Origin of the sequence: Marinobacter sp. LA51 (genome assembly GCF_030297175.1) — a bacterium.
GTDB lineage: Bacteria > Pseudomonadota > Gammaproteobacteria > Pseudomonadales > Oleiphilaceae > Marinobacter > Marinobacter apostichopi.
Genome location: NZ_AP028070.1, coordinates 1 through 115,343, shown reverse-complemented (window position 1 = coordinate 115,343; position 115,343 = coordinate 1). Strand labels below are relative to the sequence as shown.

Sequence of the window (115,343 nt, the reverse complement as noted above, 5' to 3'; positions counted from 1 at the left end):
CGGGGGCACTGAAGGTGGGCCGGAGTTCGAGTTTGCGGGGGAAACCGTTGATTGCCTGCGCATTGAAATGAATTACACCGATCCGTCCGTTGCGGTGTTCACCTCACTGGACGAACCACCGCAACAGGATGATCCCGACAACGCCGGCCAAACCGAAGCCAATCCGGATTACTGCCTGAATCTGGACACTCCGACCTCAAGCTACGCCACCGCGCCTAGCGGGCTGCGCAACTGATCCGGCCCTGGACTGTCAGCTCATGCTCCGGTCACTCAGGTCCCAGTTTTGCAGAAAGCCTTTTTTCTGGTCGATCATGCGCTGGTAACTGGAAATCATGAACGCGACGTGAGGTGCCTGGGTCAGACGCAGGACTTCAATGCGGCGCTGCAACCGTTCAACTTCAGAGCTGACGCGCTGGTGCACGTGGTTGCGGACACTGTCATGGTGATCGAGGTCCACCGTTCGTTCGAACTGGCCCTGGTGGGCGGGCGTGGGCGCTGGCTTGTCCATTCGGTTGCTCATCCATTGAGTGTTGATAAGGTCCATCTCCCAATCTCGGAGTGTGCCCAGCTACAGCGCCAAGCGCAATAATAATGAACAGAGTTTCATTGTTATCCGGGCGCCGGAATTGGGTCACCGCTCTCCCCACGTAGCCAGCCCTGCTATAGTTCCCTTTAGATTATTCCCTGTACTGTCCGAGAGTGACCATGCCCCAGACCTCCGTCTCCGATACCCTCCGTGAATACCTGTCCTTGCTGGAACTGCTGGATGACGCCTATTGGGAAGCCGGCAACATCCATCACAAGGACATGCTGTACGACATCATCAGCATTTTCAGTCAGGAAGTGGCTGAGATGAACAAGCTCAGCATCCAGGACCATCACTACCCATACGAGGTCATTACCGAGGGTATCCGGCGGGTGGTGCCCAAGCTGGAGAGACTGGATGAGAACCGTGAGGATGTGATTCAGAGGACCCAGACACTGACCGACTTCCGCGACATCCTGTCGTCAGTGCTGGGCATTCTTGAAGACCAGCTGAGAACGCTCTGACCCCGGCGGTCTTACGCGGCCACCAGTGGCCGCTGATTCTCGGGGATCAGGGGAAAGTTCTTGCAGACGGTATAGACAAACTTGGCCAGTGCCGGCAGATGGTGACCAACAATCGGGAAACCGGTGTTCAGCAGGCTGACCGAGATGTCCCGCGCCGGATCGGCCCAGCACAGTTTGTTGATCAGGCCGACGTGGCCGAAAGCATCGCGACTCTGCGGCCCCCAAAGGCCGACCGGATTCCCGCCCAGCATAAGGCCCGCACTGAAACGCATCGGAATCATCATGGTCCGGTCGATCTGCAGCGAACCAAATTGCTGGATAGCACGCCGAACCGTCATTTCGCTGCAGATGCGCTTGCCGTTCCAGATCCCGCCATTAAGCATCATCTGGTAGAACCGGCCCATTTCCTCGGCAGTGCCAACCAGGTTGCCGGCGGGAATGACCGCCTCCTGGAACCTCGGATCGTTGGTAACCTTTTCCACCGTGTGAATGTCACTGCCCAGGGCACGATTGACGATCCAGGACACTGGGAACCGCGGCGTTGGACCGGTAGCGTAATTGCTGGCCAACTGGTGCAGGTGCTCCGGGGCAATGCCGTAAGTGAACCATTTCATGCCCATGGGCTGGCGCAGGTGTTCATCCAGGAATTCCTCGATGCTACGGCCGGTGACCTTCTCCAGCACCCGCTGCAACACAAAGCCGCCCGTGATGGCGTGATAGGCCACCTTGGCGCCGTCGACTTCCACCGGTGTGGCCTCGCATAACAGGCGCCAGATTTCATCCTTCTGCCAGAGCACATCAATCGGGGTATCCCGGGGAATGGCGGGGATGCCTCCGCGGTGGGACAGCACCTGATGCACGGTTATCGTGCGCTTGCCACCCTGGGCAAATTCCGGGCAGTAATAGGCGACCGGATCGGTCAGGTTGACCTGGCCCTGTTCGGCCAGCATATGAATCAGCAACGCTGTGACCGCCTTGGACGCAGAGAAGTAGCAGATGGGCGTATCCGTGGTCATCGCCGACTTCAGAACGCTTTCACTGTCGTTCGGGCCATTGCCGGTGGCGTGGCCGAGAGCCCGATGCAGTACCTGCTCGCCCCGGTGCCGTAGTGACAACTGCAAGCCCGGATGCACGCCAGTACGATACAAAGCCTCGGCACTGCGCCAAATGGCATCAGTCGTCTCCTGACTGACTCCGACCACGTCCGGGCGTTCGCCCGCAGCATCGCGGTAGGTAACGGCAGACAAGTCGGCGGGAACTTGGCAGGTGTGCAGGGCACGGCGCGCTATACGATTCATCCAGATACAACCTTAATTCAGTGGTCAGTGGTCTGTTTTTATTACTGGTTCAGGCGTCATTATGAACATGCGGGAAGAGGTGTGCCATCGAAACACAATTGCGACCCCGCGCTTTGGCCTTATACATGGCCCGATCGGCGGCTGCCCTCAATTGACCAGAATTCAGACCGTGATTCGGGAAGACGGCAACGCCAACACTGATGGTCAGGTGAACCGAATTGCCGTTCCCCAAAGGCTGCGGTACCGCGCTGACTCGGGCACGCAGACGCTCGGCAGTTTCGCGGGCCTCGCTCACATCCATCTCGGGCAGCACAATGACAAATTCTTCACCGCCAAACCGGCCGACCAGATCGACACTGCGAACGCTATCAAGGAAAAGCTTGCTGACCGACTTGAGTACCGAATCGCCGGCGGCGTGACCATAGGTGTCGTTCACGTCCTTGAAATGATCAAAATCGATCCAGAGGATAGCCATTGGGCGTTGATACCGCTTGGCCCGTTCCAGCTCTTCATCCAGCAAACGGGATAGCTCGCGACGGTTCAGCAGTCCGGTCAGGGAATCGCGGGTGGCCAGCTCTTCCAACTCGCTTTCCAGCTTCTTGCGGTCGGAAATGTCCAGCACCACACCTTCCACGGCGATTTCGCCCTGATCATCGACCACGCCACGCCCGCGCTCCCATACCCAGATTTCTCGCCTGTCTTTGCGAGTGAGCGCGTATTCCACTGAAAACGGCTGATCGGCGGCGAGGGCCTCGGCTATTTCCCGAGTCACGCGTTCACGAGTGGCGGCATCCACCAGGTCTGAATAACCGAGGCGCCGGCTGTCGATCAATTCCGACGGCTCGTACCCGGTCAGTTCAACGCAGCCATCAGAAACGAACAGCAGGCTCCACTGATCATCACGCAGACGCCGATACGCCATTCCCGGCAGGTTGTCCATCAGCACCGTGAGCTGACGCTCCCGGTTGCGCAAGGCCTGGCTCTGGCCATGCTGGAGGGCCAGCAGGGCGCGGTCCTTGTGTAGCTGTCGGAGCAAGGCGGTAAACAGCACCAGGCCGGTGACCAGAATGAAGAAAAAACCCTTCCAGGTCTGGACCCGGGACAGCGAAGCCGGGTCTTCAAACCACGCCTCTACAACCCGGTCGGAAAAGGCAATCCAGGCAAATCCGGCCACCAGGTATATGGAAGCCGCCCAAAAGGCCCGACGCACAGGCAGCAAACGGTTGGAGATCGATCGATCGTGGGGGTGTGTCATTGGTTAATCACATCAATGTGTGGCGCCCGGGCAGAACTCATAGCTGTCTCTTAAAATAGTCATGGCGAGGGTGTAAGTCGAGCCTTCAATACGCGCTTGGCAAAGGCTACCGACCCGGACTGTGCTAAGTTTTACTTCGACCATTGCCACCAGGAAATTCCATGACCCCGGGAATAAATGCCGCCAGAAAGGCCAGGATTGACCATGATATCCACGAATACCATCACGACCCGTCCTGCGAAAGCTACGGCACCGAAGCAGCGGACAAGATCGGCGTAGAGCCTGGCCGTGTCTTCAAGACTCTGGTGGTGGCAGTAGACGGCAAGGAACTGGCAGTCGCGGTGATCCCGGTTACGGCAATGTTGAGCATGAAACGGGTTGCCCGCGCGGCCCAGGGCAAAAAAGCCACTATGGCGCAACCGAACGCGGTCCAACGCAGCACTGGCTATGTCCTGGGCGGGGTCAGCCCCCTGGGCCAGAAACGGCGGCTGAAAACCTTCATCGACGCCTCTGCCGAGGCTTATGACACCGTCTTCGTCAGTGCCGGTCGGCGCGGACTGGAGATAGAGCTGGCACCAGACGACCTGGCCCAACTGGTCAACGGACACTTCGTGCCGTTGCAGCAGGACTAGGCTGCTCCGGGTGCACCGACATCCCATTCAGGCCCAAAAAAACCCGGAGAGCCAAGCGGCGGTCCGGGTTTTTTGGTCGATCCGGCTAAAGCCGGATCTGGATCCTTAAGACGCTTACTTCACAGAAGCACGGGCGTCGGCAAGGATCTGGTTCAGCGTGGCGCTGGGCTGCATAACTTCGCAGACCCGCTCGGTCGGCGGGTGGTAGTAACCACCGATGTCGGCCGGATTACCCTGAACGTCGGTCATCTCCTGCAGGATCTTGTCCTTGTTCTCTTCCAGCTGCTTGGACAACTTGGCGAAGAACTCCTTCAGATCCTTGTCGCTGTCCTGGTTGGACAGCTCTTCCGCCCAGTAACGGGCCAGGTGGAAGTGGGAGCCGCGGTTATCGAGCTCACCGGTCACGCGGGACGGTGACTGGTTGTTCTCGAGCAGGCGCTCGGTGGCCTTGTCCAGGGTCTGACCCAGCAGACGGGCGCGCTCGTTGCTCTGCTTCTCACCCAGTTCGTCCAGGGACACCGCCGTCGCCAGGAATTCACCCAGGGAATCCCAGCGCAGGTGGTTTTCCTGAATCAGCTGCTGTACGTGCTTGGGCGCGGAACCGCCAGCACCAGTCTCGTAAAGACCACCGCCGTTCAGCAGCGGCACGATGGACAGCATCTTGGCGCTGGTACCCAGCTCCAGGATCGGGAACAGGTCGGTCAGGTAATCACGCAGCACGTTACCGGTCACCGAGATGGTGTCGAGACCGCGAATCAGGCGCTCCATGGTCCAGCGGATGGCACGGACCGGCGACAGGATGTGGATTTCCAGTCCTTCGGTGTCGTGATCCTTCAGGAAGGTCTCAACCTTCTTGATCAGCTCGGCGTCGTGGGCGCGCTCGTCATCCAGCCAGAATACCGCCGGCATGCCAGTGGCACGGGCGCGGCTGACCGCCAGCTTGACCCAGTCGCGGATCGGCAGGTCCTTGGTCTGGCACGCGCGCCAGATATCGCCTTCCTCAACGTTGTGCTCGGTCAACACGGTGCCGTCTTCGGCAATTACACGAACAACACCCTGTTCCTTGATTTCGTAAGTCTTGTCGTGGGAACCGTATTCTTCGGCTTTCTGCGCCATCAGACCAACGTTCGGTACCGTACCCATGGTGGTGGGATCAAAGGCGCCGTGGGTCTTACAGAAGTTGATCACTTCCTGGTAGATGGTGGCGTAGGTGGACTCCGGCATGACCGCCTTGGTGTCCTTGAGCTTGTTATCACGCGCCCACATCTTGCCGGAGTTACGGATCATCGCCGGCATGGAAGCGTCAACGATAACGTCGCTCGGTACGTGCAGGTTGGTGATGCCCTTGACCGAATCAACCATGGCGATTTCCGGACGGTGCTCGTAGCACGCGTGCAGGTCTTCCTGGATTTCTTCCTGCTTGGACTCAGGCAGCTGCTTGATCTTCTCGACCACGCTGGACAGGCCGTTGTTCGGGTTCACGCCAATCTCATCGAACAGCTGGCCGTGCTTGTCGAACAGGTCCTTGTAGAACACCTTCACCGCGTGACCGAACACGATCGGGTGAGAGATCTTCATCATGGTGGCTTTCACGTGCAGGGAGAACATCACGCCAGTGTCTTCGCAATCTTTGATCGCATCTTCGAAGAACTTCACCAGCGCGGTCTTGCTCATGAACATGCCGTCCAGAACTTCGCCTTCCTGCAGCGGCAGTTCGGACTTCAGTACGGTCTGTTTGCCCTGCTTGTTCTCGAACACGATGCGGGCCGTAGTGGCCTTCTCCAGGGTGACGGACTGTTCGCTGGAGTAGAAATCGCCACCGCGCATGTGCGCCACGTGAGTGCGGGAGGCCGGGCTCCAATCGCCCATGGAATGCGGGTACTTGCGGGCAAAGGCTTTGACGGCAGCCGGCGCGCGGCGATCGGAGTTACCTTCACGCAGAACCGGGTTTACGGCACTGCCCAGAACCTTCGCGTAGCGAGACTGAATCTCTTTCTCTTCATCGGTGTCCGGGTGCTCTTTGTATTCCGGTACCTTGAAGCCCTGCTCGTTCAGCTCGTTGATGGCAGCACGCAGCTGCGGGATGGAGGCTGAGATGTTCGGCAGTTTGATGATGTTGGCGTCTGGGTCCTTGGTGTACTCGCCCAGCTCCGCCAATGCATCCGGAACCCGCTGACCTTCTTCGAGGAAGTCCGGGAAATTCGCCAGAATACGCGCCGCGAGGGAAATGTCGCTGGTTTCAAATTCGATACCAGCCGGCTTGGCGTAGGTTTCCAGGATAGGAAGAAGTGACCGTGTTGCGAGGGCAGGTGCCTCATCGGTCAGGGTATAGACAATCTTGGCTTTGGATGATGTCATTTTCGTCCTCAGGCTAATGGGTGGGTTCAGGACGGTCATGGCTAGGTCTGGCGTCTTGTGAACGGCTTACCCAAGCAATGACTGATTAGGAACTTTTGATAGACCTACTAAGATACCATTTTTTAACAAATTGGGGTTACGATCTTAGTATAAGAACGGAGTAAAAGTTCGCTAATTCCCGTTACAGGACGATGAAATGCCTCGAATTTACGAAACTTTCGTACATTCGTGATTTCAATTCAGGCGTGTCGCGGCGAAATTATTGGCCTCCAAAACCCGCTCAAGCACATCCTTGTGGCGCTTGAGCTCCGCCATCCATGGCTCCGCACAGTTTTGGAGACCAATAATCCCGCCGCTCGTCGAACCTTGTCGGTTTTACCCTTTCGGGAGCAGATTGGCAGCCGCTAACTTATCCCGAATGTGATCCAACGCTTCCGGGTTCGACAGCGCATCCCTGTTGTCGGCTTTGGTTGAGCCATTGATTAGGCGGGCCACTGCCAGTTCAACTTTCTTACCACTGCGGGTGTAGGGAATGTCAGCCACGTCGACGATGTGCTTGGGAACGTGCCGCGGGCTGGCGCCTTCGCGAATACCGGTGCGCAGCCGTTTCATCAGTTCCTCGGTGAGGCTCTGACCTTCCGCCGGCACCACCAGCAGCACCACTTCCACGTCGCCTTCGATCTGGCGCCCCACCACCAGGCTGTCTTTCACTTCCGCGATGGTCTCAACCTGACGGTAGATTTCCGCGGTACCGATGCGAACACCGCCCGGGTTCAGCGTGGCGTCGGAGCGGCCATAAATGATCGCGCCACCGTGTTCGGTGAATTCAATGAAATCGCCATGGGCCCAGACACCGGGGAAAGTCTCGAAGTAGGCGCCGCGGTAGCGGGCGCCGTCGGAGTCGTTCCAAAAGCTGACCGGCATGGAGGGCAGGGGCTGGCGACAGACCAGTTCACCCCGGCCATCGGTAACCGGCTGGCCATCGTCGCCGTAGGCAACCGCATCAACACCCAGGAACCGGCACTGGATTTCACCTCGGCGCACTGACAGCAAAGGTGTGGCACCCACAAAGCAACCGCAAATGTCGGTGCCGCCGGCAATGGAGCCCAGCAACACACCGGGCGCGCCATCTTCGTAAACCCAGTCGTAGTCTTCCGGCAGCAATGGTGAGCCGGTGGAGAACAGTACTCTCAGGTCTTTCAGGTCCAGATCCCGGGCCGGGGTCAGACCGGCTTTGCGGCAACCCGCCAGGAAGCGGGCGCTGGTGCCGAAGTGGGTGACTTTTTCAGTGGCCACGGTTTCCCACAGGGAATTCAGGCTGGGGTAGCCGGGTGAGCCATCGACCGTGATCACAGCAGCACCGGTCAGCAGCGCGGACGCCTGCCAGTTCCACATCATCCAGCCGCAGGTGGTGAAGTACAGGAACCGGTCTTCCGGCCCGACATCGCCTTGCAGCATCAGCTCCTTGGCGTGGTTGACCAGCAAGCCGGCACTGCCGTGTACGATGCACTTGGGCTGGCCGGTGGTGCCGGATGAGTACAGGATATAGACCGGATGATCCGGGTCCAGCGGTGTGAATGACGGCGCCCGGCCGGCACCGGCGGCAAGGGCTTGATCCCAGGGGGTGACCAGTGGCCCGGATATCGGAGCCTGGTCCGGCAGCTGGGCCACGCTGACCACACACTTCAGGGACGGCAGGCCAGCGACCAGTTCGGAGAAATCGTCCTGGCGGGCAAACACTTTGCCGCCGTAGCCGTAGCCATTGACCGCAATCAGAGCCGTCGGCTCAATCTGGCTGAAGCGGTCTAGGATGGCGCCCACCCCAAAGTCAGGCGAGGCCGAGCTCCAGATGGCGCCCAGGCTGGTGGCTGCCAACATACCAACCATGGCCTCATAACCATTGGTGACCACACCTGCCACTCGATCGCCAGACTTAATGCCCTTCGATGTCAGGAAGGCTTCCAGCGCACCAACGTCAGCTTTCAGCTCGGCGTAGGTGCGGCGCAAAACCGGCCGGGTCTCGCAGTAGGCCACCACGGCTTCGTGGTTGGCGTGCTCACCATCTGCCAGCCGTAGCAGGTTGGCGGCAAAGTTCAGTTTCATCCCCGGAAACCACTCGGCACCCGGCATGTCACGCTTGCCCAGAACGCGCTCGGCAGGCTGATGGCTGACCAGGCCGCAGTATTCCCAGACCTTGGCCCAAAAGGTTTCCAGATCGTCGATCGACCACTGGTGCAGGGCGTGGTAATCCGCAAAGGGACCATAATCCTGGCCTTCCAGCCAGGCGATGAACTCGCCCATGCGCGAATGCCGGAGCATTGTCTCTGAAGGTGACCAGACGACCGGCGCTTGCTCTGTGTGACTCATCCGTCTCTCCTGTCTCTTATTGCATGTGCCAGCCGTGGCTAACCACGATGGATTGACCGGTCAACGCGGCTGACGGGAACGCCGCCAGATGAACGGCCAGCTCGGCAACATCTTCCACGGTGGTGAACTCACCATCCACGGTGTTTTTCAGCATTACCTTACTGATGACATCTTCCTCGGACATGCCCAGTTCTTTGGCCTGTTCGGGAATCTGCTTGTCGACCAGCGGAGTGCGAACAAAACCAGGGCAAATGATGTTACTGCGAACCCCGTGCTCCGCACCTTCTTTCGCTACGGCCCGGCACAGGCCCAGCATACCGTGCTTGGCCGCCACGTATGGCGCCTTCAACGGCGAGGCTTCCAGAGAGTGTACCGAGCCCATGTACAGCATGGTGCCGCCACCGCTGGCGTACATCTGCTTGAGGGCGGCCCGGGTCACCAGGAAGGCGCCGTCCAGGTGCACGTTCATGACCTTGCGCCAATCGGAAAACGACAGTTTGTGTACGGCATCGATGTGCTGGATGCCGGCATTGGCCAACGCAATATCCAGCCCACCCCATTTCTCGACAATGGCTGCCATACCGGCGTCCACGGCGTGCTCGTCAGTAACGTCCATGGCCAGAGCCATGGCGGTTCCGCCGGCCTGCTCAATGGCGTCCACCGCTTCCTGGGCACTTTCCAGGGTCAGGTCAGCAACCGCAACACGGGCACCTTCGCGGCCGTAGTGCTCGGCGATGGCCCGACCGATGCCACGACCGGCACCGGTGATCAGTGCAATCCGGTTTTCCAGACGCATTGGTATTTTCTCCTTAGTCATAAGCCACGCTTGGCAGCCAGGTCGCGATTTCCGGCACGACGAATACGATAGCCAGACCAATCAGCTGAATAATAATGAACGGAATAACGCCCCGGTAGATATCGGTCACATTGATCTCCGGCGGCGCTACACCCTTGATGTAGAAGAGGGCAAAGCCGACCGGCGGGGTCAGGAACGACGTCTGCAGACACATCGCAAACAGGATGGTGAACCACACCAGATCAAATCCAAGCTGCTGCACCACGGGTGCTACCAGGGGCAAGATGATCAGGGTGATTTCCACCCAATCCAGGAAGAAGCCGAGCAGAAAGACACCGAACAGGATGGCAAGAACAATGCCGTAGGGGCCGAAAGGCAATCCCAGCAGGGCGTCCTCGATGACCTGGTCACCGCCCAGCCCACGCAGTACCACAGAGAAGGCTGTTGCACCCAGGAAGATGGCAAAAATGAATGCAGCCGTGCGGGTTGTCTGCTGCATGGAGGAGTTCAGGACCTTCATGTTCAGTCGACCGGCCATTAAAGCCAGTATCAGGGCGCCCAACGCACCAACACCGGATGCCTCCGTGGGCGTTGCTATCCCGGCAAAGATGGAGCCGAGCACGCCCAGAATCAGCGCGGCCGTTGGCACAACGGCTTTTGCCACTTCCCAGACAATACTCCAGGTCACTTTTTCCGTGCCCTCAGGCACCGGCGCCATGTGCGGCTGCAGCAGGGGACGAACCATGGCGTAGGTCACGTACATGGCACCGAGCATGAGACCGGGAAAGAACGCGCCCATGAACAGATCGCCCACTGACGCTTCGGGAACCGCCAGGCGGTCGGCCATCAACACCAACATGATGGAGGGCGGAATCAGAATACCCAGGGTACCGGTGGCACAGGCGGTACCGACGGCAAAACCCTTGTCGTACTTGTTTTCCATCATCACCGGCAATGACAGCATGCCGAGCAACACAACGGACGCACCGATGATACCCGTGGTCGCTGCCAACAGTACGCCGATAACAATGACGGTAACTGCATAACCGCCGCGCACAGCTCCAAACAGCTTGACCATGCTGTTCATCAGTCGCTCCGCGACTCCGGACTGGTCAAGCATGATGCCCATGAAGATAAACATGGGCAGTGCAACAAGGGTCTCGCTGTTAACAACCTTCCATATCCTCTCAGGCACAAGCCCCATGGAGGAGGAATAATCAAACCATAGGTTTGCACCAAAATTCTCGACGGCGATGACACCGACGACTGTCCAGATAACCGCGGTGCCACCCAACACCCACGCAACCGGAAAACCGGTCATCAACAATGCCCCGAACGTCAGGAACATGCCGATCACAAAAAGGGTTTCAAGCTCCATCAGGACGCATCCTCTTTCTTATTGTCCCCGGACTCGATCCGGATTGGCTTTGGAAAACCGAACAGCAAAGCCGTTACTTTCAGCAGACGGGATAACGCAGCCAGAATCAGCAGAATAAAAGACACGGCCAGAATGCTCTTTAGAATCCAGCGGTAGGGAAGCCCGGCAGGCGCCTGGCTGGTCTCGCCCTGTTCCCAGGAACTAAAGGCGTAAGGAATCATTTCGTAAACTGCCAGCCCGAGAAACGGTAACAGCAGCAATAACAAACCAAGCAGTTCAATCCATGCCTGACCTTTGAGAGACAGGCGCTCATGGATAACATCCACCCTGACATGATCATCGGTTACCAGGGTATAGCCCAGGCCCAACAGCCAACCTGCGCCAGCCAGATGCCACTGGACTTCTTCCAGCGTCACCGACCCGGCGCCAAAGACGTAGCGACCCACCACTGCATAGATGATCACACCGGTGACCACAATCCAGAGCCAGGAAGCGCTCTTGCCGATCGCAGAAATTACACCATCCACAAACTGGCTGAGCCAGGTAGTCGGAAACTCGGTGTGATGATGAATCAATTGACCGGCGTCCGACACCGATACATGCCCATCGGGCGGTGAGCTTTTATCAGACACTGTCATACAACAGTTCCTCGTTCAGAAAGCCTGCCGTGAAACAAGGATGGCCCCGTAGGGCCATCCAGACTATATAAAAGAGCACCGGAATTGCGCCCGGTGCTCTGGGTCAGCCCCGAACCTTAAAGGTCCGCTGGAACATAGGCGCGGGTGTCCCACACCTTGTAGGTTTCCATAAACTCCTGCTGACTCTCGTAAACGCGCTTGAAGTCAGCATCCTTGGACGCTTCTTCTTCGAGCACTTCGTTGGTCACGTCTCGCAGCTTGAGCAGAACGTCGCGGGGAATCTGGTCAGCCTGAACACCCTTGCTCTGGAACTCGGCCAGAACCTTACCGTTCTTGTACTCGCCTTCGGCCAGGCCGCGGGTTGTGGCGGCGGTGCAGGAAGCTTCAACCAGTGCCTTCTGGGCATCGGTGGTCTTAGCCCACTCATCCGCGTTGATCAGCATGTACTGTGCGGTGAACTGCTGGTGCCAGCCCGGGAACAGGTTGTACTTGACTACCTGATTGAAGCCCAGAATCTGGTCGATGGCGGGCATCGAAAACTCAGTGGCATCAATCGTGCCTTTTTCCAGCGCCTGGTAGAGTTCGCCGCCGGGCATCATGGTGACGGAAGCGCCCAGTTTCTCAAGGACCTTGCCACCCAGACCTGCGAAGCGAATCTTCAAGCCTTGATAATCTTCAAGCGATTCGATGGGCTTGGAATACCAGCCGGCTGTTTCGGGCCCGATAATGCCGCAAAGCTGTGCATGCACCTTGAAGCCCTTGTTGGCGTAAGTTTCCTGCAGCATTTCATGGCCGCCACCGTAGTAATACCAGCCGATATACGCCCAGGGCTTCATGCCAAAGGGAACAGCGGCGAACAGCGGAATCGCAGGCACTTTGCCCTGATCGTAGCCGATCCAGGTGTAACCGGCTGAGACTTTGCCGTCAGAAACCGATTGCAGAATGTCGAAGGGAGGAACCAGCTTGCCTGGCTCATAAACGCGAACCTGAATGCTGCCGTCTGAAGCGGTGGTGAGATTATCGGCAACCCAGGCAGCCGGTGAACCGAGACCGGGCAGGTTGGTGGCGAAGGCAACAGGCATTTTCCATCGTAGATCGTCTGCTACCGCGGAACCCGTCGTCAGGGCAATCGCACCGGCGATCCCGGTGATGGCCTTCAAGAGTTTCATTGGCAAGTCTCCTAGCATTGTTATTTTGGCTGGCCTGCCGGGTACAAACCTAGACAGGCCTAGTCTGAGTATAGTCAGACATCGCAGGAAACAGACGGACACGGGTAATTTGGGGTCCAACGAAAGGCGTCAATCTTGTTTTCTGCGTTGTTCTGACGTCCTGCACACCGGTCTCTGCAGGCAACGTGCCAAAGGCAAATTTACTATTATTTTCAGCCAGTTAACATTCAGGAAGAGAAATTGTTCGGGATGATTTGTCCGGAAAATCGGACATATTTAGACATCAGTCGTAGGGGTTTGTACGGATGTCGGGACACATGTCCGGAAATCAGGACAGCTTCGCCAACTTCTCGTACAACACAGACCGGGAGATTCCCAGCAATTTGGCAGCGCGCGTGCGATTACCACGGCTGGCCACCAGCGCCTCTTCAATGGCCTGACCTTCAGCATCTGCCAGGGTTTGGGCCAGCGGGCGCACCGGCTGAGGGGTCAGGGAAGAGACCGGCCGGGCGCTGCTGCGGGGTAGCACCTTGAACACCGCATCGGCGTCCAGTATTCCGCCCTCTTCACCCATGGTCAGGGCCCGCTCCAGAACATTCCGCAGCTCCCGGATATTGCCCGGCCAGTCGTAGCTACCCAGGGCCGACACGCCGGCATCGGTGATCTCGCCGCGCAGCTCCAGGCCTTCACAAATTTCGCCCAACAGCGACTCACACAGCACGCCCAGATCGGCCAACCGGTCCCGCAGGGGTGGAATCGGAATTTCAAGCACATTGAGCCGGTAGTACAGATCCGAACGGAAACTGCCCTCGGCAATCATCGCTTCCAGGTTTCGGCTGGTGGCAGCGATGACTCTCACATCCACCCGCTCGATCTTGTTCGAACCGAGTGGCTCGATCTCACCCTCCTGCAGGGCACGTAGCAGCTTTGCCTGCAGCGGCAGGGGCATATCACCGACCTCATCCAGGAACAGGGTGCCGCCATTGGCGAGTTGGAACTTACCGTCCCGGGTGCGGCGATCAGCACCGGTGTAGGCGCCCGGTGCGACCCCGAAAAACTCCGCCTCCAGCAGATTATCCGGAATAGCGGCAACGTTAACCCCAACAAACGGTTTGTCGGCCCGGGCCGATACGGTGTGAATGGCCTGGGCCAACACTTCCTTACCGGTGCCGGTTTCGCCCAGCAGCAGTACCGGCATCTCGCGGCCAGCCGCCAGACGGGCCCGACGCTTGACCTCCAGGGCCGCCGGACTGGCACCAACGAAATCGCCCAGACTGTAGCGGGTGCCACGTACCTTCTTGGCCAACGCCTTGCGGGCGGCGGCCAGATCCTGATGCAGGCGCCGGTATTTGGAAACCAGGGGGGTCAGAGGCTGCAGGTCGTCATACAGTACAAACGCCACCGCACCGACGATGCGGCCGGATTCGTCATAGTACGGCAGCCGGGTCACCACCAGCTGCTGCTGGTTGTGCTCCATGATATCGAGCAGCAACGGCTTGCCCGACTCAACCACTTCGGGCATCCGGGTCTGCGGGATCAGCTGGCGTACCGGCTTGCCAATGACCCGGGCTGGATCGCCCAGACCAAGCAAATGTGAATAACTGCTGTTGATCCAGGTAATACGACTCTGACCGTCCACTGCAATGGCACCGGCGCTGGCTTCCTCGAACATTGGGAACAGCGCTTCGATCAGGTCACGGGTCAGTCCGTTTTTGTTCTTTTCAGAAAACAGCTCTGTCATGTACCGCGCACCATCACCGGCTTGAATGTCATTCATCGTGAAAAACCCCAGCATCCGGCGGCCCGGATGCAGTCAGGAAGTATATGGGCCCCCTTCGGTGGGGGCAAACTAAGCCGCTCCGCATGCAGCCGGAGCGGCCAAGAACCGGCTTAGTCCGGGATACGCAGCTGATTGTCCACAAACAGGATGCGGTCAGAATCGGCCGGATTCGGGTCAATGGCTGGCAAATTCTGCTCAGACAACGGGGTGCCGATGTCGCCACGGGGTTGAGTTCGAACCACCTGGCTCGGCGGCAGGGGCTGGCGATGCTTCAGCTTTGCCCACACCAGATCCAGAGCCTGGAAGTAGTAGTGGTGCAGCGGGACATAACGGTCGGCGAGGCCGGGAAAGCCATTCAACACATCCAGATGGTGGGCGTTCAGAATCTCGTAGTAGCGCAGGTTGCTGCGACGACCTTCAACCTTCTGGTTCAGGCCCACGTATGGCCGTGAGGTATGGTTGATGGGCAGGATGGCATCGGCCCGACCGGTCACGAACACCGCGGGTTTACGGCGCAGGTTGCCAGAGGCCCGGACCCGGGCAATACCCTTGGCAATGGCACGGGCCTGTTCGTCGGTGTCGCCATCGAGTTGACCGCCGGTCACAGCATCACGGCCTTCCGCGAGGCTGCGCAGACACAGCAGGGCATCCAGGCCATAGTCCTGCTGGCTGGAACTGGGGGAGGCGCTGACCGCCAGGTTGGTGGGTTGTCCCGCTGCTCCGTCATAAACCACATTCACCCCGGCGGTTGGCGGAATCCCGTTACTGGCGGAGAACAGCGCGGCTTCTGTGGCCGGCGCCAGCGGGGTCACCGCACCGGCGACATCGGTCGCGGCCAGGCTGAGATCACAAAGCCGGTCCTCAACCCCGGCCCGGGCATAGGCATTGGCGTAGGTCATGGAAATGCCCTGGGCCACGGCGAGGCCAAAGTGCACCGGTGCCAACAGATTTTGCTCCGGCTGAATGCCAAAGTCCTCGTTGAGAATCCGCAGCGCGTCGGTGGCACGTTCGTCCAGGGTAGCGCCGGAGACCAGGCCTTTGTTCGCCAGGGCATGACAGATGTTTTCGCCAATGCCCGGTGGGTTAAACACCGCGTTCAGGGGTGCGCTGTCGCGGACCGCCGGTGCCTGGTTGGCACAACCCTGGTACACCGCCAGCGCCGTGGTGTAGTCCAGCAGGCTGCGGCTGTGTTCGGTGATCACCGGCCCGTCACCCTGGCGAATGGTGAAGCGCCGATCCACCCGAGGGTTCACGTTTGGCTCGGACACCGCGATGCCATCGATCAGGCCCCACCAATCTTGTTCTGCGGCACGCACCGAAGCGCCGCCACCGTTGGAGACACTGGAAGCAATCACCACAGTGTTTCTCGGCTTAAGAGTGACCAGGGTTTTGCCGTTACGCAGCGGGCGGCCAAATTTTTCATTCAGCACGTAAAAACCGAAACGGATGGACTGGAGTACATGGCGACCCCAGCGCGCTTCCGGGTTGGCTTTGGAGTGGGCGTGTTTGAACGCCATCCGGTCGGGCCAGACGGCGCTGAAATCCGCTCGCGCCGAATCGGACAGGTCGGCCCGGAACTGCACCGGCCGCCCGGACTCGGTCAGGGTGCCATCCAGTTGCTGGGCGGCGTTGGTCTCCAGGTTATGGGAACCGGTGCCGGTGCCCTTGTCGGTGTAGACCACGGCACAGCCCTTTTTGAGGCCCCACTCACCGGCGGTGCCAATGGCGCCATAGACACCCCGGGACCCGGACGACGGTGCAGTGATCATGCAGGCGTTGCGCGGATCAAAACTGGCCGGTACCTGAACCATCACCGTCACGGGCACATTGCTGCCACGAACTTTCATGAAGGCACGGTATTCATCGCCGGCAATCAGACCCTCACCTTCGGCATCGACACCGGGACCGAAGAACACGCCGTAGCCACCGCCAGGCGCGGTATCCACCAGGGCCCGGTAGTTGTTGTAGATGGCCAAGCGGCGCAGTTCCGCCGGTGTCGGTGTCAGAGGATCATCGAATGCAGGCGCGGGGCCGGCCAGCCCGGATGCGCCGAGACCAGCGGTGAGCAGGTCGTCGGTGACGCCATCGAAAGAGGTCTGTTCAACGTCACCCTGAATAAATCTGGGCAAGGAATTGAACGGGAAGTCGCCTTTGGCCCAGGCACTAGAGGCAAACACGGAGGCACCGAGCACGATGCCCAGCAGGATTCGTTTCATTGTCGTTCCTTGTTTGTTGTTGTTAACGAACGGGTCATGCCCGTGGGCTCCAGCCCAACCTGGGTTATGCGTATCCTGTGCCAACCGCCCAACTCGCTGTTTTTAAGTAAAAAATTCAAAACAGCTTTGAATTTTGGTGGGGGAAAGGTGAAAACAATCCGGAAATCCGGACAACTGCAGACCGACTGGGGCTCACAAAAGCCCGGGCAGAGCCGCAAGACGGCCTGTCCGAGATTCCGGACACCGTATGGAGAATCGGACAATCGCCTGTCATTGGCAGGGAAAAAACGCCGTCCGCATCCGGCCGACAGTCAGAATCGTACTATTGAACATTGACCATTAGGGACGAGAGGGAAGCAATGATTCAGAACCAATCCAGGCTGACCCGCCGGATGCTGACCGGGCTGCTGGGCGGGCTGCTCGGAAGTGTGGCGCTATTAGCAGGCTGCTCAACCCACACCAATGCGCCCGGCACCGAGGTGGCCCTTGATGAAACCGGGTACACGGTGGAACGGGATCTGCGCTTCTCCCCCGACGGTTGGCCCCAGGCGCTTTACGCCGATCTGTACCTGCCAGAACAATCGACACCGAGACCGGTGGTATTGATGGTCCACGGCGGCGGCTGGGAGCGACGGTCTCGGGAAGACATGGACTGGATCGCCGAGGAGCTGGCCAGTCATGGCTTCGCGGTGCTGAACATCGACTACCGTTTTGCGCCTGATTTCACCTTCCCGGCTCAGCTGCATGATTTACAGGTGGCTCGGACCTGGCTGAACCAGGCCGCCGACCGATACCGCCTGGACACCTCGGCAGTCAGTGGATTTGGCTTTTCCTCCGGCGCGCATCTGGTGGCGCTGCTGGCCGTGGTTGCCAGTACCGACAGTGAACTGAACCAACCCCATGGCGGGCCGGACACAACGCTGGAAGCGGTGGCGGTGGGCGGGCTGCCTTCTGATCTGATGGCATTCGACTCGGGCCGTTTGATCCGCCAGTTCCTGGGCGGCAGTGCACAGGACATTCCGGAGACGTACCGCAAGGCGTCCCCCATCGCCCATGTTTCGCGCCAGGCGCCGCCATTCTTCCTGTTCCACGGCACCATGGATTCCTTGGTGCCGATCCGGCAGGCAGAGGCCTTCCGCGACACCCTGGCCGAACACAGCGTCGACACCGAGCTGTTCCGGATGCACCTGCGCGGCCACATCACCAGCTTTCTCACCGCCGGTGATGCCGTGGACGCGGCTATCCGTTTCCTGGCACGAAAAGGCGATAGCTAACCTGGATCAGCCCAGGCGCACGAACGGCAGCAGGCTGACCCCGGCAATCACCACGATGGCAATCACCGCCGCCAGGGTGCGGACCGGGCGCCGTCGGATCATCGACCAGATGCCCCCGGTTTCACCGGAGGCCAGACTGGCCTCATAGGCTTGTCGCTGGGTCTGCAGACGCTGGCGCTGGTAGTCGTCCAACAGCGCCCGGGCGCGGGCAGCCTCGTCGTCATCATGGACCCAGAAGCCCCCCATGCTGACGCCCCATTTGCTTGGCGGAGTCTCGTAGTAGCGAATCTCGTGGTCTTCAAACAGCGCCCGGATTTCGTCGGCCTCGTCGTCGGGCACGTGGCGCAGGTTCATCAGGTGATGGGGCATGGCAGCTCGTTAATTGGTATCGGTGGCCGGAATCCCTATATCCTAACATCAACGGATGAGACACCGAATTCACCACCGGGATACTGCATGACGGACAGCCCCCTCCGACTGCTGCTGGATTTCGATGCCCGCAGCCAGCGAGATCAGGATCAGCCACCGGCTTTCCTGCACCGCCGCGATCGCAAATTCGCCCTGACCTGCGCGGAGCAGGGCCAGGCCCCGAATGCCCGGCGCTGGCTCGAGCACATGGCGCATCTGAGCGGGCCCGGCAGCAAAGCCGGCGCCGGCCAGAAGACCCTGCGTCGCTGGCGCCGGATCAATACCGGCTTTGCCTTCGGGGGTGCGGTGTTCGGCTGCCTGACCATGCTCGGACTGCTGTTCTACGAGGGCGGCCAGCGCATCAACATCACCGTTATCCTGGCGTTCGTCGCGCTCCAACTTCTGCTTGCTCTATTCACTACCGCCCAGTCATTGGTCGGCTGGCAGCCCTGGCGCTGGCTGCTGCGTCGGCTAGCATCAGAGCGCAATTCCGAAACCACGTCCCGACTCCAGCCCATGCTGATGGCCCGGGCTGCCCACCTGGGCGGCATCAGCTTTGCAGCCACCGGCGTACTGACGCTGCTGCTGATGGTGGTGGTGCAGGACCTGGCCTTTGGCTGGAGCACCACGCTCGACACCGGCGCCAGCGGCTACCATCAACTGCTGACCGCCCTGGCTGCGCCCTGGGCGGCACTTTGGCCAGAACTCTGGCCAGCCGCAGTGCCGGATCTGGCCCTGGTGGAGGCGACTCGGTTCTTTCGGGCCGGGGCTGGCGCCGGTGCAGACACCATTGCGCCGGACCGCTGGGGCCACTGGTGGCCCTTTGTCACCATGCTATGGATTAGCTGGGTGCTGGTCCCGAGACTGCTGCTGTTCCTGGCATCAATCCTGTTGCTGCGGCACAAGGCACGCCAGCTGCTGACCAACCATCCGGGCATGCACGCGCTGCTGTACCGGATGGAAACGCCAACCCTGGATACCGGCAACCACCACAACGATGCCGCCGATCTGCCCGACACCGACACCCTCATAAGCCTGCAGCCGCTCCCCGACAGCAACCTGTTGCTGTGTTGGGCCGGCGCTGGCGACCCGGCGCTGCCGCAGACCCTGGTCGGCGAGCACACCCAACTGTTCCGGGCCGGGGGCCGGGCCAGCCTGGCTGAGGACCAGACGGCACTGGCCGACATTGCCAATCAACTGGCCGCAAGTCCGGAACCGGCGGTGGTGGTCATTACCCGGAGCTGGGAGCCACCCACCGGTGAATTGGAAGACTTTCTTGCCAGCGCCCGCGAGCTCTGGCCCACCGGAGCCCGGGTCGCACTGGTGCCCCTGAGCCTGGACAGCGAACGGGAACCAGAGCCGCACCAGCTCAGCCAATGGCTGCGCTTTGCCGATCGGCTGGACCCGGGCTTTGCCAGTGTCAGTGCGCCGCGCCTGCACTGGCGCGATCCGCACGCCGACCTGCTCCCCGAACCGGGCTTCGAGCCAGGTACAGAATCGAGGAAGCTGCCGTGACTGCCGCCCCGGTCTTTGCCGTCGTCGGCCACCCCAACAAGGGCAAATCCAGTGTAGTGGCCACCCTGTCCCAGAACGATGCCATCGCTATCGCTCTTGAGCCAGGCACCACCCGCCAGCGCCAGGCCTACCCATTGAGCGTCGACGGCCACACCCTGTATACCCTCGTGGACACTCCAGGCTTCCAGCGCCCACGCCGGGTCCTGGAATGGCTGCAGGCCCACAGCGTGTCGGCTTCCGATCATGCCCAGACCGTGCAGGCCTTTGTGACCCAGCACCAGGGCGATGGCCGGTTTACCGACGAATGCGAGCTGCTGGCGCCATTGATAGACGGCGCCGGTATTATCTACGTGGTCGATGGCTCGGTGCCCTACAGCGCCGAGCACGAGGCCGAAATGACCATCCTGCGCTGGACCGGTCGCCCCAGTCTGGCGCTGATCAACAGTATCGGAAGCGACGACTACAGTGACACCTGGCAGGCTGCGCTCGGCCAATTCTTCCAGGTCGTCCGGAAATTCGACGCCGTTCGCGCTCCTTTCGAACAACATCTCGGACTTTTACGCGCGTTCGGACAATTAGAGCCGGACTGGGAAGCTCCCCTTGAGCAGGCCACGGATTTCCTCTCAGACCAGCGCCTGAAACGCCGCAACCAGTCGGCAGCGATCATCGCCCGGGCGCTGGAAGACCTGATGGCGTATCAGGAAAAACGCACCCTGACCCAGAACCAGAGCGCCGGTACCAGTGATGACACCCTGGCCGAACAACTGCGCCAACGCTGGTACCGGCACCAACGGCAACGGGAACAAAGTCTGCGCATCGACATCGAGCACCTGTACCAGCATCAGCGCATCCAGCGCCAGGAGGCGGAACTGGAGTGGCATAACGAACACGACCTGTTCTCCGAAGACAGCCGCCGTGCCTGGTCAGTCAGCAAGCGTTACCTGGCAACCGCCGGGTTTGGGGCCGGCGCGGTCGGTGGTGCCGGGCTCGACGCCCTGACCCTGGGCCACTCCCTCGGGGCCGGGGCCTTGGTCGGAGGGCTGATCGGTGCCGCCGGTAGTTATTTCTACGGCGACCGGCTAATGCTGCCGGCCGTGCACATCGGGGCCCTGCAGGATGGCCTGCAGACCGCCACTTTCGGACCTGTACAGGACAGCCAATTCGGCTATGTTGTATTGGGTAGGGCGGTGGATCACTGGTGGCACATCAGTCAGCGCAACCACGCCGGCCGAGAGCTTCTGGATCTGGAACCAGCCGACCACCACTGGCTCGAACAGCTCGACCGGGGCAGCCGACAGGCTATTCAGCAGGTCTTCGACAAACGCCGAAAACGGCGGCCACTGGACGACCGCCAGCGACAGAAATTCATCACTGCCATCGAACAGAGCATGGCCGCCTACGACCACTGGCGGTTGAATCGGACGTAACAGGGATGTTTATACTGTTAGGCTGTTCCATCACACAATGGGGAATGTGAATGAAAATTGTACGAGTGCAAGACATCATTGGTACCGAACGCGAAGTCACCGGCCCGGGCTGGACCAGCCGCCGGATGCTGTTGAAAAAAGACGGCATGGGTTTCTCATTTCACGAAACCATCATTCCCGCCGGTGCCGTACTGAATCTCTGGTACAAACACCACCTGGAAGCGGTTTACTGCGTCGCCGGTAACGGCAAGATTCTGGACAAGGCTACCGGTGAGACCCACGAAATCACCGACGGCACCCTGTACGCGCTCGACAAGCACGATCAGCACACCTTGTACGGCGGCACCGAAGACATGCGCCTGATCTGCTCATTCAACCCGCCGGTTACCGGCCGCGAAGTGCACGACGAAGACGGCGCCTACCTGCCGGATACCAGCGAAGACTGATCTTTAACTGTGGCTGAACCACGCGCCACACCGCCACCGCCAGCGCGACTGCTGCCGGTGGCGGTGTTGCTTTGGTTGGCCGGGGTTTACCTGCGCGTTCCGGTGCTGGTGGCGCCGCCGCTGGCACCGTTCATCAGCGACGAACTGGCGCTGTCCCAGGCTCTAACGGGCGCCCTGACCACCCTGCCTATCCTGATGCTGGCCGTCGGTTCCATGCCCGGCTCCCTCTCCATCGCCCGCATCGGCCCCCGCAACACCTTGGCATTGGCCATGGTCATCATGGTGATCGGCTCCGCCGGCCGCGGCCTGGTGCCCGACACCCTGAGCCTGATGATTGCCAGCGCCGTGATGGGCTTCGGAGTGTCCATGATGCAGCCGGCACTACCGGCACTGCTGCCGCGCTGGCTGGAACCGCACCACCTGGCGCTGGGCTCGGCGATCTACATGAACGGCATGCTGATGGGCGAATTCATTGGTGCTGGCATTACCCTGCCGGTACTGATGCCGCTGCTCGACAACAGCTGGCGCGCCACCCTGGTGGCCTGGTCGTTACCGGCCCTACTGGTGGCCGCCGCCCTGTTTCTGCCCAAACGGGACCGCGCCCGACCAGTCCGGAAACCGGCCTGGCTCCCCGACTGGCACAACCCGCTGACGCTCCGGCTGGGCCTGCTGCTGGGCCTGTCCGGCACACTGTTTTTTGGTCTTAACGCCTACATGGCCAACCTGCTGGAATCCCAGGGCCAACTCGACAAACTGCCCGAAGCCTTGTTCTGGTACAACCTGGCCCAGGTGGCCGCATCCCTGACCATGCTCAAAATGGCCCGACGCTGGGTCGGCCGCCGGGAAATCATCGCCACCCTGGCCAGCATCGCCCTTATTGGCGCCATCGGCGCGGTCGTCGCCAGCGGCTGGTGGTCCATCATCAGCGCCACCCTCATGAGCCTGGTCGCCGGCATGCTGCTGATCCTGCTGGTAGCCATCCCGCCATTGGTCGTTTCCGCCTCTGAAACCGGCCGCCTGTCCGCCGGCACTTTCCTGGTCGGCTACACCGTCGCCTTCGTCGTCCCCATGACCGGCGGCCTCGTGGCCGACTGGACCGGCGACGCCCGCCATGCCGTACTAATGATGATTGCCTACGGCCTGCTGGTGCTACCCTTGGCCTTCACCCTCGACCTGGAACGAAAAAAGGGCCAGCCGCAAGGCTGACCCTTTCAAAAGAACGCCCCACCCCGCCTTAGATGTAATAATCCTTCAACGGAGGAAACCCATTGAACTCCACCGCACTGTAAGTCGTGGTGTAGGCACCAGTCGACAACCAGTACATCCGGTCACCAATCGCCAAGTTTAACGGCAGCGGGTACTTGTGATGCTCGTACATGATGTCCGCACTGTCGCAAGTCGGACCAGCAATCACACAGTCCTCGCCTTCACCGACCTTGTCGGTCCAGATCGGAAACTTGATCGCCTCATCCAAAGTCTCAATCAGGCCCGAGAACTTACCCACATCGGTAAACACCCAGCGGTGCAGCGCAGTGCGCGACTTACGGGAAATCAGCACCACCTCACTGACCAACACACCGGCGTTGGAAATCAGCGACCGGCCCGGCTCAATAATGATCTCCGGCAGATCGGCACCAAAATCCTCGTGCAGGAACCGGGCAATCTCCTCCGCGTACACCTTCAGCTCGTTGGTACGCGTGATGTAATTGGCCGGAAAACCGCCACCCATGTTGATCATCTTCAGCTCGATGCCGTCTTCTTCACGCAAACGCTCGAAAATCACCTTCACCTTGCTCAGAGCCGCGTCCCAGGCACCGATTTCGCGCTGTTGCGAACCCACGTGGAACGACACACCGTAAGGCACCAGGCCCAGATCACGAGCCAGAATCAGCAGATCCATGGCCATATCCGTCTGACAACCGAACTTACGGGACAACGGCCAATCTGCCGTCAGCGTGCCTTCGGTCAGAATACGCACATACACCTTGGAGCCCGGAGCCGCCTTGGCAATGTTGCGCAGATCCGCTTCCGAATCCGTGGCAAACATACGCACACCCTTCTCGTAAAAGGTGCGAATGTCCTTCGACTTCTTGATGGTGTTGCCGTAGCTGATGCGATCACCGGTCACGCCCAGAGCCAGCACCTTATCCAACTCGTACACCGACGCGATATCGAAGCTGGCACCTTTGTCCCGCAGCATGGTCAGAATCGGTTGGGCCGGGTTGGCTTTTACCGCGTAATAGACTTTGGCGTACGGAAAGCCTTCCACCAGCTCGTTGTATTGACGATCAATGGTGGCGGTGTCGATGACCACAAACGGTGTTTCCTTGCCGTCGGCAAACGTTTTGATGCGTTTAAACGTCTCGACGTCGTAGTAATCGGCAATGTTGGCGTTGGCTGACTCGGTCATGGATAGTGTTTCCCTCCAATGGGCACACAGACATAAAAAAGGGGCACCACAGCATGGCTGCAGTCCCCCGGAATTGGCGCGATCATCGGGCTTATTTGGGGTTCCGGATATGAGCATATCTACCCATAACCGAGCGCTTCCGGCACACTGACGGCTAGCGCCGTTCGGGGCGGTGAAAACAAGTTACTAACAGGGTGATTTAGAAAGGGAGTTTGAGCGTGGCAAAAGTATTTGCATTGGTGATTCTGGGGTTGATTCTACTCAGTGGCTGCGCGGAAACAGTGGCCCCACCACAAACCCAGGCGCTGCCGACGCCCACCCAGACCCCGGTCAGCTTCAACGAAGACGTCCGGCCGATCCTGGAAACCAAATGCCTGGCCTGCCACAGCTGTTTCGATGCCCCCTGTCAGCTGAAAATGGAATACTCTGACGGCCTGATTCGTGGCGCCCACCCGCAAGGCGTGTACAACGGTACCCGACTGAACAAACAGACCACCACCCGCCTCGGTATCGACGCCGACACCGAACAACAGTGGCGGGACCTGGGCTTCTACTCGGTGCTGGCCCGGGGTGACCAGACCCGCAGCCTGTTCGAGAACATGATTCGCCTGGGCAAGCGCCATGCCTTTGCCCCCAACAGCAAGCTGCCTGACGACATTGAGTTGGGCCTGGCCCGGAGCAACCAGTGTGTCAGCAACGACAACTTTGCCGACTACGCCGACGACCATCCCTATGAGGGCATGCCCCTGGCAGTCGCCGGCCTGAGCGACGACGAATACGCCACGCTGACCGGCTGGCTCAGTCAGGGTGGCGCCATCAGCCCGCTGATTCTGGAAACCAGCGCTCAGGAACAGAGCCACATCGACCGTTGGGAAGGCTGGCTTAACGACGAGTCACGGCGCCAACAGCTGGTCAGCCGCTGGCTGTACGAGCACCTGTACCTGGCGCACCTGTACTTCGAGGATGCCGGCGCCGACACCCGGTTCTTCGAGCTGGTGCGCTCGCACACCCCACCGGGGCAGCCGATCGACATTATTGCCACCCGCCGGCCCAACGACGCGCCCAATGGCCCGCTGTACTACCGGGTCAGACCGGTGGCCGGCAGCATCGTGCACAAACGCCACATCACCTTCGCCTTTGGATCCGACGCCTTCGAGCGCACCCGCAGCCTGTTCGAAGCCACCAACTGGCAGGTGGAAAGCCTGCCCGACTACAGCCGGGCCAGCCGCGCCAATCCGTTTGCCACCTTCGCCGCGATACCGGCCCGTGCCCGCTACCAGTTCATGCTGGACAACGCCGAGTACTTTACCCGCACCTTCATCCGTGGCCCGGTGTGCCGGGGCCAGATCGCCACCGACGTTATCCGCGATCACTTCTGGACGGTGTTCCACGATCCCGACGATGACCTGTTCATCACCGACGCCGACTACCGGGAATCGGTGACGCCTTTGCTAGCACTGCCGGGCCAGGATGACGACCTGCTCGATCTGGGTGACAACTGGAGTCTGTACCGGAATAAACGCAACCGCTACACCGAGCTGCGCAACCAGGCCTACCGCAACAGCTATCCTGACGGTGCCGCCCTGGACCACATCTGGGACGGCGATGGCAACAACACCAACGCCCTGCTGACCATCTTCCGGCATCACGACAATGCCTCCGTCCAGCGCGGCCTGATCGGCCAGGTTCCGCTGACCAGCTGGTGGATGGATTACCCGCTGTTCGAGCGCACCTATTACGAACTGGTGGTGAACTTTGATGTGTTCGGCACGATCGCCCATCAGGCTCAGACTCGCCTGTACTTCGATCTGATCCGTAATGGCGGCGAGCAGAATTACCTGCGACTGATTCCCCCGGGTGAACGCAATCGGGTGCTGGAACGCTGGTACCAGGGTGCGGGCAATCTAAAGCTTGATTTCAGCTACGCGGAGATGGAGAACACCGCGCCGTCCCAGGTGCCCTTCGCCACGAGTGCCTATAACGAAGAACTGGGCGCCCGCCTGCTGCTGAATTTTCACCAGCTCAACGCCGAACGGGACGACCCGATTAACCGCTGCGGGGGCAAAGAGTGCGGGCGTAAAAACGAGGCGCCGTGGATTCAGCAGGCCGATCGCCAGCTCTCCACCCTGGCCGCCACCCGCGCCGAGTTCCTGCCGGCCATTCGCTACCTGCCCAACGTCACCTTCGTGCGGGTCTGGACAGAGCAGGGCGAGCGCACGGTGTACACCCTGATCCGGGACCGCGCCCACGAAAGCGTCGCCTTCCTGTTCAATGAGGATTTGCGCTACCAGCCCGAGGACGACCAGCTCACCATCTACCCGGGCATCATCGGCAGCTACCCGAACTTCATATTCGATGTGCCGGCATCCCAGCTCAAGCTCTTCACTGAGCGCATGGCGGCCCTAACCATCGACCAGCAGGACAAGTTCGACCGCCTGGTGAGCCTGTGGGGGGTTCGTCGCACTCATCCCAGGTTCTGGGAGACCCTGCAGGACATCACCCAATGGCAGCGGGAACACCAGCCACTGCAGGCCGGCATCTTTGACATCAATCGCTACAAGAACCTGTAACCGGCTTTTGCGCGCCTGGCCCGGGCTCAGACCGCCCTTGGCCAGGCCGGTCTCGGGTCCAAAGGCTCCCGGGGGTCCGAAGGCTCACTGGACTGGCGCAGGTAGCCGAGGATGGCGTCCTGCAACTCGTGGCCGGCCGCCAGCCCCTTATTGCCAAACAGGCGGTTGAACTCCAGGACATAGGGGTAACCGTCGACCAGGGCGATATCGAAGCCGGCATGATCCACTCCCAAGTCCCGGGCCAGACTCAGGGCCAGATCGGTCATCACCGCCGGCACCGGGCTAGTGTCGATGCGTCCACCCCGGGACACATTATTGTAAAATCCCTGGTCGGCCTGAGTCCGCCAGTAGGCGGTCAGCACTCGATCGCCAATCACCACCACCCGGGCGTCCCGGTCAATGGGCAGGTATTCCTGGGCGTAGAGCACATCGGTCACTTCGCAATAGCGTTGCCAGTCGGCTCGGGATTCGATCAGCCACACACCCTCACCCATGCTGGCCTTGGGCAGCTTGGCTACGAATGGGTGCGGCATGGCCTGCCAGACTCGCTCCCGCTCGACCGGGCCATTGGCTTCGATCAGGGTCCAGGGCGTGTGCGCCGGCGCCACCGTCTGGAATGCCCGGGTCATCTCCACCTTGTCGTGCCCGATGCGGTAACTGGCCACGCTCGGAAACACCCGGCACCCGAGCCCATGCACCAGGGAGTTGAGCTGCCAGTACTCCGGGAACAGCACCCAGTCCGCCTGTTGCAGCAGTTGCCGATGCTGCAGGAACTGGTCCGGTTTCAACACGGTGGTGTTGGGCAGGCCCAAGGTACGAAACACATTGAACGAAACGAGGTGCATGGTTACCGCCGCACGGTGGAAGAGTGAGCGCATTCTATCCAGTCCGACCTGGCTGGCAAGCGTTTTATCAACACTTCGGCCAAGCCCGGCCATCGCCCCATTTTTGCAGTAGCCTGCTACGCTTTAGATATAGCCACCGCGGACCGCGACCATGGCCAAACTCGACCCTGCTGCCCAAACACTGCTTGATGCACTCCATGCCGATCACCAGTCGGGCGCTACCGAACTGGCGCAAAAAACCCTGCGCGAGCTGGCCGAGTATGTCCGCATGGAACGTCCCAAGCGTGCGAAGCTGAGCGCCCTGGTGGACACACTCAGGGACGCGAGGCCGAGCATGGTGGTCATCGCGAGCGCCATGACCCGGGTACAGGAGCAGTTACAGGCGGACGATAGTGAGCCGGTGGCAGCGATTGAAGCGGTGCATGAGGAGCTGACAGTCGCCACGGATACCCTCATCGACCATGCCCGCTGCCAGATTCCCGAAGGCGCCGTGATTATGACCCACAGCGCCAGCTCGGTACTGGAGCGGCTATTCCAGCGGCTGATGAAGGAGCATGTCGGGTTCTCGGTAATCTGCACCCAGAGCAGTCCCGGTCATGAAGGGCATCAGTTGGCCAGCGTGCTGAACAAGCTCGGCGTTCCGGTGACCCTGATCACCGATGCCCAGATGGGCGTGTTCGTCGCCACCGCAGATCTGGTGCTGACCGGTTGCGACAGCTGGCTGACCGATGGTCATTTCGTCAACAAGAGCGGTACCCGCTTACTGGCGTTGGCAGCCCGGGAACGCAGCGTGCCGTTCTGGGTTCTGGCCGACAGCTTTCGGGACAGCACCGAGAGCAGCGATCGGGTAGTGCTGGAAGAGCTGCCAGCGGAGCAGCTGCGCGCCCCCAAAGGCCAGTTGATCACCGTGCGCAACATCTACTTCGAGACCATTCCGCACCATCTGGTGACCGGACGAATCAGCGAACAGGGCGTTTTTTCGTACCCTGCTGCGCCTGTGCAGTGAACGGGTCTTCCGGCCAGGGGTGCTTCGGGTAACGGCCGCGCATGTCTTTGCGCACTTCCGGGTAGGCGTTGCGCCAGAAACTGGCCAGATCGGCGGTGACCGCCAGGGGTCGCTGTGCCGGGGACAACAGATGAATCACCACCGGCACCTGACCACCAATCAGCTTAGGTGTCTCAGTCCAGCCAAACAGGGCCTGGAGCTTGGCCGCCAGCACCGGGCCATTGTCGGTGGTGTAATCGAGGACCACCGACTGACCGGTGGGAATGGTCAATGCCTTTGGGGCCAGCGCCTCCAGCTGCTGTTGCTGGTTGTAATCCAACAGACTTTGCAGCGCTTGTTGCAGATTCAGTCCTTGCAGGTCGGACCAGCGCTGCAGCCCGGGCAGGAAAGGGGCTAACCAGGATTCCAGACTGGCCAGCAGGGCGACATCACTGACCTCAGGCCAGTCACCGGGCCGCGTGTTCGCCAACAACTGTACCCGTGCCTGCCACTGTCGGGCTGACTTGGTCCAGGGCAAACTAGCCAGGCCCTTTTGCCGCACGGCTTTGAGCAACCCCTGCTGGATCAACACCGGGTCCGGTTGCTTCAGTGCCTGCTCCGCCAGCACCAGTTCTCCCAGTTTGCGGACCCGGCGCGCAATCACCGTACCTCGCTTATCGTCCCAGACCGCTTCCTCACGCTCATGGATATGGCTGGCGAGATCCTGTTCCAGATTCGCCAGATCCACGGGTGCGGCCAGATAAATCATGGCTTCCCGCGCCTGGCCGTCCAGCTCTGGCGCCACCAGCCAGTCGTGACGGACCAGGGCATCGTCGTCACGCAGGCTAGCGCCTTTGCCATTGCTGAGCTGGTACCGGGGAGCCTGACCGGCGCGACGCCGGCCAATCCGGTCCGGGTAGGCCTGGGCCAGTAAGCGCCCGACTTCGGACTCGGTCGGTGGCTTTTGGGAGCCACCGGCGCTGCCAGCTAGACGCTTGGCGGCCTGACGAACCGACTGCAGTCGCGCCGGATCGACACTGCCATGCCCACGCTCGCCGTGCAGCAACCGAACCCGTTCGTGCAAATCTGCACCCGCGCCGGGGCCCAACAGATCCCGATCCCCCAGCAATGCCGCCAAATCGGCCGCCAAAGCGCCCATCCCCAGGGCCCGGCCCCGCAACACCATGTGCGCAAGGCGCGGAGGCACCCCCAGCTCCCGGGCCGCCTTGCCATGCTCGGTGATGGCACCATCGGGCGCCAGCATATCCAGCCACTGCAGCAACGCCACGGCCTGATGCCAGTGCGCCTGGGGTGGCGTATCGATCCAGGCCACCTGATCCGGTGAGCGCGCCCCCCACTGGGCCAGCTCGAGCACCAGGGGTGCCAGATCCGCTTCCTGAATTTCCGGCGGAGTGAAGTCGGCCAGCCCGAACTGCTCGGACTCGCTCCACAGCCGATAACAGACGCCCGGTTCCACCCGCCCGGCGCGGCCCTTACGCTGCTCCGCCGAAGCCTTGGAAACCCGTCCGGTCATCAGCCGGGTCATGCCACTGTTCGCATCGAACACCGCCCGACGCTGCTGGCCGCTGTCGATCACCACCCGCACGCCCTCAATGGTCAGACTGGTCTCGGCAATGGCGGTCGCCAACACCACCTTGCGCTGGCCCGGCATGGCGGGGGCAATGGCCCGATCCTGCTCGTCCGATTTCAGGTTGCCGAACAGCGGCGTTACCAACACATCGTCCGGCACCGCACCCTGCAACTGCTGCGCAACCCGACGAATCTCCCCAGCACCTGGCAGAAACACCAGCACCGAACCAGGTTGGTCCTGCAGCGCCTCATGAATTACCGCAACCACCCGATCAGCCATCCACACCCGGCGGGCCTGAGCCGGCGCCGGCCGATAAAGGACCTCCACCGGAAATGCCCGACCTTCGCTGCGCAGCACCGGCACCTCACCAAGCACCCGGGCAATGGGCGCGGTATCCAGCGTCGCCGACATCACCAGCACCCGCAGATCCTCCCGCAATGCCTGCTGAGATTCCCGCACCAGCGCCAGCCCCAAATCTGCCTGCAGCGAGCGCTCATGAAATTCATCGAACAGCACCGCGGCGTAGTCTTCCAGCATGGGATCGGCCTGAATCAGCCGGGTCAGAATGCCCTCGGTCACCACCTCAATCCGGGTGGCCGAAGACACCTTGGTATCCAGCCGGGTCCGATACCCAACCGTCTGCCCCGGCTTTTCACCCAGCTGCCTGGCCATAAACCGAGCCGCCGACCGAGCCGCCAGCCGCCGCGGTTCCAGCATCAGAATAGTCTTGTCATCCCGCCAGGGCGCATCCAATAACGCCAGCGGCACTCGCGTAGTCTTACCGGCACCCGGCGGCGCCTGCAGCAGCACGGTGGTAGACCGTTCCAGGGTTTGCTTGAGTTCGGAGAGGATTTCATCGATTGGGAGCATTTATTACGCTTAGCTTGAGACCAGAGTTGTTTTACCAGCGATATCGGTTTAGTCAGCTAGAGAGGGGTGGCGGGGTATTTTTCCGCCAGAAATGGATGTCTGAGCGCAGCGAGTTCCATTTCCAAGGAAAAATACCCCGCCACCCCGATCAATCCCATACCCAACCAGTCCTACAAAAAAATCAGGACGACAACCGCTCCCGATTCTCCCGAGCCCACTCATAAATCCGCTCAAAAGCCTCAGCCAGGTCCTCAGGCTTATGCGGCGGCTGCAGCACCGCGGCCAGCTTGCCATCGGGGTTCAACAGCGCGAAGTGACCACTGTGGTCCACCAGCAGCTCGCCTTCCACGTCGCGGTGAATAAACACCGCATTCAGGCTCTTGGCCAAAGAACGCAGGGTATCCAGATCGCCGGTCAGGCCATGGAAGTTGTCACCGAAGAAGTCGGTGTAGGCCTTCAGCTTGTCCGGAGTGTCGTGGTCCGGATCGGCAGTGACCAGCAGGTAGTCCGGTTGCGGCAGTTCAGGTGACAGCAGCTGATCAGTCCGGCGCAGGTTGGCCATAGCCGCCGGGCAGATGTCCGGGCAGTTGGTGTAACCCACGAAGGCGAAGGTCCATCGGCCCCGAAGACTTTCCCGGGTGACCGTTTCGCCCTGTTCATTAGTGAGGGTGAACTCTACCAGTTCCCGGGGCTGGTCATACACGTAGGTGTTCAGATCGGCCAGTTCTGGTGCCGGCTCAGGTTCCTGGCCGCCGACCATATAAACCTGACGCCCAACCACCAGTCCGAAAATCAGGATGACCAGGAGCAGAAGCAGAAACAGTGTCAGGCGAATAGAGCTGTTCATTGGGGTTCCAATACCGAAGTCAGAAAAGCAGGCGGGAAGCGCCATCCGAAACCGTGCGGAGCCATGGATGGCGGAGCCGAGCGTACACGGACGTATTTACAGCGTGTTTCGGGTGGCGCTTCCCGCCTGCGAAGGCACGATGCCTGCGTCAGAAGAATACAAAATGATCGACCAGCAATACCACAAATAGTGCCATCAGATAGGTAATCGAATACTTGAAGGTATTGAGCGCTACCCGGCGATCGTCACCTTTCCACAGGCGGATGGCATAGTGCAGGAACCGCAAGCCCAGCATCAGGGCACCGATCAGGTAAATCCCGCCGGACATGCCGGTGACAAACGGCAGCAGGCTCACCGCCAACAGCATGAAGGTGTACAGCAGTATGTGCAGCTCGGTGTAATGGTTGCCGTGGGTGACCGGCAGCATCGGAATGCCAGCCTTGGCGTATTCTTCCTTGCGGTGAATCGCCAGGGCCCAGAAGTGCGGAGGAGTCCAGGCAAAGATGATCAGCACCAGCAGCAGGGCGTGGCCTTCCACCTGACCGGTGACCGCAGTCCAGCCCAACAAAGGCGGCATGGCACCGGCGAGACCGCCGATGGTGATGTTCTGGGGCGTCGCGCGCTTAAGGAACAAGGTATAGACACCGGCGTAGCCCACCAGCGAGGCCAGGGTCAGCCAGGCGGTCAGCGCATTCACCTGCCACATCAACACCACCATGCCCACGCAGGCCAGCAAAGTGGCGAACAGCAGGGCGTCCACCGGGGCAATCTTGCCAGTGGCTACCGGGCGTTTGCGGGTGCGAGCCATCACGGTATCGATCTTCTGGTCCACCACATGGTTCACCACCGCAGCCGCACCAGCCAGCAGAGCGATACCCAGGTTGCCATACAACAACACCTCCCAGCCCGGAACCCCGGGGGCCGCCAGCAGCATGCCGATCACCGACGTGAGGATCATCAGCGCTACGACTCTGGGCTTGGTCAGCTCCAGAAAATCGCGCCAGGTAATGGATTCGTTCGCAGTCGTCTGGGCCGGCAATGCTTCCACTTGTTCACTCATGCCGCAACCTCCCGGTTAATTGTTGTTGTGTGTGTTGCACTCGCGGTGTTCAGTTTCGGTGACCGATGGTGGCGCCAGATCAGGTGCACCACCGTCAGCAGCAGCCCCGCACCCATGGCGTTGTGGGCAACGGCTATGGCCAGGGGAATGTTCAGGATCACGTTGGCCAGCCCAAGCAGGATCTGCGTGCCAAGTGCCAACGCCACCAGGGCGATGGCCTGGGTCAGGCCGGATGCCTGCCGTTGGCGCCACATCAGGGCCAGCAAGACAGCGAAATAACCGAGGACAACCATGGCGCCAATGCGGTGGGTCATATGGATAGCCACCCGGCCATCGGCGGTCAGCTGGCCGCCCAGATAGTTGGGACCAACCTGCTGGGTAACGTCAAAGCCGTGCTGGAAATCCATGCCTTCCGGCCACCACTGGCCCTGGCAGGTGGGCAGGTCGGTGCAGGCCACGGCGGCGTAATTGGCGGCGGTCCAGGCACCCAGGGCGATCTGCATCACCACCAGCAACAGGCCGCCATAGAGCCAGGGCCGGAAGCCTTGCAGCGCAGCACCGGTGGTCCGGGGATTCGGTTCGGGCTTGGGATGTCGGAGCCGAAGGGCGAGCAGGGCCAGCATACTCAAGGTAGTGAAGCCGCCCAGCAGGTGCATGGCGACCACCTGGGGCCAGAGTTTGAGGGTAACGGTCCACATGCCAAACGCGCCTTGCAGGACAATAAAGCCGGCAATGAACAGCGGCAGTTTGACCGGAACACCGAGCTTACGATGACGAGCTGCGTAGGCCGCCAGGCCAAACACCACCAGGCCAAGGGTGCCGGCGGCATAGCGATGAATCATTTCTGGCCAGCCTTTCTCCACATCCACCGGGGTGTCCGGGAACCGGGCATTGGCGATGGCGATACTGGCTTCGCTCTGGGGCACGGTGAGAAAACCGTAGCAGCCGGGCCAGTCCGGGCAACCCAGCCCGGCATGGACCAGTCGGGTCCAAGCGCCGAGCATGATCACCACCACCGCCAGCAGGGTGGCAAACAGGGCCCAGTTAAACAGGCGGCGGGCCTGGGGCGAGGAAGCCGACGACTGCTGATTCACACGCGAGTCCTCCACGGTGCGGTCATCCGATCTGGGAAATCTTGAGCAGGTGTTTGAGATCCTTGAGCAGTTCTTTGCCGGTATTGTCGGAGCCGTAGTGCATCATCAGATTGCCAAACGGATCGACCAGCAGAATGCGCGGCTGGGACTGCGGATCAATGCCCTTGGGCCAGGCTGGCGTGGTGCCGGGTGCCGGGACCAGCCGTTCCATCAGGCTGTATTCCTTCTGCCAGCGGGCTTCCAGCTCCGCCGGCACACTGCCCAACACCGCTGCGCGAGACACCCGGTTGGCGTTCTTGCCCAAGGCAATGTTGACCTGTCGCGCCAGGTACAGCAGCTCCTCGCACTCACTGGCGCACTCGCCGGCGGCCACCAGCAGCAACCACTCGGGCTCGACCTCGTTCGGGCCAAACCGGTCCGCCAACGGTGTACCCGCTGCGGTTTCCAGGTTCAGGGTTTGCACCGACGCCACTGGCTGGATCAGGGTGCCATTGTTGGTATGACCGGCAGGATTTAGCCAGCCGGTGTAGAACATGATGGTGGCAAACACCATAGGGCCGAACCCGATGGCAAATAGCAGAATGGCGGTACGCCGACCCCGGCGGACCTGCTCGGGAGAGGGTCCGTTGTTGTCATCGGATGCCTGGTTAGCCATTGTCGTTGTCATTATTGGCTCCTGTCTTTCGGTAGCTCGCAGCTACCGTCAATATACCCAGTGCGAGCGCCAACGCAAACCATTGTGTGGCGTACCCGTAGTGAGTTTGTGGTCCCATCCGATCAGGCGCCCAATCGGCGCGGAAAGCGCCGGGCTGATCGCTACCGGCCAATCGGATGATGGCCTCGGGAATGTCGGTAATTTCGTCGGCCGCTACGGCCCTGGGCAGGCTTTGCACGCGCCGGGGCCAGCTGGTTTCAGGCGGGGTCTGATCATTCAGCACGGGCGGTTCCGGATACTCGCTGATGCGGCCGGACACCTCCAGCACGCCTTCGGGCGACGGCACCCTTGGCAGCTCATCGCGGTGCCGCGGGGCCTGAATCCAGCCCCGGTTAACCACCACCGGCGGGCCTTGCAAAGGAACGAACAGGGTCAGGACCTCATAGCCGGGCACACCGTCCCGGGTGCGGTTGTCCAGTAGCCAGTTATAGTCACCGAAACGCCCGGTCAACGTCACCGGCCGCCCCGAGTCCAGGCCCCGACCGACCAGCTCGGGCCAGCTCAGGTCCAATGCCTGCTGTTGCCACTGGTCCAGCTGTTCCTGCTTTTGCTCGGCCCGGTCCAGCTGCCATAGCCCAAGACCAATCAGCAGCGGCAGGAAAACCCCGCTGAACAGCATCAGCCGCCAGTCAAAGTGCCAGTGACGGGCTCTGCCCTGCGGATCAGACATGCTCTGCTATAGTGATCTCTGGGGTTGCGTGATTGCCGCCGGCCCGCCCTTTCATTTCTTGTGCTGCACCGGGATATTCCATGTTGAAAGCCGTAATCGTTGTGTTAATGCTGGCCGTGGTGGTCAGTCTGTTCAGTGGCCTGTTTTTTCTGATCAAGGATGGCGGTAAAACCAATCGGGTGGTGAACTCCCTGGCGGTCCGGGTCACGCTTAGCATACTGCTCCTGGCGGTGATTCTGATTGCGCTGTGGCAAGGGAGCCTGAGCCTGAATCCGACTCCCTTTTAACCGTCTTAATCCCGTTAATCCGGGTCAGATGATGTAAACGAAGATGAACAACCCCAACCAGACCACGTCCACGAAGTGCCAATACCAGGCGGCGGCTTCAAATCCAAAGTGGTTTTCAGCGGTAAAATGGCCCTTGTTGATGCGCAGCAACATGATGATCAGCATCAGTGAACCCAGCAGGACGTGGGCACCGTGGAAGCCCGTCAGCATGAAAAAGGTGCTGCCGTAAATCCCGGAAGCCAGGGTCAGGTCCAGATCACGATAGGCGTGAATGTACTCGTAGCCCTGGACAAACAGGAACACCAGGGCCAGGACGATGGTCAGCCCGAGCCAGAGCTTGGTCTTGGCCCGATTGCCCGCCTTCAAGGCATGGTGAGCCACTGTCACGGTGAATGAAGAAGTCACCAGCAGTATCGTGTTGATCAGGGGCAGACCCCAGGCACTGATAACCTCTTTGGGGCCGGGGAACGCCTCCGGGTTCGGGTTTTCTACCAGTGGCCAGGTTGCCTTGAAACCGTCCCAAAGCATGGCCGAACTGCCCCGGTCGCCTTCACCACCCAACCAGGGCACGGCGAACACCCGCACGTAAAACAAAGCGCCAAAGAACGCGGCAAAGAACATCACTTCCGAGAAAATGAACCAGCTCATGCCCCAGCGAAAAGACCGATCCATCTGATCACTGTAGAGCCCGGCCCGGCTTTCCTGGATGACATTGCCGAACCAGCCAAACAGCATGTACGCCATAATCACGGCGCCTATCATAAACAGGAACCAGGAGCCGTCAGTGCTCTCGCCCTGTTTGCTGTTCACCATGATCGATGCCACCCCGTAAAGGGTTAAACCCAGGCCGACGGTGGCAATGATCGGCCATTTGCTCTGTTCCGGAACGTAGTAGCTCTGGTTATCCGCCATGACAATCTCCGATGGCTTAGCCGTTTTCGTTTGTTGTTGTGATAGGTCGATCCGTATCTGACACCGTGGCCGTTTTACTCTGATCGTAGAGCGTGTAGGACAGGGTCAGCTTGGTTATGTGCTCGGGCAGATCCCGGTCAACGATAAACACCAGCGGCATCTCTGTGCTTTCACCCGCCGCCAGGGGTTGCTGGTTAAAGCAGAAACACTCGGTCTTATGGAAATACAGGGTGCCTTCGGACGGCGACAGGCTCGGAACTGCCTGGCCTACCATCGCTGCACCGGTCGGGTTCTGGGCGAAGAAGGCAACGGTGACCAGCTCACCGGGATGAACGTCGATGCTCCGGGTGACTGGCCGGAAGGTCCAGGGCATGCCCGGACCATTCTGGGCCAGGAACTGCACCTGCACCGTGCGAGTGACATCGGCCTCGGCCGTGGCGACTGCTTCGTAGCGGCCACCGGTCTTGCCGTTGATGCCGGTAATTTCGCAGAACACGTCGTACAGCGGCACCAGGGCAAAGCCAAAGGCAAACATGCCCACCACCCCGGCCAGGCACCAGGAGACCACCCGCGTATTGGTGCGGGGGCGTGCTTCGTCTGCCCGGGTGCGCTCGTCCATCTCGGGCCTCGCCTACTTCACTTCCGGGGGCGTGGCGAAGGTGTGGTAAGGCGCAGGTGACGGTATTGTCCACTCCAGGCCTTCGGCACCATCCCAGGGCTGGGCGGCAGCCGCCTTACCACCACGAACGCATTTCACCACAATGAACAGGAACAGCAGCTGGGTAGCCCCGAACATGAAGGCACCGACACTGGAGACCATGTTGAAATCGGCGAACTGCAGGGCGTAATCCGGAATCCGCCGCGGCATGCCCGCCAGCCCCAGGAAGTGCATCGGGAAGAACGCCAGGTTCATGCCGATGAACGACAGCCAGAAATGGGTCTGGGCCAGGGTTTCGTCGTACATGTGGCCAGTCCACTTGGGCAGCCAGAAGTAGGCGGAGGCAAAGATGCCGAAGATCGCGCCAGGCACCAGCACGTAGTGGAAGTGCGCCACCACAAAGTAGGTGTCGTGGTACTGGAAGTCAGCCGGGGCAATGGCCAGCATCAGGCCGGAGAAACCACCGATGGTGAACAGGATCACGAAGGCGACCGCAAACAGCATGGGGGCCTCGAAGCTGAGCGCGCCGCGGAACATGGTGGCGACCCAGTTGAACACTTTCACCCCGGTAGGCACGGCAATCAGCATGGTGGCGTACATGAAGAACAGCTGGCCGGCAATGGGGATACCCACGGTGAACATGTGGTGAGCCCAGACCACGAATGACAACAGAGCGATGGCACCCACCGCGTACACCATGGAGGCGTAGCCAAACAGCGGTTTGCGGGAGAACGCCGGGATGATGTGGGAGACCGCGCCGAAGGCGGGCAGGATCATGATGTAAACCTCGGGGTGGCCGAAGAACCAGAACACATGCTGGAACAGCACCGGGTCGCCGCCACCGGAGGCATCAAAGAAGCTGGTGCCGAAGTTGATATCCATCAACATCATGGTGACCACACCCGCCAGTACCGGCATCACTGCAATCAGCAGGAACGCGGTAATCAGCCAGGTCCAGACGAACAGGGGCATTTTCATCAGGGTCATGCCCGGCGCCCGCAGATTCAGAATGGTGGCAATAACGTTGATTGCGCCCATGATCGAGGAGATCCCCATGATATGGACGGCAAAGATAAAGAAGGTGGTGCTCGGCGGCCCATAGGTCGTCGACAGGGGTGCGTAGAAGGTCCAGCCGAAGTTGGGCGCACCGCCTTCCATGAACAGGGTCGAAACCAGGATCAGGAAAGCACACGGCAGCAGCCAGAAACTCCAGTTGTTCATCCGCGGCAGCGCCATGTCGGGGGCTCCGATCATCAGCGGCAGCATCCAGTTAGCCAGGCCGACAAACGCCGGCATGACAGCCCCGAACACCATGATCAGACCGTGCATGGTGGTCATCTGGTTGAAGAATTCCGGTTGCACAATCTGCAAACCGGGCTGAAACAGTTCCGCCCGAATGACCATCGCCATGGTTCCGCCAAGCAGGAACATAGCGAAACTGAAGATCAGGTACATGGTACCTATATCTTTGTGGTTGGTGGTCAGCAGCCAGCGGCTGAAGCCTTTAGCCGGGCCGTGATGATGATCCTGGGCGTGGGTATCTGCAACCGCACTCATGAAAACCCCCGTTACCGCCATTTATTGTGGCTGGTGATATCTGTTATCTGGCGTTGATTACTGCTCGTTCTTGTAATCAAAAATCTCTTTCGGCGTGACCATTTCACCGGTGTTGTTACCCCAGGCGTTTCGCTCGTAGGTAATTACCGCCGCCAGGTCCACCTCACTCAACTGGCCACCGAAGGCCTGCATGGCAGTTCCGGACACGCCGTTGACCACAATATCGATGTGAGCGGCCATGTCCTCGAGAGCAATTTTGCTGCCCTTGAGCGCCGGGAAGGCCGGGGGCGCACCGCTGCCATCCGCCTGGTGACAGGCCGCGCAGGCTGTCTGATAGGCTTTCTCGCCGCGCTCCATCAACTCGGCCATGGTCCAGTCTTTCTGGGTCAACTCACGCTCTTTTTCGGCCGCAACTTTCTGCTCCGCCACCCAGGTGTCGTATTCCTCCTGGGGCACGGCCTTGACCACCACCGGCATGAAGCCGTGGTCCTTGCCGCACAGTTCGGTGCACTGGCCACGATAGGTGCCAGGCTCATCGACCCGGGTCCAGGTTTCGTTGATGAAGCCGGGGATGGCGTCTTTCTTGACGCCAAAGGCCGGCACCCACCAGGAGTGGATCACGTCATTCGCCGTCACCAGGAAACGTACTTTCTTGCCCACGGGAATGATCAGGGGGTTATCCACTTCCAGCAGGTAGTTCTCACCTTTGGCCTGCCGGTTGTTGATCTGGTCACGAGGTGTGGAGAGATTGGAGAAATAGCCAAAATCTTCATCGATGTATTCGTACTGCCATTTCCACTGGTAGCCGGTGACCTTGATGTCGACATCGGATTCAGTGGTGTCGTACATGTCCACCAGGGTGGCGGTGGCCGGAATCGCCATTACCACCAGGATGACAAAGGGGATGATCGTCCAGAGAATCTCCACCAACGTGTTTTCGTGAAAATTCGCAGGCTTGTAACCCTGGGATTTTCGATGGGCGAAGATGGACCAGAACATGACCCCGAACACCACGACGCCAATGGCGACGCAGATCCAGAGAATGATCATGTGAAGGCTGAATATTTCGTTACTGGTGCCGGTCACCCCGGGGGTCATGTTCAACGTCCAGTCCGCCAGGGACACGGCCGGGAACATAAGACCACCTAACAGGGCACCTGCCCGCTGAGCGTGCACGCGCATACTGTGTCTCCACAGAGTGTTATTCTTGTCGGATTTGCGTTATCCCACTGATTTTTCGGGCGCTCGCATACACCCTGGAATCAGTGTGGAAGCCTGCTTATGGATACCTCAGGAACGAGTATAGACACAGATCCGAAAAAGGCTAAAAAATCAGTTAAATCCAAAACTGCTAACCACACATTTTTAAAAAACAGAGCGATATAGGATGTTCCACCTGCCCGCCATCGACCGGCGCCTCTGGGCCCTGGCCTGGCCATTAATGCTCACCAACCTGACCGTGCCGCTGCTGGGCCTGGTGGATACTGCCGTGCTGGGTCATCTGGAGAGTCCGGAATACCTCGGCGCGGTAGCCGTCGGCGCCAACCTGTTCAGCATCCTGTACTGGACTTTTGGCTTCATGCGCATGGGCACGACCGGCCTGGCGGCCCAGGCCTGGGGCAAGCGCGACCGGTTTGGTCAGGTCGCCCTGCTGCTGCGTTCGGTGCTGCTGTCGGTGGCGATCGGGCTGCTGCTGATCCTGTTGCACCAGCCACTGATTTCCCTGGGCCTGAATCTGATGAACCCCAGTCCGGACGTCAGCAGCCTGGCCGCCGAGTATGCCGCCATCCGGATCTGGAGTGCGCCGGCGGTGCTGTGCCAGTACACGCTGGTGGGCTGGCTGATCGGCACCCAGTTCGCCCGCGGCCCGATGATCATGCTGATCGTCGCCAATGGCGTGAACATCGTGCTGGATATCCTGTTTGTCACCGGTCTGGGCTGGAACAGCCGGGGCGTTGCCATCGCCACGGTAATCGCCGAATACGGTGCCGCCGGCATCGGCTTTGCCATCGTGCTGACCCGGATGCCAGAGGGCCAGCGCCTGACCCGGGCCCTGTTCGGAAAACTGAGCGACTACCTGGCCATTCTGCAGGTGAACCGGTTCATCATGGTGCGCACCATTGCCCTACTGCTGGTGCTGGCGTTCTTTACGGCCCAGGGTGCCCGCCAGGGCGACACCATCCTGGCCGCCAACGCAGTGCTACTCACCTTCCTGCTGCTTATATCCAATGCCCTGGACGGGTTTGCCAATGCCGCCGAGGCCCTCATTGGTGAGGCTATCGGTAAGGGCAGCCAAAGTCGGTTCCGGGCCGTGTTCCGCAGTGCTCTGCGCTGGTCGCTCTGGGGCGCCCTGTTGCTAACCGTGGTGTTTGTCGCCGGGGGGCGGGGCCTGATCGCGCTGCTGACCGGTATTGAAGAAGTTCGCACCACCGCCTGGCAATACCTGCCCTGGCTCTGGCTGTTGCCGTTTGCGGCGGTCTGGGGTTTTCTGCTGGATGGGGTTTTCATAGGAGCCACCCGCACCCGTGACATGCAGAACACCATGCTGTTTTCGGCGCTGGCTGTGTTCGTGCCGGTGTGGTGGCTCACCACCGGTTGGGGCAACCACGGCCTGTGGTTTTCACTGATCTGCCTGATGCTGGCACGGGCGCTCAGCATGGGCTGGCTGTGCTGGTCCCACAGCCGACATCAGCGCTGGTTTGAACGCGCCTGAACAGACAGTCGGAGCACACTCACACACGCTCGTTTTTTCCTGGCATTGAACCGGCAAGGCGCAAAATGTCGACTACACTTGTCGGAAATGGCAGGCCTGTAGTGGACCGTCCGCCGCTGCTTTCCTGCCCAGATACGGTATACGGACTACGGGAGGGGCCTTGCGACCTCAATTCGTTACAACATCGGCATCTCCTGACATGACACCACAGGTGGTTCTCGAGATTATTGATCAAGCACGACGCAAGGAAGCACGTTCGGGCATCTTTCTCCAGCAACTCCGGGAGAAGGCAGCCTGCCTGCCTTCGTCTGTCACTATTGACGGGTACCAACCGGCCACCTCGCTGTTCCAGTTCGCGGTCGAATACATCGAAATGGCACCCCGCCTGATCGAATGTGTCGAAGCCTGCGCCCGGCAAGCCGGCAAGGCCGAGCTATTCGCCCCGTTTGTGGATGCTGCCACCCAATACTTCACCCGGCCGTCCGCGCTGATCGTGAAATACGATGGCCTGGATGGCTTACTGATCCGGGCCTATCTGTGCCACCGGTTGATGGAAGAAATGTACGAGAATAATCGCTCCATTCGCGCCAGCGATTTGGTGGATCTCGAAGCCACCCGTGCTAACCTGTTGACTCATCAGCTTATTGGCGAACCCTTTTCGAATGAGTTGGACGATGCAATCACCATCACCGTGCTCCAGATTGCCGGTACGCCAGACTACTATGAGCTAAACCTTGATCCGTTCGTAGAACAGGTCAACAATGCCGCATGGGACTGGATGCGACATTACTGGGAAAATTTACTGGTTCGGAACCACATTCGATTTTCCCTGGGGTCCGGAATAGCCTGATAGGGTCAGAAGTTTCATGAGAAAAGTAACAGCCGCAGTACTGGCGTCCTTGTTGTGGCCGATGTCAGCAATGGCAGCCAACCTGAGCCTCACCCTCACCACCTCCGACAGCAACGCTCCGGTCGCTGGTGCCGTGGTCTACCTGGATCGCGTCGACGAAGTAGCACCAATAAGCGCCGAAATTTACCAGAAAGATCGCGAATTCCATCCAAAAATCCTGATCCTGCCGGTTGGTTCACAGGTCGAATTCCCCAACCGCGACAACACCCAACACCACGTGTATTCGTTTTCTCCGGCCAAGAGCTTCAACATAGAGCTGTATGCTGGTAAGCCTCCAGTCCCGGTGCTGTTCGACCAGCCAGGTATTGTTGAACTGGGCTGCAACATTCACGACCACATGCAGGCTTTTATCGTGATCAGCGAAACCACCGCCATTGGCCAAACGGATGTCTCCGGCCGCGTCACCCTTCCGGTGACTGCCGCTGAACCGGTAACACTCAAGATCTGGCATCCGCGCCTGCCTGACAATACCCGGCCAATCATCCGGACCTGGGACAAGGGCAGCGACCGGTCACTGTCCATTGATCTGGTTCCTGAACCGGAAACGGGCGACTCCATGAACCTTTTGCAACGACGCTTCCAAGAGCTTTGATGAGACTGCAAACATACATGGGCTTTCGGGGCCGATTGATCACCGTCATGATTTCACTGGTGGTGGTCGTCAGCCTGATTATGGCGGCCCTTTTCATGGCCTACCTGTTTGAAGACGAAAAGAATCGCGCCAACGAGCAACTGACAATTGGCGAACGAATGACTCGTGAGTTGCTGGACCGCAGAACAGATCTGATTCTTTCGCGACTACGAGTAGTGGTTCAAGATTTTGGCTTTCGCTCGGCCGTGGCTAGTGGTGACCACGGCACCATTAAAAGTGCACTGGAAAATCACAGCCGTCGGGCCCAAACCGACTTTTCGTTGCTGATCGACAGCACCGGCAAAATATTGGCTTCCACCACAAATCACAGGCCTCTAGAAGTGGTGGATGCCCTCAGCAACAGCAGAGCAAGTCGGGACATCACCCAAACTTTCGCCTATATCGGTGGACAGGGCTACGAGGTTCTCCAGGTCCCGGTGGAAGGTCCGGGTCTTCGAGCGCGCCTGATAGCCGGCTTTGCCCTTGATCAATCTTTGGCCCGGTTGATTGCTCGCCTGAGCGGCACGGAAGTCGTGTTCCGGGCTCGTTCTGACAGCAGTGCTGACTATCAAATAGTTGCCGCCACCGGCGACCGAGATATCGACATGGAGCGCGAGCTGACACAGACAAAAGACGAACCACGAATGTTGTTAAACCGACAGCACTATTTCAGCCGCGCGATTACCCTGGACAACAAGGGCTCCGGCGATATCCAGGCAGTGCTGATGATCAGCCGGCAAGCCACACTTGAGAGTTATTACACCAGGGTTAAAATGATCGCCATTCTGGTAGGTGGAATCCTGGTTCTCGCCATCGCACTGGCTCTGATTATCGCCCGAACGCTCGGCAAGCCAGTGTTGCAGTTGGCCGACTATGCCCGAGCTGTCGGCGAGGGCCAGAATCCGACTCCGCCCTACATCCGAACCGGTGGGGAATTAAAACAGCTGCGAAATGCCCTCCGCGACATGCTGGTTCGGCTGCGGGAACGGGAAGCTCAGATTCGGTATGCCGCCACCCACGATGACGTAACAGGCCTCGGAAACCGCAACGCGCTGATGCAGTCGGCCCAGGCTATGTTCGAAGACGGCGAGGCCTGCACGCTGCTTGGCATTCAGTTGAACGACCTGGCCGATATCAACGACACCCTTGGCCTGGAGTTTGGAGATGCGGTGCTGGTGGGCGTTGGTCAACGTTTAAGAAATGGACTTCCCGATGCTCGAATGATCGCCCGGACCGGTGGCGGTGAGTTCCTGGCCCTGGTTCCATCAAGCAGTCCAGAACAAGTTGATGCCCTCGCTCGACACCTCTTACAAATAGTTCAGACACCGCAACAGATTAATGGCAGCCCATTTTCAGTACGAGCCAGCATGGTCACTATGGAACTCCCTGGCGACGCATCCAATACCAATGAGCTGCGCCGGCGGCTGAACCTGACCTTCGAACAAGCCGAGGATCACCCGGAGCCCGTTACCCGATACCGTCCAGGCCAGGACGAGAGCCACCTGCGCGAGTTGCAGCTGACCGCCGATCTGCACACTGCCATCATCGATCATGGCCTGCACATGAACTACCAGCCCAAGCTGAATACCCGTACCGGTGAGCTGGTTCAGGTCGAGGCCCTGGTGCGCTGGATCCACCCGGAGCTTGGTTTCGTTTCCCCGGAGGAGTTCATTTTTCTGGCCGAGCAGTCTGGCCAGATTCACGACCTGACCGCCCATATCCTTGAGCGCGTCGCCGAGGACGCACGGGCCTGGGCCGAGCAGGGAGTCAACGCCGGTGTCGCCATCAATCTGTCGGCCATGGACCTGACCTGGCCGGAGCTTACCGATCATCTCACCAGGGCCTTTGCCAATTGGCACCAGGGCATGGAACGAATCACCCTGGAAGTGACCGAGAGCGCCCTGATGAAGGACCCGGAGGAGGCGATGGCAACACTGAACCGGCTCAAGGCACTGGGCATGACCCTGTCCGTAGACGATTTCGGCACTGGCTACTCATCCCTGTCGCAGCTTCGCAAGCTGCCAGTGCAGGAGCTGAAAATCGACAAGTCCTTTGTCCTGAATCTGGACACCGAACCCCAGGACCAGCTGATCGTGAAATCGACCATCGACATGGCCCATGGCCTGGGCCTGAAAGTGGTGGCCGAAGGTATCGAGAACCTGGCCGCCTGGGAGCTACTGCAACAGTGGCGGTGTGACCTTGCACAAGGCTTTTACCTGAGTCGGCCGGTGGCCGCAAATCAGCTGGTCGAAACCGCCCAAACGTTGGCCAGCCGTCGCCAGGACTTAACAGAACAACTATTGGAAGATCATTCATGACCTACCGCCCGCTGATACTGGCCACCCTGTTTGCCCTTGCCTGCCCGTCGGTCTCGGCCGACATTGGCAGTCGGATCTGGGCCACCGGTGGCGTATCCACCATTGAGGGCAGTGCCGGCGGCGGTCTGGTGCCCTGGGCGCTGCTCGGCAGTTATGCCAGCGACGAGGAGTGGGGCGGCACCCTCGCGCTCAGCCAAGCCGAGACTGACGACTACAGCCTGTCAGTCACCGGTGCCGGATTGAACTGGAATAACCGGATTGAGCTGACCGTGGCTCGCCAAACACTCGATCTGGACGAGCTGGTGTTCACCCTGAAAAACGGTTTCGGCCTGGAGCAGGACGAGCTCAATCAGGACATTATCGGCGCCAAGGTGCGGCTGGCCGGCGACGTGCTCTACAGCCCCTGGGGCCAGTGGAGTGCTGGCGTCCAGTACAAGCGCCAGCGCGACTTTACCGTGCCCGAGGCCATCGGCGCCCGGGACGACAGCGGCACCGACCTGTTGCTTAGCGCCAGCAAACTGTTCTTCGCTGCCGTGTTCGATCGCAACCTGCTGGTGAACGCCACCGCCCGTGCCACCAAGGCCAACCAGGGCGGCCTGTTGGGTTTTGGCGGTGATCGCAATAACGGTTATGAGGTGATGGCGGAGGCCAGTGTCGGGGTCTTTGTGAACCGCCAATGGCTGCTGGGTGCCGAGTACCGACAGAAGCCCGACAACCTGAGCTTTGCCGACGAAGACGACTGGTGGGACCTGTTTGTCGCCTGGGTGCCAGACCGGCGCCTGGCGGTAACCGCGGCCCTGGTTAATCTGGGCGACATCGCTACCCTGGAAGATCAGCAAGGCCTTTACCTGTCGCTGCAGGGGAGCTTCTGACATGTGCCATCACACCACACCCCGGTTCACTGCTTTGACCCGTCGTGCCCTTACGCTGCTTGCCGTTTTCGCCCTGGCCGGCTGCCAGACCCTCACGACCAACCCCGTACCAACGATCGACGCCAGCACCAGCACCGAACCGACGCTGTACCAGCAGCTGGGCGAGCGCGCCGGACTGGCGGAGATTGTTGAAGACCTGCTGTACCTGATCGTGGACGACGAGCGCATTAGCCACCAATTCAAGGGCATCAATGTGGCCCAGTTTCATCGCCACCTGACCGATCAGCTGTGCCAGCTCAGCGGCGGGCCCTGTACCTACAATGGCCGATCCATGCGCAAGGCCCACGCTGACATGGCGATCACCGAGACCCAGTTCAATGCCCTGGCGGAGAACCTGATCCTGGCAATGGAGCAGAACGGAATCAGCACCGGCGCGCAAAACCGGCTGCTGAAACGGCTGATTCCGATGCACCCCGACATTCGTAATCTGTAAGCCGCCCCCACAACCGGGTATGCTTGTCGCCCTTTATACACTGACTTCGGGAGACACTGATTTTGCTGGAAAATGTCGATCTGGGAAAACTGATCATCCGCCTGACCCTGGGCGGGCTCATGCTGTTCCATGGCATCGCCAAACTGCTTAACGGTATTGGTTTCATTGAGGGTGAGCTGGTTAGCCACGGCTTACCTGCGGTGCTGGCGTACGGCGTATTTATTGGCGAGTTACTGGCACCGCTGATGGTCATGCTGGGTTATCACACCCGCATTGGCGCGCTGCTGATCATCTTCAACATGCTGGTGGCAATTGCCCTGGTGCATGGTCACCAGCTGCTGTCACTGGGCAGCAACGGCGGCTGGGCACTGGAGCTGCAAGGTTTCTTCCTGTTTACCGCGGTTGCGGTCATTTTCCTTGGCCCGGGCCGCTACAAGCTGAAAAACTGAGTAGTGTCATTGATCGCCCGCGGACACCGTACGGAGTCCGCGGTAGGTCATCACCCGGTTCCGGCCAGCGCCCTTGGCACCATAGAGCGCGGCATCGGCACGCCGGATCAGCTCGCCCGGGGCCACATCCTGGGTCGGCACCACGGTGGCAACGCCAACACTGACACTGAGACTGACTGCCGCTTCCTGGGCGCCCGGATACACCGTGGCATTCTCTACTGCCTGCCTGAGGCGCTCCGCCACCTGCTCGGCACCCTCCGCCGGCGTCGCCGGTAACAACACCGCAAATTCCTCACCGCCGTAGCGCGACAGCAGATCCCCCGAACGCTGGATTTCATTGGCACAGATGGCGGCAACGGTAATCAGACAGTCGTCTCCTACCAGATGGCCATAGCGATCGTTCACCGACTTGAAGTAATCAATGTCCAGCAGTAGCAGGCTCAAGGGCAGTTCCTGGCGACCAATCCGGCACCACTCCTCCTTCAGGCACTTATCAAACTGGCGCCGGTTGGCGACCTGTGTCAGGCCATCGGTCAGGCTGATCGCTTCCAGCCGGCGGTTAGCCCGCTGCAGTTCGTCCGTGCGCTCCCGAACCCGCTCCTCCAGGGTCTGGTTGGCCTGACGCTGAATCCCTAGAGCCTGTTCCTGGGCCCGGAGTCGGCGCTGGCGCTCCAGGTTGATCCGGTAGGCCAGGGCAAACGACAGTAAGATGACCTCAATGGCGACGCCTATCTGGGGCCCGAATTCGGTCAGGAAAGTCGTCGGCAGGTAGCCCAGTTTGCTGACGGCCAGAATCAGATGGCCCAACAACAGCGGTGTCCAGGCCAGCACATAAATGCCCGCCAGTTTCTGGCCCCGGGACCAGACATAAATGCCTATGAGCCAGGCCGCTGGAGTCGCGATGGCAGCCAAGACCGCCACCAGGGTGATAGCCGACTGGTAAGCGCCAAGCGCGCCGATCAGGATGCTGATCCCGGCAGCCACCATCATGACCTGCAGGAACCGGCAACTGGCCTTGCTGTAACGCGCTACGGCCAGGAACTGGAGACTGAACATGAGCGCCGCGATCATGGTCAGACCGGTGAGCGGTATAGTGACATACCGGTTCAGTCCGGGCAGTTCCGGCCACAGCCACTGGAACAGAATACCCTTGAAATGCAGGTGCACCAGCCCTGACAGCACCACGGTCAGCACGTACCACAGGTAGGTGGGTTGCCGGATAATGGTGTACAGAAACAGGTTGTACAGCGCCAGCGCTATGATGATGCCCAGGAACATGGCCTGCCAGCCATAAGACAGTTGTTCACCGGCCAGGAACTCCACCGCCGATTCCACCTCCACCGGCACCTGCACGGCACCCTGAGTTTTCACCCGCAGGAAGGCGGTAACGGGTTCGGTTTTGGAAGGTACCGGGAAGACAAAATTACGATGATCAACCGGACGGTTGGAAAAGGGCCGGGCATCGCCGGTTTGGTAGCTGCGGATGACCTGGCCATTGAGTATCCAGAACAGGTCGACCTCATCGAGCAGCGGGTAGCTGATCTCCAGTACCTGGTTCTCCGATTTCGGCGCCACCACCACCTGAATCCAGTAGGTACTGTCGCTGAACCCCAGGTTCAGCCCCCTGCCGGCAGCAACCGATTGCCACTGATCAGGCTCCCGGGCCAGAACCTCATTGATATTCAACGGCTGGCCGGCATCCTGGAACCAGCGGATTGCAGCGGGATCAGCATGGACCTGGTTCATGCTCAACAGCGTGACCAGTACCAACCAAAACAGGGCAACAGGATTGGCGGTGTGCTTCATAGACAGGTTCCGGTTTTCGGGCCCGATGACATAAACTACACTGCGTGGGCCCTAAACAAGTTTCAGCGCGTCCGCTCAGGATGTGTTTTTAGTCTAGACCCTCGGGGCGATACCGTCCCGTATCCGATGTTCCAATCCGGTTTGTTTTCAACGAGGCAGCGCATGACCGACTCCCGACACACCATCCGACCCGGTCGCTACCGCCATTACAAGGGTAAGGACTACCAGGTCATCGACCTGGCCCGACACAGTGAGACCGAAGAATGGCTAGTGGTTTATCGCTGCCTGTACGGCGATCACAGCCTCTGGGTCCGGCCGCTGTCGATGTTTCGGGAAACCGTAGAACTGGCCGGTGAACAGGTGCCCCGGTTTTCCCGCATCGGTGACGACTGAACGCGCCATCGCGCTTTGACTGTAGCGATCATTTCCTGCACATTAGCCCGCTTTTCGTGAACCCGGTCCGCTAGACAGACCGGACAAACCTGTTATCCCTATTCGGAGTCTGCCATGAATGCCGTTGTTGCCGCGGTTGCGATCATGCTCGTCCTGAGTTTGAGCCGCATCCACGTTGTTGTTGCCCTGATCATTGGTGCCATTTCCGGCGGCCTGATTGCCGGCCTGTCCCTGGACGCCACCATTGAAGCCTTCAACAATGGCCTCGGCGGCGGCGCCACCGTAGCCCTGTCCTACGCCACTCTCGGGGCGTTCGCCGTCGCCATCGGCAAATCCGGCCTGGCCCACGCCCTGGCCGATCGTGCCCTGGCTCTGGTCGGTCGACAGGAAGACGGCGCTGCCGTTACCGGTATGCGGTTCCTGATCATTGGCCTGCTGCTGGCGGTGGCCATCTCGTCCCAGAACATCCTGCCCATCCACATTGCCTTTATCCCGTTGGTGGTGCCGCCACTGCTGTATGTAATGGCAAAACTGAACATGGACCGCCGCCTGGTGGCCTGCGTACTCACCTTCGGCTTGATCACCCCGTACATGTTCCTGCCGATTGGCTTTGGCGGCATCTACCTGAACGAGATCCTGGTCGCCAAGATCAACGCCAACGGCGTCGACGCCTCAGACCTGAACGTGATGAAAGCCATGGCACTACCGGCACTGGGCATGCTCTGCGGTCTGCTGATTGCGGTCTTCTTCAGCTACCGCGGTGGCCGGGACTACGACATGGAGGCACTGACCAAAGCCGAGCGCGTGGATGCCAGCTACAGCCCACGCACCCTGGTAATGGCGCTGGTTGCCATTGTGACCGCGTTCGTGGTGCAGCTCTGGCTCGGCTCCATGATCCTTGGCGCCCTGGCCGGTTTCGTGCTGTTCAACCTGTCCGGGGTAGTGCGCTGGAAAGAAGCCGATGACCTGTTCACCGAGGGCATGAAGATGCTGGCGATGATCGGGTTCATCATGATCGCCGCCTCCGGCTTTGCCGAAGTTATGCGCGAGACCGGCGAAATCGCCACCCTGGTGGACAGCTCCGTCGCCACCATTGGCGAGAACAAGGCCCTGGCGGCCCTGCTGATGCTGGTAGTCGGCCTGCTGATCACCATGGGCATTGGCTCGTCCTTCTCGACCATTCCCATTATCGCAGCCCTGTACGTGCCGCTGGCCCTGCAACTGGGCTTTAGCCCCCTGGCCATCGTCGCCCTGGTTGGCACCGCTGGCGCCCTGGGTGATGCCGGTTCTCCGGCCTCGGATTCCACCCTCGGCCCCACGGCTGGCTTGAACGTCGACGGCCAGCACAACCACATCTGGGACACCGTAGTGCCGACGTTCCTGCACTACAATCTGCCGCTGCTGGGCTTTGGCTGGTTGGCGGCTATGGTTCTCTGACCCTCAGGGAATGGCCTCAAAACGTAGCCTGCTGAATTGGCGGGCTGCGAGGGTGTGGGGGTACTGAAAGGTTTTTAAACGAGAAATATCTGGAGAGTCTGACGTGAGGGGGTAGGGGGATTTTTTACCGCCAGAAATGGATGTCTGAGCGCAGCGAGTTCCATTTCCAAGGGAAAAACATCCCCCTGCTCCCTCGCAGCCCCCAAACCAACCAGTCTTCGAGAACTAGACCTCAGTCATCATCCCCAGACTTAAAGAAAACCACCTGCTTCACCGTGTGGTCATCCTCATTCTTACGCGTATTCACCCGCGTCTCCAACTCAGGATTGGAGGACGGCTGCTCAGCGTCCGACACCGCGTCGGTAAAGCCGCAGGCCACACACTCTCGCACCTGATCGTCGTCATCGGTGGTGAACATCATGATCTTGTCCATCTCCGCGCAGCGGGGGCAGACAGCGCCGGCGATGAAGCGTTTTGGACTCGCCATAACTAAACTCCGGAAATAGGTAACCGACAGTCTTTACGACTGCCGGTACACATTGGCTCAGGCGGCTTCGTCCGTGATGCCGGATTGTTTCAACAGGGCATCCACCTGGGGTTCACGACCGCGGAAGGCCTTGAACAGTTCCATCGGCTCCTGGGAACCACCTTTCTCCAGGATGTTCTGAAGGAACGAGGTGCCAGTCTCCGCGTCAAAAATGCCCTTTTCCTCAAACAGCGAGAAGGCATCGGCCGCCAGCACTTCGGCCCACTTGTAGCTGTAGTAACCGGCCGCATAGCCGCCCGCGAAGATGTGCGAAAAGGAATTCGGGAAGCGATTGAATTCCGGAGCCTCGATCACGGCAATGTCTTCGCGCACCTTACGATGCATGTCCAGCGGGTTAGTGGGTGCTTCCTCGCTGAATTCCGCATGCAGGCGGAAATCGAACAGAGAGAACTCCAGCTGACGGACCATGCCCATGCCGGACTGGAAGTTCTTCGCCGCCAGCAGCTTCTGCAGCAGATCCTCAGGCAGCGGTTCACCGGTTTCGTGGTGCGAGGCAATCAGCGCCAGCGACTCCGGGTTCCAGCACCAGTTCTCCAGGAACTGGCTCGGCAGCTCAACCGCATCCCAGGCCACGCCATTGATGCCAGACACGTCCAGCACATCGACCTGGGTCAGCATGTGGTGCAGACCGTGGCCGAATTCGTGGAACAGGGTGGTGACCTCGTCGTGGGTCAGCAGCGACGGCTTGCCGTCCACCGGCGGCGTGAAGTTACAGGTCAGGAAGGCGACCGGCAACTGCAGCTGGCCGCGCAGGTTGCGCCAACGCACCCGGCAATCCGCCATCCAGGCACCGCCACGCTTGCCCTGACGGGCAAACAGGTCGAAGTAGAACCAGGCCAGCGGCTCGCCATTACGGCTGATGCAGTAGGCGGTGGCGTCTTCGTGCCAGGTTTCTACCTCTGGCTTGGCTTCAATCTGCACGTCGAACAGCTTTTCGGCGACCCGGAACAGCCCCGGCACCACCTTGTCGACCGGGAACCAGGGGCGCAGGGTTTCCGGGGAGATGTCGTAGCGCTGCTGGCGCAGTTTTTCGCTGTAGTAGCCAACATCCCAGGCCTGCAGGTCGTCGACACCGTACTCGTCGCGAGCGAAGGCCTTGAGCTCGGCAAACTCCTGCTCGGCCACCGGCTTGGACTTGGCCGCCAGCTGGTTCAGGAAATCCAGCACCTCGTCGGTGTTGCGAGCCATCTTGGTGGCCAGTGACCGCTCGGCGTAGTTATTGAAGCCCAGCAGCTTGGACAGGGAATGACGACGCTTCAGGATTTCCGCCATCAGCGGCGTGTTGTCCCAGGTGCCGGCATCCGGGCCCTGATCCGAGGCCCGGGTAACAAACGCCTCGTAGACTTCCCGACGCAGGTCGCGGTTGTCGCAGTAAGTCATCACCGGGAAGAAGCTGGGGAAATCCAGAGTAATCACATAACCATCCAGCTCTTTCTGCCGCGCCGCCTGCTTGGCGCCGTCGAGGGCGCTCTCCGGAACGCCGGCCAGCTCACTGGCATCGGTGATGTGTTTGTACCAGTTCTGGGTCGCGTCCAGCACGTTGTCGCTGAAGCGGTTGGATAGCTCCGCCAGTTCCCGTGACAGGGCAGCGTATTGCTGCTTCTGTTCCTCGGGCAGATCGACACCGCCCAGGTGAAAGTCACGCAGGGTGTTTTCCACCGACTTGCGCTGGGCTTCACTAAGATCCTTGAAATCGTCGCGTGCGGCCAGTTTCTTGTAGGCCTCGCACAGGGCGGAGTTCTGGCTCACCTCGGTGCTGTACTCGGTGAGCTTTTCGAGGCAATTCTTGTAGACCTTGCGTAGGTCATCAGAATTCTTCACCCCGTTCAGGTGCGAGATCACCGACCAGGCGTTGCTCAGGTGGTCGTCCAGCGCCTGCATCGGCTGCGCCAGGGTTTCCCAGGTCGGATCGTCCTGCTGCGCCAGGGCGGGGATTTTCATCCGGTTCTCACTGAGAATCTGATCAATGGCCGTTTCCATGTGCTCGATACGGACATGGTCAAACTTCGGCAGAAGATCTTGAGTCAGTAACGGGTTATTCATAGGTCCCCTTCTCAGCTATTCGTGGGTAAGGTAGTTTCAGATAACTCCAATGCTCGGGGAGTTTTCGGCACAGGGCTTTCCGAAACTGTGCGTAGCCATGGATGGCGGAGCTCAAGCGTCACATGGACGTGCTTGAGCGGGTTTCGGAAAGCCCTGTGCCGAAGACTCCAAACTCCGAAACAATGTTTTACCTGAAAGGTATATGTAATGACGAATGTACGTTCTCACAAGGGCAAAGCACCACAATTTGGTGAACGCAGCTGGATCGATCCCAGTGCCGTGGTGATTGGCGACGTCCAGACCGGCGACGATTGTTCAATCTGGCCGATGACCGTGGTGCGTGGCGACATGCACCAGATCCGCATCGGCGACCGTTGCAGCGTCCAGGATGGATCAGTGCTTCACATCACTCACGCCAGCGACTACAACCCCGGTGGCTACCCGCTGACCATCGGTGACGACGTCACCATCGGCCACAAAGCCCTGCTGCACGGATGCACCGTAGGTAACCGGGTACTGGTCGGCATGGGTTGCATCATTATGGACGGCGCCGTGGTGGAAGACGAGGTCATCGTGGCGGCCGGATGCCTGGTGCCTCCGGGCAAGACTCTGGAATCCGGTCACCTGTACGTCGGTTCACCCGCCAAGAAGGCACGTGCGTTGACTGACAAGGAGCGCGGATTCTTCACCTACACCGCCGGAAACTACGTTCGCCTCAAAGATGATTACCGGGCCGAGCAGGAAGACTGACCCAGATCAAAAAATAGACGGCAAGGTCCTTGAAAACGATTCTGGCGATCCTACATTCGCTAATAGCAGATGTTCACGGATAACCATCCGGCTGGCGCCACCGGTGTTGGGCAGTTCCGCGAGCGAAGCTGAGACAAAAAGTGCAGATTCGTAATCGTGAAGAGGAGGTATCGCCATGAGCAACCTTACCCGCTGGAATCCGGTCCGAGAATTCGACGACCTGATAAACCGTTACAACCGAATGTTCGGCTCGAATTGGGCCAGTGACCGTGAAGGCAAGGATCTGTTCAGCCGGAGTGACTGGGCACCGGCTGTGGATATCAAGGAGACAGCCGAAGCCTTCACCATCGATGCCGAGCTACCGGGCATGTCAAAAGACGACGTCAAGGTGACCGTGCACGACGGCGTGCTGACCATTGAGGGTGAACGCAAGCACGAAGAGGAAAGCACCGACAAGAAGCAGCATCGCGTCGAACGCTTCTACGGCAGCTTCATGCGCCGGTTTACCTTGCCGGAAAATGTCGATGAGAACAGCGTGAAAGCCAACTTCAAGGACGGGCTGTTAACCCTTACGCTGCTGAAGGCTGAACCGAAGGAGCCCAAGGCCATCGAGGTGGATGTCCAATAAGCTCAAGCGGACTCAGCTGGCGACGGCCGGGAACTCAGTTCCCGGCCGTCGCCGACCGTTTGGCACCGGCCTGTTCGAGGGCCTGGGCGTAATCAACACTGCGGCGATGCTCGGAAATCAGGTCGAGAATGGTTTCGCCCCGCTCATTCACTGCATTCAGATCCCGGCCAGCCTCGACAAAGAATCCGATAAAGCGCTCGAAGTCCCCGGCACGCATGGCCTGATAGGCTTTGAACAGGGCGTTGTAATCGGCATTCTTGCTGCTGTCATAGGGATCGAGGGCGAGAAAGCTCTTTACACGCTCATCGCTCCATTCCTCACCGATGACTTTTGGCTTGTCGGGTCCGCTCATAATCGCTCTCTCATTGCCGGGTTCGTTAGCGACTGGCTTCATTGCTATCGCGAGCCAGTCTCGGGCGAAACAGTATAAGGATCTGAAACCAAGTCAGTTATATAAATTCAGCATGAGAGTGTTCTCCCCGGCTATAAGAGTTTGACGCTTTTGGTCGCTTCCATGTCGTAATGATCCCACCCGCCCGCGTCAAACGCAGTCACATTGAAGCTATCAGCAACCCGCCGAAGGGGAGTTAGCCATGGCTGTCAAAATCGAACAAGCAATGCAGGACCATCCACAACAGCGCGCCGGCGCTGCACGGCAACCCGACACCGTCGACCAGACCGACCGCAAGGTTCCGATTAACCTGCGCCAGTCTGGACCAACGCCGGTGGAAATGCTCATTTCCACCCGGGTACGCAAGTCGCCGTACTGGCACCTTGCCTACGAGGCCGGTTGCTGGCGCGCCACCGTCTACAACCGGATGTACCACCCCCGCGGATACGTCCGGCCCGAGCAGGGCGGCGCCATGGTCGAGTACGATTCCCTGGTCAACGACGTGACCCTGTGGAATGTCGCCGTGGAACGTCAGATCCAGGTCAAAGGTCCGGATGCCGAACGTTTCGTGAATTACGTGATCACCCGCGACGCCACCAGAATCAAACCCATGCGGGGCAAATACGTCATCCTGTGCAACGAAGATGGCGGCATTCTCAACGATCCGGTCCTGTTGCGAGTCGCAGAGGACGAGTTCTGGTTCTCGCTGTCCGACAGTGACCTGGAACTGTGGCTGCGCGGTGTCAATATCGGCATGGGCTTCAACGTCAGCATTGCCGAGATCGATGTGGCTCCCGTGCAGATTCAGGGGCCGAAATCCGAAGCCCTGATGGTCGACCTGTTTGGCGAGAGCGTCCGCGAACTTCCCTTCTACGGCCTGATGGAGGGCCAGGTAGCGGGGCATGACGTGATCGTATCCCAGACCGGATTTACCGGCGAGAAGGGCTATGAAATCTACCTCAAGGACGCCACCAAACACGCCGAGGATCTCTGGTACACCGTGCTCGCAGCGGGTGTGCCCCACAACCTCCGGGTAATCGCCCCGGCGCACCATCGACGAATTGCCGCGGGCATTCTGTCCTGGGGCCAGGACGTGGACGCCGAGACGCTGCCATTCCAGTGCAATCTGGCCTACCAGGTGCCGCGCAACAAAGAAGCAGACTACATCGGCAAACAGCGGCTGGAGGAAGTCCGGGGGCAATTGGAGGCCGGGCGGCCACCGTTTACCCACACCATGGTGGGTATCCGGTTCGGCGGCGGCCAGGTCACCGATTATGCCAACGATTTCTGGCTAATCAGCAGACCGGACGGTGGTGCGGCCGAAGGTTATGTGACCTCGCCCTGGTATTCGCCGGAACTGGAAACCAACATTGCGCTGGCCTATGTGCCGTTCGACCAGCGCGCACTCGGCACACGTCTCTTGGTGCACCTGCCGGTGGAGTATGCCGGCGCAGATGGCTCTACAGAGGTCGAGGCCGAAGTCGTGGAGGTTCCTTTCCGCCCATCCGTCAACCCGAATGCCAGGGAGCGCGCCCGTGCCAAGGGCATCGATTTTGCCGACTGACAACCGGTGCCTGCAGGCGCTGGTGCGCTCGGCGTCGATTGAAGCGACGCCGCGCCAGATCCTGACGGCTGAGCATCTGCCAGAGCTGTTACCGGCAGGCACCCCGGTGTATGTGCCCTTCCTCCCGAGGGGGCAGTTCAGTGATAGCCTTGCGGCCTGCCGTCGGCTGTCGGAACTGGGTATGCAGCCGGTGCCGCACCTGCCGGCCCGGATGGTGGAGAGCCGAGGGCAACTGGACGACTGGCTGGCTCAGCTGCGCGAAAGTCAGGTTGACCGCTTACTGCTGATCGCCGGCGACCGCGATACGGTTGCCGGTCCTTTTCCGGATACCCTGGCGGTGCTTGAATCCGGCATGCTGTCCCGGTTCGGTTTTCAGGGTATCGGGTTCGCCGCCCATCCGGACGGCCATCCCAGGGTCGACCGCAGCTCATTGACCCGCGCCCTCGAACTCAAACAGGAATATGCCCGCACGAGTGGCATCCGCCTGTGGGTGGTCACCCAGTTTACCTTCGATGCCCAGATCATCATCGACTGGCTGCAGAAGCTGGGCACTCTCCTGCAAGAGGTGCCGGTTTACATCGGTCTGGCCGGCCCAACCCGGGTCCGTACCCTGCTGGCTTACGCCAGCCAATGTGGCCTTGGCACCTCGACCCTCGCACTGCTGCGCCAGCCCGGCAGCGCCCGATTACTCCGGGCCTGGCGGCCGGATGCCATGGTGCGATCCCTGGTGCAGTATTGTCAGGAAAATCCCGAAACGCTTCTGAAAGGCATACATCTATTCCCGTTCGGCGGTTTGCACCAGTCGGCGCAATGGATTCAAGACCACGGCCGGTCCCTGGAGGACCATAGGAGATAGGCCAATGGGTTCTCAATACAGTAAGCAGACCGCCAACACGCCGGCGCTGGACGGTCTTTCAATGGCGCCAGCGACGGACATTGAGATTGCCCGTTCGGTGCAACCCCAGTCGATCCTGCTCCTGGCTCAGCAGCGGTTCGGATTGCCCGCCGAAAGCCTGGTGCCCTTTGGCCACTACAAGGCCAAGCTGGATATGGCCTATGTCGACACCACCGATACCGCCTCCCGTGGCAAGCTGGTGCTGGTCACCGGAATGACACCGACCCCAGCGGGCGAAGGCAAAACCACCACGAGCGTGGGCCTGAACGACGGTCTCAATCGTCTGGGTGTGAGTTCGTCGGTCTGCCTGCGGGAGCCCTCACTCGGGCCCTGCTTTGGTATGAAAGGCGGTGCCGCTGGCGGTGGCTGGGCTCAGGTCATCCCGATGGAAGATATCAACCTGCACTTCAACGGCGACTTTCACGCCATCACCACCGCCCATAACCTGCTGGCCTCGCTGATCGACAACCACATCCACTGGGGTAACGAAGCAGGCCTGGACCCGCGACTGATCAGCTGGCGCCGTGTGCTGGATCTGACTGACCGTTCGCTGCGGAACCTTGTCTGCGGACTTGGCGGCAAGGCCAATGGGGTACCCCGTGAAACTGGTTTCGACATTACCGTGTCGTCCGAAATCATGGCCATTCTCTGTCTGGCAGAGGGCCACCTGGATCTGCGCCGGCGATTGGGCAACATGATCATTGGCCGGCGATCCGACCACACCCCGGTCACCGTCCGTGATCTTGGCATGGAAGGCGCGCTGTCGGTCATTCTGAAGGATGCCCTGCAGCCGAACCTTGTGCAGAGCCTCGAACACAACCCCGTGTTCATTCACGGTGGGCCGTTCGCCAACATCGCCCATGGCTGTAACTCGGTCAACGCAACCCGCGCGGCACTGGCCCTGAACGATGTCGTGGTGACTGAAGCGGGCTTTGGCGCGGATCTTGGTGCGGAAAAATTCATCGACATCAAGTGCCGCCATTCGGGCCTGCAGCCCGATGCCGCGGTTCTGGTGTGCACCGTCCGGGCCCTGAAATTTCAGGGCGGTGCATCCCGAAGCCGACTGTCAGCGCCGGATCTGGAAGCACTTCGCGCAGGCTCTGCGAATCTCGAACGCCACATCATGAACCTGCAGCAGTTCGGACTGACCCCCGTCGTCTGCATCAATCGGTTCCCCGGGGACACCACAGAGGAAATCACGCTGATACAGGCCATCTGCTGCGACCTGGGCGTGCGCGCTGTGCCGGCGGATCACTGGGCCTCCGGCGGCGATGGCGCCACAGAGCTGGCCCAGGCTGTAATCGATCAGCTTAAAGAGGAAGTACCCGCTGTGCGTTTTCTGTATGAAGACAACCTGCCGCTGGCGGAGAAGATTGAAACCATCGCCACCCGGATCTATCACGCCAGCCATGTCGAATTCACCGCGCAGGCCAGTCGACAGCTGCAGGAGTACGAGGCCCTCGGCTTCGGGTATCTGCCGGTCTGCATTGCCAAGACTCAATACAGCTTCTCGGTGGATCCCGGGTCATTGGGAGCGCCATCCGGCCATACGCTACCGGTCAGGGAAGTGCGACTGGCGGCCGGTGCCGGGTTTGTCGTGGCGGTCTGCGGCGACGTCATGACTATGCCGGGGCTGCCACGCCGACCTGCCGCCCTGGATATCCGGCTGGACGAGGATGGTCTGGTCGTCGGATTAACCTGAGCCGACGTGTTTTTCGCAGGTACCGTAGGTTGACTCGGTACTGGCGCGTCTGAGTGCCTCGCGCGAGGCCGATGGCAGCTGCGGTTCGTCGGTCAGCGCTTGACCGGCCGTGGCCGGAGCACAGATCTCCACACGCTCCTGTCTCGGTGCCCGGCCCATGGTTTTGCGATAGCAGCGGCTGAAATGCGTGGCCGATACGAAGCCGCACAGGGACGCAATCTCGACAATCGAGCAGGATGTCTGTTTCAGCAAGCGTCGGGCACGGTTGAGACGGACCCGGAGGTAGTAGCGTGAAGGGGTGCACCCGAGGTGTTTCAGAAACAGTCGTTCAAGCTGGCGCCGGGAGAATCCGGCCAGAGCGGCCAATTCACCAAGCTTGATCGGCTCCTCAATATTGGCCTCCATCAGCTGCGCAACCTCCGCAAGCCTGGGTTGCGAGCTGGCCAGTCTGGGCAGCATCGGCACCGGCTGGGCGTCAGACTCCTCACGAACCCGATCACAGACAAACATATGCGATACCGCGGTGCTCAATTCGCGACCATGACGGCGGGCCAGAAAACTCAGCATCATGTGCATGGGGACCGTGCCCCCGGTGCAGGTCATACGGTCCTGTTGCAGGGTGAACAGACGGTTGTTGGTCTGTACCCGCGGGAACTGTTCCTGTATCACTTCCAGGCATTCCCAGTGGGCACTACAGGAATACCCGTCGAGCAGCCCGGCGCTGGCCAGGACATAGGCCCCGGTGCACACGGCACCCAGCCGAACCTGCAGGCGCGCCTGCCGTCTCAGCCAGGCCACCTCGCCGGATGAAAAGCTGTGAAAAACGTCTATACCGGCCACGACAATAACCAGGTCGAACCGGTCATCGCCCCGCGTTCCCTCATCGGGCATTACCGCCAGGCCGTCACTGGCTCGTACCACTGCGCCGTCTACCGACAGCAGCTTCCAGGTGTAGAGTTCCGTGCCGGCTAGCTGGTTCGCCATGCGAAGCGGTTCCAGGGCCGTTGCGAGGGCAATCAGCGTGAAGTTATCGATCAGCAGAAAGCCGACCCGATAGGGTATCGGAGCATACCTGGGTGCAGATAAACCTGGATCACTGGACACAATAGATCCTCCTCACCCTAACACTAGTTGACTCTGTTTGATCGGACAACGTCGCCACGGTTCCATTACAGTCGCGTTCGCGGGTCAGGACTTCACCCGCTCATTGTCCGGATCGAACAATGCCCGATAGCCAACAGATTCCACTCGTATCGGATAATGCTCCTGGAAATACTCCAGAATCAGTTCCCGTCCCTCCTGGGAATACTCCTGGGGCAGATAACCCAGCAGGATATTCTTGCCCACCGACGGTCCCCAGACAATGCTGGTGTTGTAAGAGCGTCGCCCGTGGCTGTCCACCAGTACCTCACCGGTTTGGGGATCCAGAATCGGCCACTGTCCCACCGGGTAACGCAACACGCCCGCGGCGTCTCTATGCTCGGTCATGGTCATGGTGCAGAGATAAGCGGCCTGCCGGGGTAGTTCCCGCTGTTGCAGGTAGGCGTTCTTGCCAAAAAACTCCGCGTCCTTGACCTTGGGCCGGGCCAGTCCGGCTTCGTAGAGATTGTACTCCACCTCCAGATCGACGTTCTGCAGGCGCAAACTCTTCTCAAGCCGGCGGGTATTGGCGTAGGTTTCGATACCAACCGGGATCACGCCCGCCTCGAACAACAAGTCCCAGACCTTCAGGCCGTAACTGAATGGAAAATAAAGCTCCCAACCCTGTTCGCCGACGTAGGAAATCCGGAACGCCCATACCGGCACCCCCTGCAGCTCGAGTTCCCGGGCGGTGGCGAAAGGAAAGTTCTCATGGGACAACTCGTCCGGGTTACTGACCAGTGCGGCCAGGGTTGCCCGAGCCTTGGGGCCCCAAAGACCCAGAGTGGCCAGGCTGTCGGTGCGATCATCTATGCGAACATTGTTGAACCCGTGGGCCCGGGCCATACGCGTGATCCAGCAATAATCCCGGTGACCGGTGTCACCCCCGCAGACCACCCGGTAATCGTTATCGCCTCGCCGGATAATCGTCAGGTCAGAACGGACGCCACCTCGAGCATCCAGAAAGTGGGTGTACACACCTTTGCCGCTGGGCGTGCCTCCACCGACTTTGGCCACCGACAGGAATTCGAGCAACCCTTCGGCGTCCGCACCGGAGACATCAAAAATGGCGAAATGGGACAAGTTAACCATGCCCACCGATTCACTCATCGCTAGCTGTTCGGCGTTCGACACCTCCCAGAAATGGCGGGCATCCCATTCATTCTCCCGCACCGGGATACGATCGTGGAACTGCGGCAACAGCCTGGCTTCGTTGGCAGCGTATCCGTGGGCCCTCTCCCAGCCCGCAGCTTCCATGAAGTAGCCACCGAGCTCCACCTCTCTGGGGTAGAACGGGCTCGTGCGCATTCTGCGACCGGTCTCGTAGGGTTCGCGCGGGTGCACCGCCGGTGTATATATTTTCTTCGCGGTCTCAAAACAGCGGCCGTAGACATAGGCCGGGGTTTTCTGGAGCGGGTAATGACGCGCAATATCGACGCTGTGCGGATCCATTTCCGGACTGCCGTGGGTCATCCAGTCCGCCAGCACCTTGCCAGCGCCGGGGCCATCCTTGACCCAGACCGCCTCACAGAACCACAGGTTACGAACTTCCGGGGACTCGCCCATGAGTGAGCCGCCATCGGGGGTCACCGACAGCAATCCGTTAAACGAATGTTTCTCTTCCCACCCCAGCTCGCCCAGAATCGGCGTCATTTCGATGGCTTTTTCATAGGCGCTCATGACCTGATCCAGTGTCAGCTCGCGCATGGAGGGTGACATCCGGGCGTCACCGGGTTCAGCGATCGCGCCCGGATAAACCAGTCTCGGATTCTCGGCCTCGTAGTAACCCCATTCGATCCGGCCACCCTCGGTCGTGGTGGGATCGCCGGTGTCACGCACATACGCCGAGTTGCCCTGATCGCGGAACAGTGGATAGACAATCTGTTTGCCGGTGCCCGCCAATGCCTCATAGGGGCCGAAGAACAGTAACGGGTGCTCCAGCGGCATCAACGGCAGCGGTGCATTCGCCGTGTTGGCCATGAGCGGCCCCCAGATGCCCATGGCCAGAACCACATACTCGGTCTCGATATAGCCCTTGTCGGTCTCCACCCCACGCACCTGACCATCTTGCACATCAATGCGGGTGGCCGGCGTATACGGGAACACCCTCAGTTTTCCGGTTGCCACCGCCTCCTCGACCAGATCCCCGGCCACTTTCTGCGAGCGCGGAACAACCAGACCAGCATCCGGATCCCACATCGCACCCTGGATCTGACTTTCATCAAGCAGCGGGAACAGCTCCTTGGCCTGAGCCGGTGAAATCATGCTGACGTTGGTACCGAAGGCCTTGCCCGACCCAACTTTGCGACGCAGCTCGTCCATGCGCTCGTCGTCGTCCACCCGGGCCACCTCCATGCCGCCGCACTTCACATAATTGCCGCGTTGTTGGTAGAACGCCTGGCTGTATTTGGTGGTGTAAATGTTCAGTTTGTCGTGGGAGGTGGTAAAGCAGAAATCCGACGCGTGCGACGTGGAGCCGATGTCCGTGGGAATGGCCGATTTTTCCAGGCCTACGAGATCGTCCCAGCCTTGCTCGATCAAATGATGAGCGACCGACGACCCGACAATTCCACCCTGGCCGATAATAACGACTTTCGCGCGTTTCGGTAGCTGTGCCATCTCGGGCCCTCCTTTACTCAATCATGGCCGGTGCGTTCAGGCCATGGCCACCGCACTCTGATTCAATGTGGCCCTGATTAGCTCTCGAAGGTGAATCCAATACGACATTCAGCCGTCCAAAAACGGCACGATCTCCACGGAGGGTTGTTCGTTGGTTTTCGAGTCGGCGCACTCCGGGTCGCGAATAGCGATCTCGACCCGGCGGTTCAGGGCCCGATTTTCCGGCGAGTTATTCGGCGCCAGCGGGTTGGTCTCCGCCCGCCCGGCGGCCACCACCCGGTCTGCCGGTACCTGGCGGTTGAGCACCAGTTCGTGCACCACCGACACCGCCCGGGCCGCCGACAGATCCCAGTTGGAGCGGAAACGGTCGCTGGAGATCGGCCGATCATCGGTGAACCCGGAGACGAAGACATTACCGGAGCAGTCAGCCAGTACCCCAACTACCCGCTCGATGATCGGAATCATCTCCGGCTTGATATCCGCCGCCCCGGAACGAAAGGTCGCCTCTTCGGAGAACCGGATAACCACCTGTTGCTTGTCGTAGTTAATGCTCAGGGCATTCGAGGCAACTTCCGACTCCAGCTCGGTGATCAGCCGGCTGGCCAGGTCAATAACGCCGCCTGGAATCTTGGTGTCGGTCTCAGCCTCGGCGCGTTCGTCGATGAACTCCGGTTCCACCGGCTGACTGTCATTGGGCTCCGGCAGGGACACCGTGTCCGATTCGATCAGGGTGATCGGCGAGCCACCCACGTCCTGGCCCACCACGTTACTGGAACCCAGGGCCACGGCCATGGAATTAGCCATGGCCCGGTACTTATCCACATCCATCTCGGCAAACGACAGCAGCAGAATAAAGAACGTCAGCAGCAGCGTCGCCAGATCGGCGAAGGTAACGATCCAGGCCGGAGTGGAGTTCTTCAGGCGGCTGCGGTTCTTCTGCTGGACGACTTCCAAAATCTCAGGCCTCCCGCTCCGGCGCCAAAGCCGTGCGATGATCGGGGTGCACAAATGAGGACAGCATTTCGGTCATGACCCGCGGATTCTCACCCCGCATGATATTTTTGATCGAGGTGATGATCAGCATCTGATTACGGGTTTCGTCTTCCGCCTTTAATTGCAGTTTGTCCGCCAGGGGCAGGGCGATCAGCTGGGCAATGAAGGCGCCGTACAGGGTGGTCAGCAGGGCAATGGCCATGGCCGGACCAATGGAGGAGGGGTCATCGAGGGTATTGAGCATCTGCACCAGGCCGATCAGGGTGCCGAGCATGCCAATCGCCGGGGCCGATTCGCCAATGCCGCGAAACACCCGTTCCGCCACTTCGTAACGCTCGGATATCTGCTGGGCTTCCTGGGCCAGGGCCTCCTCAACCAGCTCCGGCGGGTGGCCATCAACGCACAGATTGATGGCCTTGCGCAGAAAGCCGTCGTCGGTATCGTGGTTCTCCAGCCCAAGAATACCTTCCTTGCGAACCACCAGAGCCAAGGCGCCAACCTCTCGCACGAGTGCCGCGGGCCGCGCCACCCGGTCGGTGAAAGCGGCGCTGAAGGCAAGGCGGAAGGCACTCATGATCGAGGGCATGCGGAACTTGATCAGGGTGACCGCGAAGGTGCCGCCGAGAACGATCGCCAAACCCGGCAAATTCAGAAAGGTCAGGAATGAGGCGTTGGCCAGCATGGCCATCGCCACGATCAATACACCGGCAACCAGCCCAACGAGGGTGAGTATGTCCATTGAAACCCCTTTAGGAAGATGACCTTGAGCCTAGCCCAAAACCCGGCCGCAGGCTCAGTCGTTTCGTAGCTGTTCAGTAACCGGAGCAGTTTCCGGCCGCACACCGCGCCAGAGCCGGAACGATTCGGCCGCCTGTTCCACCAGCATGCCCAGGCCATCGAACACCTGTCCGGCCCCGTTTTCCAGGGCCCACTGGTTAAACGTAGTAGTCTGCAAAGAGTACATCATGTCGTAGATGACCGTTTCGCGGCCGATCACAATTGGCGACAGTGGCGGCAGATCGCCCTGAAGGCTGGCGCTGGTGCCGTTAATAATCAGGTCATAGGGCTGGTCCGGCTGCTCGAAACCAACCGCGTTTATTGCCACGCCCGGAGCCGCCGGTGCGAACAACTGTGCCAGCGCCTCGGCCTTGGCCACGGTCCGGTTAGCGATGGTCACCGAGGCCGGTTGTTGCTCGAGTATCGGACCCAGCACGCCCCGGACCGCACCACCGGCGCCCAGCACCAGTACCCGAGCCCCGTTCAGGCCAATACCGTGATTGCTGGTCAGATCCCGAACCAGCCCGCAGCCATCGGTGTTGTCGGCAACCAAACGGCCCTGGTCATCCCGGTACAGGGTATTAACAGCACCGGCCTTTTCGGCCCGCTCGGTGCGGACCTCGGCCAACTGCCAGGCTTGCTCCTTGAACGGCACCGTTACGTTCAGGCCCTTGCCACCGCGCTGGAAAAACTCCCGGACCGTGCCAGCAAAATCCTCCAGCGGGGCCTGGATGGCGGTGTATTCAACCGCCTGGCCGGTCTGCAGCGCAAACAGGCTGTGTATTCTGGGCGACTTGCTGTGACTGATGGGGTGGCCGACAACGGCGTAAAGATCATTGTTCATGGTTGGACTCCAGCCAGTTGCGTCCGGTCAGGAAAAACTCGGTCAGCCGAGCTTCCTCAGAGCCCGGCTCCGGTACCCGGCTATAGTCCCAACGAACCAGTGGCGGCAGCGACATCAGGATGGACTCGGTGCGGCCCCCGGACTGCAAGCCAAACAAGGTACCCCGGTCATACACCAGGTTGAACTCGACGTAGCGGCCCCGGCGATAGAGCTGGAAGTCCCGCTCGCGCTCGGTATAGGGCTGCGCCATGCGGCGGCGGACAATGGGTTCGTAGGCGTCGATGTAACTGTTGCCCACCGACTGCATGAGCCCGAAGTCCTGGGCGAAATCTCCGGTGTTGTGGTCGTCGAAGAACAGACCGCCGATGCCCCGGGGTTCATCCCGGTGCTTGAGGTAGAAATAGTCGTCACACCAGTGTTTGAAGTGGTGGTAGAGACCATCCCCGAACGGCTGACAGGCTGCCCGCGCAGTCTGGTGCCAGTGCACGCAGTCGTCCTCGAAACCGTAATAGGGGGTGAGATCGTAACCGCCGCCAAACCAGTACACTGGCTCGGCATCCGGAGGCGTCGCCATGAAAAACCGCACGTTAGCGTGGGACGTCGGCACGTAGGGGTTGTTCGGGTGAATCACCAGAGACACACCCATGGCTTGCCAGGGCGCCCCGGCCAGGTGCGGGCGATGGGCGGTGGCGGACCCCGGCATGGTTTCCCCCATCACGTGGGAGAAGTTCACGCCGCCTTTTTCGAAAACTTTCCCATCGGTGATGACCCGGCTGACGCCGCCGCCACCCTCGGGCCGGTCCCAGGCATCACGGACAAAGGTAGCCTCGTCCTCGAACGCCTCCAGACGGCTGCAGATTTGCTCCTGCAGACCCAGCAGGTAATGTTTGACGGCGTTGATGTCCGGACTTTGTGACATGGATTCTCCTAGCGAAGCTGCTGACCACTGACAATATCAATAATCCGGCTGGGCTGGCGATTGCCCCCCAGGGCTCCGGGCACAATCCCGTCCAGCTGGTCGCCAAAGTAGCGGCGAACCTGCCAGGAATACCGGGCTGGCTGGCGGCCGGCGGGGTTGCAGGAGGTCGAAACCAGGGGACGGCCCGCCTTTTCGCACAGGGCACGCACCACCGGATGATCGCTGACCCGTACCGCGATGGTGCTGTGGCGGCCGCGCACCCACTCGGGCACCTGTTCGTGCACATCGGGCAGCAAGCAGGTGACTGGCCCTGGCCAGTGCTGCTCGGCTTTGCGCTGCATGTCTGCGGGCAGGGCATCAAGCAGGAACCGGACCTGTTGCACCGACGCGGCAACCAGGATCATGCCCTTGTCCATCGGCCGCTGCTTCAGGTCCAGAATGCGTTCCACCGCCTCCTCGTCCCAGGGATCACAACCCAGGCCCCAGACCGCTTCGGTGGGGTAGGCGATGACACCACCGCCAGCAAGGGTCCGATAGGCGCACTGTAACTGCCAGTCACTGAGGGGGTTGGGTGCCGTCATGTTGATCTTCGTCAGCTGAAATCGAAAGTGATTCTGGCACTGGGTTCAGGCAATGCGCAGGAAGCCGCCCGGAGCCGAGCCCACCAGCCCCTGCAACTCCAGTAGCAGCAGGGCCTGCATGAGCTGATCGGCGGGCAGACCCGTCGCTGAACTCAGTGCATCGGTTGACTGCGGATCATACCCTAAAGCCTCAAACACCGCGATTTCCCGACTGGCCAGACCGGCACCCGGTTTTGCTTCAGGCACGGCCGTGGTCAGGACATCGCTCGGGCTGCTGTCCCCGCTGCACTCACCCTGAAACGACCACCAGGTACCCAGTTCCTCCAGGATGTCATCGACGGTTTCCACCAACCGGGCGCCCTGCTTGATCAAGTGATGGCAGCCACGGGCAACCGGACTGTGTACTGAACCGGGGATCGCGAACACTTCCCGACCCTGCTCCAGCGCCAATCGAGCGGTGATCAACGAGCCGCTTTTCAAACCCGCCTCGACCACCAGGATGCCCCGGCTCAGGCCACTGATGATGCGGTTACGCTGGGGAAAATGGGCAGCCCGGGCCGGAGTTCCGGGCGGGTACTCCGACACCATCAGGCCGTGATTAATCACTCGCGCTGCCAGCCGTCGATGCTGGCTCGGGTAGACCCGGTCGAGGCCACAGCCGATCACCGCCACGGTGGGCGCGCCGGCATCCAGCGCCCCGGCGTGGGCCGCGCCATCAACCCCCAGCGCCAAACCGCTGGTGATCACCAGATTGCGGCGGCTGAGTTCCGCGGCAAAGGTGCGGGCATGATCCAGCCCGGCCCGGGTGGCATGGCGGCTGCCAACCACGCCGATCTGGTCCTGGCCAAGCAGGCTCGGCTCGCCCTGGGTGTAGAGCACCAGCGGCGCGTCGTGGATATGGCGCAGGGGGTCAGGAAACAACGGGTCGGACCAGGCAATCACGCCAATGCCCAGGCGTTCGCAGTCCTGGCGGATGGTCATTACTTTCGCAACTATCGGGTGCTGGCGATCACCGCTCTGCCAGGCCTGGATCGCGGCAGTGGTTTCCACAGGCAGGCCGAGGGCCTTCAGGGTCGCAGGGTTCAGGGCCAGTACGTCGGTGAGATTGGGGTAAGCAGTGCTGAGGTCACGGCGCAGAGGCCGGCCGAACTTGGGCAAGCAGCTCAGCAGCAGCCATTCGGCCGTGTTGCAGCCGGACGCACCCGAAGCCCGGGTGTCAGGGAAGGGTTGATCGGTCACTTTGTCATCCTTGTAAACGAAAAAAGCCGGGCCATCCTGGCCCGGCCGTATTCTTTAACCCCAGTGTTTCAGGGGTTGGTTACCTTGTCACCCACCGACAGCGGGCGGGTAGCCTGCAGCACCAGGCCGTAACTCATCTTCTCGTAGGCCTGGAAGATCATCATCAGACCGGCACGCTCGGATGGCAGTTCAATGGTTTCCCCGGTGACCGGGTCCCGAACCATGTTGCCACTCTTCAGAACCGACATGACATTGCCCGGCTCCAGACCATCACGCTCACCACGGTTGATGGTGACCACGTCGAACTGTCCGATCTGGCTGACACCGCCATCCACGGCGATCATCTGGCCATCCACGTCCTGATCCGGCGCGCTGGGTACGAAACTGGTGGAGATCGGGCGATTAACGCTGGTCAGCAGACGGTCGCCAATGCGGATTTCCTGATTGGACTTGGTCAGGCGCAGAGTCAGCACGTCGCCGTTTTCGGCGGTAACGTTACCCGCACCAATGCTGCGTGCTTCCAGGCCCAGGAATTCCCCAGACTCCGGATCTACAAATTCCTTGGTGCGACGGAAGATCCCGACCTTGTCGGCAGGCTTGTCGCCACGGGCATAAACACGATCGCCGGCACCGGTAATGATGCGGCCGTCTTCGCCTTCCAGCACGTAGGGTGCGCCGTTCAGTTCGGCCGGGCTCACGATACGGGTGTCGGTCAGGAAGCTGCTGATGGCGTCAAGCGGAATGGCCGGGATCGGCGTATCAATGGCTTCGGAGCGAATCTGCGGTGACAGTTTGACAACATCGCTGGAGGCGACCTTGGTTACCCGCGGTTTGCCATCGATGTACACCAGGGCCAAGCGATCACCCGGGTAAATCAGGTGCGGGTTCTTGACCTGAGGATTAACGTGCCAGATCTCGGGCCAGTACCAGGGGTTGTTCAGAAATCGGCCTGAAATATCCCACAGCGTATCACCCTTCACGACAGTGTAGCGCTCGGGATGATCGGACCTCAGCTCCGGTGCAGCGTGGGCCCAGGAGGTGAACAGCAGCGTAAATGCTGCCAGAGCGTACAGCAGTTTCCTCATTGTGTAAGTCCTTGATCGCGTGCCTTGAGTCTTTGCATTCTGTTGGGATGCAGCCTGTTGCTTGCAGCTTATTACGTTGTTATTCCTGATACTATAGAAGAAGTCCCGGAATTTGTGATGTTATCTTTTGTTCTTCCAGTAAATTCTACCCGGACATTGAAAGATTTTAGCTATTAACTGATCAGTTTGTAATCAATCGACGAATTATTGGATAATAGCAGTATCGCGTTAGCGCGGCCGGCAACCGTTGAATCCTGCGGTTGCATCCCGATTATATTAGGTAACGGGTGATTTTTTACGCAGTACGCTGTCGCATTTTAGCGATCAGTTGCACTTGCTTTCAGAAAGTTACACACCCGAATCTGCGACGACTACGTAGACTAGGTAAGAGGACTACGTAGACCAGGTAAAAGGGACAGTAGCGCCAACACTGAACACAGTCAGACAGGTTTAAACACGAGCGACATGATACTAGATATTCTCGAATACCCGGATCCCCGCCTGCGCACCATTGCCAAGCCGGTGGACGAGGTCACAGACGACATCCGTACGCTGATCGACGACATGTTCGAGACCATGTACGATGCGCCCGGCATAGGCCTGGCGGCGACTCAGGTCAACGTGCACAAGCAGATCATCGTGATGGATCTGTCCGAAGACAAGAGCGAGCCCCGGGTGTTCATCAACCCGTCGGTTGAAGTGCTTGATGGCGACCTTGAGGACATGCAGGAAGGCTGCCTGTCGGTACCCGGCTTCTACGAAGACGTCAGCCGTATCGAACACGTCATAATCCGAGCCACCGACCGGGACGGCAAGCCCTACGAACTCGAAGCGCGGGGTCTGCTGGCGGTCTGCATCCAGCATGAGATGGACCACCTGAACGGCAAGCTGTTCGTCGATTATCTCAGTTCCCTGAAGCGCAACCGGATTCGCAAGAAGCTGGAAAAACTGCATAAACAGAGCGCCTGACTGGCAAACGGTTCGCCGTTCTTGCAGGACTACAGACCTCGGACCGGGTTACGACCCGGTCTTTTCGTATTCAACGAGACAGAGACTTCAGCACCGTGCGACTTGTTTTTGCCGGCACCCCCGATTTTGCTGCCACCGCCCTGAAAGCCTTGCTGGGCACCCATCACACCGTTGTCGGCGTTTATTCCCAGCCGGACCGCCCCGCCGGTCGTGGCCGCAAGCTGATGCCCAGCCCGGTCAAACAGGTGGCCCTGGACGCCGACGTCCCGGTGTTCCAGCCGGAGAACCTGAAGTCCGAGGCAGCTCAACAAGAGCTGGCCGACCTCAAGCCGGACGTGATGATTGTGGCCGCCTATGGCCTGATCCTGCCTAAAGCAGTGCTCGACATTCCCACCCACGGCTGCCTTAACATTCATGCCTCTCTGCTGCCGCGCTGGCGCGGTGCCGCGCCGATCCATCGCGCCCTGGCCGCCGGCGATCGGGAAACCGGCATTACCATCATGCAGATGGACGCAGGCCTGGATACCGGTGCCATGCTGCTGAAAACGATGACCGCCATCGATGCCAGCGATACCGGCGGCAGCTTGCACGACCGCCTGGCCGACCAGGGGGGAGAGGCCATTGTCGAAGCCCTGCGACTGCTGGAGAAGGGCGAATTGACCGGTGAAGCCCAGAATGACGACTTTGCCTGCTACGCCCACAAACTGGTGAAAGACGAAGGCCACATCGACTGGACCCGAAATGCCGCTGACATTGAACGCCTGGTTCGCGCCTTCAATCCCTGGCCCGGCACCTACACCGATCTGGATACCCAGCGCATCCGCATCCACGCCGCCACCGTGCTGGACGAAGACAGCCAGCAGCCGGCGGGTACGGTACTGCGCCGGGAGCGTGAAGGCATCGACGTTGCCTGTGGTAACGGCACCCTGCGGATTTCACGGGTGCAGCTGCCAGGCTCAAGGGCCCAGAGCGTGAACGACCTGATTAACGGCGGCAAACAGCTGCTGTTGCCCGGCCAGGAGCTGCACTGACATGAGCGATCAGCCCCAGCCCCTGCGGGCCATTGCAGCGAGTGTGCTGCTGGCGGTGGAAAACGGTCAGTCTCTTTCCCAATGCCTGCCGCCAGCCCTGGCGCGTCTTCCGATGAGCGAACGGCCCGCCCTGCAAGCGCTGTGCTATGGCAGTTGCCGCTGGTTTCACCGGCTCGACGACGAGCTCCAGGGCCGGCTGAAAAAACCACTGCGTTCCTCCGACCGGGTTGTTCACCACCTGATGCTGATCGCCCTGTTCCAGTTGCGTTTCAGCCAGCAGGCCAGCTACGCCGTGCTGAATGAAACCGTGGAGGCCTGCCGGGCCCTGGACAAACCGCACCTGACCGGACTGGTCAATGGCGTACTGCGCGCCGCCGAACGGACCGGGGCACCGGAACCGAGCAACGACGCCAGCCGGGTCAGCCATCCGGCCTGGATGGTAGAAAAGCTTCGCCACAACTGGCCCGAGGACTGGCACGCCATCGCCGACGCCAACAATGCCCAGGCCCCGATGACTTTACGTGTTAATGCGCTCCGGTTCAGCCGGGACGAGTACCTTGCGCTGCTGGCCGAAGCCGGCATCGACGCCGAGGCCACGCGGTTTGCGCCCAACGGCATCCAGCTGCAGCAGCCGGTGCCCGTTGACCGCCTGCCGTGGTTCGCCGATGGCGCGGTCAGTGTCCAGGATGAGGCCGCCCAGCTGTGCACCACGGTACTGGACCTGGCTCCGGGGCAGCGGGTACTCGATGCCTGCGCCGCACCGGGTGGCAAGACCTGCGCCATCCTCGAGGCCTGCAGCGAGCTGGCCGAGGTGGTGGCCATTGATGAATCCGAGGCCCGGCTGCCGCGGGTGCAGGAAAATCTTGACCGCCTGGATCTGGCTGCCACTCTGAAACAGGCCGACGCCGCCGATATCGATCAATGGTGGGATGGCGAGCCATTCGACCGGATTCTGCTGGACGTGCCCTGCAGTGCCAGCGGTGTTATCCGGCGCCACCCGGACATCAAGCTGCTGCGCCGGGAATCGGACATCGTGCCCCTGGCCAGCATTCAGCTTGGGCTGCTTGAGGCTATGTGGTCTATTCTCAAACCCGGTGGTCGCCTGGTGTACGCAACCTGCTCCGTCTTCCCCCAGGAGAACCACCGTATAATCCAGCGCTTCCGCAAACAGCAGGAAGCGGCCCGCCTTATGGAACCCGAGGTTTCGTGGGGACGGGAAATGGGCCCGGGGCGTCAGTTGCTCCCCGATCCGAACAGCCATGACGGCTTTTTCTACGCCGTACTGGAGAAACCCGAAGCATGAAGATCCTGATTCTTGGTGCCGGCCAGGTAGGTGGCACACTGGCGGAAAACCTGGCCAACGAAGCCAACGACATCACCATCATCGACAGCGACGGGGCCCGGCTCCGCGAGCTGCAGGATCGTCTGGACATCCGGACGGTACAGGGTGAGGCCTCGTACCCGACATCACTACGCCGGGCCGGTGCCGAAGACGCCGACATGGTGATTGCGGTCACCAGCAGTGACGAGACCAACATGGTGGCGTGCCAGGTCGCCAAGCTGCTCTATAAGACCCCGACCACCATCTGCCGGGTGCGCGCCAGTGCCTATCTGGCCAAGTCGGACCTGTTCTACCAGAAGGATCGCACCAAAGACCTGGACAGCCTGCGCGGCTTTCCCATCGATGTCCTGATCAGCCCGGAGCACCTGGTTACCAAGCACATTACCCGGCTGATCGAGAACCCGGGCGCACTCCAGGTGCTTGAATTTTCCAAGGGCCTGACCCGGCTGGTCGCCATCCGGGCCATGGAGGGCGGACCACTGGTCGGCCATGAGCTGTCGTACCTGCGCACCCACATGCCGCGCATCGATACCCGGGTAGCCGCGATCTTCCGGAAGGACCGGGCAATCATGCCCCAGGGCGACACGGTGATCGAGGACGGTGACGAGGTCTTCTTCATCGCCGCCTCCGACCACATCCGGTCGGTGATGAGTGAGCTCCAGCCCCTGGTCAAGAACTACAAGCGTATTTTCATCTGTGGCGGCGGCAACATCGGCCAGCGCCTGGCGCATACCCTGGAGAACCGTTACCAGGTCAAACTGCTGGAGCGGAACCACGAGCGCTGCGTGATGCTGTCGGAAAACCTGCGCAAGACCGTGGTGTTGGAGGGCAACGCCGCCAACAAGGACATCCTGCTGGAAGAGAACATTGAGAACACCGACGTGTTCTGTGCGGTCACCAACGATGACGAAGCCAACATCATGGCCTCACTGCTGGCCAAGCGACTGGGTGCACGGAAGGTACTGACCCTGATCAACAACCCGGATTATGTCGACCTGATCCAGGGCGGCGACATCGACGTTGCGATCTCGCCCCAGCAAACCACCATCGGCAGCCTGCTGACCCACGTTCGCCGCGGCGACGTAGTGAATGTCCACTCCCTGCGCCGGGGCGCGGCGGAAGCCATCGAGGCCATTGCCCATGGCGATCACCGCTCCTCCAAGGTAGTCGGCAAGCGGCTGGATGAGATCAATCTGCCCGAGGGCACCACCATCGGTGCCATTGTGCGCCGCAGTGAGGTCCTGATCGCCCACGATCACCTCCGGGTTCAGCCAGATGACCACGTGATCCTGTTCCTGGTGGATAAAACCCGGATCCGTGAGGTGGAGAAACTGTTCCAGGTGGGACTGACTTTCTTCTAGTTCAAAATCAAGGCAGTGAACTGCACTTAGAAATACCGCTTTGGCAGGCGTATAATGCGCTTTTTTTCAGAGTGCCCCGGGCCAATTCGGGGCGCCACATTCAGATCGATCAGTAGGCAAACGTCGTGACAGACAAGGCAACCAAGCAAACTACTCCGGACATCAAGACCTTCCAGGGCTTGATTCTGGCTCTGCAGAATTTCTGGGCGCAGCACGGCTGTGTGGTCCTCCAGCCACTGGATATGGAAGTGGGTGCCGGTACCTTCCACCCGGCGACGTTCCTGCGGGCCATTGGGCCGGAAACCTGGAACGCCGCGTATGTCCAGCCGAGCCGTCGGCCGACCGATGGCCGTTACGGTGAGAACCCGAACCGCCTGCAGCATTATTATCAGTTCCAGGTGGTCCTGAAGCCATCGCCGGACAACATTCAGGAACTGTATCTGGATTCCCTGAAGGCCCTGGGCCTGGATCCGCTGGTACACGACATCCGGTTTGTGGAAGACAACTGGGAATCGCCCACCCTGGGTGCCTGGGGCCTGGGCTGGGAAATCTGGCTGAACGGCATGGAGGTGACTCAGTTCACCTACTTCCAGCAGGTTGGCGGTATTGAATGCTTCCCGGTCACCGGCGAGCTGACCTACGGCCTTGAGCGTATCGCCATGTACCTGCAGGGCGTGGACAGCGTCTACGATCTGGTCTGGACCGAAGGTCCGGATGGCGTTGTTACCTACGGCGACGTGTTCCACCAGCAGGAAGTGGAAATGTCGACCTACAACTTCGAGCACGCCGACACCGAGTTCCTGTTCCACAGCTTCGACGTGCACGAGCGCGAAAGTGCCCGCCTGATCGAAGCCGGCCTGGCGCTGCCGGCCTACGAGCAGGTGCTCAAGGCTTCCCACACTTTCAACCTGCTCGACGCCCGGCACGCCATCTCGGTGACCGAGCGCCAGCGTTTCATCCTGCGAGTTCGCACCCTGGCACGTTCTGTCGCACAGGCTTACTTCGACAGTCGCCGTAAACTTCGTTTCCCGCTGGCCCCCGAGGCTCTGCGCGAAGAAGTACTGGCCGCGGCCAACGCCGCCGATGACAAGGCCAAAGGCAAGAAAGGCAAAAAAGCGAAGAAGGCTCAGCAGGAACAGGGGAACGCGTAATCATGGCAACACAGGATTTTCTGGTCGAACTGGGCACCGAAGAGCTGCCCCCGAAAGCACTTAAACCGCTGTCCGATGCCTTTACCCAGGGCATTGCCAAGGGTCTGGAAGACGCCGGCATTGATTTTGGCAAGGTCGAGGCCTTTGCCGCGCCCCGCCGCCTGGCGGTTCGCATCCGTAACCTGGCCGATGCCCAGCCGGACAAGCCGGTTGAAAAACGCGGCCCCGCGGTCAAGGCCGCCTTTGACGACGCTGGCAACCCGACCCGGGCGCTGACCGGCTTTGCCACCTCCCTGGGGGTCACCCCGGACCAGCTGGACACCCTGGAAACCGACAAAGGTGCCTGGGTGGTCTACCGTACCGTGGAGCAGGGCAAGCCCACAGTGGACTTGCTGCCAGAACTCGTCGACCAGTCATTGGCGGCGCTGCCTATTCCCAAGCGCATGCGCTGGGGCGCGCACCGGACCGAGTTTGTCCGTCCGGTCCACTGGGTGATCATGCTGTTCGGCAACAAGGTCATCGACACCCCGATTATGGGCCTGAAGCCCGGCAACAAAACCCAGGGCCATCGCTTCCACTGCCCGAAGACACTGATTGTGCCCACCCCCAGCGACTACGAGGTGGTGCTCAAGCAGGAAGGCTACGTACTCGCCGATTTCGCCGAGCGCCGGTCCAAGATCCGTGCCGGTGTCGCCGAGCTGGCCGAATCCGAGGCAGGCGGCAAGGCGGTAATCGATGAGGAGCTGCTGGATGAAGTCACCGCCCTGAACGAGTGGCCGGTGCCATTGATGGGCCGGTTCGAGGACCGCTTCCTTAAGGTTCCGGCGGAAGCCCTGATTTCCTCCATGAAAGAGCACCAGAAGTACTTCCACGTGGTCGGTGCGGATGGCGCCATGCTGCCGCTGTTCATTACCGTGGCCAACATCGAAAGCAAGGATCCGGCCCAGGTGATTTCCGGTAACGAGAAGGTGATTCGTCCGCGTCTGTCGGATGCCGCCTTCTTCTACGAAACCGACCGCAAGAGCCGCCTGGAAGATCGTATCGATCGGCTCAAACCGATCGTGTTCCAGGAAAAACTGGGCAGCATTTACGACAAGTCGGTTCGGGTCGCGGCCCTGGCCAGCAAGATTGCCGAGGCTATCGACAGCGATCCGACTCTGGCCGAGCGCGCTGCCATGCTCGCCAAGACTGATCTGGTCACCGAGATGGTGCTTGAGTTCACCGATCTGCAAGGCATCATGGGCCAGTACTACGCCACCAACGATGGCGAGGCCGACGATGTCGCCAAGGCTCTGAACGAGCAGTATATGCCCCGGTTTGCCGGCGATGACCTGCCCACCACCGCCACCGGTTGTGCCGTAGCCATCGCCGATCGTCTGGACTCCCTGGTGGGCCTGTTCGGCATCAACCAGCCGCCCTCCGGTACCCGCGACCCGTTCGCCCTGCGCCGTGCTTCCTTGGGCGTACTGCGCATCATCATTGAGCGGGAACTGCCGCTGGATCTGCAGACCTGCTGCGAGTGGGCCGCTGAGAACTTCACTGTGCTGACCGAGCAGGACACGGCTTCCACCGTGGTGGATTACATGCTTGAGCGCTTCCGGGCCCATTACGACGAGCTGGGCATTGGCGCCGAGGTGTACCTGGCGGTGCACGCCCGTCGTCCGACCCGGCCCCTGGACTTTGACCGTCGGGTCAAGGCGGTAGAAGCCTTCCGCCAGCTGCCAGAAGCCCAGGCCCTGGCCAGCGCCAACAAGCGGGTGTCCAACATCCTGACCAAACAGGGTGGCGACCAGATTGGTGAGACTGTCGACACCAGCCTGCTGCAGGATTCCGCCGAGCAGAAGCTGGCCGATCAGGTCGAGCAACAGGCCGGTAAGGTCGTGCCGCTGTTCGAGCAGGGCGATTACGCCAGTGCCTTGCGCTCCCTGGCCAGCCTGCGCGAGCCGGTGGACAGCTTTTTCGATGAAGTGATGGTGATGGCCGAAGACGACGCCACCCGGAACAACCGTCTGGCACTGCTGAACCGCCTGCGTAACCTGTTCCTGCGCGTGGCAGACATTTCCCTGCTGCCCACGGCCGGGTAACGGACGAAGACCCAGGGGCGAAGAACCAAGATGCTGATCATCCTCGACCGGGACGGGGTCATCAACGAGTACGATGGCAACTACATCTGCTGCGCTGACGACTGGCACCCCATTCCCGGCAGCATCGAAGCGGTGGCCCGGCTCTGCAACGCCGGCCACCGTATCGCCATTGCCACCAACCAGTCCGGCATCGCCCGGGGCTATTACCGCCTCGAGGAACTGGATGCCATGCACGGAAAACTGGAAAGCCTGGTGGAGGCCGCCGGTGGCTGCATCGATATCATCGCCTACTGTCCCCACCATCCTGACGATCATTGCTACTGTCGCAAGCCGTTAACCGGCCTGCTGGAGCAGATCCAGGGTCATTACCACCTGGACTCGCTGGACGGGGCCATCATGGTGGGGGACAGCCGCAAGGATCTGGAAGCGGGCGTTGCTGGGCACTGCCATCCGGTACTGGTACGGACCGGCAATGGTCGGGACACCGAGCGCCATTTAGACGCCCGACCAATCCCCCGAGCCGAGGTGGCGGTATACGACACTCTCAGCAAGTTTACGGATGCGCTTTTGTCCTCGGAGGGCTGGTAAAACCAAAGTGATTCCGTATAATACCGGCCGTTGTTCGGCGTGTGGCGCAGCTTGGTAGCGCACTTCGTTCGGGACGAAGGGGTCGCAGGTTCGAATCCTGCCACGCCGACCACTTTCCCGCTTTTCCCGTATTTTCGATTCTGTTGTTCTCCTTTCTGCAGTTGTTTTACCCCGTTTGACCATTTTTCCTTTTGCCCCCGGCCGCTGTGCTTTCGACACACTGAAGTTGCCCCTGAAAACCCTGATCTTCGTCTGTGTAATGCCCCGTGAAATAATGCTATAACGTCCAAAATACTCAACGACGAAAGGCACGAAACGGCGATTGCCGGCTTTTCCAGATCTGCCTGCTCGTAGGCAATTGGGTGAATACCAGTAGGTCAGGTGAGGGAACACATGTATCTATCGGCAGAAACCAGACTCAAGGCCATTCTCGAAGGCACCGGGGCCGGCACCTGGGAATTCAACCTCGATACCGAAGAAGTCATCTTCAACGATCGCTGGGCTGACATGCTCGGCTACACCCTTGAAGAACTGACCCCCATCTCTTTTCAGACCTGGTCACAGCTCTGCCACCCAGACGACGTGGAAGCCGCCTTCCGGGCACTGGATAGCTACCTGAATGGCAACAGTCCGCAGTACGAATGCGTTTTGCGCATGCAGCACAAGGACGGTAATTGGCGTTATATCCACACCCGGGGCACCGTTTTTGCCTCCCGGCAAGCTACGGAAGCCCGCTGGCTGATGGGCACACACCTGGACGTCACGGAAGAAAAGCGCAGGCAGCATCAGTTGCAGCAGTTGGCAGAATCCCTACCAGGGGTCATCTACACCTTTGTCATGGATTCCCAAGGTCAGTACCAGTTCCCGTTCGTGAGCCGGAAAGCTGAGGAGTTTTATGGCGTATCCGCTGACGCAGCCATGGCCAATCCCCAGCTGCTGTTCGATTGCGTCCACCCGGATGACCTGCCCCGGGTGAACCAATCCATCCTCACGTCGGCCGACACTCTGGAACAATGGAGCTGCGACTATCGCATCGTCCGGGATTGCTGCATCCAATGGGTACGTGGCACCTCCCAACCGGAACGTGATCCTGATGGCAGCGTTACCTGGCACGGCATCATCACCAACATTGATGACCAGAAACGCCTGGAACAGAAGCTTGAACGCCTGTCGATCACCGACGAACTTACTGGCCTGTACAACCTCCGCTACCTGCTGATGAAACTGGATGAGTGCGCCGCCGAGACCGAACGCTATGGTGCCACCTTCTCAGTCGCGTCACTGGATATCGACTACTTCAAAACGGTTAATGATCGTTGGGGCCATCCCACCGGCGACCGGGTCTTGCAGGGCATTGCCGAACTGCTCCGCCAGCGGACACGGCGCGCCGATATTGTCGCCCGCACCGGAGGTGAAGAGTTCATTGTGCTGATGCCACAGACCAATCTGAACGACGCCCGCCACATGATGGAATCCTTGCGCAGCGATCTGGCAGAGAAGATCTTCACCAGTGACAACGGTGACGCCTTCAGTGTCACTCTCAGCGCCGGTGTCGCCGGCTGGTCCGAGCACAGCGGCTCTGTCAGCCATTTGCTATCGGCGTGCGATCAGTCCCTGTATGCTGCCAAACACGCCGGCCGGAATCGTGTCCTGATCGACAGCCGGTAAACGGAACAGCCACGTCTCTTACGCGCTGGCACGAGGCCCGATTAGCATGACGGCCAGGTTCAGCGCCTGACCCCTTCGTTTGGAGCACAGACTATGATCGGTTACGTCACCATTGGTGTCAGCGACCTCAACAAGGCCAAGGATTTTTACACCAAACTGCTGGCAGACATGGACGCGAAAGTCCTGCTGGATATAGGGCGCCTGGCCTTCATTGGCAAAAACATGGGCACACCCATGCTTGCGGTGTGTGAGCCGTTCAACAAGGAACCCAACCACCCAGGCAATGGCAACATGGTTGCGCTGCAGCCTGGCTCGAAAGAGGCCGTCGATGCCCATTACCGCAAGGCCCTGGAGCTGGGCGCCACCTGCGATGGCGAACCCGGCCAGAGAATTCCGAACCAGTTCTACGGTGCCTACGTGAAAGACCCGGATGGCAACAAGCTCGCGTTTTTCCACTTCGGTTAATAAAAAAGGCCCTCACTTGAGGGCCTTTTTTCATGATGACGTCTGTAATCAGGCGGCAGTGGCTGCCACTTCCGCCTTGCCACCCTTGAGCAGCGCATAGCCCAGACCAATCACCAGCGATCCGATGGTAATGGCGATCAGGTAGGGCAAAACCACGCTGACGGCATTGGGAATCGCCAGCACGAACAGGCCACCGTGGGGCGCCATCAATTTTACGGTGAACAGCATCGACAGGGCGCCAGTGATTGCCCCGCCCAACATGCAGACCGGAATTACCCGCAACGGGTCCTTGGCCATGAACGGAATTGCGCCTTCCGAGATGAAACACAGCCCCAGTACAAAAGACGCGCGGCCAGCCTGGCGCTCGGCCTCGGCGAACTTGCGACGGGCCACAAACGACGCCACGCCCATGCCAATGGCCGGCACCATTCCGGCTGCCATGATTGCTGCCATCGGCGCGGAACCGCCACTGCCTTCCGACAGCAACCCAACGCCAAAGGTGTAGGCCGCCTTGTTCACCGGACCACCCAGATCGAAACACATCATCGCACCCAGGATTCCGCCCAGCAGAATGGCGTTGGTGGTGCCCATGCTCTCCAGGAAGCCGGTGAGTGCATCCATGATCGCCGCCATCGGCTCGCCCAGTACGTAAATCATGCCCAGCCCGGTCACCAGGCTAGCCACCAGGGGAATAATCAGGATCGGCTTCAGCGATTCGACACTCTCCGGCAGCGGCAGTCTTCGACTGATAAAGCGGGCCACATAGCCGGCCAGGAAGCCGGCGACGATACCGCCAAGAAACCCGGCGCCCAGTTCGCCGGCCAGATAACCGCCAATCATGCCCGGGGCCAGGCCCGGACGGTCGGCAATGGACCAGGCAATGTAACCGGCCAGCAGCGGAATCATCAGCTTGAAGGCCGTGCCGCCGCCAATCTGCATCAAAGCCGCCGGGAGGGTGCCCTGTTCCTGAAAGGCCTCGATCCCGAACACAAACGACAGCGCAATCAGCAAACCACCGGCCACCACCATCGGCAACATGAACGACACCCCGGTGAGCAGGTGCTTGTATGGGCCACGGGACTCGCCACCCGCTGATGAGCTAGCCTGAGGCGTGCCGGTGTCCAGCACCTGGGCCTCGGCCAGGGCCGCCTGTACCGTATCGGCCGGTTTTTTCAGCGCCGCACCGGTGGAAGTCCGCCACACTCGCTTACCAGCGAAGCGCTCTGGATTCACTTCGATATCGCAGGCCAGGATGACCACATCCGCAGCGGCAATTTCAGCCTCGGTCAGTGGATCCTGGGCACCCACCGAGCCCTGGGTTTCAACCCGGATTCGGTGCCCGGCCGCCTCAGCCGCCGCGGTCAGGGCTTCTGCCGCCATGAAGGTATGCGCGACACCGGTCGGGCAGGCGGTCACAGCGACAATCTGTCGGGCGGCAGCATTGGCCGACACGACTGGCGCGTCGGCAACCTCTTGCGTCTCGCTGGGCGCCCAGGGCCGGGCCTGCTGCACGGCGGTCTCCAGAACCGCCGCTGGCGCCGCCAGTGCCTCGGTCACGGGCAATTGGTACACGGCCTTGCCGGTGTACGCATCAAGCGCGACGGGGGTACCCAGGGCCGCGATCACCAGGTCGGCGGCGGCAATGTCGGCCTCGCCAATGGCTGTCGGCTGCTGGCCGTCCCGGCCACGCATGTCCGTGGTCACCTTCCAACCCCTCTCCAGAGCAACCCGTTCAAGCGCCCGGGCGGCGAGAAAACTGGTAGCAATACCCTGGGGACAGGAACTTACAATAATCAGGTTCATAACGGCACCTCCCCATTGTTGTTATCCCCAGGCCAGGGGGTAACCCGGGTTTGTTCGACAAGTGAATGAAAATCCGACGCGGCCGGATTGCCGACCCCGGCATGGCGCACGCATTCGGCAGACAGCGCCGTGGCAAACCGCAACTGGGCCACCGCAGGTTCTGGTTGTTCAGTCTTCAGCAAGCCGTGCAACAGGCCAGCCAGCAGGGTATCGCCGGCACAGACGGTACTGCGCGCCGTCACCGGCGGGGGCTCGGACTGGTGGCTGCCATCGGGACCGAACCAAAGCACACCGTCGGCGCCCAGGGACACCACGACATGAGCCAGGCCCTGGGCCTGCAACGCGGTGGCTACGTCAGCTACCTGTTGACGGGACACCAGCGGGCGCCCGGCCCAGGTCGACAGTTCCTCGATATTCGGCTTGATGCCGAATGGAGTCGCCTGCAAACCGCAGGTGAGGGCGTCACCGCTGGTATCCAGCCACACCGGTTTATCCACAGCCCGGACCATGGCCACCAGATCGGCGACCGCCGCCGGGGGCAGACTCGCCGGCAGACTGCCACCGATCACGATGGCGTCATGCTCGGCTAGCAATGGTGTGAGTTGTTCCAGCAGACGACTCAGGGCATCGCTGGAAGTCTCGAAACCAGCGCTGTTGATGTCGGTGACCCGGCCGTCCTGTTCTGCCAGCTTGATGTTGACCCGGTTTTGCCCGGGAACCCGCACAAACCGGTCGGTTAGGCCTTCATCAGCAAACAGTCGCTCGAACGGCGCCGCATTAGCCTCACCCAGCAGTCCGGACACGGTCACCCGGTGGCCAAGGCCAGCAAGCACCCGGGCCACGTTGATACCCTTACCCGCCGGCTCCAGCCGGGTAGCTGTGGTGCGATTGACCTGGCCGGGCGCAAGGGCATCCAGCTCGGCATTGAGATCCAGTGCCGGGTTCAGGGTAATGGTCAGGATGCTCGCCATCAGAACGACTCCAGGGCATCGCGTACCTCAACCGCCGTGGCCTTGGACAAGGCCAGCTCGGCCCGCTCCCGGGCCGCATCCAGGGTGAAATCACGGATACAGGCCTTGACCAGGGGTACCCGCCGGCTGGTGACAGACAGTTCGTCCACCTCCAGACCAACGAGCACCGGAATCGCCTGGGGATCGGAGGCCAACTCGCCACAGACCCCAACCCAGCGGCCATGGGCGTGAGCCGCTTGCACGGTCATCTGAATCAGCCGCAGCACGGCCGGATGCAGGGCATCGGAATCGGCCGAGAGCTGGCCATGGCCACGATCAATGGCCAGGGTGTACTGGGTCAGGTCATTGGTGCCGATGGAGAAAAAGTCCACTTCCGGGGCCAGGGTCGGCGCCAGCAGGGCACAGGAGGGTACTTCGATCATCACGCCAATCTGCACGTCGGCGCTGGTGACCTCGGCCTGCACCCGCTGCACGATCTGCTTGGCGGCGCGGAACTCTTCCAGATCCTTGACCATCGGAAACATAATCCGCAGGGGCCGGTCGCCGGCGGCGGTCAGCAGGGCGCGGACCTGGGTTTCCAGGATCTCGGGCCGGGTCAGGGACAACCGGATGCCACGCATGCCCAGGAAGGGATTGTCTTCCTGGGGCAACGGCCAGTAATCCAGCGGCTTGTCGCCACCGACATCCAGCGTCCGGGCCACCAGCGGCAGACCGTTGAGCGCGTCGAAGGCGTGGCGATATTCAGCAACCTGGGTCTCCAGGTCCGGCGCTTCCGGATGGGCCATGAACACGAATTCGGTACGCAGTAATCCAATGCCCTCGGCACCGCGCGACACCGCATCGGGTGCGTGCGCGGTATTGCCCAGATTGGCGCAGACTTCCACCCGGTGACCGTCGCGTGTGATGGCCGGCTGGTGTCGGTTGTCGTGCGCTTCAGCCTGCAGGGCTGCCAACTGCTCAAGCCGACGGGCAACCTGGGCGCGGCGCTCATCGCCCGGGTTCGGCACCAGCGAGCCACGCTCACCGTCGACCACCAGCTCGGCACCATCAATCAGCTTCAACACCGCTTCACCAGCACCCACTACCGCGGGCAGTCCCAGCGCCCGGGCCAGAATGGCGCTGTGGGAGGTAGCGCCACCGCGGGCGGTCACCAGCGCCCGCACTCGAGTGGTATCCAGCCGGGCAACATCGGACGGCCCCAGGTCATCGGCCACCAACACATACGGGTGCTCTGGCGGCTTTGGCATCTCCACGCCACAGAGGTTGGCCAGTACACGCCGACCGACGTCGCGCAGGTCCGCGGCACGCTCAGCCAGCAGCCGATCCGCCAGCGCCTCCTGGCCCTTGGCGGCAGTATCGATAGCCTGCCACCAGCCAGCTTCGGCAGACGCACCTTCGTTGATCGCTTCCAGGGCGGCCTGGTAGAGATCTTCGTCCTGCAGCATTTCCACATGCACCGACAGGATCGGCGCTGCTTCACCGCCCTCGGCTTGGCGAATCAGGGTGCGCAGCTGACTGTCGGCAGCATCGAAGGCTCGGTTCAGTCGCATGATCTCGGTTTCGCTGTCGGCCGCAGTGTCCGGGTAGGTCAGTGTTGGCTGGCGCAGTACAAAAATCGGCGCCAACGCCAGACCCGGCGATGCCGCTACCGCTTTCAGCGGCTGGTCGTCCGGCAAAGGCTCCGGTTCGATCTGATTCTGGTTTTGGGCCACCGCTGATGATTCGGCACGCAACGGCGATACCGCCTCACCCAGGCCGTCAGTGATGGCGTTGGTGAGGGCGGTCACCGCCGCCTGGGCATCTTCGCCGGTGGCGGACAGGATCAGGGTCTGGCCCCGGCGCGCACCCAGGCCAATGATCCGGGTCAGACTGGTAGCGGAGACGGCACCGCCGTCGCCCTCCCGCAGTCGCACCCGGATACTGGCGTTGTGTCGACGCGCCTCCTGCACCAGCTGCTTGGCCGGGCGGGCGTGCAGGCCGTGACTGTTCAGCAGAGTGACACTGGCGGTGACGGCATCGGCCGCTTCACCAGAAAGCCGGGCCAGCAGAGCCTCGGCTCCCAGACCTTCGATCGGCTCACCGGCAGCCAGGAATTGGTCCAGTCGTGCCAGCAGCTCATGACACTCATCGCCCGGTCCGGCCAGGCAAAACACGCCCTGGAGCTCAGGCCCCGGGCGTTTCGGCGTCGCCAGTGACAACGCCGGACGACGGGCGCCCCGGCTGTGATGCACCAGCCACAGGCCCTGGCCCAATGCCACCGGAGGCTGACCGATAATTTCGGCGAGAAAGTCTGTGTCGACACAGTGCAGACTCTGCAGGCGGGCGGCGGCAATCAGCGCCAGTTCGGTAGCGGTGGTGGCTTCAAGCCCCAGGCACAGGCTGTCCCGGTCGCATTTCGCCAGCACCGGCGGCTTGCTCAACAAGGCCACCAGCTCTGCCGCATCGCCGGTACGCGCCAGCTTGTCAGCCAGCCCCGGAGTATCCAATACCCGGGTCAGGTGGCGGAGAATATCCAGGTGCTCGTCGGACTGGGCGGCAATCGCCACCAGCACATAAACCCGGGCACCGTCGTGCCAGGTCACGCCTTCGGGAAACTGCAGCAGGCGGATGCCGGTATTTTGCACCGCAGTGCGGCTGTCCGGAGTGCCGTGGGGAATAGCAATGCCGTTGCCCAGTACCGTGGACGACTGCTGTTCCCGGGCCATCATACCGTTCAGGTAATCGGAGGAGGTGCGACCAGCGGCTTCCAGGTCCCGGCCAGCCTGCGTCAGGGCGTCCTGCCAGTCGACGGCGGTAGCGCCGAGTCGAACATCGTTGGCGGTCAGCGTCAGCATCGAAGTTGCCTCGCTTTGTTGTTGTGGTGAGCGTATGTTTGGGGTTGCTGAATCGTGTCAGCAGACATAGAATCGATGATGTATCAGATATGATCAGAAATCAAGCAACCGCGTAACAGGGAACCACCATGACACTCGCCGAACTCGCCCGACTTGCCGGTGTATCCAGAACCACCGCCAGTTATGTCATGAATGGTCAGGGCGTGGCCCGGCGCATCAAGCCCGACACCATCGACAAGGTTCTGGCGATCGCCCGGGAGCACCGGTTTCAGGTCGACACCCAGGCGGCGGCCCTGCGCGGCGGTGCCAGCAAAACCCTGGGCTTTATCCTGCCGGACCTGGAGAACACCAGTTACGCCCGGCTGGCCAAGCTGCTGGAACAGGGCGCCCGTGCCCGCGGCTACCAGTTGCTGATTGCCGGCTCCGACGACAACCCCGAGACCGAAAAAGCCCTGGCTCAGGCCCTGAAAGCACGGCGTTGTGACGCCCTGATCGTGGCCAGCGCGCTGCCGGAACACGACCCTTTCTACCCCGACTTACAGGCCGATGGCCTGCCGGTTATCGCGGTGGACCGGGCGCAGTCGCCGGAACTGATTCGCTGCGTGGTCAGTGATAACCAGAGCGCCGCCAACAGTCTGACCCGCTCGGTGCTGACTGAAGGCACCGGCACCGTAGCCTGGTTTGACGCGGTACCGGACCTGGCCATGACCCGGGAACGCCGGTCCGGCTTTGAAGCAGCGGCCCGGCAGTTGGGCTGGGCCACCGAGGTACGCAGCGGCGCCCGCTACGACCGGCAGACCGGCGCCGCCCTGATGCGGGACCTGCTCTGCTACCGGGCGCTGCCGGAGGCGCTGGTCACCGCCTCCTACACCTTGTTGCAAGGGGCACTGGATGTCCTTTTGGAACAGCCCGGCGGCCTGACCCCGGCACTGAAACTGGCGACCTTTGGCGACGACCGGCTGCTGGATTTCCTGCCGGTGCCGGTGCACTCGCTGCCCCAGAATCATGAAGCCATTGCCGCTGCCGCCCTTGATCAGGCCCTGGCCGCCATCGCCGGGCCACAAGCACCGGTTCAGCCGGTCACCATCAACCGGACCCTGAAGCACCGTCCGGCCCGGGCTCAACCGGCGTCTCAAACCACCAGCCCGGGAGCAGGGCCCGCACCGGTGGCTTGAGAAAACGGTCGTCGATTAGCCAGATCACGCCCTCGTCTTCGGGCGTGCGGATCACCCGACCGGCGGCCTGGGCCACTTTCTGCAAGCCCGGGATCAGATAGGTGTAGTCGTAGCCGGCGCCGAAACGTCGTTGCAGACGGTCCTTGAGTAATTCATGCCAGGCGTCGAAGGGCGGCAGGCCCAGGGTAGCGACAAACGCCCCGATCAGCTGGTCGCCGGGCAGATCAATGCCTTCGCTGAACACCCCACCGAGCACCGCAAACGCCACGCTCCCGGATTCGTGCTGGAAGCCCTCAAGAAAGTCCCGCCGTTGCTGCGGGCTCATGGCCGGCTGTTGCGAGCGCTGGGGCACCTCCGGGGCCTGCCGGGCCAGCACATCCGCCACCTCGTTCAGATACTTGAAGCTGCTGAAAAACGCCAGATAGTGGCCCGGACGCGCCTGGTACTGGCGGGCAATCAGCTCGGCAATAGGCTGGGCTGAGGCCTGGCGATGGGCCTGACGGGTACTGATCCGGGGCGTAAAGTGAACCTGCAACTGGTCGGCAGTGAAAGGACTGGGCAACGAGGTAAAGCGGCTGTCCTCGGGCAGACCCAGTAGATCCCGGTGATAAATCCCCGGGCTGAGGGTTGCGGAGAACAGCAGCACCGAGCTGGCGGCGGCAAACCGCTCGCGCAGAAAGTCCGCCGGCACCAGGTTCTGAATCGTCAGCCGCGCCCGGCCCCGGCCCTCGCGCCGGAACTCGCACAGGGAATGATCACCGAAGGAATCCGCCAGCTTCATGAATGCCACCGATTCGAACAGCAGCTCCTGCAACGCCAGATCGGGCGGGTTGTCGGCCAGGAAATCGGTCAGCGCCGACACCAGCCCGAGCAGGCTGCCGGTCAGTGCCGACGGCAACTGCGGAAGAAAGACGGCGGCATCACCGGCGGCGCCATGGTCCCGGATTACCCCTTGCCAGGCCCGGGCGGTGCGATCCAGGTGTGGTTTCAGGACTTTCGGGGCGGTTTTCTTCAGCCGCAGAAGACGCTGCTGATCCAGGCGCACCGAGTACATGCCCCGGCCGCGATCCACCAGATTGTGGGCTTCGTCCACCAGCACCGACGCAGTCCACTGGTTCTGCCGGATCAGCCCGTGGAGCAGGGCAGACTGGTCGAACATCCGGTTTACATCGGCCACCACCACATCGCTCCAGCGCGCCATCTCCTGAGCCAGGAAATACGGACACAGCTCGTGTCCGGCCGCAATCTCGGCCAGCCGGTCCCGGGTCAGGGTAGTACCGGCCTGCACTGCCTCGGCGCGGGCATCGGGCAAGCGGTCGAAGAAGCCTTTTGCCAGTGGGCAGGACTCACCGTGGCAGGCTTTATCCGGGTGTTCGCAGGCGTCGTCCTTGGCCACCAACTCCAGCGTCCGTAGCGGCCAATCGGCGGGTTCGGGCTGGGCCGCCCGCAGGCGTTCGATGGCATCCACCGCCAGTTGCCGGGTGGTGTTGCGACAGGTCAGATAGAACAGCCGATCCTGGTTGGCGGCGGGCATGGCCATCAGGGCCGGAAACAGCGTGCCCAGGGTCTTGCCGAGGCCCGTGGGGGCCTCCAGCAGCAGGGTACCGGCGTTCAGGGTGTTGCGGTACACGGTTTCCGCCAGCTGACGCTGTCGGGGCCGAAAGTCGGCAAACGGGAACTGCAGCGCTCGCAGGCGAGCATCCCGACGCTCACGGTGATCCGCCTCCCACTCGGCCCAGGCCCGGTATTTGGTACACAAAGCTTCCAGATCCTGCCACAGCTGCTCGGCGCTGGCCGTTTCTGAAATCGGAGTTTCCTTGTCCCGGCCGGTGTCGTAATACACCAGTACCAACTCCAGTTTTTTAAGCTTTTCCTGCTGGCACAGCAGCGCCCCGTAAGCCCGCAACTGGGCCCGATGCAGGGCTCGCTGGTGCTCCCGGACCCGGGACAGGTCGCCCCGGTGAGTCTTGATTTCCTCCAGCCGGCTCTGGTGTGGATGGTAGCCATCGGCCCGACCCGAAAGCTTTAAGCCCAAGCACTCTCCGGTCAGTAAATACTCACTTTTATAGCCATAACCACGCCGGGACTGGATCGCCTGATGGCCGGCAATGCCCTCCTCGGAACTGGGCGCCGGGGTGTAGCGAAAATCCAGGTCGCCCTCCCGGGCGGCGAATTCACACAGGGTCCTGACCGCAACTTTCACGTCGAGGCTCCGTCGGAGTGCCAGCGCACGTAACAGACACTGGCGGAAATGCCCTGGTCGGCAAAGAAGGCCAGCCAGCGAATCTGGTGGTCCTGTAACCGGTCACCCGGGCCTTTCACCTCGATCATCTGGTAGCGCGGCGCAGACACCGGCGCCTCCGGGTGGAACTGGATCAGGTCCGGAAAGCCACTGCGGTGCTCGCGGATGTTCAGCAACAGGCGCCGGAACAGCTGCTCCAGATCCGCGGCCGGAATACAGGCCAGGGCCAGATCCAGCAAGTCCAGCGTGAGCACCGGCCAAACCACGAACGGATTGGCGATGCCGTACTTGGCGTCGTAGCTGTCGAGAATACGGCGCTGGTAGCTGCCATCCCCCAGTGCGGCAAAACAGCGATCGAACGACGCCTGCCGACGCTCGACAAAATCCTCCCGGGTCAGGTCCGCGGGGCCGACGTGAAACGGATGGAAAAAGGCGCCGGGCAGGGGCTCAAAGATGGTGTCCCAGCACAGCAGGCCGAACAGGCCGGTAATCAGGGTGTTCTCGACATAGAACACCGGTGCCTGGTCCTGCCATAAATGTTGCAGCACCGAGAACTCCACCGAGCCGGTTGTCGGCCTGGGCAAATCCACCGACCACTCCCGCAGCTGGGGAGAGCCGGAACTCAGGGGAGAGGGCTGGGCCAGCTTGGCAGCCAGCCGCTTCAGGATCCGCGCCAGGCCCTGGGCTTCGGCATCACTGAGGGCCTGTTGCTGCCAAGCGATGGCAATGGCCCAGGCTTCGTCAAAGCGTTTCAATCGCTCCAGCAGCCGCAGCTGTTTCAGCCGGGCCTCGCGGTGGCCGCTGGCCGCAAACGCCGCCACCGCCAGTTCGCGCTCACCCTGGCGCTCGGCCTGCCGGCCCAGTTCCAGCAACAGCCGGTTCCGCCGGCTGGTCAGCCAGGGATTGCTCAATTCACCAGGCACCTCCGGCCAGACTTCAGCCGCCGGTACGCCCTCGTCCAGCCATTGCCGGCACTGGTGCATGACCAGGTAACAGTCCACTTCCGCCCGCTGGGCAAAGGCGCGGGAATCCGGTGTGAACGGTACGGGCTCGTAGCGTTGGTGCCCCAGCTCCACCAGCACAAAATCGGACCAGCTCTGGCGCAGGTTGCCGAAGAACATCAGCCGGATGCGATCAAACAATGCCATCTGCTTCAGGCGCACCACCGGTGCTGCCGACTGGCTCAGCCAGTCTGAAATGGGTCGCGGGTCGGGAAAGCGGGGGTGGAGGCTCTCCAACATCCGGGCTTTGGCCAGGGATTTTGGCAAGCCCAGGGCCTCGAGTTCGCCGGCAAACACCAGCCGCAACTCCGGTAACGTGTACAGACGGAACAACTGCTCAAGCTCCAGCAACGGCTCGGCATCCAGCCAGTCGTGGGCGATCAGCGGCTCCAGGGCCACGGATTCGGCCACCGCCAGCTCCGGGTAGTTAAGTTTGTCGGTGCGAAAATGTTCGCCGGTGCGCATCACCAGCCGGGTCAGCAGGGCCCGCGCCGGCATCGACAGGGTCAGGAATCCGGTCAGCCGGCTCTGTTCGGCATCGGTCAACAGATCGGCGTGGTGATCCCGGACCCAGGCCACCACGGTCTCCATGTTTTCCAGGTAATACAGCGGATTTTCAAGATCCGCGGTGCCCGGTTTCCGGTAGCTGTGTCTCGGGCTGGCCATGGTCCGGGTGATACCTCCTGGTGGCTGATTCGGTGGACGGCAGTCGGGGTTGCAGGCTGATGACCCGAGCCCGTGATTCTGACGTATTCACTGATTCATCAACAGGAGAATGCCACGAACGCCCCCATTCTGATCACCGGCGCCGTCTGGCGTAACTGCTTGTTTGTGATTGCTAACAATTGAACGCGATCAAATGCCCAATTTTGCCGGCTTCAGCTGAACCCCGGCGATTTTCCACACACCGTCCACCAGCACCATGCGGTAATAGGCATCCCAACGTTTACCCTCGGGCCCCTGCAGGCGCACCCCCTGGATTTCAAAGGCGCCGTGGGGCACCCGATCGGTAAATTCGATCGCGGTAGCGCTATGGACTGCCGGGTACGCCTGCCGCACCATGTTGATAAACACGTCCGAGCTGCCGAAGCGGCGTTTGATGCCCTCGGAGGCATGGGCCCAGGCCTGCTCCTCATCATCGTTAGCGAAGGCTTCAATCTGCAGCAGGATTGTTTCCCGGATATCGGAATCCTTGTCGGCCGCCAGGGGCCGGGCAGTCAGCACCAGCGCCAGCAGTACCAAGGCGACCAGGAAGATCCGGGCGGTCAGGCTCGCGCGGTTGGGGATGATGGCGAAACTGTCCATCGAGATACCCTCCATTGTTCATATAATAGACAATACGCACCGGCCTTCACCCCAGATTCGTTGTTGCTTCATCTGATTCTGTGGCCACATGCGGTAACCTGTACCCTCAGGGTTGAAACCCGCATTCACACCGGATCTCCTAAGAAAAGGACCCCCATGGCCGACCACTCCGCCATCGAACCCGGCTTCCATGCCATCCACGCCAACCACCTGGAAGACCTGCGCCGGGCCGTCGTGTTCGTGTGTCAGCAGACACCGCTGCCGCCCCTGGAGAGCGAGACCTTTCTGGTGCAGAGCAACGGCATTGCCCAGTGGCTGAAACTGGCGCTGGCGGAGCAACGGTCGGACGAGGGTGGCGGCCTGGGGATCGCCGCCGGTATGGATTTCCTGTTCCCGGCACGCTTCATCTGGCAGGCCTATCGGGCCGTGTTGCCAGCCGGAGATGTACCGGAGCAATCGCCGTTCGACAAGCACCGGCTGGTGTGGCGGCTGTATCGCCTGCTGCCGGAACTGGTCGGTCAGGACGAGGTCTTCACGCCCCTGGCTCGCTTTCTCGACGGCAGTGACCCGGAGCTGCGAACCTTCCAGCTGGCCGAGAAAGTGGCCGATCTGTTCGACCAGTACCAGGTCTTCCGGGCCGATTGGCTCAGCGCCTGGGAGCAGGGCCGGGACGTGGTGATCACCGCCCGCAATGACGAAAAAGCACTGGACCCGGAGCGGCGCTGGCAGCCGGTACTGTGGCGGCATCTGGTTGAGGACGTAGGGGCGGATGCCCGCACCAGTCGTTCGCAGATCCACACCCGGTTCATGGACGTGGGCCAGACCGTGACCGCACCGGCGCACCCGGACCGTCTGCCCCGGCGGATCGTGGTGTTCGGGGTTTCCTCGCTGCCCCGGCAGGCGCTGGAGGCGCTGTACGTGCTCAGTCGCTTCAGCCAGGTGGTGCTGTGTGTGCACAACCCCTGTCAGTTCTATTGGGCCGACATCATCAGTGATCGGGAACTGCTGAAGGCGGAACGCAAGCGCGGCAGTGCCCATCCGACCCTGTCCCAGATTGACGACCCGGACCAGCTGCACCAGCACGCCAACCCGCTGCTGGCGGCCTGGGGCAAGCAAGGCCGGGATTACATCCGGCTGCTGGATGAATTCGACAACCCGGACGAGTACCGGAGCCGGTTCCAGACCCCGGACCAGAAGATCGACATCTTTTCCGAGCACGGCCAGGCCGATGCCCCGCGTCTGCTGCACCAGCTCCAGAACGACATCTACAACCTGACGCCGCTGCGGGATATCCGGAACGAGCATCGCACAGTGACACCGGCGCAGGATCATTCCCTGGTGTTTCACGATGCCCACAGCCCCCAGCGGGAAGTGGAAATCCTGCACGACCAGTTGCTGGCAGCATTCAACGCCGACCCGACCCTGCGGCCCCGGGACGTTATAGTCATGGTTCCGGACATCAACGTGTACGCCCCGCACATACAGGCGGTGTTTGGCCGAGACCCGTCCGACCGCAACCGCCACATCCCGTACACCATCTCGGATCAGGGCCAACGCCACCACGAACCGGTACTGATTGCCCTGGAAACCCTGATGTCGCTGCCGCGCAGCCGGTTCGCCATGAGTGAGATCATCAGCCTGTTGGAAGTACCGGGTATCCGTGACCGCTTTGACATCAGCGAGGACGAGATCCCGCTGGCACGGCAGTGGGTGGAAGGTGCCAACATCCGTTGGGGCCTGCACGGCCGGCACCGGGAAAGCCTGGAACTGCCGGCGCACCTGGACCGCAACACCTGGCAGAAAGGCCTTCAGGCCATGCTGCTGGGTTACGGCATGGGTGATGACGAGCCCTGGGGCGGGGTTGAACCCTACGGCGAAATCGGTGGCCTGCAAGCCAGTCTGGCGGGCCGGCTGAACGACTTTGTCCACCAGTTGGAACGGCTCTGGCAGGAACTGCAGGAAGCCCGCACCCCCAGCGGCTGGGAAACCCTGTTCTCGGCCATGCTCGAGCGCTTCTTCGACCAGCTTGAAGGCAGCGACCTGCTGTTGCTGAACCGGTTTCGGCGCCAGCTCGAGCAGTGGCTGGACAATGCCCTGGCCGCCGGCCTGCAGGACCAGCCGCTGCCACTGACGATCGTCAAGGACGTGCTGCTGGACGGCCTGGACGAAGGCGGCCTGAATCAGCGCTTTCTCGCCGGCAAGGTCAACTTCGCCACCCTGATGCCGATGCGGGCGATTCCGTTTCGCCGGGTCTGCCTGCTGGGCATGAACGACGGCGACTACCCGCGGTCACGGCCCCCGGTGGATTTTGACCTGATGGCCGAGGACTATCGCCCTGGCGACCGCTCACGCCGGGAAGACGACCGTTACCTGTTCCTGGAGGCGCTGCTGTCGGCCCGGGAACAGCTGTACATCAGCTGGGTCGGGCGCAGCATCCGGGACGACTCGGAACGGCCGCCGTCGGTCTTAGTAGGGCAGTTACGGGATCACCTCGACGGCCTCTGGCGCTGGTCTGGCGACGGCGATCTACCAGTGTCCCAAGGGTTAACAACCGAGCACCCGTTGCAACCATTCAGCCGGGACTATTTCCCGCAGGCCAATGGCATCACAGGCGACCCCAACAGTGCCGCCAAGCCGGTCACCGAGGTGCTGCGCGCCGGTACCCTGTTTACCTATGAGCGGGAATGGCGCGCCGCCCACGGTGGCGAAGTGCCCGGCGCCGAACAGGCACCGCTGCCGTACCAGGAACCCGAGGAGCCGATTAGCCTGAGCGACCTGGCCCAGTTCCTGAAAAAGCCCATCGATACCTTTTACCAGCGCCGGCTGCAGGTTCGCTTTGACGCTGTTGATGACGACGATACCGACAACGAGAATTTCGACCTGACCGGTCTGGACCGCTGGCGTCTGGACAACGAACTGATCCAGGGCAGTGTCCTGAAAGCTGGCTCGGAACCGGAGCTGCACGACCGTCTGGAGCTCACCCTGGATCGGATGGCCCGGCGCGGCGATCTGGGCATGGGCGTGACCGAACACCGGTTGCGCACCGAACTGGCGGGCCGGCTGCCGGACCTGTTCGAGCGCTATCGCAGTGCCCTCAACAGCTGGCCGGAAGCCCTGGCCGAGCCCATCACCCTGGACTACCGCTACAGCGACCCCACCGGTGCGGTCGAACTGGTGGACCTGATCGACGGCCTGCGTGCCGGCCCCGATGGCCAGCTGTGTCGGCTGGTCATTGCCCGCTCCAGCCTGCTGGCCGGCTCCGGTGCTGGCCGCCGGGTGCGCTACGCCAACCTGATGGCCGACTGGCTAATCCACCTGGCCGGCCAGCTAACCGAACGGCCCTTTGAAACCCTGATTCTGGCCAAGGAAGAGGGCCGGAAATTCCGCTTCCCGCCGATGCCGCCGGAGCAGGCCCGGGCCCAGCTGGACGCCATCCTGGCCGGCTGGATGCAGGCGACGACTCGGGCGCTGCCGCTGCATTGCGACGCCGGCTTCGCCTGGATCGCCAGCTACTATCAAAGCAAGAAATACCTGGGCGATCACGACCGCGCCATCGCCGAAGCCGAACAGGCCTACCAGATCGCCCTGGAGCGCGACACCGGCTACCTGCGTGGTGCCTATGACAGCCCGGAGGCACTGCTGGCGAGCGGCGAATTCGAGGCCCTGCTGCATGCACTCTATGTTCCGCTCTGGGAAGCCGAGCAGGGCAAATCCGCCGCCGGCGCAGTGGGAGCAGAGGCATGAGCACCGACACCATGACGCGCAATCCGAACCTGGATCCGTTAACCCTGCCGCTGCACGGTAGCACCCTGATTGAGGCCAGCGCCGGTACCGGCAAGACCTTCACCATTGCCATCCTGTACGTGCGCCTGGTGCTCGGTCACCAGCAACCGGCGGACAGCCCGCTGGCCCAGGGCATGCTGCCGCCCAATCTGCTGGTGGTGACCTTTACCGACGCCGCCACCAAGGAACTGCGAGACCGCATCCGCACCCGGCTGACCCAGGCCGCCGAAGTGTTCTCCGACACCGCCGATGCGGCCACGGCGTCGCCGGAAACCGCGCTGATTTACCAGCTCCGGGACCAGAGCTATCCGGATCCGTCGTCCTGGCCGGACTGCCGCAAGAAACTGCTGCTGGCCGCGGAGTGGATGGACGAGGCCGCGGTGTCCACCATTCACGGCTGGTGTAACCGCATGCTGAGTGAGCACGCGTTCGACAGTGGCAGCCTGTTCAAACTGACCCTGGAAACCGACCAGAGCGACCTGCTGGACGAGGTGGCCCGGGATTACTGGCGCACCTTCATCTACCCGCTGCCGCCAGCGCTGGTGGACGATGTGCTCGGCCATTGGAAAACCCCGGGCGAGCTGCGCCTGGCGGTTCGCAATCTGCTGACCGAGGCCGAGCAGTTGGCCGCTTCCGAGGGCGACGTGAAGGCGGTCATCGAAGCGGTCCAGCGCCAGCGCCGGGATAGGGCCCAGCAGCTAAAAGACTATCCCTGGGCCAGCTGGAAAGACGAGGTTCTGGAGCTGCTGGATGACCTGCAGAAGGCCAAGCGCCTGCACGGCGGCAGCAAGAAAGCGATGGTTGCGACCTGGGATACCCTGCTGGACTGGCAGGCCTCCGACACGCTGGTGCCGAACGGCCTGGACAAGGCCGGGTTCCAGAACCAGACCCCGACCGTGCTGCCAACCAAGCTCAAGGGCGACGAGCCGGCCCCCGACCATGCCGCCTTCACCGCCATCAAGGAACTGATTGCCTTCAGCCAGAGCCTGCCGAGCGCCAAATCTGACCTGCTTCGGCACGCCACCCGGTGGATCGCCAAGCGCCTGGAAGCCGAGAAACAGAAACGCTCGGAAATGGGTTTTGACGACCTGCTCACCCGCCTGGACGACGCCTTGCACGGCCCTCGGGGTGACCAGCTGGCGGCCACCATCCGCCGGCAGTTCCCGGTCGCGCTGATCGACGAATTCCAGGACACCGACCCGGTCCAGTACCGCATTTTCGATCGGGTATACCGGGTCGCGGACAACGACGCCAACAGCTGCCTGTTGATGATTGGTGACCCCAAACAGGCCATTTACGGCTTCCGCGGTGCCGACATCTACACCTACCTGCAGGCACGCCAGGGCGCCCGCGAACGCACCTACACCCTGGGTCGGAACTTCCGCTCCGCCAGGCCCATGGTGCAGGCGGTGAACCGGATGTTCGAGCACGCCGACCGGACCAGCCGGGACGGCGCCTTTCTGTTTGGCCCCGGGGATCGCTCGCCACTGCCGTTCCAGGGCGTGGATGCCAACGGCACCAAACGCCTGTGGTCGGTCGACGGCGACTACCAGCCCAGCCTGACACTGTGGGCCCTTCAGAGCAGCGCCGAGGACAAGGCCGGCAATCCGAAAGGCCTGGCCAAGGGCGCGGCAACCGCGGATCTGGCCGAGGCCTGCGGCAGCGAAATTGCCCGCCTGCTGACTCTGGGCCAGCAGGGCCGGGCCGGCTTTGCCCGCACCGACGCTGCCACCGATCTGCAAGCCGTGCGCCCCGGCGACATTGCCATTCTGGTGAACAACCGGACCGAGGCCGGCGCGGTTCGCGCGGCCCTGGCCGAACGGCGCATCAAGAGCGTGTACCTGTCAGACCGGGATTCGGTGCTGACCTCGCCAACTGCCGCAGAAGTGCTGTGCTGGCTGCGCGCGGTGGCGGAGCCGCGCCAGCTGAGCCTGACCCGGGCGGCACTGGCAACCCCAACCCTGGCGCAATCCTGGCAGGACCTGAACCGGCTACTGACCGATGAGCTGGCCCTGGAGCGTGAAATTGAGCGTTTCATGGGCTACCAGCAGCAGTGGCAAAACCAGGGCGTGCTGCCGATGCTGCGCAGCCTGCTGATGGACTTCGAGGTGCCCGCGCGCTTGCTGCCACGCCCGGACGGTGAACGCCGCCTGACCGATATCCTTCACATCGCCGAGTTGCTGCAGCAGGACAGCCTGCAGCTGGATGGCGAACATGCCCTGGTGCATCACTTTACCCAGATCCTGCGGGCCGCCGACGAAGAAGACGAGCATCGCACCCTGCGCCTGGAAAGCGACGCCGGCCTGGTACAGGTGATCACCGTGCACAAATCCAAGGGCCTGGAATACCCCCTGGTGTTCCTGCCCTTCGGCACCTCGTTCCGGGCCGAGAAGGATTCCCAGGCCTGGGTCCGTTACCACGACGACCAGGGCAAGCTGGTGACCGTGTTCGATCCCGGCCCGGATGACATTGCCCGGGCCGACCGGGAACGCCTGGGCGAGGACATCCGCAAACTCTACGTGGCGCTGACCCGGGCCCGGTTTGCCACCTGGGTGGGGGTAGCCGAAATCGACCAGTGGTCCCAGAGTGGACTGGGTTATCTGGTGACCGGACAGACTACGGCGCAACAGCCCGAGCCGAGCGGCAACCAGGCATCCCTGACCGGGTGGCTGACCGCCGTGGCCGATGGCGAACCAGCCATCCAGTTGATGCCTCTGCCCGAGGCCTCCGATTCCGGCTACCGGCAGCCAGATCCGGACACCCTGGGACCGGCGCTGGTGTCCGAGCGCGAGGCCCGGGAGGACTGGTGGATTGCCAGTTACTCGGCCATTGAATACAGCGGGCTCAGCGGCACCGGTGTGGTGTTCCGGGGTGAGGTGGAAGACGCCGAGACCCAGAACCTGCTGGAGGAAAGCGCCCAGGACGTCGGCCCCGAACCCATGACCGGTGCCCCGGAGCCAGCGCTACCGGACGATCACCATGGCTTCCCCAAGGGAGCCGGACCCGGCACCTTCCTGCACGATGTCCTGGAGTGGTGCTGCCAGCAGGGTTTTCGGACCATCGCCGATAACCCGGGGCTGTTGCGGGACTATTTGAGCCGACGCTGCAGTACCCGGGGCTGGAGCGACTGGGCAGAAGCGCTTGAGCTCTGGGTGCTGGGGCTGATCCAGAAGCCGCTGGAACTGCAGCGCGGCCAGCCCGAGCAGGTCAGCCTGGCGGAGCTGGGCCAGCTGCGACCGGAACTGGAGTTCTGGTTTGAGAGCCGCAACGTCAGCATCGGCCGCCTGGACAAGCTGGTGCAGACCCATACTCTAAACGGCGCGGACCGTCCCAGGGCCGAGGCCGGGCGCTTCAACGGCATGCTCAAGGGCTTTATCGATCTGGTGTTCGAACATAACGGGCAATACTACGTGCTGGACTACAAATCCAATGCCCTGGGCGACTCTGACAGTGCCTACACCGACCAGGCCATGGGCGAGGCGATCCTGGACAAACGCTACGACCTGCAATACGTGCTCTATCTGCTGGCGCTGCATCGCCTATTGAGTGCCCGGTTGCCGGATTATGACTACGACCAGCATGTCGGCGGCGCGGTCTACCTGTTCCTGCGCGGCTATCGGGCCAGCACCGCCGGGGCCTTTACCGACAAACCGCCAAGGGTGCTGATCGAACAGCTCGATGCCCTGTTCGATGGTGAAACCGCGGCCGGGGAGGCCATGGCATGAGCAAGACCCGTCATTCCGATCAACAGTTCGCTCTCGATCTCGGCAGCGACATCGACACTGGCATGCCGGATCCGGCGCCCACGCCGGCGATCGATAGCCAACAGCTGTTTGCCTGCCTGGACACCATGGATGCGCTACTTGCGCAGTGGCAAGACCAGGACTGGCTGCGGCCACTGGACGTCGGCTTTGCCCGGCTGATCCGCAGTCTCAGCGAAGAGCAGGGCGAAGCCCCGGCACCCTTGCTGCTGTTGCTGGCCGCTTTGACCTCGCACCAGGTTGGCCGGGGTCATGTCTGTATCGATCTGAGCCAGCTGCTGCAGGACGCCGAGGCGACCCTGGCACTGCCACCAGAGGACAGCATCAACCTGGTGCCGGCAGCCGATACCGAGACCGTGCCGTCGCCCCGGGATATTCTGGCCAGGTTCAACCTGCCTGACTTCCTGTCCACTATTCATAATAGCTGCGCGGTAAGTGATGGCTCACTGACTACACCATTGGTGGTGAACGACAGTCGCTTGTACCTGCGCCGGTTCTGGCGCTACGAGCAACGGATCGCCGAGGGTATCCACAGCCGTCTGGCGTTGCCATCGCCCCTGGCCGATACCGCCAGTGCCGCCTCAACTACCCTCAGCCAGGCCCTGGGGATCCTGTTTGGCCACCAGAGCGAGGTCGATTACCAGCAGCTGGCCTGTGCCCTGGCCGCCCGCAACCGGTTCGCGGTTATTACCGGCGGCCCCGGCACCGGCAAGACCACCACCGTGGTCAAGCTGTTGGCGGCATTGCAGGCGGTGGCCGGAACCACTTCAGACCGGGCCGACGGCCGCAAGTACCGCATCCGCCTGGCAGCCCCCACCGGCAAGGCCGCAGCACGGCTGAACGAATCCATCGGCGGCGCGGTCAGCGAACTTCCGCTGGGACAGTTACCCGGTCAGGTCAGCCTGGATGACATCCCAACCCGGGTCACCACCCTGCACCGGCTGCTGGGTAGCCGGCCCGACACCCGACAGTTCCGGCATAACCGGGACAACCCGCTGCTGGTGGATATCCTGGTGATCGACGAAGCCTCGATGGTTGATGTCGATCTGATGGCCTCAGTGTTCGAGGCGCTGCCGCCCTCGGCGCAATTGATTCTGCTGGGCGACAAGGATCAGCTGGCATCAGTGGATGCCGGTGCGGTGCTGGGCCAGCTGTGCCAGCGCGCAGCTGCCGCCCACTACACCCCGGCCACCGCCGACTGGCTAACCGCCGTCACCGGCCACACCTTACCCAGCGAGCTGCAGGACCCGGACGGCCAGCAGCCGGACCAGGCCGTGGCCATGCTGCGTAAGAGTTTCCGGTTCGACGAGCACAGCGGCATAGGCCAACTGGCCGAGGCGGTCAACACCAACCGGCTGGATGCCAACACCCTGGCGGCCTGTCGTGATGGTGGCTTCAACGATGTGATCTGGCTGAACGGCGGCTGGCGCCGCCCGGATCGCGACAGCACGCTGGCGCTGGTGGCCAACCACGCCATCGGCGGCAGCCCGGAGGCATTCCGGAATCGGGGCGAGGGCCGGCCCGGCAAGGACGGCTTGCTAGCGCCGCCCGTGGGCTACCGGCACTACCTGACACTGCTTAAAGATGCCAAATTAACCGCAGACAGCAGCCGGGAGCACTGGGACCACCTTGCCCGCTCCCTGCTCGAGGCATTTGCGGATTTCCAGATCCTGTGCGCCTTACGCAAGGGCCCCTGGGGTGTGGAGGGCATCAACGAGCTGGTAACCCAGCAGTTGCTGGCGCACCGGCTCATTGATGGCGGAAAAACCTGGTACAGCGGCCGTCCGGTACTGGTCACCGGCAACGATTACAATCTCGGCCTGATGAACGGGGATATCGGGATCACGGTGGAGGTACCCTGGGACCGGGACCACCAGGGCCAGGCCAAGACCACACCCCGGGTGGCGTTCCCGGCGTCCGACGGCACCGACACCATTCGCTGGATTTCGCCGAGCCGGCTGCAGCAGGTGGAAACCGTCTACGCCATGACTGTCCACAAGTCCCAGGGCTCGGAATTCAAGCACACCTGCCTGGTGTTGCCAGACCGGCTCAGCCCGGTGATGACCCGGGAGCTGATCTACACCGGGATTACCCGGGCTCGCAACTGGTTCAGCCTGATCACCGGCGACGCCGGGGTATTCCAGGACAGCGTGCAGCAACAGGTGGTCCGGGCCTCCGGGCTGGCCCAGCGGCTCAGTCTGCGCTAGCCCCGGGCTCGTCGGTATCTGCCTCGGCGCTGTGGTGCTGCTGGTGCCACAGCTGGGCATAACGACCATTCCGGGCCAGCAGCTCCTGGTGATGGCCACGCTCGATGATCCGGCCTGCGTCCATTACCAGGATGGTGTCGGCATCCCTGACGGTGGACAGGCGGTGGGCAATCACCAGGGTGGTGCGCTGCCGGCTGACTTCATTCAAGGCGCCCACGATGGCCTGTTCCGATAGCGAATCCAGGGACGAGGTAGCCTCATCGAGAATCAACAGGGGTGGATTCTTCAGGATCACCCGGGCAATCGCCACCCGTTGTTTTTCGCCGCCCGACAACTTCAACCCGCGCTCGCCAACCCGGGTTTCGTAACCGTCCGGCAGGCTGTGGATAAACGCCTCAAGGTGGGCGAGGCGCGCGGCCTCGTACACTTCCGCTTCGCTGGCATCGGGTCGGCCGTAGGCCAGATTGCGATAAAGAGTATCGTTGAACAGCACGGTGTCCTGGGGCACCACGCCAATGGCCGAACGCAGGCTGTCCTGGGTGACCGAGCGGATGTCCTGGCCATCGATTCGGATGGCACCGGCATCGACGTCGTAGAACCGGAAAAACAGCCGGGCCAGGGTGGACTTCCCGGCACCGCTGGCACCCACCACCGCCACCGTGTGGCCGGCCGGGATCCTCACCGTCACGTCCTGCAGAATGGGCCGATCGGGACGATAGGCAAAATCGACATGGTCGAAGATGACCTCACCGCTGGTAACTATCAGCGGCCGGGCATCGGGCGCGTCTTCGATGGCCGGCTCATCCCCCAGCAGACCAAACAGGCGCTCGACATTGACCAGGGCCTGACGGATTTCCCGGTACACGAAGCCCAGGGCGTTCAGGGGAATAAACAGCTGAATCAGATAGGCGTTGATCATGGTGAAGTCGCCCAGGGTAATGGTGCCGCTGGCCACCTCCTGTACCGCCATGGCCATGATCACAATCAGCGCGACCCCGATGATTAGTGCCTGGCCGCCATTCAGCGCCGCCAGTGACAGCCGGTTCTTCAGGCGCGCCTGCTCCCAGTCCTGCAGATCCTGGTCGTAAAGCTCGGCCTCAAAGGCCTCGTTGTTGAAGTATTTGACCGTCTCGTAGTTGAGCAGGCTGTCCACCGCCCGGGAATTGGACTGGTTGTCCCGGGCATTGGCCTCGCGCACAAACCGGGTCCGCCACTCGGTCACCCGGATCGAAAACAGCACATAGACCACCACGGCCACCAGAATGGCGAGTACGTACCCGACGTTAAACACCACCAACAGGATGCCGGCCACCATCAGGATTTCCAGCAGGGTAGGGACGATGTTGAACAGAGTGAAGCGCAGCAGGAAACTGATACCGTTGGTGCCGCGTTCGATGTCCCGGGCCAGGCCGCCAGTCTTACGGTCCAGGTGGAACGCCAGTTCGCGGTTGTGCAGATGACGGAACACCCGCAAGGACACCCGGCGCATGGCCCGTTCCGCCACCCGGGCAAAAACCGCATCGCGCAACTCACTGAACAGGGTGGCACCAAAGCGCAGCGACCCGTAAGCCAGCACCAGCAACACCGGGATCCACAACAGGAACTCGCCGCCACGATTCTGGTCGAGGTAGTCGACGATGTACTTGAGTGCCACCGGGGTGGCCACGGTCGCCAGTTTGGCCAACACCAGCAACGCCAGCGCCAGCGCCACCCGACCGCGAAATTCGGCCAGATAAGGCCAGAGCCCGGCGATCACCTTCCAGTCCGGTTTGTGGTGGGCAGGGTAATCGTGATCGGCGTAGGCGCGCACAGAAAGTTCCTTGTTGGACAGGGCAAAGCGACGGCCGCGGCCGTATGATGTGGGAACTGACCGGATGGTATCGACCGACCCCGGTGTCTGAGTGTACGCAAAACTCTGGAGGCAAATCATCAACAACCGTCATCGCCGCGCCCTGCTGTTGGTTATTGAATTCATCACCCCCTATCGCAAGGCGGTAATCGGTGCCCTGATCGCGCTGGTATTCACTGCAGGCATTACCCTGGGTCTGGGGCAGGGTCTTCGTATCCTGGTGGACCAGGGCCTGGCGACCGAATCGCCGGCCATGCTGGCGCGCGCCATCGGCCTGTTTTTTGTGTTGGTACTGGGACTGGCCATCGGCTCCTTTGCCCGCTTCTACCTGGTGTCATGGATTGGTGAGCGGGTGGTTGCAGACATCCGCAAACGGGTATTCAACCACTTGATTGACCTGCACCCCGGCTTCTTTGAGCAGAACCGGGCGCTGGAAATCCAGTCCCGGTTCACCGCCGACACTACGGTACTGCAATCGGTAATTGGCTCCACCGTCTCCATCGCATTGCGCAATACCCTGATGCTGGTGGGTGGCCTGATCCTGCTGTTCGTTACCAACGCCAAACTCGCCAGCATTATTCTGCTGGGATTTCCGCTGGTGATTGCCCCCATCCTGTTCTATGGCCGCCGGGTACGGCAGCTGTCGCGCCTGAGCCAGGATCGGATCGCAGACGTCGGCAGCTACGTGGGTGAGAACCTGACCCAGATCAAAACCGTCCAGGCCTTCAACCACCAGCCCCACGACCGCCGGTATTTCGCCGAGGTCTCGGAAAAAGCCTTCGCCATTGCCCGCGACCGCATTCGCCAACGCGCGTGGCTTACCACACTGGCGATCACGCTGGTGATGGGCGCAGTCGGAATAGTAATCTGGATTGGCGGTCTGGACGTGATCCACGGGCGCATATCCCCGGGTGAACTGGCGGCGTTCGTGTTCTACAGCCTGTTGGTGGGCGTGGCGGCTGGCGCCATCAGCGAGGTCATTGGCGAACTCCAGCGGGCGGCCGGATCCGCGGCCCGACTGTTCGAACTGCTGCAGACCCAGTCCGCCTTCGCCCGACCGGTGTCCCAGGATCGCCCGGCCGAGATTACTGGCACCATCGGCATCGAATCACTGACCTTCCATTACCCCGGCCGCGGTGAGACGCCCGCCCTGAACGAGCTGACACTGGCGATTCACCCGGGCGAAACCCTGGCCCTGGTAGGTCCCTCAGGCGCCGGTAAATCCACCCTGTTCGATCTGCTGCTGCACTTCTACCAACCGGAGCAGGGCCGCATCCTTATAGATGGCGTGGATACCGCCAACTGGTCACTACCGGCGTTACGGCGCTGCTTCGCCCTGGTACCGCAGAACCCGGCCCTGTTCCATGGCACGGTCACCGACAACATTCGCTATGCCCGGCCCGACGCCAGCGACGACGACGTGCGCCGGGCCGCCCAAGTGGCCCACGCCGACGAATTCATTCAAACCCTGCCGCAGGGCTACAACACGCCTCTGGGCGATGCCGGGCTGGGCTTGTCCGGCGGCCAGAAACAACGGCTGGCCATTGCCCGGGCCCTGCTGGCGGATGCTCCCATTCTGCTATTGGACGAAGCCACCAGTGCCCTGGACGCGGAAAGCGAGCACCTGGTGCAGGAAGCCATGCCGGCGCTGACAAAGGGCCGGACCACCCTGGTGATCGCCCATCGGCTGGCGACCGTGCGCTATGCCGATCGCATCGCGGTGCTGGATCAGGGCCGGTTGCTGGCGGTGGGCAGTCACGATCAGCTGATGGCAAATAATGAGTTGTACCAGCGCCTGGCGCGGCTGCAGTTTCGGGACGAATCGGCCTGAACCGGGGGCGGTTTCCCTGACATTTGCCACAGCACTCCACGATGGTCGGTTTGTGGTTCCCGCTCGTACTCCTTACACTGATTGATGAACCATTTCGAACCTGAACTCAGGGAGAAGGCAAAGTGAGCAATAAAGAATTGCAGGCACTCAAAGAACGCTACGTTGCAGCGGGCGCGGCAAGTCCCAACGAACAGTTTGCCGATCACGCCACCAACGCGGAACTCTGGGACGCGGACGGCAAGCGCATGATCGATTTCGCCGGCGGCATCGGTGTTCTGAACATTGGCCATCGTCACCCCAAGGTGGTGGAAGCGGTCAAGGCCCAGCTGGACAAGCTGATGCACACCTGCCAGACCGTCATGCCCTATGAGGGCTACGTCAAGCTGGCGGAAAAGCTCAGCGGTGTTGTACCGGTACGCGGTCACGCCAAGGTAATGCTGGCCAACTCCGGTGCCGAGGCGCTGGAAAACGCCATCAAGGTAGCCCGTGCGGCCACCGGTCGCAGCAACATCATCTGCTTTGACGGCGGCTACCACGGCCGCACCTTCTATACCATGGCGATGAACGGTAAGGCTGCGCCTTACCAGACCGACTTCGGCCCGATGCCGGGCACCGTTTTCCGTGCACCTTACCCGGTCCCGTATCACGGCGTCAGCGAAGACGAAGCCCTGCGTGGTCTGAAAATGACCATGAAGGCGGACTCGCCGGGCAAAGACACCGCGGCCATCGTCATCGAGCCGGTGCTGGGTGAAGGCGGTTTCTACGCGGCACCGACCAGCTTCCTGAAGGAAATTCGCAAGATCTGCGACGAGCACGGCATTCTGATGATCGTCGACGAAGTCCAGAGCGGCTTTGGCCGGACCGGCAAGATGTTTGCCATTGAGCACAGCGGCGTAGAGCCCGACATGATGACCATGGCCAAGAGTATGGCCGATGGCATGCCGATTTCCGCCATCGTGGGTACCGACAAGCACATGGATGCTTCCGGCCCCAATTCCCTGGGTGGCACTTACACCGGCAGCCCGACTGCCTGTGCCGCGGCCCTGGCTGTGTTCGACGTGTTCAAGGAAGAAGACATCCTGGCCAAGGGTCAGCGCTTGGGCGAGAAACTGAAGCAACGCTTCAATCAATGGCAGGAACAATTTGCCCATGTGGATAACGTCCGCAATCTCGGCCCCATGGCGGCCTTTGAACTGGTCGAAAGCAAAGACAGCCATGTGCCTAAGCCGGAACTGGCGGCCGCAGTGACCAAGAAGGCCAAGGAAAAGGGTCTGATCCTGCTGAGCTGCGGTATGTACGGCAACACCCTGCGTTTCCTGATGCCGGTTACCATCGAAGACGAGGTGCTGGAAGAAGGGCTGAACATCGTGGAAGAAGCCCTGAAGGAAGTTGGCGCCTAATGGGCTAAGCCCCGAAAGGCATTACGCCGACTGAAAACTGAAACCGGACACGGGTCACCTTGCACCCGTGTCCGGTTTTTTTTATGCCCGGTCAAACTTAAATCAACCGCCTAGCTTCTCCTGGCTGGGCTTTTAACGCCTTCGAAAGCCGGTAGATTCGTCGTATACTGCCAGAACACTTTGTATCCGGCAGTACCTGCCCATTCCTGGGTCTGCTGTCGGTTCCTGCATCAGGCTGATCTATGACCTCACCAAGCAACACGACCACCCCCGATCACAAACCCAGACCCTGGGTCGACCTATTGGTCAGCATCGTTATCCCCTCGGTAATTCTGATGAAATTTAGTGGCGAAGCGCACCTCGGGCCGGTCAATGCCTTGATCATTGGCCTGGCGTTTCCGCTGGGCTGGGGCTTGTTTGAGCTGATTCGCTATCACAAGAAGAATTTCATCGCGGTGCTGGGCCTGATCAGTGTCGGCCTCACCGGCGGTATTGGCCTGCTGGAACTGGACGCCGGCTGGCTGGCGGTAAAAGAGGCCGCGGTGCCCGCGGTGATCGGGCTGGCGGTGCTGATTTCCACCCGCACCAAGTACCCGCTTGTGCGCACCCTGCTGTACAACCCGAAAGTGCTGGATGTGGATAAAATTCACCGGTCGCTGGAAGAGAAGGGCAGTGTCGATGAGTTCGAAGCACGGTTGTTGAAGGCCAGCTACTTCTTCGCCGGTACCTTCCTGTTCTCCTCGATCATGAACTACGTCATTGCCCGCTGGATTGTCACCAGCCCGTCAGGCACCGAGGCCTTCAACGAGGAACTCGGCAAAATGACCCTGGTCAGTTATCCGATGATCGCCATTCCCTCGATGATCATGATGATGCTGATTTTCTACTACCTGTGGCGCACCATTCGGCGTCTGACCGGCTACACCCTGGAAGAGGTGATGGCACCGCATATAGCTGAAAAAGAAAAGAAAAAATCGATGTCCCAGGAATAATCCAAAACTGAGACAGGCATAAAAAAAGCGGCGCGGATCAGAGATCCAGCGCCGCTTTTTTTTGCCCTGAGCAGGGCTTTCGTTACACGTCGAGGTTGGTGACTTCCAGTGCGTTGGTCTGGATAAAGTCCCGACGCGGCTCAACGTCGTCACCCATCAGGGTGGTGAAGATCTGGTCGGCGGCAAAGGCGTCCTCGATGGTCACCTTCATCATCCTACGGGTTTCCGGATCCATGGTGGTCTCCCACAGCTGTTCCGGGTTCATCTCACCCAGTCCCTTATAGCGCTGGATGTTCAGGCCGCGCTGGGCTTCCTTCATCAACCAGGCCAGGGCACCTTCAAACGACAGCACCGACTGCTTGCGCTCGCCACGTTGGATGTAGGCCCCGTCTTCGATCAAGCCATCGAGGGTCTCGCCCATACGGGCGATGGCCGCGTAAGACGAGGATTCGAAGAACTCGTGGTTGAACACATGCTCATGGGGAATGCCGTGAACATAGATGGTGACCTTGGGCAGAAACAGGTCGCGCTCCGGGTCCTTGGTTACCGAGAAGGTGTACTTGGTGCCGGTGCGGGTGTCCAGAGTCAGGCCGTCACCCAGGCGTGCTACCCAGCGCGCCACAGACTCTTCGTCGCGCAGGTGTTCAGACTTGAGGGTCACGTTGTCCAGCATCTGCACCAGCACCTTGGCCGGGTAAGCGCGGGACAGGCGTCCAATCATGTTCATCACCGCCTGGTAATCCTTGACCATGGTTTCCAGTGCGGAATCCTTGATCGCCGGAGCGTCAGCGTTAACGAACAGCTGAGCGCCTTCCAGGGCAGTCTGGGTCAGGTAGGCTTCCTTCGCCTTCTCGTCCTTCAGGTACTGCTCCTGCTTGCCCCGCTTGACCTTGTACAACGGCGGCATGGCGATAAAGACATGACCGCGCTCGATGATTTCCCGCATCTGGCGGAACAGGAACGTCAGCAGCAAGGTACGGATGTGCGAGCCGTCGACGTCGGCGTCGGTCATGATAATCAGGGAGTGGTAACGGAGCTTGTCCGGGTTGAACTCCTCACGCCCGATACCACAGCCCAGGGCAGTGATCAGGGTGCCGACTTCGGCAGACGACAGCATCTTGTCGAACCGGGCTTTCTCGACGTTCAGGATCTTACCCTTGAGCGGAAGGATAGCCTGGGTCTTACGATCGCGGCCCTGCTTGGCACTACCACCGGCGGAATCACCCTCCACTATGAACAGTTCGGAGAGGGCAGGGTCCTTTTCCTGACAGTCAGCGAGTTTGCCGGGCAGACCGGCAATATCCAGCGCGCCTTTCCGACGGGTCATATCGCGGGCCTTACGGGCGGCTTCCCGAGCGCGGGCGGCCTCGATCATCTTGTTGACGATCAGCTTGGCTTCGTTCGGCTGCTCTTGCAGATAGTCGGCAAAGGCCTGGTACAGCTCCTGCTCCACCGCCGTTTTCACCTCGGAAGAGACTAGCTTGTCCTTGGTCTGTGAGGAGAATTTCGGATCCGGCACCTTGACGCTGATGATAGCAGTCAGACCTTCCCGGGCATCGTCACCGGAGGTGCTGACCTTGGCTTTCTTGCCCAAGCCTTCCTGCTCGATGTAATTGTTCATCGAGCGGGTCAGTGCGGCCCGGAAACCCGCCAGGTGAGTACCACCGTCACGCTGGGGGATGTTGTTGGTGAAGCAGAAGATGTTTTCCTGGAAGGCGTCGTTCCACTGCATGGACACTTCCACGGCTATGCCGTCTTCGCGTTCACGGTTAAAGTGGAACACCCGGTTGATCGGGGTCTTGTTGGTGTTCAGATGTTCAACAAAGGCCCGCAGACCGCCTTCGTATTCAAACACTTCTTCCTTGCCACTGCGCTCGTCGGTCAGACGGATGCGCACGCCACTGTTCAGGAACGCGAGTTCCCGCAAGCGCTTGGCCAGGATGTCGTAGTGGAACTCGATGTGGGTAAAGGTTTCCGGCGACGGAATGAAATGCACCTTGGTGCCGGACATTTCGGTTTCGCCGACCGCACCCAGAGGGGCATTCGGAACGCCGTGGGTGTAGCTCTGCTCGTACACCTTGTTGTCACGACGGATGGTCAGGGTAAGGGTAGAGGACAGGGCGTTAACCACTGACACACCGACACCGTGCAGACCACCGGAGACCTTGTAGGAGTTGTCGTCAAACTTACCGCCGGCGTGCAGTACGGTCATGATGACCTCGGCCGCGGAGACCCCTTCCTCTTCGTGCAGGTCCACCGGAATACCCCGGCCATTGTCCTTAACGGTAATGGATTCATCCGGGTGGATGATAACGCCGATTTCGGAGCAGTAGCCTGCCAGAGCTTCATCGATGGAGTTATCCACCAACTCAAAGACCATGTGATGCAGGCCAGTGCCATCATCGGTATCGCCGATGTACATGCCAGGCCGCTTCCGTACCGCATCCAGTCCTTTCAAGACTTTGATACTGGAGGAATTGTAATTCGATTCGCTCATTCGAGACTCCTGAAGGGTGTACCGGTGACCGGCCTACTCGCCGTTCGGGCGATGGTAAGTCCGGCAGGTCCGGCTTTATTCTTCCGTCAATTTGCCATGTTCCACGTGGAACATTCTGTACTCCGGTGCCTGATTGTCGGGCCACAGGGCTTCGGGTTGCGGGTGTTCGATAGACGTGATGAACACCTGGCAACGCAGTGCCTGTAGCTTTCGAGCCAGCATGGCCCGGTGACCCACATCCAGCTCGGCATTAATATCATCGAGCAAAAACGTCACCTGCTTACCCAGTTCACTCAACACCATGCCCTGGGCAATCTTCATCAAAATGACAAGGGTTTTCTGCTGGCCTCTGGAAAAGGTTTCCGATACCGGCCGGCCCTGAAATTTTAACCGGATGTCGGCACGATTCGGACCATACAACGTATGTCCCATCCGACGTTCCTGTTCCCGGTGACTGGCCAGAATATCCAGCAATGACTGACTGCTATCCCAACCTGGATAGAACTCAAGTTTCAGACCCTGAGTCCATCCGACATCGACTTCCTGAACCAGAGTCTGGAACGCTGCCTTGAACCGATCAAACGTGGTTTTTCGGGCCGCGCTGATGCGGTCACTCAGAGCCGCGTACTGAGCATCCCAGACCCGTAGCAGGGCTTCGTCTAGTCTACCATTTCTCAGCGTTTGATTCCGCTGTGACGTCACTCTCTGACACTGTTGCCAGGTAGAGGCAAACGAAGGTTCCACGTGGAACACTGCCCAATCGAGAAATTGCCGGCGTTTGCCGGGACCGCCGGCAACGATGTCGAAAACACCGGGATCAATCACCGATACCGGCAGGTGCATGGCCAGCGACGACAGACTGCGAACGCCTTCGCCGTCCACCCGCAGGGTGGTTTCCTTTTGTCTGACATCCCGGGCTATCCCGAGCCGATGGGCCACGCCAGCCGCGTCTGGTTCCGCCGACGCATCCAGACCACGATCCAAACCTCCGAACACCGTGAACTGTTGCTCGCCATGACTGACCACCGCCTGATGTCGGCTGACCCGAAACGACCGCCCCAACCCCAGATAACCAATTGCCTCCAGAACACTTGTCTTGCCGCTGCCATTTTCGCCGTACAACAAATTGAAGGACGGCGAGAAACCGACCGGGGTCGGGGACAGGTTCCGGAAGTGCTGAGTCTGGAGTTTTACTAACGCCATAAAAACGGGAACTCAACGTGGCGAGGAGGGGAGTTTGAAGCGACCAAAAAAAAGCAGCGTTACCACTCGTGTAACGCTGCCCTAGTGTACAAAAGCCCGCCCGGTAAGGCGACCGCCTTAATGGAGCATGTTCAATCGCTCATCCATGAACACATCCATTTCCGGCGCCAGGATGTGGACGTAACGATCGAAGTAGAGAAACTGTTTCAGCAACAAGGCAAACTCCCGCGGAAAATGCAGGCCATGGCTCTCACCGATCTTCACCATATCCATCAGGATGTGGTTCACATCGTCCTCGGCCTTATCGGCCTCGTACGGCACTTGATCCGGCACCATCTTGTCCATCTGCTGATACAGCCGGCGCAGGTCCGCCGCCAGTTCATCCACCAGTACGGTCTGATGTGTAACCCCGATGCGAATCATGGCATCGGCCATGCCTTCGAAGTTACCCACCATCACCGAGGAAATGAAATCGCTGACCGCCTGCCAGGTGTCCGGCTTAATCCGCCCGACAATACCGAAGTCGATAAACCCGACCCGACCGTCCTGTAACACCATCAGGTTACCGGCGTGAACGTCAGCGTGAAAAAACTCACACTGGGTCAGGCTGGCGAACCAGGTGTTCATCGCGGTGATCAGAGTCCGCTCCGGATCCCGTGCGTAACCCCGGATGCTTTCCAGGTCGGTTAACGGTACGCCGTGGAAACGTTCCATGGTCAGCACCCGACGGGTGCTGCACTGTTCGTAAACCAACGGTACCGTGGCGTCTTCGTTGTGACTGTCGTGCAGGAAATTGCGAAACACCTTCAGGTTGTTCGCTTCTTTGATGAAGTCGCATTCCTCCATCATGGTGCGCTGAATTTCCTCGACAATCCCGGACAACGAGGTCCAGGACAGTTTCGGCGCCAGCGTCTCCAGAATACGCGCCGACAGGTACAGGAAATTCAGATCCGTCAGCAGGATGTTTTCCACACCCGGCTTCTGCACTTTGATCACCACATCCTCGCCAGTCACCAGCCGTGCGGCATGAACCTGGGCAATGGAAGCTGACGCCAGCGCCACCGGATCAATGTGCGCGTACACCTGGTCAAGCGGTCGGTCCAACTCTTCGCTGATGATCTTCTTGATCACACCAAAAGGCAGGTTCGGGGTTTTATCCAGACAGTACTGGAACTCCTCCACATACTCCTTGGGGAAGAAGGTGGGGGAGCTGGCGACGAACTGACCCAGCTTGATGTAGGTCGCGCCCAGGGATTCGAAGGTCTGCCGTAACAGTCGCGGGGTAGGGGGGCGATCGCCCCGAACCCAGTTGACACCGGTACGCCCCAGCACGGACAGGGTCTGTCCAATCCTGAAGGCGCCCTTGATTCCGTTCGTCACGGTGCCCATGGTGGTTCTCCTATAGCCGCATCGGCATAACGACGTACAGGCAACGACTGTCCATCTGGGACTCAATCAATGCACTGCTGTTCGGATTGGACAGGGTGATTTTCACCTGGTCGTCATCCAGTGCGTTCATCACATCCACCAGATAACCCACGTTGAAACCGATCTGCAGGGATTCACCCTGGTACTCCACCGGCAGCGCATCTTCCGCTTGTTCCTGATCGGGGTTATTGGCAAACACCTCCAGCTCGTTCGGCGCCAGATTCAGCCTTACCCCGCGAATGTTTTCATGGGACAGGATACCGGCACGCTGAAGGGTGTTCTTCAGGGTCGCCCGATCGGCCAGGACCACTTTGTCGCCACCCCTGGGGATAACTCGGTTGTAGTCCGGGAACTTGCCCTCAATCAGTTTCGAGGTAAAGGTGTAGGCACCGACGGTGGCCCGCAGATGGTTGTCACCAATCACCAGGGTCACCGGTGTTTCCACATCATCCAGCAGCCGTGCCAGTTCCAGCACACCCTTACGGGGCACGATCACCTGCCGCAGTTCCGGACAACCTGTGGGTAACTCCAGGTGCGCCATGGCCAACCGGTGACCGTCGGTAGCGACGGTACGGACATGGCCCTGATCCACTTCCAGCAACAGGCCGTTCAGGTAATAACGGACATCCTGCTGGGCCATGGCGAACGCCGTGGCATCGAACATCCGCTCCAGTTCTTTTTGGGGCAACTCCAGACGGAAGCTTTCCGCTTCATCTTCGACATTCGGGAAATGCTCCGCCGGCAGTGTCGACAAGGTAAAGTGACTTTTTCCACAGCGCAGGTGCAAACGGTCACCTTCCAGCCCAAGCTCCAGAGGCGCTTCTTCGCCCAGCGCCCGACAGATGTCGGCCAGCTTTCGGGCGGGCACGGTGATCCGGCCGGGCTGGTCCACGTGCACCGGAGTAACACGGGCCACCAGTTCCACTTCCATATTCGTGCCAGTCAGCGTCAGAGTATTATCTTCGGCTACCAGCAGAACATTCGACAACACCGGCATGGTCTGTTTCTTTTCCACCACGCCAGCAATGCTTTGCAGCGGGGTAAGCAGGGATTCACGGCTGATCGTCAGTTTCATGGCACTCAGCATTCTTTTATGTTGAAGGGTGAATGTTTTGCGCTAACGCCCGGCATCAGGTAGTCAGCAATCTCATAAAGTTCTGATAATCCTCGCGGATACCCGGATCAGTTTCCTGCAGTTCCACGATTTTCTTGCACGCGTGCAGCACGGTGGTGTGGTCACGACCACCGAAGGCGTCACCAATTTCCGGCAGACTGTGATTCGTCAATTCCTTGGACAGCGACATCGCCACCTGGCGTGGCCGGGTTACCGTCCGGGTCCGACGCTTGGACAGCAGGTCGGCCACTTTAATCTTGTAGTACTCGGCCACGGTACGCTGAATGTTATCGATGCTGACCTGCTTCTCGTGCAGGGCCAACAGATCTTTCAGACTTTCCCGAATAAACGGCGGGGTAATTTCCGAGCCCGTGAAGTGAGCATTCGCTATCACCAAACGAAGCGCCCCTTCTAGCTCCCGTACGTTTGAACGGATCTTTTGGGCAATAAAAAAGGCCGCTTCGCTACTGAGTTTTACATTCGCCTGATCCGCTTTCTTCATCAGGATGGCGACCCGGGTTTCAAGTTCCGGTGGTTCCACCATTACCGTCAGGCCCCAACCAAAACGGGACTTCAAACGCTCTTCCATGTCGACAATTTCCTTGGGAAAGCGATCACAGGTCACGATGACCTGCTGTCCGCCTTCAAGCAAGGCATTGAAGGTGTGGAAAAACTCTTCCTGGGAGCGCTCCTTGCGGGCAAAAAACTGAATATCGTCGATCAGCAACGCGTCTACGGACCGATAGTAGCGCTTGAACTCATTGATCGCGTTCAATTGCAGCGCTTTTACCATGTCCGCCACGAACCGTTCTGAGCGCAAATAGGCGACCTTGGCCCCTGGTTTACGCCGAACAATCTCGTTACCAATCGCGTGCATCAGGTGAGTTTTACCCAGGCCAACCCCGCCATAGAGGAACAACGGGTTATAGGCTCCGCCCGGATTCTCCGCAACCTGCATCGAGGCCGCCCGGGCCAACTGGTTCGACTTACCCTCTACAAAGGTATCGAAGGTAAAGCCTTCGTTCAGGAAACTCTGGTGCTTGATGTCGCCCTCAACCTGTACCGGCCGACGCTCGTTAGTTGCTTTGGTACGCACCGAAGTATTGGCACCGGCACTGACCGCAACCCCTTTTTCTTCTTCGGTCACCTGACTGCCGCTTTCTTCGTGGACCGCACCACTGGATCGAACCGGGACCTCGGACCTGCTTACCGGCTCACTGTTCCGGGGCGCAGAGCCAACCTTCATGTTTACACGGGGAGCCTGGCCTCCGTTCAGATCCTTCAACACTTCTTCTATACGCCGAAGGTATTTCTCATTAACCCAGTCCATAACAAACCGGTTTGGAGCGAACAACATCAGCTGCCCCTCCCGGAGATCGGACTGCAAGGGTCTGAGCCAGGTGTTGAACTGTTGTGCGGGAAACTCGTCCCGGAGTACTTCAAGACATTGATGCCACATGGTGTTCGGCAC

Annotated in this window: 90 protein-coding genes and 1 tRNA gene (1 of these 91 running past the window's edge); 42 read left to right on the top strand and 49 right to left on the bottom strand. The window is 60.9% G+C overall.

From position 1 onward, the window contains the following. Positions 1 to 235, top strand: partial view of a hypothetical protein gene (locus QUE89_RS00455; RefSeq protein WP_286221350.1) — the 3' portion only. Its footprint begins 794 nt before the window's first position; the window shows 235 of its 1,029 coding nt (coding positions 795–1,029); its start codon lies off the left edge, out of view; the stop codon is at positions 233 to 235. 15 nt (positions 236 to 250) lie between these two features. Here QUE89_RS00455 and QUE89_RS00450 read toward each other — a convergent pair whose 3' ends face one another. Next, positions 251 to 544, bottom strand: coding sequence for a hypothetical protein (locus QUE89_RS00450; RefSeq protein ID WP_286221349.1), 294 nt, complete (start codon positions 542 to 544; stop codon positions 251 to 253). A 161-nt stretch (positions 545 to 705) separates the two neighbouring features. Here QUE89_RS00450 and QUE89_RS00445 point away from each other — a divergent pair, with 161 nt between their 5' ends. After that, positions 706 to 1,050 carry a hypothetical protein gene (locus QUE89_RS00445; protein ID WP_203299109.1) on the top strand — a complete coding sequence of 115 codons (345 nt, stop codon included), beginning with the start codon at positions 706 to 708 and terminating at the stop codon, positions 1,048 to 1,050. 11 nt (positions 1,051 to 1,061) lie between these two features. On the opposite strand, the gene QUE89_RS00440 is transcribed toward QUE89_RS00445, so the two are convergent. Then, complete coding sequence (locus tag QUE89_RS00440; protein WP_286221348.1) at positions 1,062 to 2,348, bottom strand: serine hydrolase domain-containing protein; 1,287 nt, start codon at positions 2,346 to 2,348, stop codon at positions 1,062 to 1,064. A gap of 49 nt (positions 2,349 to 2,397) precedes the next feature. After that, positions 2,398 to 3,603, bottom strand: a complete 1,206-nt coding sequence (locus tag QUE89_RS00435; RefSeq protein WP_286221347.1) for a GGDEF domain-containing protein — start codon at positions 3,601 to 3,603, stop codon at positions 2,398 to 2,400. A 161-nt stretch (positions 3,604 to 3,764) separates the two neighbouring features. Between QUE89_RS00435 and ybaK the strand changes: the two genes are divergently transcribed. Next, positions 3,765 to 4,235, top strand: a complete 471-nt coding sequence (ybaK, locus tag QUE89_RS00430; RefSeq protein WP_286221346.1) for a Cys-tRNA(Pro) deacylase — start codon at positions 3,765 to 3,767, stop codon at positions 4,233 to 4,235. Between the two features lie 114 nt (positions 4,236 to 4,349). On the opposite strand, the gene QUE89_RS00425 is transcribed toward ybaK, so the two are convergent. The 8 genes from QUE89_RS00425 to QUE89_RS00390 form a co-directional block, all read right to left on the bottom strand. Further along, the gene (locus tag QUE89_RS00425; RefSeq protein WP_286221345.1) at positions 4,350 to 6,593 is read right to left on the bottom strand and encodes an NADP-dependent isocitrate dehydrogenase; all 2,244 of its coding nucleotides are present in this window, start codon (positions 6,591 to 6,593) and stop codon (positions 4,350 to 4,352) included. Positions 6,594 to 6,968: 375 nt separating this feature from the next. Continuing rightward, positions 6,969 to 8,960, bottom strand: a complete 1,992-nt coding sequence (locus QUE89_RS00420) for an acetoacetate--CoA ligase (protein ID WP_286221344.1) — start codon at positions 8,958 to 8,960, stop codon at positions 6,969 to 6,971. Positions 8,961 to 8,976: 16 nt separating this feature from the next. Continuing rightward, positions 8,977 to 9,756: a 3-hydroxybutyrate dehydrogenase gene (locus QUE89_RS00415; protein WP_286221343.1), complete on the bottom strand. Its 780-nt coding sequence runs from the start codon at positions 9,754 to 9,756 to the stop codon at positions 8,977 to 8,979. Positions 9,757 to 9,769: 13 nt separating this feature from the next. Continuing rightward, positions 9,770 to 11,134: a TRAP transporter large permease gene (locus QUE89_RS00410; protein ID WP_286221342.1), complete on the bottom strand. Its 1,365-nt coding sequence runs from the start codon at positions 11,132 to 11,134 to the stop codon at positions 9,770 to 9,772. Continuing rightward, complete coding sequence (locus QUE89_RS00405) at positions 11,134 to 11,772, bottom strand: TRAP transporter small permease subunit (protein ID WP_286221341.1); 639 nt, start codon at positions 11,770 to 11,772, stop codon at positions 11,134 to 11,136. The genes QUE89_RS00410 and QUE89_RS00405 overlap by 1 nt, the downstream gene beginning before the upstream one ends. A gap of 116 nt (positions 11,773 to 11,888) precedes the next feature. Next, a complete protein-coding gene (locus QUE89_RS00400; protein WP_286221340.1) occupies positions 11,889 to 12,941 on the bottom strand; it encodes a TRAP transporter substrate-binding protein in 1,053 nt (350 codons plus the stop codon). Between the two features lie 328 nt (positions 12,942 to 13,269). Further along, on the bottom strand, positions 13,270 to 14,718 hold the full coding sequence (locus QUE89_RS00395) for a sigma-54 interaction domain-containing protein (protein WP_286221339.1): 1,449 nt from the start codon (positions 14,716 to 14,718) through the stop codon (positions 13,270 to 13,272). A gap of 113 nt (positions 14,719 to 14,831) precedes the next feature. After that, positions 14,832 to 16,937 carry a 3-hydroxybutyrate oligomer hydrolase family protein gene (locus QUE89_RS00390; RefSeq protein ID WP_286221338.1) on the bottom strand — a complete coding sequence of 702 codons (2,106 nt, stop codon included), beginning with the start codon at positions 16,935 to 16,937 and terminating at the stop codon, positions 14,832 to 14,834. A 359-nt stretch (positions 16,938 to 17,296) separates the two neighbouring features. Here QUE89_RS00390 and QUE89_RS00385 point away from each other — a divergent pair, with 359 nt between their 5' ends. Continuing rightward, a complete protein-coding gene (locus QUE89_RS00385; protein ID WP_286221337.1) occupies positions 17,297 to 18,211 on the top strand; it encodes an alpha/beta hydrolase in 915 nt (304 codons plus the stop codon). Positions 18,212 to 18,217: 6 nt separating this feature from the next. Here QUE89_RS00385 and QUE89_RS00380 read toward each other — a convergent pair whose 3' ends face one another. Further along, positions 18,218 to 18,580, bottom strand: coding sequence for a DUF6164 family protein (locus QUE89_RS00380; protein WP_286221336.1), 363 nt, complete (start codon positions 18,578 to 18,580; stop codon positions 18,218 to 18,220). A gap of 87 nt (positions 18,581 to 18,667) precedes the next feature. Here QUE89_RS00380 and QUE89_RS00375 point away from each other — a divergent pair, with 87 nt between their 5' ends. From QUE89_RS00375 to QUE89_RS00360, 4 genes are read left to right on the top strand one after another with little or no spacing between them, the layout of a single operon-like run. Next, positions 18,668 to 20,134: a DUF2868 domain-containing protein gene (locus tag QUE89_RS00375; protein ID WP_286221335.1), complete on the top strand. Its 1,467-nt coding sequence runs from the start codon at positions 18,668 to 18,670 to the stop codon at positions 20,132 to 20,134. Beyond that, on the top strand, positions 20,131 to 21,561 hold the full coding sequence (locus QUE89_RS00370) for a GTPase/DUF3482 domain-containing protein (protein WP_286221334.1): 1,431 nt from the start codon (positions 20,131 to 20,133) through the stop codon (positions 21,559 to 21,561). Before QUE89_RS00375 ends, QUE89_RS00370 begins: the two co-directional genes overlap by 4 nt. 50 nt (positions 21,562 to 21,611) lie before the next feature. Then, positions 21,612 to 22,007, top strand: a complete 396-nt coding sequence (locus QUE89_RS00365) for an ectoine synthase (RefSeq protein WP_138439788.1) — start codon at positions 21,612 to 21,614, stop codon at positions 22,005 to 22,007. A 9-nt stretch (positions 22,008 to 22,016) separates the two neighbouring features. Next, entirely contained in the window at positions 22,017 to 23,213 is a 1,197-nt protein-coding gene (locus QUE89_RS00360; protein WP_286221333.1) for an MFS transporter, read from the top strand. A 28-nt stretch (positions 23,214 to 23,241) separates the two neighbouring features. Here QUE89_RS00360 and QUE89_RS00355 read toward each other — a convergent pair whose 3' ends face one another. After that, a complete protein-coding gene (locus QUE89_RS00355) occupies positions 23,242 to 24,417 on the bottom strand; it encodes a type III PLP-dependent enzyme (RefSeq protein ID WP_286221332.1) in 1,176 nt (391 codons plus the stop codon). 245 nt (positions 24,418 to 24,662) lie between these two features. Here QUE89_RS00355 and QUE89_RS00350 point away from each other — a divergent pair, with 245 nt between their 5' ends. Then, the gene (locus QUE89_RS00350; protein WP_434784116.1) at positions 24,663 to 26,987 is read left to right on the top strand and encodes a fatty acid cis/trans isomerase; all 2,325 of its coding nucleotides are present in this window, start codon (positions 24,663 to 24,665) and stop codon (positions 26,985 to 26,987) included. A gap of 26 nt (positions 26,988 to 27,013) precedes the next feature. On the opposite strand, the gene QUE89_RS00345 is transcribed toward QUE89_RS00350, so the two are convergent. After that, a complete protein-coding gene (locus tag QUE89_RS00345) occupies positions 27,014 to 27,832 on the bottom strand; it encodes an ATP-grasp domain-containing protein (RefSeq protein WP_286222936.1) in 819 nt (272 codons plus the stop codon). Positions 27,833 to 27,983: 151 nt separating this feature from the next. Between QUE89_RS00345 and QUE89_RS00340 the strand changes: the two genes are divergently transcribed. Then, a complete protein-coding gene (locus QUE89_RS00340; RefSeq protein ID WP_286221330.1) occupies positions 27,984 to 28,838 on the top strand; it encodes an eIF2B alpha/beta/delta subunit family protein in 855 nt (284 codons plus the stop codon). On the opposite strand, the gene hrpB is transcribed toward QUE89_RS00340, so the two are convergent. From hrpB to QUE89_RS00310, 6 genes are all read right to left on the bottom strand, one after another. Continuing rightward, a complete protein-coding gene (hrpB, locus tag QUE89_RS00335) occupies positions 28,792 to 31,278 on the bottom strand; it encodes an ATP-dependent helicase HrpB (RefSeq protein WP_286221329.1) in 2,487 nt (828 codons plus the stop codon). The two genes, QUE89_RS00340 and hrpB, sit on opposite strands and share 47 nt — an antisense overlap. Positions 31,279 to 31,459: 181 nt before the next feature. Then, a complete protein-coding gene (locus QUE89_RS00330) occupies positions 31,460 to 32,125 on the bottom strand; it encodes an SCO family protein (protein ID WP_286221328.1) in 666 nt (221 codons plus the stop codon). A gap of 148 nt (positions 32,126 to 32,273) precedes the next feature. Next, positions 32,274 to 33,185 carry a heme o synthase gene (cyoE, locus tag QUE89_RS00325; RefSeq protein ID WP_286221327.1) on the bottom strand — a complete coding sequence of 304 codons (912 nt, stop codon included), beginning with the start codon at positions 33,183 to 33,185 and terminating at the stop codon, positions 32,274 to 32,276. Further along, positions 33,182 to 34,189: a COX15/CtaA family protein gene (locus QUE89_RS00320; RefSeq protein WP_286222935.1), complete on the bottom strand. Its 1,008-nt coding sequence runs from the start codon at positions 34,187 to 34,189 to the stop codon at positions 33,182 to 33,184. Before QUE89_RS00320 ends, cyoE begins: the two co-directional genes overlap by 4 nt. Before the next feature lie 112 nt (positions 34,190 to 34,301). After that, entirely contained in the window at positions 34,302 to 34,946 is a 645-nt protein-coding gene (locus tag QUE89_RS00315) for a redox-active disulfide-containing membrane protein (RefSeq protein ID WP_286221326.1), read from the bottom strand. Then, positions 34,927 to 35,664, bottom strand: a complete 738-nt coding sequence (locus QUE89_RS00310) for an SURF1 family protein (protein WP_286221325.1) — start codon at positions 35,662 to 35,664, stop codon at positions 34,927 to 34,929. The genes QUE89_RS00315 and QUE89_RS00310 overlap by 20 nt, the downstream gene beginning before the upstream one ends. A gap of 80 nt (positions 35,665 to 35,744) precedes the next feature. Between QUE89_RS00310 and QUE89_RS00305 the strand changes: the two genes are divergently transcribed. After that, a complete protein-coding gene (locus tag QUE89_RS00305; RefSeq protein WP_286221324.1) occupies positions 35,745 to 35,951 on the top strand; it encodes a twin transmembrane helix small protein in 207 nt (68 codons plus the stop codon). Positions 35,952 to 35,975: 24 nt separating this feature from the next. Here the strand turns inward: QUE89_RS00305 and QUE89_RS00300 are convergent, their stop codons facing one another. From QUE89_RS00300 to coxB, 4 genes are read right to left on the bottom strand one after another with little or no spacing between them, the layout of a single operon-like run. Continuing rightward, entirely contained in the window at positions 35,976 to 36,863 is an 888-nt protein-coding gene (locus QUE89_RS00300) for a cytochrome c oxidase subunit 3 (RefSeq protein ID WP_286221323.1), read from the bottom strand. 16 nt (positions 36,864 to 36,879) lie between these two features. After that, positions 36,880 to 37,482, bottom strand: coding sequence for a cytochrome c oxidase assembly protein (locus QUE89_RS00295; protein ID WP_286221322.1), 603 nt, complete (start codon positions 37,480 to 37,482; stop codon positions 36,880 to 36,882). A 12-nt stretch (positions 37,483 to 37,494) separates the two neighbouring features. Next, positions 37,495 to 39,078 carry a cytochrome c oxidase subunit I gene (ctaD, locus tag QUE89_RS00290; RefSeq protein ID WP_286221321.1) on the bottom strand — a complete coding sequence of 528 codons (1,584 nt, stop codon included), beginning with the start codon at positions 39,076 to 39,078 and terminating at the stop codon, positions 37,495 to 37,497. Positions 39,079 to 39,135: 57 nt separating this feature from the next. Next, entirely contained in the window at positions 39,136 to 40,260 is a 1,125-nt protein-coding gene (gene coxB / locus QUE89_RS00285) for a cytochrome c oxidase subunit II (protein WP_286221320.1), read from the bottom strand. Between the two features lie 205 nt (positions 40,261 to 40,465). On the opposite strand from coxB, the gene QUE89_RS00280 reads away from it, so the two are divergent. The 7 genes from QUE89_RS00280 (at position 40,466) to QUE89_RS00250 (ending at position 47,464) form a co-directional block, all read left to right on the top strand. Continuing rightward, positions 40,466 to 41,791: an MATE family efflux transporter gene (locus QUE89_RS00280; RefSeq protein ID WP_286221319.1), complete on the top strand. Its 1,326-nt coding sequence runs from the start codon at positions 40,466 to 40,468 to the stop codon at positions 41,789 to 41,791. A 199-nt stretch (positions 41,792 to 41,990) separates the two neighbouring features. Further along, positions 41,991 to 42,641 carry a hypothetical protein gene (locus QUE89_RS00275; protein WP_286221318.1) on the top strand — a complete coding sequence of 217 codons (651 nt, stop codon included), beginning with the start codon at positions 41,991 to 41,993 and terminating at the stop codon, positions 42,639 to 42,641. Between the two features lie 16 nt (positions 42,642 to 42,657). Then, a complete protein-coding gene (locus QUE89_RS00270; RefSeq protein WP_286221317.1) occupies positions 42,658 to 43,293 on the top strand; it encodes a methylamine utilization protein in 636 nt (211 codons plus the stop codon). Next, entirely contained in the window at positions 43,293 to 45,650 is a 2,358-nt protein-coding gene (locus QUE89_RS00265; RefSeq protein ID WP_286221316.1) for a bifunctional diguanylate cyclase/phosphodiesterase, read from the top strand. Before QUE89_RS00270 ends, QUE89_RS00265 begins: the two co-directional genes overlap by 1 nt. After that, positions 45,647 to 46,522 (top strand): DUF3034 family protein, encoded by an 876-nt coding sequence (locus QUE89_RS00260; RefSeq protein ID WP_286221315.1) that lies wholly within the window; start codon positions 45,647 to 45,649, stop codon positions 46,520 to 46,522. The genes QUE89_RS00265 and QUE89_RS00260 overlap by 4 nt, the downstream gene beginning before the upstream one ends. A 1-nt stretch (position 46,523) precedes the next feature. Then, entirely contained in the window at positions 46,524 to 47,015 is a 492-nt protein-coding gene (locus QUE89_RS00255) for a group I truncated hemoglobin (RefSeq protein ID WP_286221314.1), read from the top strand. 62 nt (positions 47,016 to 47,077) lie between these two features. Then, a complete protein-coding gene (locus QUE89_RS00250; protein ID WP_286221313.1) occupies positions 47,078 to 47,464 on the top strand; it encodes a DoxX family protein in 387 nt (128 codons plus the stop codon). 6 nt (positions 47,465 to 47,470) lie between these two features. Here QUE89_RS00250 and QUE89_RS00245 read toward each other — a convergent pair whose 3' ends face one another. Then, a complete protein-coding gene (locus QUE89_RS00245; protein WP_286221312.1) occupies positions 47,471 to 49,270 on the bottom strand; it encodes a sensor domain-containing diguanylate cyclase in 1,800 nt (599 codons plus the stop codon). Positions 49,271 to 49,432: 162 nt separating this feature from the next. On the opposite strand from QUE89_RS00245, the gene QUE89_RS00240 reads away from it, so the two are divergent. Then, the gene (locus QUE89_RS00240; RefSeq protein ID WP_203299142.1) at positions 49,433 to 49,663 is read left to right on the top strand and encodes a DUF1653 domain-containing protein; all 231 of its coding nucleotides are present in this window, start codon (positions 49,433 to 49,435) and stop codon (positions 49,661 to 49,663) included. A gap of 114 nt (positions 49,664 to 49,777) precedes the next feature. Then, positions 49,778 to 51,100 (top strand): Na+/H+ antiporter family protein, encoded by a 1,323-nt coding sequence (locus tag QUE89_RS00235; RefSeq protein ID WP_286221311.1) that lies wholly within the window; start codon positions 49,778 to 49,780, stop codon positions 51,098 to 51,100. Between the two features lie 232 nt (positions 51,101 to 51,332). Here QUE89_RS00235 and QUE89_RS00230 read toward each other — a convergent pair whose 3' ends face one another. Continuing rightward, positions 51,333 to 51,587, bottom strand: coding sequence for a YheV family putative zinc ribbon protein (locus QUE89_RS00230; protein WP_286221310.1), 255 nt, complete (start codon positions 51,585 to 51,587; stop codon positions 51,333 to 51,335). 57 nt (positions 51,588 to 51,644) lie between these two features. Then, positions 51,645 to 53,690, bottom strand: a complete 2,046-nt coding sequence (prlC, locus tag QUE89_RS00225; protein WP_286221309.1) for an oligopeptidase A — start codon at positions 53,688 to 53,690, stop codon at positions 51,645 to 51,647. A gap of 207 nt (positions 53,691 to 53,897) precedes the next feature. On the opposite strand from prlC, the gene QUE89_RS00220 reads away from it, so the two are divergent. Both QUE89_RS00220 and QUE89_RS00215 read left to right on the top strand, forming a co-directional pair. Continuing rightward, positions 53,898 to 54,440, top strand: a complete 543-nt coding sequence (locus QUE89_RS00220; RefSeq protein WP_286221308.1) for a gamma carbonic anhydrase family protein — start codon at positions 53,898 to 53,900, stop codon at positions 54,438 to 54,440. 175 nt (positions 54,441 to 54,615) lie between these two features. Further along, positions 54,616 to 55,068 (top strand): Hsp20/alpha crystallin family protein, encoded by a 453-nt coding sequence (locus QUE89_RS00215; protein WP_286221307.1) that lies wholly within the window; start codon positions 54,616 to 54,618, stop codon positions 55,066 to 55,068. 34 nt (positions 55,069 to 55,102) lie between these two features. Here the strand turns inward: QUE89_RS00215 and QUE89_RS00210 are convergent, their stop codons facing one another. Beyond that, a complete protein-coding gene (locus QUE89_RS00210) occupies positions 55,103 to 55,420 on the bottom strand; it encodes a PA4642 family protein (protein ID WP_286221306.1) in 318 nt (105 codons plus the stop codon). A 241-nt stretch (positions 55,421 to 55,661) separates the two neighbouring features. Between QUE89_RS00210 and QUE89_RS00205 the strand changes: the two genes are divergently transcribed. The 3 genes from QUE89_RS00205 to QUE89_RS00195 are packed head-to-tail and all read left to right on the top strand — an operon-like array spanning position 55,662 to position 59,620. Next, positions 55,662 to 57,023 (top strand): glycine cleavage T C-terminal barrel domain-containing protein, encoded by a 1,362-nt coding sequence (locus tag QUE89_RS00205; protein ID WP_286221305.1) that lies wholly within the window; start codon positions 55,662 to 55,664, stop codon positions 57,021 to 57,023. Then, a complete protein-coding gene (locus tag QUE89_RS00200; RefSeq protein ID WP_286221304.1) occupies positions 56,995 to 57,879 on the top strand; it encodes a methylenetetrahydrofolate reductase in 885 nt (294 codons plus the stop codon). Before QUE89_RS00205 ends, QUE89_RS00200 begins: the two co-directional genes overlap by 29 nt. A 4-nt stretch (positions 57,880 to 57,883) precedes the next feature. Continuing rightward, positions 57,884 to 59,620, top strand: a complete 1,737-nt coding sequence (locus tag QUE89_RS00195; RefSeq protein ID WP_286221303.1) for a formate--tetrahydrofolate ligase — start codon at positions 57,884 to 57,886, stop codon at positions 59,618 to 59,620. On the opposite strand, the gene gbdR is transcribed toward QUE89_RS00195, so the two are convergent. From gbdR to QUE89_RS00150, 9 genes are all read right to left on the bottom strand, one after another. Then, positions 59,612 to 60,724: a choline metabolism transcriptional regulator GbdR gene (gene gbdR, locus QUE89_RS00190; RefSeq protein WP_286221302.1), complete on the bottom strand. Its 1,113-nt coding sequence runs from the start codon at positions 60,722 to 60,724 to the stop codon at positions 59,612 to 59,614. The genes QUE89_RS00195 and gbdR overlap by 9 nt on opposite strands. An 84-nt stretch (positions 60,725 to 60,808) precedes the next feature. After that, positions 60,809 to 63,379, bottom strand: a complete 2,571-nt coding sequence (locus QUE89_RS00185; protein WP_286221301.1) for a GcvT family protein — start codon at positions 63,377 to 63,379, stop codon at positions 60,809 to 60,811. 108 nt (positions 63,380 to 63,487) lie between these two features. Then, positions 63,488 to 64,333, bottom strand: coding sequence for a flagellar motor protein MotB (locus QUE89_RS00180; protein ID WP_286221300.1), 846 nt, complete (start codon positions 64,331 to 64,333; stop codon positions 63,488 to 63,490). A gap of 4 nt (positions 64,334 to 64,337) precedes the next feature. After that, positions 64,338 to 65,111, bottom strand: a complete 774-nt coding sequence (locus tag QUE89_RS00175) for a motility protein A (RefSeq protein WP_286221299.1) — start codon at positions 65,109 to 65,111, stop codon at positions 64,338 to 64,340. A 54-nt stretch (positions 65,112 to 65,165) separates the two neighbouring features. Continuing rightward, entirely contained in the window at positions 65,166 to 65,993 is an 828-nt protein-coding gene (gene aroE, locus QUE89_RS00170; RefSeq protein WP_286221298.1) for a shikimate dehydrogenase, read from the bottom strand. Continuing rightward, positions 65,983 to 66,912, bottom strand: coding sequence for an oxygen-dependent coproporphyrinogen oxidase (gene hemF / locus QUE89_RS00165; protein ID WP_286221297.1), 930 nt, complete (start codon positions 66,910 to 66,912; stop codon positions 65,983 to 65,985). The genes aroE and hemF overlap by 11 nt, the downstream gene beginning before the upstream one ends. Before the next feature lie 8 nt (positions 66,913 to 66,920). Continuing rightward, positions 66,921 to 67,493 (bottom strand): L-threonylcarbamoyladenylate synthase type 1 TsaC, encoded by a 573-nt coding sequence (gene tsaC, locus QUE89_RS00160; RefSeq protein ID WP_286221296.1) that lies wholly within the window; start codon positions 67,491 to 67,493, stop codon positions 66,921 to 66,923. Positions 67,494 to 67,538: 45 nt separating this feature from the next. Continuing rightward, on the bottom strand, positions 67,539 to 68,732 hold the full coding sequence (gene dprA / locus QUE89_RS00155) for a DNA-processing protein DprA (protein WP_286221295.1): 1,194 nt from the start codon (positions 68,730 to 68,732) through the stop codon (positions 67,539 to 67,541). 68 nt (positions 68,733 to 68,800) lie between these two features. Continuing rightward, positions 68,801 to 69,817 (bottom strand): LysM peptidoglycan-binding domain-containing protein, encoded by a 1,017-nt coding sequence (locus QUE89_RS00150; protein WP_286221294.1) that lies wholly within the window; start codon positions 69,815 to 69,817, stop codon positions 68,801 to 68,803. 465 nt (positions 69,818 to 70,282) lie between these two features. Here QUE89_RS00150 and def point away from each other — a divergent pair, with 465 nt between their 5' ends. The 10 genes from def to QUE89_RS00100 all read left to right on the top strand — a co-directional run bounded on the left by def (position 70,283) and on the right by QUE89_RS00100 (position 80,476). Continuing rightward, entirely contained in the window at positions 70,283 to 70,786 is a 504-nt protein-coding gene (gene def / locus QUE89_RS00145) for a peptide deformylase (RefSeq protein ID WP_286221293.1), read from the top strand. Positions 70,787 to 70,881: 95 nt separating this feature from the next. Further along, positions 70,882 to 71,817 carry a methionyl-tRNA formyltransferase gene (gene fmt, locus QUE89_RS00140; protein WP_286221292.1) on the top strand — a complete coding sequence of 312 codons (936 nt, stop codon included), beginning with the start codon at positions 70,882 to 70,884 and terminating at the stop codon, positions 71,815 to 71,817. 1 nt (position 71,818) lies between these two features. Then, positions 71,819 to 73,120, top strand: a complete 1,302-nt coding sequence (gene rsmB / locus QUE89_RS00135) for a 16S rRNA (cytosine(967)-C(5))-methyltransferase RsmB (protein WP_286221291.1) — start codon at positions 71,819 to 71,821, stop codon at positions 73,118 to 73,120. After that, the gene (gene trkA, locus QUE89_RS00130; RefSeq protein WP_203299158.1) at positions 73,117 to 74,520 is read left to right on the top strand and encodes a Trk system potassium transporter TrkA; all 1,404 of its coding nucleotides are present in this window, start codon (positions 73,117 to 73,119) and stop codon (positions 74,518 to 74,520) included. The genes rsmB and trkA overlap by 4 nt, the downstream gene beginning before the upstream one ends. Positions 74,521 to 74,645: 125 nt before the next feature. Next, positions 74,646 to 75,671 (top strand): glycine--tRNA ligase subunit alpha, encoded by a 1,026-nt coding sequence (gene glyQ / locus QUE89_RS00125; protein WP_286221290.1) that lies wholly within the window; start codon positions 74,646 to 74,648, stop codon positions 75,669 to 75,671. Positions 75,672 to 75,673: 2 nt separating this feature from the next. Further along, a complete protein-coding gene (gene glyS / locus QUE89_RS00120) occupies positions 75,674 to 77,755 on the top strand; it encodes a glycine--tRNA ligase subunit beta (RefSeq protein WP_286221289.1) in 2,082 nt (693 codons plus the stop codon). Positions 77,756 to 77,785: 30 nt separating this feature from the next. Beyond that, on the top strand, positions 77,786 to 78,343 hold the full coding sequence (gmhB, locus tag QUE89_RS00115) for a D-glycero-beta-D-manno-heptose 1,7-bisphosphate 7-phosphatase (RefSeq protein WP_286221288.1): 558 nt from the start codon (positions 77,786 to 77,788) through the stop codon (positions 78,341 to 78,343). Positions 78,344 to 78,378: 35 nt separating this feature from the next. After that, positions 78,379 to 78,455: transfer RNA gene (locus QUE89_RS00110), tRNA-Pro, on the top strand. Positions 78,456 to 78,736: 281 nt separating this feature from the next. Beyond that, positions 78,737 to 80,011 (top strand): GGDEF domain-containing protein, encoded by a 1,275-nt coding sequence (locus tag QUE89_RS00105; protein WP_286221287.1) that lies wholly within the window; start codon positions 78,737 to 78,739, stop codon positions 80,009 to 80,011. 93 nt (positions 80,012 to 80,104) lie between these two features. Next, positions 80,105 to 80,476 (top strand): VOC family protein, encoded by a 372-nt coding sequence (locus tag QUE89_RS00100; RefSeq protein WP_286221286.1) that lies wholly within the window; start codon positions 80,105 to 80,107, stop codon positions 80,474 to 80,476. Between the two features lie 48 nt (positions 80,477 to 80,524). Here QUE89_RS00100 and QUE89_RS00095 read toward each other — a convergent pair whose 3' ends face one another. The 3 genes from QUE89_RS00095 to ptsP are packed head-to-tail and all read right to left on the bottom strand — an operon-like array spanning position 80,525 to position 86,084. Beyond that, on the bottom strand, positions 80,525 to 82,279 hold the full coding sequence (locus tag QUE89_RS00095; protein ID WP_286221285.1) for a PTS fructose-like transporter subunit IIB: 1,755 nt from the start codon (positions 82,277 to 82,279) through the stop codon (positions 80,525 to 80,527). Continuing rightward, a complete protein-coding gene (pfkB, locus tag QUE89_RS00090; protein WP_286221284.1) occupies positions 82,276 to 83,250 on the bottom strand; it encodes a 1-phosphofructokinase in 975 nt (324 codons plus the stop codon). The genes QUE89_RS00095 and pfkB overlap by 4 nt, the downstream gene beginning before the upstream one ends. Continuing rightward, on the bottom strand, positions 83,250 to 86,084 hold the full coding sequence (ptsP, locus tag QUE89_RS00085) for a phosphoenolpyruvate--protein phosphotransferase (protein ID WP_286221283.1): 2,835 nt from the start codon (positions 86,082 to 86,084) through the stop codon (positions 83,250 to 83,252). The genes pfkB and ptsP overlap by 1 nt, the downstream gene beginning before the upstream one ends. A 128-nt stretch (positions 86,085 to 86,212) precedes the next feature. On the opposite strand from ptsP, the gene cra reads away from it, so the two are divergent. Beyond that, positions 86,213 to 87,259: a catabolite repressor/activator gene (cra, locus tag QUE89_RS00080; RefSeq protein WP_286221282.1), complete on the top strand. Its 1,047-nt coding sequence runs from the start codon at positions 86,213 to 86,215 to the stop codon at positions 87,257 to 87,259. On the opposite strand, the gene QUE89_RS00075 is transcribed toward cra, so the two are convergent. The 3 genes from QUE89_RS00075 to QUE89_RS00065 all read right to left on the bottom strand — a co-directional run bounded on the left by QUE89_RS00075 (position 87,171) and on the right by QUE89_RS00065 (position 91,807). Further along, the gene (locus QUE89_RS00075; RefSeq protein ID WP_286221281.1) at positions 87,171 to 89,462 is read right to left on the bottom strand and encodes an ATP-dependent DNA helicase; all 2,292 of its coding nucleotides are present in this window, start codon (positions 89,460 to 89,462) and stop codon (positions 87,171 to 87,173) included. The two genes, cra and QUE89_RS00075, sit on opposite strands and share 89 nt — an antisense overlap. Continuing rightward, positions 89,459 to 91,168 (bottom strand): VRR-NUC domain-containing protein, encoded by a 1,710-nt coding sequence (locus tag QUE89_RS00070; RefSeq protein ID WP_286221280.1) that lies wholly within the window; start codon positions 91,166 to 91,168, stop codon positions 89,459 to 89,461. Before QUE89_RS00070 ends, QUE89_RS00075 begins: the two co-directional genes overlap by 4 nt. Positions 91,169 to 91,357: 189 nt before the next feature. Beyond that, a complete protein-coding gene (locus tag QUE89_RS00065) occupies positions 91,358 to 91,807 on the bottom strand; it encodes a DUF4864 domain-containing protein (RefSeq protein WP_286221279.1) in 450 nt (149 codons plus the stop codon). A gap of 156 nt (positions 91,808 to 91,963) precedes the next feature. Here QUE89_RS00065 and recC point away from each other — a divergent pair, with 156 nt between their 5' ends. Genes recC through recD form a run of 3 tightly spaced genes read left to right on the top strand, consistent with a single transcriptional unit; the run spans position 91,964 to position 101,558 of the window. Beyond that, positions 91,964 to 95,551: an exodeoxyribonuclease V subunit gamma gene (gene recC / locus QUE89_RS00060; protein WP_286221278.1), complete on the top strand. Its 3,588-nt coding sequence runs from the start codon at positions 91,964 to 91,966 to the stop codon at positions 95,549 to 95,551. Beyond that, positions 95,548 to 99,315 carry an exodeoxyribonuclease V subunit beta gene (gene recB / locus QUE89_RS00055; protein WP_286221277.1) on the top strand — a complete coding sequence of 1,256 codons (3,768 nt, stop codon included), beginning with the start codon at positions 95,548 to 95,550 and terminating at the stop codon, positions 99,313 to 99,315. Before recC ends, recB begins: the two co-directional genes overlap by 4 nt. Further along, entirely contained in the window at positions 99,312 to 101,558 is a 2,247-nt protein-coding gene (recD, locus tag QUE89_RS00050) for an exodeoxyribonuclease V subunit alpha (RefSeq protein WP_286221276.1), read from the top strand. The genes recB and recD overlap by 4 nt, the downstream gene beginning before the upstream one ends. Here recD and QUE89_RS00045 read toward each other — a convergent pair. Beyond that, positions 101,545 to 103,368 (bottom strand): ABCB family ABC transporter ATP-binding protein/permease, encoded by a 1,824-nt coding sequence (locus QUE89_RS00045; protein WP_286221275.1) that lies wholly within the window; start codon positions 103,366 to 103,368, stop codon positions 101,545 to 101,547. The genes recD and QUE89_RS00045 overlap by 14 nt on opposite strands. A gap of 142 nt (positions 103,369 to 103,510) precedes the next feature. Here QUE89_RS00045 and QUE89_RS00040 point away from each other — a divergent pair, with 142 nt between their 5' ends. The 3 genes from QUE89_RS00040 to QUE89_RS00030 all read left to right on the top strand — a co-directional run bounded on the left by QUE89_RS00040 (position 103,511) and on the right by QUE89_RS00030 (position 107,630). Next, the gene (locus QUE89_RS00040; protein WP_286222934.1) at positions 103,511 to 105,238 is read left to right on the top strand and encodes an ABC transporter transmembrane domain-containing protein; all 1,728 of its coding nucleotides are present in this window, start codon (positions 103,511 to 103,513) and stop codon (positions 105,236 to 105,238) included. A 122-nt stretch (positions 105,239 to 105,360) separates the two neighbouring features. Next, a complete protein-coding gene (gabT, locus tag QUE89_RS00035; protein WP_286221274.1) occupies positions 105,361 to 106,638 on the top strand; it encodes a 4-aminobutyrate--2-oxoglutarate transaminase in 1,278 nt (425 codons plus the stop codon). A gap of 242 nt (positions 106,639 to 106,880) precedes the next feature. Beyond that, positions 106,881 to 107,630, top strand: coding sequence for a VC0807 family protein (locus QUE89_RS00030; RefSeq protein WP_286221273.1), 750 nt, complete (start codon positions 106,881 to 106,883; stop codon positions 107,628 to 107,630). Between the two features lie 82 nt (positions 107,631 to 107,712). On the opposite strand, the gene gyrB is transcribed toward QUE89_RS00030, so the two are convergent. The 5 genes from gyrB to dnaA all read right to left on the bottom strand — a co-directional run bounded on the left by gyrB (position 107,713) and on the right by dnaA (position 115,343). Next, positions 107,713 to 110,127: a DNA topoisomerase (ATP-hydrolyzing) subunit B gene (gene gyrB, locus QUE89_RS00025; protein ID WP_286221272.1), complete on the bottom strand. Its 2,415-nt coding sequence runs from the start codon at positions 110,125 to 110,127 to the stop codon at positions 107,713 to 107,715. A gap of 75 nt (positions 110,128 to 110,202) precedes the next feature. Then, positions 110,203 to 111,330 (bottom strand): DNA replication/repair protein RecF, encoded by a 1,128-nt coding sequence (recF, locus tag QUE89_RS00020; RefSeq protein ID WP_286221271.1) that lies wholly within the window; start codon positions 111,328 to 111,330, stop codon positions 110,203 to 110,205. A 117-nt stretch (positions 111,331 to 111,447) separates the two neighbouring features. Continuing rightward, positions 111,448 to 112,719, bottom strand: coding sequence for an ABC1 kinase family protein (locus QUE89_RS00015; RefSeq protein WP_286221270.1), 1,272 nt, complete (start codon positions 112,717 to 112,719; stop codon positions 111,448 to 111,450). Positions 112,720 to 112,729: 10 nt separating this feature from the next. After that, positions 112,730 to 113,833 carry a DNA polymerase III subunit beta gene (dnaN, locus tag QUE89_RS00010; RefSeq protein ID WP_286221269.1) on the bottom strand — a complete coding sequence of 368 codons (1,104 nt, stop codon included), beginning with the start codon at positions 113,831 to 113,833 and terminating at the stop codon, positions 112,730 to 112,732. A gap of 55 nt (positions 113,834 to 113,888) precedes the next feature. After that, a complete protein-coding gene (gene dnaA / locus QUE89_RS00005; RefSeq protein WP_286221268.1) occupies positions 113,889 to 115,343 on the bottom strand; it encodes a chromosomal replication initiator protein DnaA in 1,455 nt (484 codons plus the stop codon).

Excerpts from the sequence above, each read along its gene's own strand:
- QUE89_RS00450 (WP_286221349.1), bottom strand. The coding sequence starts at position 544 with ATGGACCTTATCAACACTCAATGGATGAGCAACCGAATGGACAAGCCA.
- QUE89_RS00445 (WP_203299109.1), top strand. The coding sequence starts at position 706 with ATGCCCCAGACCTCCGTCTCCGATACCCTCCGTGAATACCTGTCCTTG.
- QUE89_RS00440 (WP_286221348.1), bottom strand. The coding sequence starts at position 2,348 with ATGAATCGTATAGCGCGCCGTGCCCTGCACACCTGCCAAGTTCCCGCC.
- QUE89_RS00435 (WP_286221347.1), bottom strand. The coding sequence starts at position 3,603 with ATGACACACCCCCACGATCGATCGATCTCCAACCGTTTGCTGCCTGTG.
- ybaK (WP_286221346.1), top strand. The coding sequence starts at position 3,765 with ATGACCCCGGGAATAAATGCCGCCAGAAAGGCCAGGATTGACCATGAT.
- QUE89_RS00425 (WP_286221345.1), bottom strand. The coding sequence starts at position 6,593 with ATGACATCATCCAAAGCCAAGATTGTCTATACCCTGACCGATGAGGCA.
- QUE89_RS00420 (WP_286221344.1), bottom strand. The coding sequence starts at position 8,960 with ATGAGTCACACAGAGCAAGCGCCGGTCGTCTGGTCACCTTCAGAGACA.
- QUE89_RS00415 (WP_286221343.1), bottom strand. The coding sequence starts at position 9,756 with ATGCGTCTGGAAAACCGGATTGCACTGATCACCGGTGCCGGTCGTGGC.
- QUE89_RS00410 (WP_286221342.1), bottom strand. The coding sequence starts at position 11,134 with ATGGAGCTTGAAACCCTTTTTGTGATCGGCATGTTCCTGACGTTCGGG.
- QUE89_RS00405 (WP_286221341.1), bottom strand. The coding sequence starts at position 11,772 with ATGACAGTGTCTGATAAAAGCTCACCGCCCGATGGGCATGTATCGGTG.
- QUE89_RS00400 (WP_286221340.1), bottom strand. The coding sequence starts at position 12,941 with ATGAAACTCTTGAAGGCCATCACCGGGATCGCCGGTGCGATTGCCCTG.
- QUE89_RS00395 (WP_286221339.1), bottom strand. The coding sequence starts at position 14,718 with ATGAATGACATTCAAGCCGGTGATGGTGCGCGGTACATGACAGAGCTG.
- QUE89_RS00390 (WP_286221338.1), bottom strand. The coding sequence starts at position 16,937 with ATGAAACGAATCCTGCTGGGCATCGTGCTCGGTGCCTCCGTGTTTGCC.
- QUE89_RS00385 (WP_286221337.1), top strand. The coding sequence starts at position 17,297 with ATGATTCAGAACCAATCCAGGCTGACCCGCCGGATGCTGACCGGGCTG.
- QUE89_RS00380 (WP_286221336.1), bottom strand. The coding sequence starts at position 18,580 with ATGCCCCATCACCTGATGAACCTGCGCCACGTGCCCGACGACGAGGCC.
- QUE89_RS00375 (WP_286221335.1), top strand. The coding sequence starts at position 18,668 with ATGACGGACAGCCCCCTCCGACTGCTGCTGGATTTCGATGCCCGCAGC.
- QUE89_RS00365 (WP_138439788.1), top strand. The coding sequence starts at position 21,612 with ATGAAAATTGTACGAGTGCAAGACATCATTGGTACCGAACGCGAAGTC.
- QUE89_RS00355 (WP_286221332.1), bottom strand. The coding sequence starts at position 24,417 with ATGACCGAGTCAGCCAACGCCAACATTGCCGATTACTACGACGTCGAG.
- QUE89_RS00345 (WP_286222936.1), bottom strand. The coding sequence starts at position 27,832 with ATGCACCTCGTTTCGTTCAATGTGTTTCGTACCTTGGGCCTGCCCAAC.
- QUE89_RS00340 (WP_286221330.1), top strand. The coding sequence starts at position 27,984 with ATGGCCAAACTCGACCCTGCTGCCCAAACACTGCTTGATGCACTCCAT.
- hrpB (WP_286221329.1), bottom strand. The coding sequence starts at position 31,278 with ATGCTCCCAATCGATGAAATCCTCTCCGAACTCAAGCAAACCCTGGAA.
- QUE89_RS00330 (WP_286221328.1), bottom strand. The coding sequence starts at position 32,125 with ATGAACAGCTCTATTCGCCTGACACTGTTTCTGCTTCTGCTCCTGGTC.
- cyoE (WP_286221327.1), bottom strand. The coding sequence starts at position 33,185 with ATGAGTGAACAAGTGGAAGCATTGCCGGCCCAGACGACTGCGAACGAA.
- QUE89_RS00320 (WP_286222935.1), bottom strand. The coding sequence starts at position 34,189 with ATGCTCGGCGCTTGGACCCGACTGGTCCATGCCGGGCTGGGTTGCCCG.
- QUE89_RS00315 (WP_286221326.1), bottom strand. The coding sequence starts at position 34,946 with ATGACAACGACAATGGCTAACCAGGCATCCGATGACAACAACGGACCC.
- QUE89_RS00310 (WP_286221325.1), bottom strand. The coding sequence starts at position 35,664 with ATGTCTGATCCGCAGGGCAGAGCCCGTCACTGGCACTTTGACTGGCGG.
- QUE89_RS00305 (WP_286221324.1), top strand. The coding sequence starts at position 35,745 with ATGTTGAAAGCCGTAATCGTTGTGTTAATGCTGGCCGTGGTGGTCAGT.
- QUE89_RS00300 (WP_286221323.1), bottom strand. The coding sequence starts at position 36,863 with ATGGCGGATAACCAGAGCTACTACGTTCCGGAACAGAGCAAATGGCCG.
- QUE89_RS00295 (WP_286221322.1), bottom strand. The coding sequence starts at position 37,482 with ATGGACGAGCGCACCCGGGCAGACGAAGCACGCCCCCGCACCAATACG.
- ctaD (WP_286221321.1), bottom strand. The coding sequence starts at position 39,078 with ATGAGTGCGGTTGCAGATACCCACGCCCAGGATCATCATCACGGCCCG.
- coxB (WP_286221320.1), bottom strand. The coding sequence starts at position 40,260 with ATGCGCGTGCACGCTCAGCGGGCAGGTGCCCTGTTAGGTGGTCTTATG.
- QUE89_RS00280 (WP_286221319.1), top strand. The coding sequence starts at position 40,466 with ATGTTCCACCTGCCCGCCATCGACCGGCGCCTCTGGGCCCTGGCCTGG.
- QUE89_RS00275 (WP_286221318.1), top strand. The coding sequence starts at position 41,991 with ATGACACCACAGGTGGTTCTCGAGATTATTGATCAAGCACGACGCAAG.
- QUE89_RS00270 (WP_286221317.1), top strand. The coding sequence starts at position 42,658 with ATGAGAAAAGTAACAGCCGCAGTACTGGCGTCCTTGTTGTGGCCGATG.
- QUE89_RS00265 (WP_286221316.1), top strand. The coding sequence starts at position 43,293 with ATGAGACTGCAAACATACATGGGCTTTCGGGGCCGATTGATCACCGTC.
- QUE89_RS00260 (WP_286221315.1), top strand. The coding sequence starts at position 45,647 with ATGACCTACCGCCCGCTGATACTGGCCACCCTGTTTGCCCTTGCCTGC.
- QUE89_RS00255 (WP_286221314.1), top strand. The coding sequence starts at position 46,524 with ATGTGCCATCACACCACACCCCGGTTCACTGCTTTGACCCGTCGTGCC.
- QUE89_RS00245 (WP_286221312.1), bottom strand. The coding sequence starts at position 49,270 with ATGAAGCACACCGCCAATCCTGTTGCCCTGTTTTGGTTGGTACTGGTC.
- QUE89_RS00240 (WP_203299142.1), top strand. The coding sequence starts at position 49,433 with ATGACCGACTCCCGACACACCATCCGACCCGGTCGCTACCGCCATTAC.
- QUE89_RS00235 (WP_286221311.1), top strand. The coding sequence starts at position 49,778 with ATGAATGCCGTTGTTGCCGCGGTTGCGATCATGCTCGTCCTGAGTTTG.
- QUE89_RS00230 (WP_286221310.1), bottom strand. The coding sequence starts at position 51,587 with ATGGCGAGTCCAAAACGCTTCATCGCCGGCGCTGTCTGCCCCCGCTGC.
- prlC (WP_286221309.1), bottom strand. The coding sequence starts at position 53,690 with ATGAATAACCCGTTACTGACTCAAGATCTTCTGCCGAAGTTTGACCAT.
- QUE89_RS00220 (WP_286221308.1), top strand. The coding sequence starts at position 53,898 with ATGACGAATGTACGTTCTCACAAGGGCAAAGCACCACAATTTGGTGAA.
- QUE89_RS00215 (WP_286221307.1), top strand. The coding sequence starts at position 54,616 with ATGAGCAACCTTACCCGCTGGAATCCGGTCCGAGAATTCGACGACCTG.
- QUE89_RS00210 (WP_286221306.1), bottom strand. The coding sequence starts at position 55,420 with ATGAGCGGACCCGACAAGCCAAAAGTCATCGGTGAGGAATGGAGCGAT.
- QUE89_RS00205 (WP_286221305.1), top strand. The coding sequence starts at position 55,662 with ATGGCTGTCAAAATCGAACAAGCAATGCAGGACCATCCACAACAGCGC.
- QUE89_RS00195 (WP_286221303.1), top strand. The coding sequence starts at position 57,884 with ATGGGTTCTCAATACAGTAAGCAGACCGCCAACACGCCGGCGCTGGAC.
- QUE89_RS00185 (WP_286221301.1), bottom strand. The coding sequence starts at position 63,379 with ATGGCACAGCTACCGAAACGCGCGAAAGTCGTTATTATCGGCCAGGGT.
- QUE89_RS00175 (WP_286221299.1), bottom strand. The coding sequence starts at position 65,111 with ATGGACATACTCACCCTCGTTGGGCTGGTTGCCGGTGTATTGATCGTG.
- aroE (WP_286221298.1), bottom strand. The coding sequence starts at position 65,993 with ATGAACAATGATCTTTACGCCGTTGTCGGCCACCCCATCAGTCACAGC.
- hemF (WP_286221297.1), bottom strand. The coding sequence starts at position 66,912 with ATGTCACAAAGTCCGGACATCAACGCCGTCAAACATTACCTGCTGGGT.
- tsaC (WP_286221296.1), bottom strand. The coding sequence starts at position 67,493 with ATGACGGCACCCAACCCCCTCAGTGACTGGCAGTTACAGTGCGCCTAT.
- QUE89_RS00150 (WP_286221294.1), bottom strand. The coding sequence starts at position 69,817 with ATGAGGAAACTGCTGTACGCTCTGGCAGCATTTACGCTGCTGTTCACC.
- def (WP_286221293.1), top strand. The coding sequence starts at position 70,283 with ATGATACTAGATATTCTCGAATACCCGGATCCCCGCCTGCGCACCATT.
- rsmB (WP_286221291.1), top strand. The coding sequence starts at position 71,819 with ATGAGCGATCAGCCCCAGCCCCTGCGGGCCATTGCAGCGAGTGTGCTG.
- trkA (WP_203299158.1), top strand. The coding sequence starts at position 73,117 with ATGAAGATCCTGATTCTTGGTGCCGGCCAGGTAGGTGGCACACTGGCG.
- glyS (WP_286221289.1), top strand. The coding sequence starts at position 75,674 with ATGGCAACACAGGATTTTCTGGTCGAACTGGGCACCGAAGAGCTGCCC.
- gmhB (WP_286221288.1), top strand. The coding sequence starts at position 77,786 with ATGCTGATCATCCTCGACCGGGACGGGGTCATCAACGAGTACGATGGC.
- QUE89_RS00105 (WP_286221287.1), top strand. The coding sequence starts at position 78,737 with ATGTATCTATCGGCAGAAACCAGACTCAAGGCCATTCTCGAAGGCACC.
- QUE89_RS00100 (WP_286221286.1), top strand. The coding sequence starts at position 80,105 with ATGATCGGTTACGTCACCATTGGTGTCAGCGACCTCAACAAGGCCAAG.
- QUE89_RS00095 (WP_286221285.1), bottom strand. The coding sequence starts at position 82,279 with ATGAACCTGATTATTGTAAGTTCCTGTCCCCAGGGTATTGCTACCAGT.
- pfkB (WP_286221284.1), bottom strand. The coding sequence starts at position 83,250 with ATGGCGAGCATCCTGACCATTACCCTGAACCCGGCACTGGATCTCAAT.
- ptsP (WP_286221283.1), bottom strand. The coding sequence starts at position 86,084 with ATGCTGACGCTGACCGCCAACGATGTTCGACTCGGCGCTACCGCCGTC.
- cra (WP_286221282.1), top strand. The coding sequence starts at position 86,213 with ATGACACTCGCCGAACTCGCCCGACTTGCCGGTGTATCCAGAACCACC.
- QUE89_RS00070 (WP_286221280.1), bottom strand. The coding sequence starts at position 91,168 with ATGGCCAGCCCGAGACACAGCTACCGGAAACCGGGCACCGCGGATCTT.
- QUE89_RS00065 (WP_286221279.1), bottom strand. The coding sequence starts at position 91,807 with ATGGACAGTTTCGCCATCATCCCCAACCGCGCGAGCCTGACCGCCCGG.
- recC (WP_286221278.1), top strand. The coding sequence starts at position 91,964 with ATGGCCGACCACTCCGCCATCGAACCCGGCTTCCATGCCATCCACGCC.
- recB (WP_286221277.1), top strand. The coding sequence starts at position 95,548 with ATGAGCACCGACACCATGACGCGCAATCCGAACCTGGATCCGTTAACC.
- recD (WP_286221276.1), top strand. The coding sequence starts at position 99,312 with ATGAGCAAGACCCGTCATTCCGATCAACAGTTCGCTCTCGATCTCGGC.
- QUE89_RS00030 (WP_286221273.1), top strand. The coding sequence starts at position 106,881 with ATGACCTCACCAAGCAACACGACCACCCCCGATCACAAACCCAGACCC.
- gyrB (WP_286221272.1), bottom strand. The coding sequence starts at position 110,127 with ATGAGCGAATCGAATTACAATTCCTCCAGTATCAAAGTCTTGAAAGGA.
- recF (WP_286221271.1), bottom strand. The coding sequence starts at position 111,330 with ATGGCGTTAGTAAAACTCCAGACTCAGCACTTCCGGAACCTGTCCCCG.
- QUE89_RS00015 (WP_286221270.1), bottom strand. The coding sequence starts at position 112,719 with ATGGGCACCGTGACGAACGGAATCAAGGGCGCCTTCAGGATTGGACAG.
- dnaN (WP_286221269.1), bottom strand. The coding sequence starts at position 113,833 with ATGAAACTGACGATCAGCCGTGAATCCCTGCTTACCCCGCTGCAAAGC.